Origin of the sequence: Aquimarina longa SW024, from assembly GCF_001401755.1 — a bacterium.
GTDB lineage: Bacteria > Bacteroidota > Bacteroidia > Flavobacteriales > Flavobacteriaceae > Aquimarina > Aquimarina longa.
In genome coordinates this window covers 1-115,343 of the sequence record NZ_AVQK01000018.1, presented here as the reverse complement: position 1 = coordinate 115,343, position 115,343 = coordinate 1, and the positions used below count along the sequence as shown (strand labels likewise).

The following is a 115,343-nucleotide window of genomic DNA, read 5'->3' as shown; positions in this document are numbered from 1 at the left end:
TTGCTTGTTAAGCAACACACCATCTTCATCAAAATTTTCACGTGCTATTGTCCTGCCTGAGATTTGCCCAACGAGCATTTCAGTTTGTCCATTCATTGGGATATTGAATAGGATAAGTAACAGTATATAGCTTTGTTTTATCATATGTGATGCATCAATTTCTTAACTTCTTTTGCCATAACATCACTCAAGTCAATTGCATTTGAAGGATGTGGAATAGTATTACAGGTCACTATTTTTTCTACGCCAGAATCCATTAGGTCTTGATAAGCATTGCCTGAAAAAACAGCGTGAATGCCCACACATATCGGCGATTTCATTCCAGCTTTTTTTAAGTGCCCTACGGTTTCAATCATTGTACGAGCTGTTGAGATAATATCGTCAACCAAAACAGGCGTGGCATCTTTATATTTATCTACATCAGGAACAGAAACTTCTACATCGCGGTCACCGTGACGTACTTTTTGTAAGACGGTAAATGGTGCATCTGCGTTTTTAGCTACTTCAGATACCCATTGTTCGCTTTCGGAATCCGGACCTATTAATACTGGGTTTTTAATATTTTCTTTTATCCACTTTGAAATGTCATCTGCAGCGTGAATGACTTTGTTTAGAATGTTATAGACTTCACTCAATGAGTGTATCCTGTGTAGGTGAGGGTCAACAGTGGTAATACTATCAGCAAAACCGGAAATTAACTTCCCGAAATAGGTAGAGGTAACGCCTTCACCCTCATTAAATATCTTGTCTTGTCGCATATATGCCAAATACGGTGCTACCAAACAAGTACACATAGCACCTAATGATTTTGCTGTATGGCTTAAAAAATATAGTGGTAATAATTTCTTATCAGGGTCGTGTAGGGTGCAGACCAAGACCACACACTTATCTTTTACGTCAGATAATATGCGCGTGTAGGATTCGCCGTCAGGGAACTTTCGTAAGGTGGTCTTTCCCACTTCAGCATTCATTTTTATTGCCATTAGCTCTGTTAATTCCTCGTTTCCCGGAAGGCTAAATAGTATAGTTTTCATTTTATTTTTTATTTAATAGTTATAATGTCGTTATGACTGTTCTTGTACTCTAAGGCGTAATTTAATTCACCCTGCGATTCTGCAAAAAGCGTGAATAGTAAGTCATCTTTTTCAATTTTATCATTCAAATGCACATTCAATAAAATTCCAGCAGATTTAGATTGAGGGGCACCCGAAAGTTTGGCGAGCTTTGCTATTTTTCGATTATCAATACGCTTTAGACTGCCTGATTTTTCTGCTCTGATTTCAATTTTATAAGGTGCTAAAACAGGTTTTGAAAAGTGGCCTTGGGCTTTACAAATGGCAAGGAATTTTTCATAAGCTTTACCAGATATAAGCACTTCTTTGGCGGTTTCCGTCCCTTTTCCTTTTTCGACTTTCCCCGAAAGCTCTATTAGTTCGCCAGCCAAAAGCAATGCTCTTTCCATAAGGTCGATTGGTGCATCTGTCTCATTTTTCAAAACCTTTAGTATATCGATGGCTTCCAAAGCTGGGCCAATTCCTCTCCCTACAGGTTGCGTACCATCTGTAATGACCACTTTCACATTAAGCCCAACAGCGTTACCGACTATTTCCATATGGTTTTTTAGTTTTTGTGCCATTTCTTCACTTCTAACTTTTGCAGTTTCTCCCACGGGAATATCTATAACAACGTGGGTTGAACCTGCCGCAGATTTTTTTGAAAGTACCGAGGCTATGAGCTGCCCTTCACTATCTATATCCAAGGCCTTCTCAATCTTAATCAGTACATCATCGGCAGGGCTTAATTGCGCTGTACCACCCCAAACAAAACAACCTACTTCTTTTTCTACCACAGCCGTTATTTCTTCGGAAGAGAGCGTTACATTGGTCAGAACTTCCATAGTATCTGCTGTACCAGCGGGCGAAGTAATGGCTCGCGAGGACGTTTTTGGCATTGTAAGTCCATAAGCAGCAACAATGGCAACTACTAATGGGGTTGTTCTATTGCCAGGTAATCCGCCAATACAATGTTTATCTACTACTATTTCTTTGTTCCAATTTAGTTGCTTTCCAGAGGCAATCATAGCTTTTGTGAGGTCGGATATTTCATCAATATCCATTCGGTCACCAGCACAGGCTGCAATGAATGCCGAAAGGTGTATGTTGGAATAGTCGCCTTCAACGATATCGGTTATGATTTGGTTATAGGCGTTGTAATCCAGTTTTTGGTTATAGATTTTTGCCCTGACGTGGCTTAACGACTCTATAGGTTCTAAATGGGAAACGTACAAGGTGTCATTGTCAGAAACATTCAACTTTTTTGCAGCAGCATCCGATAGCCCTATTTCGTTGGGTAGCAGTATGTCAGAATTTATAACATTGAGACTTGCTACAATTGAATGGGTTGCCTTTGATATCCTTATTCGTGTTAATGCTTCAAAACCTTCGGAAATACAGACGTGGCAATCCTCACGCATATACACCACATTTTCATTCTGAGTGTAGATTCCAAGATGTTTGTATTTTAAGATATTTGAGTGTTGTTCCATAGTTTATTTTATTTCTTCAATGCTATATAATTGTGGGATTTCAGCATTCCAATCATAGGTTTCCTTGATACCTTTTTGTAATGCTTCTGCACTTTCTTTTTCACCGTGCACTATGAAAATCCGCTCGGGCTTATTTTTTATTTTACTCATCCAATCCATAAGTTCTGTGTGGTCAGCGTGTGCCGAAAGCCCTTCGATTTCCGCAACTTCCATATGAAACGGCACCCATTTTCCATACACTTTCAATTCCTTATCGCCTTCCAGTAATTTTCTTCCCCGAGTGCCTTCGGCTTGATACCCCACAAAAAGCAAAGTGTTATTTGGATTTTGTGCCTGTGTTTCAAGGTAGTTGAGCATTCTACCACCAGTAAGCATTCCACTTCCCGCAATCACGATTTTTGATTTGTCATCGGTTCGTAATTCCATAGTTTCCCGATAACTACTTACGACCGTGAAATGTGAGCACATTTCATCACATTCATTGTCCTCTAATCTGTGCCAATCCCTCGTGCGGTGGAAGAGTTCGAGTACATTCGCTCCCATTGGGCTGTCCATTATCATTTGTACTTTCGGTATTTTGTTCTCTTTTAGCAATCTCCAAAAAATCAACATCATTAATTGGGCACGTTCTACCGAAAAGCTTGGAATAAAAAGGCTGCCACCTCTATTGATGGTATCGTTGACCAATTTTTCAATCTGTGGCAGTGCTTCTACTTCATCTGGATGAAATCTTCCGCCATAAGTGGATTCAATGAAAAGCACATCCGCTTTTTTTGGTTTTAGTGGTGGGTAGAGCAATAAATCATTGGTTCTTCCAATATCTCCCGAAAAGACAAAACGTTTTCCGTGTATATCCAACTCGATGTAAGTAGCACCGAGAATATGACCATTGTACTGAAATCTGGCCTTTATATTTTTCATCAATGGCATCCATTGAGCAGGTGGTACTCCCTTAAAATGTGGAATGGTTTTCTCAACATCGTATAAATCGTAAAGCGGTTCTGCCGGACTATGTTTGGAATAGCCTTCTTTGTTGGCACGTTCGGCTTCCTGCTCTTGGATTTTTGCACTATCGTTCAAAATGATTTTTGCAATGTCCAAAGTGGGATTAGTGCCGTAAATCGGGCCTTTAAACCCTTGTTTTACCAATCGAGGTAAATACCCTGTGTGGTCCATATGGCCGTGGGTAAGCAAGACCATATCAATTTCTGAAACTTTAACGGGTGGATATTCCCAGTTTTTAAGGCGCAATTCCTTCAACCCTTGAAATAGTCCGCAGTCTATCAATATCTTTCTCTCTCCCGTATCCACTAAATATTTTGAGCCAGTTACAGTACCGGCCGCTCCTAAAAAGTGGATGTTGATTCTATTGTTTTTCATCGTATTCTTATGTATTAGTGTCCACCACAACAGGAGGATGTGTTTCCTTTGTCTTGGGTCGATTTGTATAACGCTACCACTTCATTATATAGATTTCGTGAATCTTCTTTGATATAAAGTGCTACCTTTTTTACGGATTTAGGTTCAAAGTCTACCATATCCAATAGTATTTCCAAGGCCTCTTCAAGCAGTTTTGGGTCGTCTTCCAATGCTTCGTAAAAAGGCTCAAAATCTATATTGTTCTGTTTTTTTAATTCTTCAGTTTTCATATAATTATTTTTTAATTGTTTTTACACAATGCTTCAGAATCTTCCAAAATCTTTTTATGTCTTGTTTTATCAATTCCGATTTGATTTAATAAAGTAGGTTTTTCGTGAAGCTCTTTGCACAGTACAATACCTTTATCCAATAATTTTGTCTTTTCAGATTTGGTCATCGTTGTTAATGCTGTTAAGGGATGCAACCCCGACTTATCGATTCTGTCTTTTAAACCGTTTCCCATTGGATAATCCCAGCTTGTCAATAACAATCCAACACATTTGCCGTACTGTATTGCATCCGTAGTAAATCGTGTATTGGTATATACACCTCCTTTATGTAGTTTAGCTTCGTGACCTTTTTGATGTTCCCAATGTTTCTCAACATCCAAAAATCGTGAATGGATGTACAAAGGAATCTTGACATTGCAAAACCGTCCTTGGTCGCTGTGGTATTTGCATTCAATCATATAATGGTAATTATCCTTTTGGGCTATAACATCTACTTCGTGTTGCACACAATTGCCCTGTACAATCACACCAACCTTTGTTTCAAACCCTTCGTGTGCCAATAGTTTTCCCACTAATTTTTCAAATGGAAAACCGGAAGGCCCTAATTCCATCAAGGCTTTTTTGAGTTTGTACTTTGAGGCACTTACACGTGATTTACCTTTAAGCATTTTAAATGCCATTTGGTAGATTTTTTTTGTAGTAATCCCATCGTAAATTACAGACTCAATTTGTGCTACTATCTGTTGAATTATCTCCTCATTTGCTTGAGCACGTCGCAATGAATCTTTGAGTTTGTCAACATTAAAAGGAACAATGTCTCCTGAATATTTTACTATGTTTATTGAATTTTTCATATTCGAATTGTCATTATGGGTAATGTAGAATGGTTCGTAACACCTTCAGCGATGCTTTTAGAGAATAAACTTAAAAAACCAGTTGAACCATGTGTACACAATGCAATGAGGTCTGCAGGATTACTTTTTAAATAGGTGTTTATTCCAGTTTCAACATACATTTCGTTATATACATTCATTGTATAGTTTTCAACTTCTGGGAATTTCTCCAAAAAACGCTTCATGGGTTGTAAGCCTAGAGAAATACTATTCGTGTCGGTTTTTGTATTGATACGCAACAGGTGTATTTTTGCTTTGCATTTTGAGGCAATGGAAACTACCCTTTTAAAGGCATTGCTAACGTCCTCTTCAAAATCAGATACAAAAACAATATTTTTGAAAGGGAAGTTTACAGCCTCGTCTTTTACAACAATGACAGGTGCGTTTGCTTTTCGCACGATTTTTTCTACGTTACTTCCTGTAATTTCCCTAATGACACCTTTAGTGCCACTACTTCCAGTAATTATAAAATCGTGGTGAAAATGGCCTGAATGTTCCAGAATATCTCCTTGCCCAGCATCATATTGAAGAAATGTGCGACATTTTAGACCTTCATCCTCTGCTGACTTTTCTAATTTTCTTAGAGCCGCTTTAGCGACACCTATTTGCTTTAATGTTTCAGGATATCGTTTTTCTTTTTCTTTATCCAGTTTTACCCAATCCACAGGGGTTTTCATAAGGTGTAAAAAGTGAATTTCAGAACTGTATAACTTTGCCATTTTAATCCCGAGATGTGCAGCTTTGGTACAGTTTTCAGAGAAATCGGTGGGTACGAGTATATTTTTCATAATTTTTATATTTTGTATATTATTCTATGGTAACTTCATTTCCAGAAAGTATTTGTTTTTCAAAACAATCCAGATTATATATGGTTGTTTCAGCAATATTGGCCAAAGCTGTTTCGGTTAAAAAGGCTTGATGACTGGTTATTAAAACATTGTTGAAGGTCATTAATCGGGCAATGACATCGTCTTGCAAAATGTCATTGGAATGGTCTTCAAAGAACAAACCTTCTTCTTCCTCATACACATCAATCCCGAAATAGCCGATTTTTTTGGTTTTCAATCCTACGATAACTGCTTTGGTATCCACCAATCTGCCACGACCAGTATTGATAAGCATTACCCCAGGTTTCATAAGTGCTATGTGTTCTTTGTCAATTAAATGTTTGGTTGTAGCCGTTAATGGTACGTGCAGGCTTATAATATCAGATTGCTTGCAAATGGTTTCACAATTGGTATAGATTACATTATACGAATTGATTAGATTTTGATCTTCAATGACATCTTGGGCAAGTATTTTGCATCCAAAGCCGTGTAGAATCTTTACAAGCACGGACCCAATCTTTCCTGTTCCGATGACACCGACGGTTTTTCCATTGAGGTCGAAACCAGTCAGGCCGTTCAATGAAAAGTTTTGTTCGCGAACCCTATTGTGCGCTTTAATTAATTTTCGATTTAATGCGAGTATCAGCGCCATAGTATGTTCGGCAATGGCATACGGTGAATATGCTGGCACACGAGCCACTTTTATTCCAAGTTCTGATGCTTTTTTTAAATCGACGTGATTGAAACCGGCTGACCGTAGCACGAGGTGCTTAACACCTAAAGCGTTTAGCTTTTCAAGAACTTTGGAAGACGCATCATCACCCGTAAATAGACTTACGGTTTTAGAGCCAGTAGCCAGAATAGCAGTTTCTTCTGTTAAACGACTTTCTAACAGTTTTAATTGGTGTTTACCATTATTCGCTTTTACCAGATATGGTTCTTCAAATTTATGGGTGCTAAATATGGTTGTTTTCATTCTTCTATTTTTAAATTCCGAATTGTATTAATATATAGGCCATACCAACGACAACGACACTTCCAAAAATGAGCATTACCAGTTTCCCCGCTTTTTTTGAACCTTTGAAATAAGTAATGCCTAGTTTCACAATCATATTACTAATAGTTGCTGTTATAATGACATTGGTGGCAAGAGCGAGTTTGTCTTCCAAAGAGCCAAATTTTGCCATACTAATAGTTATAGCATCTGTATCTGCCAATCCTGCAATTAGCGCTGAATAGTATAAACCGCTTTCCCCAAAAAATTGATTTCCATAAAAAACTGCAAATAGGATTACCACATAAATACCACCAAAGCCAAGGGCGTTCAATATATTAAGTGGGTTACCCAGGTCAATTGCTGTTTTTGAGACTTCAGTATTCTTTCTAATAAATAAGATGGCACTTATCAAACAAATCAATGTTAGGATGGTAAAGGGAACGGCCAAATAAGAGAGTATGGCAGTATTAAAAATATAGGCAAGAATGGCAAGCCTAGGAAACATTATGGCCGAAGCTATGATGATACCCGCAGCATATTCTTTAGAAAGTTCAGGCGATTCCTTACTTCGCGCAGCATATATCCACGATACTGCGGTACTTGAAATCAAGCCGCCCAAAATTGCAGTGAGCAATATACCACGCTTTGAACCTACATATTTTACAAGGAAGTAGCCGATAAAATTCAGAAAAGAGACAATCACTACTATTGCTCCAATCTCAAAAGGGTTTAGCAAACCTTCTGGGCCATAATCTTGATTTGGTAAGAAAGGCAAAATAAGAAGCGCAATAATTGCAAACTTAATAAAGGCATAAAGTTCTTCTGAAGTTATATTCTTAATGAAGGTATTAAAGGTTGTTTTTAATGATAACAAAGTAACTATAACTACAGCCGTAGCAACGGCTTCCTTGTGCAAATGATTAGCAACCATAACCCCCAAAATCAATGTAGCGAATAAAGCCATATTGGTGGTAATACCAGTCATAATATGCTTTTGCACTATGGAAAGATGGCTTAAGGACAAAAACAAAAGAAAGGCAGCTGCGATTGTAATGACCAACCAAGGTGTGTAGGCTGTGGAAAGATTTCCCAAGATAAAACCAATGATGGCGACAATTGGGAATGTTCTTATGCCGGCAAAACCTTGTTCCTCTTTCAGTTTATCGTATTCACGTTCCAATCCCAGAATAAGACCAATTCCCATACTGATGAGTAGTCCGAGGATAAATGGGTTGATATTTTTAAAAGCTTCTGTCATTATTGTAATTTAAATTGTTTATTGGATTTTTACAGAAAAACCTTATGGTCAAAGGGGGGCTGCACTATTTTCCACTTACTGTTTCATTTTTATGTTTTGAATTTTTATTCCTTGTTTTTATTGCACCCAATTCATTCCAGATTTTAATATTGGGTGGCATTATGGTCTGTTTTATCCCCAAAGGATATTTTTCAACAATAAGGCGGGCCATTAAATAACAGATACTGGACTCGGCCCCTTGATTAATGTTCACGTTTTCACTTTCAAGGCCATCATAGCACCCGCCATTTACCGGATTGTACATAATTTGCTGAAGGTGGTTGTTGCCTAAAAACCAACTGAACGCCGTATGCAGTTGCTGGGCATATTTCTTTTTCTGGGTAACCTTGTAGAACAGGTCCAAAGAAAGGATGGTGTAAGCAACTTCAATGGGTTGTTCGCCGTAGAAAACACGTTTGTTCCTTTTATGGAACCAGCCATCATTGGAAATTACCGTTATCTGCCCTTTCATAAAATACTGAGACAGCAAAAAGTCGAACGTAATTTCGGCAACTTCCCTATACCTTTGATCCTTGGTAATTCGCCAAGCATATAACAGGGCATCGGGCAAGACGCTGTTCGCATAGGTAAGGTAGTCTTCAAACCATTCCCATTGGTTGTCGGCACTTATATGGAAAATGCGCAAGAGCTCATCGGCCAGTTTTTGTGCTATGGCAGTATAGGTTGTTTCTTTTCTGTTTTTTTGATAAAAGTAAAGGCCTTTTAGCACAAAACCCAAGGCTCTTGGCGATCTAAAATTGGTTATGTTTGGGAAGGCTTTTTTAAAGCAGCTTTCGGCTTTTATCACTAAATGTTCAGGAAGCTGTGATGCCTCCGAAAATAGATACCCCAGTGCCCATATAACCCTGCCATTAGAGTCTTCAAGGTTTACTTCGGAGTTTTGGTCTGTGAAGTTTTCATTGTAATCTACATAGTTGTAGAATTCCCCATTTTCCTGCTGGCAAAACATGATGAAGTTCAAATAAATTTCTATTAGCTGAAGAGTTTTTTTCGAAGCTTTCTGTTCATAATACATTAGCATGGTTATCAAGGCCCTTGCGTTATCGTCAAGCGTATAGCCAAAGGATGGGTCTGGTTCATCAAAACTTGAAAACTGAAGGATGCCAAAGTTGGTGGTCATATTTTCAATATGCTCTGTTTTAATGGTGGGCAGCACAAATTCCAGTGGGTTTTGATTTTTTAAATATTCCTGAAAGACATCAGCATAAGCTAGCGCTACATTTTCCCAACTAAAGGCGCGCATTTGGGTAAACGCATTTTTACCCATTGAGGTTCTTAAAGTGGGTTGTTTCAATAAGTCAACAATGGCGTTACTTATTTCCGAAGCATCTTCAAAACCGTTCAACAGTATACCAGTACTGGGATCCAGGCATTCCCTAGAGTGGGGAATTGGGGTTGATATAACGGGATTGCCACAACTCATTGCATACGCAAAGGTACCGCTTACCGCTTGGTTGGGATCTTTTGAAGAAAATATATAAATATCAGAAAGCGTCAAGTATTCTAGTAATGTTTTGAGTTCCAAATACTCATTAATAAAGATAACATTTTCATTGAGGCCCAACTGATTTACGAGTTCCATAAGTGATTTTCTATAAGTCTCACCCTCATTTTTTACTACCTCCGGATGGGTTTTACCTAATACAAGATAGATGGTGTCTGGGAAATTGTTGAGTACTTTGGGCAGAGCGCGAAGCGTCGTTTCTATTCCTTTATTTTTACTGAGCAGGCCAAAGGTGGAGAGCACCATCTTGTTTTGAAATCCATACTTCTCTTTAAGGGCTTGCTGCTCTTTCCACAGTACAATATGTGTCCCGTGTGGTATAACCTTTATTTTGTTTTTTTCTATGGAATAATCTTTTTCCAGTATCTCGGCGGACCTATTGGTGAGTACAATAAACTTTTCGCTCAGATCATCCAGTGCCTGCATTACTTTCAATCGCTTTAAGTCTGGGTTGGGTAATACGGTATGGAACACACAAGAGATAGGGATGTTAAGACGGAGCAGGAATGCTACCAAATGGCTTCCGTATTCCCCTCCAAAAAGTCCAAACTCGTGTTGTACACAAACCATCCCAATATCTTCCCTTTCATTCAACTTATCGGCAACTTTAAAAAAGGAATTCAGTTTTTGTGCCTCTATTATATATGAGACTTCCGTGGGATATTCATCAATGTCGCAACAATCGTTTTCCAGAGCGCATACCTCTATATCCATTGAAGCACCAAAACTGTTTTTAAGGGATGTTATAAGGTCTTTTGAAAATGTCGCTATGCCACATTGCCGGGGTGGATAGGAACAGATAAATAATATTTTCAGCTTTTTCATGGTTTCATTGTCTTTTTTAGTTCATCCAATAATTGTTTTAGGCTGAGTTTAGCCACAGCAATATGTTTATCTGCCGCCCCATAATAAATATGGAGGTTATCTCCAAATAGCGCAGTTCCCGTAGGGAATACTACATGGTTTACCACCCCTTTTAGTTCCCATTCCTCAGAAGGTGAGAATAATGGATACGGCAGCCTCCCAATTATTTTTTTTGGCTCGTTTATATCTAATAGTGCTGCGGCCGCATGATACGTTCTACCAATATGGGTTTCACAAACACCATGGTAAATTATGAGCCAGCCATCTTCTGTTTCTATGGGCGGGCATCCTGCGCCCAGATAATTCACTTCAAAATCGTACAATGGATCCATAAGGATATGATTGGTAAGGTTCTTTATGTGGTCTTCCCAAAATTCCTTGGTAAGGTCTTCCCACCTTTCAAACTGGACTATTTGTATTCCAGGCCAAATACGATGAAGCATTACGAATTTCCCGTTGATTTTTCTAGGAAAGAGTACGATGTCCTTATCCCTCAATAACCTATGTTTTTCCTCTACCATACCTATTTGGGCAAAAAGGTTGTAGTAATGGAAATATTTTGGATTGAGTTTATCCTGATTGCAATGTTCTAAATGAAATTTATACTCCTTGTAATTCAAGGGCGGCGTAATAATACCTTTTTTCTCAAAATTTATCATGTCTTTGGAGGTAGCCAAGGCACCCATGGCATTTACGCCATCATAAGCTGTATATGTTAAATAAAAAGTATCTTCAATTTTAACGATACGTGCATCTTCCACGCCGTGATTTTCATAGTCGAAATTACGCCCTATCAAGGGGCTTGTTTTCCTCTCTATAATATCTAAATGTTCGTTGGTTTTGGCATATCCAATGGTAGAGTAGTTGCCATCTTCCACCGCACGGTAAAAGATATGCACTTCTTCACCTTCTTGAAATATTCCGGGATTTAACACGCCGTTGTTTTCAAAAGGATTTTTAGTGGGACTAAGCATTATTCCTTTTTTTTCTATTGTTATCCAGGTATTGATTTGATGTATATGTTCCATATTGCTATATTTAATTTGGGTCTTTCCTGTTGTATTTATCCTTTAGCCTTACAATATCATTTTCATCAAAATTCCCAAAAGCTATTTCAAGTATGCTCACGGAGGCATTGGCTGTTTTTATTTGATGTACGGTCTCCTTTGGGATAAAAAATTCATCCCCTTTTTGGCCCACAGTTGTTTTGTCGCCGATGACGAAATTCCCTGTTCCTTCAAGCACTCTCCAGAATTCTTCTCTGTTGTGGTGATACTGAAGGCTTAGCTCTTCGTTTGGATTGACCGTAAGTATTTTTACGGTACTTATCTCATTATGGGTAAAGCGTTCAAAGTTTCCCCATGGTCTTTCTTCTTTATAGGTTTTCATTTTCCAAATAGTTCTAAAAGTTCATATAATTCAGTATTTACCTGATGTTGTTTGACTACTTCTTCAAAAGAGGTTAAATGCAATTGATTATTCAAAATTCCAACCATCGCGTTCTTTTTACCTTCTGAAAGAACGTTTACACTTGCCACTCCAAGTCTAATTCCCAACATTCTATCTAAAGCAGAAGGATTTCCGCCTCGCTGTACGTGGCCAAGTTTGGTGATTCGTAAATCGACATCGGGATTAACCTCCTTTATTTTTGAGGAAACAAGTTCAGCACCTATTTCATCACCTTCAGAAACCACGACAAGGAAGGCATCTTCGCTATCGTAGTTTTTAACCTTGTCCAATAGGTATATAAAGTCTTTTGCGCTTTCTGGAATTAGGATGGCATCTGCACCTACCATCAATCCCGAATGAATAGCGATATAACCTGAATCCCTTCCCATTACTTCAACAATAAATACGCGGTTATGGGATTCGGCGGTGTCCTTTATTTTATCAATATTTTCAATGGCTGTATTTACTGCGGAATCAAAACCAAGGGTGTAATCTGTACCGGAAATATCATTATCGATAGTCCCAGGAATACCTATAAATGGGATATCGCATATTTCTGAAAAAGCCAATAGACCTTTAAATGTGCCATCGCCGCCAATTGCAATTAGGGCATCTACGTTGTTCGCTTTTATGGTTTGCAATGCTTTTTTTCGACCCTCCAGTTCCAGAAATCGCTTGCTCCGTGCTGTTTTTAGGACAGTGCCACCCTGGTGTACTAACTTTTGTAATTCGTGTGATTTTAAGGATATTAAATCCCCATCTATCAACCCTTCAAACCCTTTTCGAAAACCACTAATTTTTATACTCTTTGCTTCAGCGGATTTGGCAATGGCGTACAGAGCAGCGTTCATACCAGGGCTATCGCCTCCAGATGTAAATACGCCTATATGTTTAATTTTAATAGTGTTCATTAGATATGGTTTTTTGTAACTTTTTTTCTGAAATAGTAAAATCTTGGATTGTGCTCCAAACAAATTCTGCTTCTTTCAAAAAGAATTGATGGTCTCCTTCCGATGAAGTAATCAGGTGTGCATTTTTAAATTCCCTTGATAATTTTAAGGCATTTTCTAAAGGTGCCGTGATGTCTTTTTCTCCGTGGATAAAAAGCACGTCTTTATCCTTAATTTTCCTTGCCATCGCATATAAATCTGTTTTCAAGATGACTTCAGTGAGCGAATAATAATAACTCATCCAATGATGCTTTTTTGCATCTTCATAAACTTCATCCGTTAGGTTATCGGGCTTGAATGCACGTGACATAAATATGGGATGAATCATACAGATGTATTTTGAGAATTTACTTGACGAAATTCTATCCACAAAGGAATGTGTGGACATTACTTTTTTAAATTCATCTGCATCCTTATAAACAGGTATGCCGATAAAAATTCCTGCCTTGAACCAATGAGAATATTTCTCTAAAAGTGCTAATGAAATTATCGCTCCCATTGAATGTCCCGCGATAGTTGTTTTTCCATCATTGAACCCTTCTTTTTTTAAAATCAATTCTAACGCTTGCAGTTGCACCGATAAGGAATAATCACTTTTTGGTTTTGGCGAATCACCAAAGCCGAGAAGGTCTATCAAAAGCAATGAATGTGTTTTTGTTATGCTTTCTAATTCGCGTTTCCAATAATTCAACGAGCCTGTTAAACCGTGCAACAAAACAAGTTTGTTCTCTCCAGAACCTATTGTTTCATAGTTCAATAAAGTTTTGTTGGCATCAAAAGCTGGTTGCTTACCAATCTTGTAATGTTGATAACCTGCTATAGCAATAACAGGAAAAATAAACACTATGGATATGAGTAGTAATGTCATTGTTTTGAACTTTCATTTACTATATTTCTATTTACTAAAATTGGCGTTTTACCATAAAACTTATTGAAGACTACACAAGCAGTTAAATCACCAGTTACGTTAACAGCAGTCCTGAACATTCCTAACAGCCTTTCTACTCCAATAATAATGATTATGCCTTCTGAGGGTATGCCAACGCTACTGAGTACTGAAGCCAAAATAACTACACCACCACCTGGTATAGCAGGTGTGCCAATGGATGCAGCTACAATGGTAACGATGACCACTATGATGTTTAGTAAACTCATTTCCAAGCCATAGGCTTGAGCGATAAACAGCGTAGTTATGGTTTGATAGAGTGCAGTTCCATCCATATTAACTGTAGCACCAATGGGAATTATAAAATTGCTGATGGTCTTGTCTACTTGTAGTTCCTCTTCAGCGGTTTTTAGTGATAAGGGCATCACAGCCGCAGAACTTGTCGTTGAAAAAGCCAATAGTTGTACATCCCTTATTTTTTTTAGGAATTGAAATGGGTTTGTTTTTCCCAATAGTGCAACAAGTCCTAAATAGAAAATCACCAACAATAGAAGGCCAAGAAGTACTACTCCTACATAGTATGTTAGACCAGATAAGGAACTTAATCCAACACTAGAGGTAAGCTGCGCCATAAGACCAAAAACGGCAATAGGTACTAGAAGCATTGACCATTTTACTACCGTCATACAGACTTCCTGTATGGCACTTAAAAGAAGCTTTACTGGGCGCAGTAAAGAATCCTCAAGTGATAGCACAGCTACACCAATAATGATTGTGAAAATCACAATACTTAACATTTCACCACTTACCATTGAGGCCAAAGGATTTTCTGGAAGCAAATTTGATATAGCGTCAGGGATGTTTTCTAGGCCGAATGACAACCCAGTGTCTTCTGAGTTAACAGATGGTAAATCGTTGTGCTCAATTAGTGCCTGTTGGTGCAAGAAGCGTCCTGGTTTGAAGAGCTGAGAGATAATGGTACCAAGACTTACCGAAACTATAGTAGTGCCTAGAAAATAGAGTAACACACCACCACCTAATTTTTTTAGGCTGCCCTTATCATTACTTGCAATACCAGTGATGATAGATGCAACAATCAAAGGAATCATAATCATTTGAACCAACTTTAGAAAAAGTACACCAGGAAGTGCTAGCCAATTACCTGCCACGTCAGCTGTTTCTTTAGATATCCAACCATTTTGAGGACTCAAGAGCAAACCAAACCCAACACCTAGAAACAAAGCGATAATTACTTTGAGCCATAGGCGATTCTCTACCAGTTTTACCAGATAGTCGTTTAGTGATTTAAGTGATTTTATCTCCGTGTCAAACATTTCCTATTTTGTTATGCTATACTGATTTTTGAATCCAAGTAAACACTTTGAACCAACTTCAATAATTCAACGCCTTCACCGAAAGGCTTTTGAAAAGCCTTTCTTCCTAATATTAGCCCTGAGCCTCCAGCACGCTTATTAACTACTGCTGTTGTAATAGCTTCAGTTAAATCAGTTTCCCCTTTAGAGCCACCACCTGAATTAATCAATCCTATTTTTCCCATATAGCAATTTGCTACTTGTAATCTGCATAAATCAATAGGGTGTTCTGTAGTGAGCGTTTCATACATTTCATCATCATATTTACCGAAATCGATATTCTTAAAACCAAAATTGTTGGTTGGAAGTTTTTGCTTAATAATATCTGCCTGTATGGTTACACCTAAATGATTTGCCTGACCAGTTACATCGGCAGCTGCGTGATAATCTTCTTTTTCTGTTTTGAATGCTTCGTTTCGGGTGTAGCACCATAAGATGGTTGCCATACCCAGATTATGAGCCTCTTCAAAAGCTCCTGAAATTTCTTTGAGCTGTCTATTGCTTTCTTCAGAACCAAAATAAATAGTAGCACCCACAGCAACGGCTCCCATATCCCAAGCCGCTTTTACCTTATCAAATAGTGTTTGGTCATATTTATTAGGATAGGTAAGTAGTTCATTGTGATTAATCTTCACAATAAAAGGTATTTTATGGGCATATTTTCTGGCATTTAGTCCCAAAACGCCAAAGGTTGATGCTACTCCATTACAACCAGCTTCTATAGCGAGCTTAATAATGTTTTCTGGGTCAAAATAATCTGGGTTTTTATAGAATGAGAAAGCAGCACTATGCTCAATGCCTTGGTCAACAGGCAGGATGCTTAAATACCCAGTTCCTGACAGATTTCCGTGACCGTACAACTGTGAAAGACTGCGTAGTACCTGTGGATTTCTATTGCTATTAATAAAAACCTTGTCAAGGCTATTATCACTTGGTGTTAGTAATTCATCTTTTGTTATTTTTTCACAGATGTGATTTAAATAATAGGGTGCTTTTTCGCCTAATATTTCTATAATGTTGTTGCTTGTTTTCATTTTGATAAGAATTAGTGTATACCTAAGCTTTCATTGGTTTTAGATATAGATTTAGTCCCATTTGCCTCTATTCCAGTAAGTGCCCTTATAGCATCTATAGTTTCTGGTATTACTATAGCTTGGTTATCCACGATATAGGCATAAAAGAGTTCATCTCCCACTACCTTTAGCATATCTTCCCAAAGTGCAACTTCATACATATCGCCCCAAGGTCTTCCCATATCCAAAAACATTTCTTTAATGGTATTGTTTGAGACTAGGCCTTGGTCATATTGAATAAACTTTATACGACTAGACGTTTTAAAAGCATTTAAAACTTCTTCTTTCGAGGCTTGCTTTTTTAACTTCACATTCCAATAATGCATATGACTGAGGGTTTCAGGGACTTTTACCGCAGAAGTAATCACGTCCAATTCTGGGTCGACACTTTTAGCATCCGGACCTTGATGGCTCGGGATATCTCTTTCGGGAACCATTGTATTCATTATACCACCCAAATGACTTTCCCAAGGGTCTGTAGCTCTTCTTAAAAGCGTCCCTCTGGCATAATCCAATAAATCAGCTCTTTTTAACGCGGTTAACGTTCTTAATATAGAGGTTGTATTGCAAGAGACTACTCTGGTCGCATCTCTATTTAACGCCGATTCATAATTATTTTCGGCACTAAAGGAATGCCCCGTGGTTTCGTGTTTTTCGCCACCGTGCAATATGAATTTGATGTTCTGTTCCTTATAGATTGCCACGTTTTGAGCTGCAATCTTTTTAGGGGTGCAATCCACAACAAGGTCTGACTTATTTAAAAGTTCTTGCATATTTCCTTTTATTGTAATGCCTTCAGACTTCATTTTGTCTTCAGCTTCATCAGTTGCTGAATAGATATCGTACTCTTTTCTTACCGCATTTTGAATGCGCCAATCGCTTATGATATCACATACTCCAGAAAGCTTCATATCATCCTGTAGGTTGATTGCATCGGCCACTCTTTTTCCTATTACTCCGTATCCTATTACTGCTATTCTTTTCATATTATATTGTTTTAAGTGTTTGATTTTTTATTAAAATGATGGAACCGATAATGCCTGCAATTATTGAAGAAAATAAAATGCCGACTTTAGCGGTATAGATAAATTCCTCATCGGCAAATGCCAATTCGTTTATAAAAAGGGACATTGTAAACCCGATACCAGCTAGAAAGGCAATTCCGTAGATGTGATACCAAGTAATGTTTTTAGGAAGTTTTGCTAATTTTAGAAAGACCAAAATTTTTGAAAATAAGACGACACCAATAAACTTTCCGAATATGAGACCAAAACCTATTCCTAGACTTATCGGATGGGTAAGTACTTCCAACACTTTGCCGTGTAGGTGAATACCAGCATTAGCAAAAGCGAATAGTGGTAGTACGATAAAATTCACAAATGGATTTAAAGCATTTTCAAGCTTTTGGAGTGGTGTTTCAGCTTCTGAACTTGTAGTTTTGATTTCTTCTAGTATTTCTAATTGGGAATGAGAAATTAGCGAACCTCTTACAGGTTTTTCTTTATTGAACTTGTTGTGTAATGTCGCAAGGCGTTGTAAAAATGTAGCCTCGTTTATTTTTACACGACCTGGTATAGCTAGGGCTGTTAGTATGCCAGCAATAGTAGGGTGTACTCCTGAGAAGAAGAAAGCTAGCCAAACACCACCTATTCCTATAATGGCATAGAACCAAGTTTTTCGTACTCCAGCATAATTGCCAATAATTAGTAATCCAAAGAAAAGAAAGGCGTGAAATAAATCCATAGTGGATATACCAGAAGTATAAAAAAGTGCAATTACCAATACACCGCCTAAATCGTCAACGACAGCAAGTGTTACTAGGAAGACACGTAATGCAATGGGTAAGCGTTTTCCGAAAAGAGCTAGTACACCTAAAGAAAAAGCAATATCGGTAGCCATAGGTATTCCCCAACCTTGTGAAGCTTCACCGGTAGTGTTGAGGATAAAATATATGAGGGCAGGAAAAACCATTCCCCCAATAGCGGCACCAATAGGCAATACTGCATTTTGAGGTGTTGATAGTTTTCCACCTAATATTTCTCTTTTTAATTCTAAACCAACCTGAAGAAAGAACAGAGCCATTAATCCATCATTAATCCAGAGTAGTAATGGTTCGGTCAATTGAAAATTACCGATGCTAAATGAAATAGTAGTATTTAGAATATTTTGGTAAGTGCTTTGCCAAGGTGAATTTGCCCAAAGCATAGCTATTGTTACTGCTATTAAAAGCACAATTCCTGTGTTACTAAATACTTTATTCGTAATGTTCCAGACGCTATTATGTGCAGTACTTTTAGTCATTGATTGTTATTTTTTTTACTGCGGGTTGCGAATTGATTTTGGATTTTGATTCTGATGGTTTGTTGAAATTTCTAATAATCAGGCGGTTGCTCTTTTCGTAAGTGAAATAGCTTACCGCCCAATTAAAACCAACCATCAATCTATTTCTAAAGCCGCTAATGGACATAAGGTGAACGATAGACCAGAGTAGCCAAGCGAAATAACCACCAAATCTGAATTTGCCTAAATCGGCTACTGCTTTACGTTTACCTACTGTCGCCAATGAACCTTTATCGTGATATTCAAAAGGTTTAATAGGCTTGTTTTTTATGATATTTAGGATTGATGTACCTAAGTACTTTCCTTGTTGAATAGCTGTTTGCGCGACCTGTGGATGCCCTTTTGGTGTTTTTTCGGTAATTACAGCCGCTATATCACCAATGGCGAATATGTTTTTATAATCTTCTACCATCAAAAAGGGGTTGGTTTTAATACGGTTACCTCTGACAACATATTTTTTGTCAATACCTTTTGGAAACTGGCCTTTTACACCTGCTGTCCAGATTAGATTTTTTGCCATAATGATGTTATCACGATTTGTGATAACCTTTGAGCCATCATAATTACTTACTGATTCATTGAGTAATACATTTACATTCAAATCTTCTAGGTATTTTAGGGTTTTTGATGATGCCTTGTCTGACATCGAGCTTAACAACTCACCCCTAGCTTCTATCAAATAAATGTTCATTATAGTTGAAGGGTATTCTGGGTAATCTTTAGGAAGGATGTATTTACAGAATTCCGCTAAAGCTCCAGCCATTTCTACTCCTGCAGGACCGCCTCCAACAATCACAAAATTGGTTAGTGTATCACGTTCTTCATCATCACAGGTAATAGCAGCCTGCTCTAAATTTTGCAACATCATATGTCGGATATTGAGAGAATCGCGAATATCTTTCATCCCCAAGCTGTTATCAGCTACGTTATCCATACCGAAGAAATTGGTAGTTGTTCCTGTAGCTAACACCAAATAATCGTAATGAACATCTCCTTTATTGGTTCTTACAATATTTGAAGTAGGTTGAATTTCTTCTATTTCTGCCAATCGAAAAACCACGTTTTTATAACCGTTAAACTGCTTTCTGAAGGGAAACACGATGCTATCGGGCTCTAGGGCACTAGTTGCCACTTGGTAAAGTAATGGCTGAAACTGATGAAAGTTGTTTTTGTCAAACAAAACCACTTGTACCTTTTTGTTCTTTAGTTTTTCTACCAAAGCCAAACCTGCAAAACCACCGCCTACAATAACCAAACGCGGCCAATTGGTGTCTGGTAGGCATATATCATCTGTTACTTTACAAGTAGATTTTGATGATATACTATGTATGTGATTATCTTCCATAATTATTTTAGATTCTCTAACTGTTGTTTTTGTCCCTTGCTATCATTACCGAACATTTAGCGTGGGTGGCTAAATATTGTGAAACAGAACCCAATAATAGACGTGAGAGCGCACCCTGACCTTGAGAGCCAACTACAATTAAATCAGCATCCCAATCTTCAGCCTTTTCTAGAATTGCATTTTTGGGTAGCCCGCTAACAACACTGGTGGTTATGGTAAGTGTCTTATTTAAATTCTTAAGGTTGTCACTAGCTTCCGAAACAATTTTTTCACCCAATTTTTGAGCACCGCTTATGAATTCTTCATAATAATTGTTTAAGCTACCACCTGTAGCCATCAGTTCAGGGCCTAGTGCTGTAGGAAATTCGTAAACGTTTATAATACAAATCTCCGTACTTGGTGGCAAGGTTATTCTGTTAAGCTGCTCAACAGCTGCTTTACTGAAATCTGAACCGTCTAGAGCCAATATTATTTTCATAATTTTTAGTTTATTAATTGAAATATTTTAGGCTTTATTTTTACTTATAAAGCTTTTGGCGTCTTGTTTTGAAGCGAAATAAAAGACGCTCCCTTTACTTTTATCCTGAACGATTACAGCGTTGGCCTTGTCTACTTTTGTATCATCAATCGGATTACTTCCAAAGCGGACATTGTCAATGTTTTTCTGAAGTTTTTCAACACAGCCTTGACAACAACCAAAGTAGGTTGTACCATCTACATCTATCGGTATTTGTTTTACACCCATAAACCTGTCGTTTACCATACAGACTTTTTCATTCGGTACTATTTCATAAGTTGTTTGAGAAGCAACAGCTGAATTCATTTGAATGGGTTTTGTTTTAGTGACTGCAAGCGTAGCTGTTTCAGCCTTATCTTTTTTCTGGTTGGAACACGAAAGCAGTATTATTGAGGCTAAAATCAAAAATAGAATACTGATTAATAGCTTGTAGATTCTTCCGCTTGGATTTTCTACTGTTACTACTATGGGTTCATTGTTCGGTTGTTTAAAATGTCTTCGTTTCATTTTTTAAATTATTATTGATTATGAGTTTTATTTAGGCTAATTAGTTTATGCCAATACAAGTGTTCGTATAAGCCAGACCAATACATTCCAAAGGTGAAGGCAAAAAGTAATTCTTCAATTGGGATTCCTAAGACTAGAATATGGGTGAGATTGTCGAGATTCCAATATAGTTCCACATACTGGGGGTAAAATGGAAGAATACTTCCAAAGTATATGAAATACAGTATGGTAAACAAGATGCCCCCAACCCATATCTTTCTTTTTAAATCTGGGCGACAGTATAGCGTGGATAGACCACCGATGAACATTGCTATAGTGCCACAATAAATATGATTAAGTGTTGTTAAAACTGCTAGAAAAAGGAAAACTACAGCAGGTATAAATAAGATATATTTATGCAAAAGATGTCTTCTGTGATTTCGCTCTGTATGGTCTACTTCAATAAGGTTTTGTTTAAAAATTAGATTATAAAGTACCACGCCAATACCACCGATGGCAAAAGAAAAAATAAGGCTTTCGATATCAAAACTTGTTTTTTCTGCCAAATTAAAAAGTGACGGTGGCATCCAGTATTCTGGCACAAACAATGGTTCTGTTAAACCAAAGGGCATTGTAATAAGACTCATTTTGAGCATTTCTTTTCTATACGCTTTTTTTGACAGGTAGATTATTGCCCAAAGTGCAAGAATAATTAGTGACCATATAAACCAGACGTATTGCATAATTTTAAGTTTTTTGGGTTTTTAAATAATCCACTGTTTCCTTTACAGTTAAAGGATAAGTGGCATTACCTGTCCGTACATAAAAAGTTGTACTCGTTCCATCCTTCACATACACAGGCTCTTTAGAAGTTTCAATGTCTATGACGCATATATCCTTTTCATTCACAACATAAAAAGAAATGTGATTGCTGAAACAGGCTTCGTGACCTAACTGTGTTGAAATTATCCTAAAAATTTCACGCTCATAGCCATCCCTATTTTTGTGCTTAAGTGTCTTAAAATCGTTTTCCAGTCCCAGGATATTTCCATCGTCGTCAACACCCAAGACTAATTTTCCGCCTTTTGCATTCATAAAACCTACAATGGTCTTGGCGATGACTAACTCCAGCTCGCGGTTGGTGATTTTCCTATAATAATCATAGCGTATGGAAGATTTGAATTCCACCCGTTCATTTTCGCCGTCGTGTATCAATTCTTTAATATCTCGTATAAGCAATCGCTGCTGTGTACCTATAAGCCTATTTTTTCTCCTGAGGGTTGTAAAAAACAGACCTGAAAGTAAACCTAGAAAAGCCCCTAGGACTGTTAGCATGAGACTCATTCCTCTCATATTGAAAGTGAAAGACTTTAAAAATTGGGGTTCTAGGACATCCCAAAACAGGGAAAATGAGAATAACGTATTGTTAAATTCAAACCAATACAGTACCATTGTAAAAGGATGGACAAGAAAATAAAAAATGCCGCTCCAAATTACCATTTGGATTAATATTGTTTTGATATTACTTGCAGTACTATTCACTTATTTTACTTTATATAGTTGTGCTCTAAGTTTAACAAGTCTTCACGGTCACCAAATTGCTTGTTGAAAATTTTACTGAATGAATACACCACGGACAATTGTAACCTATGTTCGTTTTTGCCAAATAGGGTTTGCGTAAAACCTGAATTTTCGGTATAGCGGTATTGAATACCGATATCGAAATTTTCGCCCATTCGATAAAAACCGTTTGTTATGAACATTAACTGGTCCGAATCTGTTGTTAAATCATTGAAAGATTTATATCCACCACCAACGGAAACTTGAAAGTGAGGGCGCTCTAATTTTTGTTTTAAGTACCTGAAAGTACCGAATAGAGATGTTGACTGCGTTCGCGTGTAATCAAAATAGTCATTGAGTTGGGTAACTTCTTCCCAACCCAGATTTTGAATGGCTTGAAATTTGAAGTCCATAAAATTTATTGGGTCGGGCTTTATATTAAGTACCGTACTTAAGAGTATATTTTTGACGGAAGATTCAAAATCATTTGAATAGCCAGGTCTGTCGGTAAAATAGTTGTTGTAGCTCAACCCAATTTGCTGTACTATATTTCTGTTCCACCTTTGGCTTTGAGGTACTTGATAAACCAACGAAATCCCCATAGAGTTTAGCCTAAAATCATCAGGTTCTAAACTGTCGTAGAAATTTTCACCGTGTACCGAAACAAAAAACCGTTGTTTAAAGATGTGGGTATACTCTAGTACGTTGGAATATTGGTCACGCTCTGTATTTATGCCATCTGAAAAAGGGTTGAGCGCATATACGAACTGTTGAGCATCATCGTCGCGCAGTGTTGGGAATTCGTTTAAATTGGTCTGTGCAAGTGTACGTCCTACCCTAACCACATTTTTTTGGTCTTCGAGTCTAATAAAAATATTATTATAAAAGACTTCACCAAGATTTGAATTTGCATCGGGAAATTGAAGTCCAAGGACAAACTGTGCCCTCCAATTATTGTATAATTTTTGGCTAAGACCCATCAATAACTGTGTGTCTGAGAAATCAGAAACTGCACTAGATTCATCAGAATTGAAGTTTAGATTTCCCGAGAAAACACCTTTTGCACCAATTTCAAATTCTGGTGTAATCTGAGCATTGGTCAGCCCTGAAATAAGTATCATTAGATATATGAGTTTTTTCATTGTGTTTATTTTAAAATTATTCGTCAAGGGCTATTTTTGGAAGTTTATCTTCTCCAAACATCATTTTATTCATACTGTCCATATTTTCATTTTTCATTGTGTCCATTCCTTTCATATATCCCATACCAGCATTTGGATTATACATAGGGTTGCCTGAGTATTTTGAAATCACCAGTTCTTCGGCAGGCAAGTCTTCATATACTAAAGCCAATAAGTTACCACCTGGATATAGCCCGTTATTGGTTACTTTGCGCGTATCATGGTCGTGAAATGTCCAAATGCCTCTATTGGTGCCCTCAACAATAATGTCAAATGTTTTACCAGGCGTAAGAGGCACTGTATTGCGCTTGAAAGGATGCTCAAGAGGAACTCCGTCATCCGCCACCATCCAGAAATCGTGTCCGTGCATATGCAAATGATGTGTTTCTGCACCAGCATTTATAAGTCGAATACGAATGTTCTCACCAGATTTAATAAAGAGATAAGGCGTAGATGGATATGACTTCCCGTTAACAGTAAACCAATTGGCTTGTGGTAAATCTGAATTTGACCTTCGGTTGGTTACATATGGTGGTTGATATCCGTTTTCCATACTAGCTGTAAATTGCTCCTTATTGTCAAATACTGCCCATTGTTCACTATTAAAGCGTCCTTCTTTCATTAAGTAACTACGCTGTTTCATTCGCTCTAACATGCCATTCATTTCTTCCCTAATATAGTTGGTGTCGTGAGCGGAATAGACCAACGTATATTCTCTTTCGTATGGAAACCTTTCTTTGATTGTGTCGTTTGGATTTTCAACAATAAGGCTGCCAAACATACCTGCCTGCATGTGCATTAAGGTTCCCCAATGACAGTGATAGAAATGTGTTCCTTCAGGTTTTGCAACAAACTCATATATAAATTCGTTTTTTGGCATCACCGGCAGTTGTGTGACAAAAGGAACGCCATCCATTCGCCAGGGAACAAAGATGCCGTGCCAGTGGATGGTATGGTTTAGGTCGGTTTTATTGATAAATTTCACCCGAACTTTGTCACCGGCATTTACTCTTATCTCAGGCCCAGGAATCATATCATTAAAAGCTAAGGTGTGATATTGGTAACCTGGTGCAGGCTCGTGTGTATGTAGGTCTATATAAAGCTCAAATTCTTTCCATTCGCCATCTCTTTTATAGGGCAAAGTTTGAACGAGTCTCTTACTGTTTTCAGTCTTAGCTTCTTTTGCTAGTAAATTGCCAGGAATAAACAGCATTCCTGCTGTAGACATTGCGCCAGTTGCTAGAAAATCTCTCCTATCCATATAATTAGATTTTTTTAAGTTGTGCATTGTAGAATGCAGCAATACAGGCACCAACCAGCCAACCCAGTATGAAGGTCTGTATGATTCCCAGACCAGCTTCCCATAATGGAACATCCATTCTAATTATACTTGTAGTGTCCAAGCCGTGCAAAAGGCTATTGAAAAAATCGATTGTGCCTTCACGACCTGTGGTTGACATTACTATCATACAGCCCATATAGATTAGTGCTCCGGTTAGACCAAAGGCAAACCCGAGTTTTTTTACGTTTAATCGGTACATAATTTTATAATTTTGAATTAGTTTTAATTAATTGCTCTTAATGGCAAGGCTCCATACCTTCTTTGTCTTTCATTTTCTGACACATTGAATCAGCTATATTATCGTGCTCTAATGCGTGATCGCAAAACGTATCGCTTAAATGTTCATCAGACGCTATTATTGGCATAAAATGATGGTTAGTGAGAACCATGAGGTCAGGATATTTAGTAATCATAGCACTTAATTTTCCTGCCAAAATAGTGTCCTTGGCAGCGGCTTTTACCAACTCATCCACCATCATGCCAGTTGCGTGGTCATTATTCATCATCTTGTCAATATACGTTTTGCTTAGGTCGTGATCTTCTGTCATCATGGCTAAAATCTTTTCCTGTTGTGATGGGTCTTTAAGCATTTCACTTATAGAGTTTTCTTGTTTTTGTGAGCAAGCAGAGATCGTTAGAGCCATCAATATCACTCCTGTAGTTCTTTTTACTGTTGTTTTCATTTTATTTTTAGATTTAGAAGTTATTATTCTGATTTTAAAATCTTTTTTGACTCTTCATATTGCTCCTTTGTAATGAAGCCTTCAGCAAATCTTTTCTTAAGAATATCTAGAGGATCTTCTTTTTTTGTTTTTTGATAAGGTATATCTGTTGGGATTAAAAAAATCCAAACGATGAAAATGAGCCAAATAATCCACCATATAAGGTGCATACCTCCAAAATGTCCGTCGTATAAATGCATAATTTTTAGTTTTAAATTGTTATTGATTTATTTTTGAAATTGTATATCCGTTGAGATCATCAAGTTGCTTTTGTATGTCTTCAACCGAGAGCGTTTCGTTCATAGTGATAATTGTAGCACCTTTTGGTGCCAAAAAAATCTCTACTTTTTCAATATTGGGATGTTCTTCCAATATTTTCTTGACCCTTGCGACACATCCGCCACAACTGATTCCTTCTATTTGAAATTTCTGTTTCATTGTGTTTAATATTAATGATGCTGATGTTCTTTTCTTTTTTCTGTTGAACCATCAGCAGACTTCTTTTGATTATGGCCGTGACCATTATGGTTCCCATTATTGTGCTTGTGCCCTCCGTGGCCGTGAGACCCGTGTGGCATAAACAGGTGTATAGCGAACATAAATAGTATGAAGATGAAAAGGGACGAGCCTCCACCTATGCCAAAAGAAGGTGCTAAAAAAATGAACAGAAGTGGTAATCCACAGCCAATAATCATCCATATCCAGTGATTGTTTTTCATAATTTTTTAGTTTTAAGGTTATTATTTGTTTTTTAAACCCATTACCCGTAATCTGTTCATCCTACTAAGGGAATGAGTTGTCAGCTATTAATTAGCAGATTTTAGAAACTCCTCAATCTTCTTGCTTTCCTTTTCTGTAAGATTCGCTCTTACTCGCATATGTAGACTAATGGTTTCCCAATCTGTATCGTTATAATCTGAAGGCGAAGGTGCAATATGACACCTGTTACATACCTCGCCCCAAAGTTGAGCTCCTGATTTTTCCATTTTAAATTCTTGGTCACTACCTGCTACCTCCGTTTCTGGAATAGGCGTATAAACTTCTTTTGTAGATGTACAAGCGACTATCGTAATTAGAACAACAAGAATCGATGTTACAGTTACTGTTATTTTGTATATTCTTTTCATATCTCTTGATTTATGATTCAATTAAAATCCAATCGCCCAATGGATAAATAATCCATCAGTGTTGGTAATACCATCTCCATCGTGACCACCTTCAGTTTCGGTAGTTTGATAACTAAGCTTTAGCACAGAGCGCCAGCTTAACCAATAGTTGAGTCCAAAGGCATACTGAACTGATGCTTCTTCCCATTCTGCGCCTTCTGGAGTATTAAAATCAGAGTACCGCCCTACGAATTCTAATTTCTTCATAAAGTCACTTCCTGCCATCGTAGGCCTGTAACTTAATTGGGCGTAAAATGAGTTGCTTTGATTGTTAAAGGAATACTCTTCGGCATCCCCATCCTCGTGTACTTCTACAAATGTTGCTGTATCTACATTAGAGTTATTATACTGGGTTTTGATATCTACAATTCCCTTTAAAGGTGTTATAGGCTTTACATATGAGAAGTCTAGCGCAAAAAGAAAGGCACCCACATCCTCATATTGAGAGTTTTCCTCACCAGTTCCACTTGTCGAGTAGGCCGAAAATCCTAATTCTGCCGATGAATCGGAAAATGGAAGTATTCCTATTCTACCACCATATGCTTTTGCTAGGTTATTATCTTCAAAATTTTCGAATTGTAAAATACCTGCTTCCTCGGGTTCTTCACTACCATCATTTATCCTTGGTCCATTGGTTGAATAAATAGAATAATTAAGCCTTGGGCCTCCTAAGTCAAAAGCACCTCGAAGTTCTACACCAATTCCAGAGGAAGGCGCAATACCATCGTGTCCATACCCGAGAGGCGCATTAGGTAATCGATTTATCCAAGCAGGATGTAATCGTTCCATAAAGGTTCCGAAAGGCAATAGGAATTTACCTGCTCTAATTGTCATATTCTTGTTGAGGACGTACATCACATCTGCGTATTCAAGTCCAATCTCCAATTCATTTCCTTCTAGTTTAAATTCTAATTCGGCTTCAAACATCAACCTGTCTGAATGCTTGTAGAGAAAAATTGGTGCATAGGTTAAGCCTAGAAATGTTGATTCTGTTTCGTCATTAGAGTCCATATATTCAAACCCCGTATGTCCGTAACCACGAAACATAAATTGGGTTTTACTCGGTTCAAAAGTATTATATGTTTGGCCATAAATTTGATAGCCAAAAGCAAACACGAAAAGTGATAAGATTAGCTTTTTCATTATTTCAGGGTTCTTAAATAGTTAATAAGTTCCCAGCGTTTTTTCTCTGGGATTGAGGTTTTGTATGAGGGCATAGGTGAACGTCCTTGTTCTATCTTCCAGAAAATTGCGCCGTCAGATTGTGATTGAAAAGCTGAACTTGTTAGGTCTGCTGGTTTTGGTTTAAGCCCTGTGCCACCCATACCATCACCTTTCCCTTTAGGACCGTGGCAAACAAAGCATAGCATTTTGTATATCTTCTTACCAGATGCCGCTGCCTTTGCATCACCTTTTAATGGGTTCTTGATTTTATCTGCGCTTGCCGGAGCTACCCAATTATCTTGTTCTATAGGAGTATATTCTGTTTTAGGGGATTTGATAAACCCTACTGTTAAGAAGTAAATTAATCCTAGTAGGGTTATGCTGAAAAAAATCTTTTTTGTTTTCATATGATTAGGATTTAGTTTGTGTTTGTTTTTAAAAATGTTTTAGATTCGGTCTGGATAGAATTCAATGCGAAATCTTTCTTAGGTTCCATTTATTGTCATCGTTTTTTACCACTATCAGATTATCAGAAATAAATTTAGATGTGATGACAGGCGGATTTTTGCTTTTAGTGTATTTCGGAGAAGTATGTTTAGCCAATTGAGTTAAATGGTCTGTAACATCTCCATTTTCATCAATGACCACCTCAAAATAATGGTAGTTAACAACATCTTTTTTAAAGATATCATTATATCCTATGGTCTCTTTATGTACTATTAATGCCAAGGCCTTGTCGCCTTGAAAATTTGAGACATTTAGAAACTGTGGTTTGATACTTATTTTTCCTTTTTTGTCAATGAAGCCATAATAAAGTACACCATCTTTTTGATGAGTTATAATGCATTTTCCATTACTGAACAAAGGATAGTTACCCTTGTCTGTTTTGGTCTGTACAAAGTCTTTTCTAAAGTCAATGATTACGGAGCCGTTTTGGTTAATAAATGCCCATTCATTTCCTTTTTTCACTGCGGCAAGGCCATCGTGAAAAGGGGAGATAAAGTCAATATTTTCTATGGTTTGCCCAATTCCTAGCATTGGGATAATTAATAATGTAAGGAAGATTGTTTTCATTTTGATTCATTTTAGTTTGATGAAATTAGAGAATGACATTAGTCTTCATCTACATAACTTTCGTTCTTATCTATATAATTTCATCGTAATAATTACGCTTCCAATTTTCTGTGTTTTTATAATCTGTCATGCTCATTCCAATCACATCTTTAAACTGTCTGGATAAGTGATTTACACTGCTGTAATCCAATAAGTATCCTATATCAGAAAAGGAATGTTGTTTAAGTTGAATGAGTTCCTTTACTTTTTCAATTTTTAATCTTATAAAGTACTTTTCAATGGTGGTCTTTTCCTTAGATGAGAACAGTTTACTTAATGCCTTGTAATCTCGATGAAGGGTTGATGACAAATGTTCTGAAGTCTTAACCTTTAAGGTCAATGGCAGTTCAACAAGTTGTTCAATCAGAATAATTTTTATTCTTTCAACAAGCATATCTTCTTCGCTTTTTACAATCTCAAAGTCATTTGCGTGTAGCACTTTGGTAACATCTTGGTTAATTTGTGCATCGCTTAATTCTGGTGCTTCCACTAAAAGCTTTCCTAGTTCTAGCGAAAGGACAGTTATTCCTAGTTCTCGTAGTTCTTGCTTTATTACTTTTAAGCAACGACTACACACCATATTTTTAACCCAAAATTCTTTTGGTTGTGTCATATTTATAAGGTATTGTTATTGGGCTTTTGCTCAATAGTTAATCCTGTAATTGTATGTTTTACAGTCTAATGAGTAAATAATGCTATAGGAAATTGGGTACAATAGTTTATAGCCAATAGGCTATGCGCTGGCTATAACTAATTGTGCAGTAAAAGGGCTTTTACTGCGATGCAGAAAATCAAATTAAGTAAGTCTCGTATAGAGTATGTATATCTTTGGACAACAAGGGCGGCCTATAGGCATCAAAAGGAACTATATTTTTATCCAGTCCTTCAAAAAGGTTGATGTAGGAGTAAATAAATGTATTAAAGAAAACTAAAGTGTCAATCTCTAAGACCGTAGTTGATTTTTTGAGGGTATCATTAGCTTCTTTTAGGATAGTCTGATTGTCGCAACAATCCTTTTCTTGTAAAGATGTACATTTCTTAAAAGGATTATCTTTCTTTTGAACCTTGTCTTTACAAGCTTCAGCTTTATTAAAGAATGCCATATCCACTAATTTGTCACAGCAAAAATGCATATTCACCGTAAAAGAAGAGGTGGACAACAATATAAATGCTGCCAAAAAGAAAGACAATATTTTTGTAAAAAATGTTTTCACATTGTAAAGTTAAGAAATTTTGTTTAACGTTTGGAATATAATGTAATTAAATCTTAATGATATAATTCGTTTAATATCAAACGCTTAATGATGTTAAATGAATTTTCACTCATACAAATGTAAATTTAAAGATTAAACAGAAATATGATATTTGTCATATATTTTGATTTTCTAAAATGCATAAGCTATTGAAAAATTTAGACCAAATGGATGTCCCGGACGTAACCCTGCTGGAACCCTCGATACCGCATACGTTTTATTAAAAAGATTTATAATATTAGAAGACAGGGTAAAGTTATTATCAATAAAATAACGGGCAGATAAGTCCACTATAAAATTTGAATCTACTTTAAAATTCTCTGGGATTGGTCCAGAACCTGCTTTTGTTCTGAAGGCACTTGTGAATCTTGAGTTTACGTTTACTTCAAACTTACTATGCTGTAACCCTAATGACGAGTTAAATTGATTTTTTGCAATATAGGGTATTTCGTCACCTACAGTGACTATCCCATAAATATCCTCATTACTATCAAAACTGGATGAAAATTCAGTATCAGTAAGTGTGTATGAGATGGATAAGGGAAGTTTAAATCTACTACTTTGTTTGTACAACAGGTTGTAATTAAGTAAAAACTCAATACCGCTTACACGAACTTCGCCTGCATTAAATTGGTCAAGGCTTCCTGTACCACCAGTAGCGGCCAAATCACTTCCAAGTAGGTTTTGGTAGTCATTGTAAAAGCCTACAACTTCGCCGTTGAAACCTTTAAAGCTAAATCGGGAACCCAATTCATAATTAATACTTTCTTCAGCATTTTGCCCTGGCGTATTACTTGGCGGCGAAAAGCCTTTATGTACACCGCCAAATATTGATAGGGAGTTACTGAACCTATAATTAGCCCCCATTCCGGGAATCCAGACATCCACTTCGTTTTCTCTAATTGACAGGTCTTGACCCGTTCGGGAAGGGTCATTTGTACCATAATCTGTTCGGGTCAATGTAATGTTTTCATAGCGCAACCCTGGTGTCAATGTCAAATTTTCAATTTTTACCGTGTACAGTAAATGAGCTGCCAATGCTTTGGCACTGACTATACGGTTGGCATCTGTTCCTTTTTCGCTAACTGTAGTCCTTATTAATTCTTGGTTTTGAAACGCATATCTATCCACCCATTGAAACCTATCCTCGTCATCTTCGTGATATCGTATTCCCGCTTCTAAGTGCTGTACCCATTGATTACCCCATTTTAGTGTGGCAACAGATTGAATTCCATTTGAAGTATAAACCCTATTGTTGGCCTTTATACCTAATGCATCCGTTTGGGTGTCTTCGTTACCCAAGAGGGTTTGATATTCAGAAGGAAAATTTTCTGGTGAAGACAAGATATTGTTGATACCTACGCGTTCGCCCAAATTTACATCATCTAATTTATACCAATTTCGTTTAAATCTATTGAGATAGCCTGTGGTCCTTATATCAAGTGATGCTGACAAACGGATAAAATGGGTAAGCTGGTACTGTTGGTGTTCTGCGTTCATAACATCTTCTGAAGAAGCTCTATATCTTCTAAAAGGGTTTTCCTCAAAATCTGCATCTGTCAGCCCCAAATAGGTCTCGTTGGCAACTTCCTCTGAATATTGGATTTTAAATAGTAGCGACTGATAGATTTTGGCATCTAAATTTGTATTTATTCTGAATTTGGCCAAATAATCTGTCTTGTCGAAACCTGTATTACCACCACCGTCTAAATCCTTAAAACCATCAGAACTGTAGTTGAAATAATCCGTCACAAACCCAAAATTCTTAAAACTATTGCCTAATACCAACTGGGTGTTTCTTGAATCATAGTTTCCTGCAGCAATCGACACTTTTCCAGAAAATTTTTCCGGTATTCGAGAGGATATCATATTTATGGCACCACCTGTGGTGTTGGGCCCGTACTGTATTTGACTGCTTCCCTTTAACACTTCTATGGCTTCCATTCTGCCAATAGTAGGAAAATAGTAAGCAGCCGGTGCACTGTAAGGAGCAGGTGCAATCAAGACACCATCTTCCATTAAATTAATTTTAGCGCTACGCTCGGGCGAAGTACCACGTAAACTAATATTGGGACGTAATCCAAATCCATCCTCTTCGTAGATGTTGATGCCTGGAACAGTCTGTAAAATTCTATTGATGTTGGTATAAGAGAATTTTTTTAAATCCTTTTTAGAAATATAATTGGCCGAACCAGTTTTGTTTCTAGCCTCAAATTGGCTTCCAATTATAGAATTACCAATTATGATAACTTCTTTAAGTTTCTCTGTTTGTTTTTGAATTGTGTCTGTTTCATTACTTCCGTTTTGAGACCAGATTACACTACTTATAGCGATCATTAAAAAGGAGAAATAATATTTCATATTACTATTTTAATTTAGATTGAATAAAAATAAAAAAACAAAAATATGTATATGAAATCGAAAAATCAAGGTTATTTAGAATTATTCTTAACTGTACCCCTCTTCGAACCGAATCACTTTTATATCATATAGAAGTTTTTAGAAAATGTGATTTTTATCATATTTATCTATAGACTAGTATACTAAATTTGTATTTCATTTGGACCTGATAAACTAATTAATCATGAAAAGAGTACTTATAACAATCTTGATAATTACACTTGGACAATCAGTATTTTCCCAAGAGAGAATAAATGATCTTTCTATAGAGTCTATAGAGTATGAAGCTAATTCTAGAGGTTTTTATCAAAAAATGAAAGTAAGCAAAAAGACATTTGTTTATAGTGAAGATAGAGCTAGAAAAAAGAGCAAAACGGTAAAAATAAGTAATAAACAATGGAGGGAAATAGTAAATTTAGCAGATAAAATTAAATTTAAAGAACTCTCGTCTTTCAAAGCTCCATCTGAGAAACGAAAATCTGATGGTGCTGCTCACGCACAACTAAAAGTTTTTTACAAAAATGATATAAATGAATCATCTAACTTTGACCATGGTAATCCTCCTGTGGAAATTAAAGACCTTGTAGAATATATAATAAATTTAAGTAAATCAACCAATAAATTATAGTGTTTTACTTATGCAATGTATCTAAATTTATGTTAAACAAAATAAAGGTGTTAAAATTTTTGTAGCTTTGCATCCTAAATGAAAGAGACTTTTTATAAAATACTATCATTTTGTATGGCACTTTTGGTGTTTGCCTCGACGATGTCTTTCACAATTGAAAGCCATTATTGTGGTGAAGTGCTAGTTGATACTTCAATTTTTGGCACAGTTGAATCTTGTGGTATGGAGGTTCAGCAAAAAACGTCTTCAACAGAATGTGATATTACTAAGAAAGATTGTTGTAGCGATGAGAAGCACTTTGTTGATGGTCAAGATAATTTAAAAATTTCTTTTGATAAGTTAGATAAAGAGCAACAGATATTAGTTGCCACTTTAATTTACTCTTACATAAATCTGTTTACAGAATTACAAACAGAAAATATCTCTTTTAGAGATTACTCTCCGCCTCCCTTGGTCAGGGACGTACAAGTTTTAGACCAAACTTTCCTTATTTGATTTTTAAGTAATTAATACTGAAGTCCTACATTAATTTGTTTGGACTAAATCACTTGTTTGTTGTTTTGTCAACAAAAATCATAATTACTTAAAATCATTTTTTATGCTAAATAAAAGCATCAAATTCTTAATAGAAAATAAACTGGTAGCCGTTTTACTGCTAGCTTTATTTGTAGCTTGGGGTGTTGTGAATGCACCATTTGAATGGAATACTGGTTCGCTTCCTCGAAATCCTGTGGCTGTAGACGCTATTCCTGATATAGGTGAGAACCAACAAATTGTATTTACAAAATGGGATGGTCGCTCACCACAAGATATTGAGGACCAAATAACCTATCCTCTTACCACATCACTACTTGGTATTCCTGGAGTGAAAACCATTCGTAGTTCTTCAATGTTTGGTTTTTCAAGTATCTATATCATTTTTGAAGAGGATATTGAATTCTATTGGTCACGTAGCCGTATACTCGAAAAATTAAATTCATTACCAGCTGGACTTTTGCCAGATGGTGTAAATCCAGCATTGGGTCCTGATGCCACTGGGTTGGGACAAATATATTGGTATACCTTAGAAGGCCGTGATGAAAACGGAAATGTGACTGGGGGTTGGGATTTACAAGAACTTCGTAGTATTCAGGATTTCTACGTTAAATACGCATTATCATCTGCAAGCGGTGTTTCAGAAGTGGCTTCAATTGGTGGCTATGTATTGGAATACCAAGTGGATGTCAATCCAGAGTTGATGAAGCAGTATAAAATTGGTTTAAACGAGGTTGTCAAAGCAGTTAAACAAAGTAACCAAGATGTAGGTGCTCAAACATTAGAAATAAACCAAGCAGAATATCTGATACGCGGATTGGGTTATGTAAAATCTATTTCAGACCTAGAAAATGCAGTAGTTACCTCGGAAAATTTCACCTCTATACGTTTAAAGGACATCGCCAAAGTTTCTCACGGCCCTGCAACAAGAAGAGGTCTTTTAGATAAAGAAGGCGCAGAGGTCGTAGGTGGTGTTGTGGTCGCCCGTTATGGAGCTAACCCTATGGCCGTTATTAATAATGTTAAGGAGAAAATAAATGAATTAAGTTCGGGTTTACCTTCCAAAACTTTGAGCGATGGAAGGACATCACAATTAACCATTGTTCCTTTTTATGATAGAACAGAGCTCATTCAAGAAACATTAGGGACACTTGATGAGGCACTTACTTTAGAGATTTTAATTACCATTTTTGTGATAATTATTATGGTGTTCAATTTAAGAGCATCTGTCTTAATTTCAGGGTTATTGCCAGTTGCAGTTCTAATAGTCTTTATATCAATGAAGCTATTTAATGTAGATGCTAATATTGTTGCGCTTTCAGGTATTGCTATTGCTATCGGTACGATGGTGGACGTGGGTGTTATCCTATCAGAAAATGTGCTACGGCATATTGACGAAAATGAGCAGAACTTACCTATGAACACTGTTGTGTATAATGCAACTGCCGAAGTCTCCGGAGCCATTTTGACAGCTGTGATGACCACCATTATTAGTTTCATTCCTGTGTTTACAATGATTGGTGCTGAAGGTAAATTGTTTCGTCCATTGGCGTTTACCAAAACTTCAGCCTTAACGGCGTCGCTAATTGTAGCATTATTTTTAATACCACCGTTTGCAGCCTATTTATTTAAAAAACGTAGCGTAAAAAAATCATTTAGTTATATGCTAAACGGTACTTTAGTTCTAACAGGAATTATAGCTCTTGTTTTTGGATTTCCACTTGGGTTGATATTAATGGCGTTTGGAGTAGTTGGTTTTCTTTCATTACAGGAAAAAATCACCTCTAAACGTGCCAATACTATCAATATATTCGTATCGGCTTTTGCAATCATTTTCTTATTAGCAGAATATTGGAGGCCTTTAGGAGTCGATCGAAGCATACTAGTAAATTTAATTTTTGTTGGTCTTATTTGCTTTGGACTACTAGGTGTATTTACTCTTTTTAGAAAGTACTATGTACGTATCTTAAATTGGGCGTTACGTAATAAGTTATTATTCCTTTCTCTGCCAACCGCCATAATCATTTTTGGAGTGATGATTATGCGAAATACAGGGAAGGAATTTATGCCATCTCTTAATGAAGGCTCTTTCCTTTTAATGCCTACATCAATGCCACACGCTGGGGTTGAAGAGAATAAGCGCGTGTTACAGCAATTAGATATGGCGGTAGCCAGTATCCCAGAAATTGAAACTGTAGTAGGTAAATCTGGTCGTACAGAATCGGCTTTAGATCCAGCCCCTTTATCTATGTACGAAAATGTGATTCAGTATAAATCCGAATACATCCTAAATGAAAAAAGAGAAAGGCAACGCTTTAAGGTAGATGAAGATGGATTATTTGTATTGAAAGACGGAAGCTTAGTTGTAAACCCAAATAGTGAAGTTAACGAAGGTGCTGACTATGATCTTTCTAAAACTAAAGATCCCTTTTCGGTGCGTCGTTCACAACTGATACCAGATAATGAAGGTGAATATTATAGAAATTGGAGGCCTGAAATTGAATCCCCAGACGATATTTGGAAGGAAATCGTAAAGGTTACAAAGCTTCCAGGAGTTACTTCAGCACCTAAATTACAACCTATTGAAACTCGCTTGGTTATGTTGCAAACTGGTATGCGAGCCCCAATGGGTATTAAGGTAAAAGGACAAGATTTAAATGAGATTGAAGACTTTGGAGTACAATTGGAAGATATATTAAAACAGGCAGATGGTGTTAAGGATGAAGCTGTTTTTGCAGACAGAATTGTCGGGAAACCTTACCTTTTATTAGATATCGATAGAGACCGACTTGCACGGTATGGAATTTCCATACAACAAGTGCAACAGGTTATACAAGTCTCTGTGGGTGGTATGGTACTTACACAAACTGTTGAAGGCAGAGAACGATATGGTATTCGTGTGCGCTACCCAAGAGAACTACGCGCAAATCCTAATGACTTAAAAGATATTTATGTTCCCGTAGAAAAAGGAACCCCAGTGCCATTAAACGAACTGGTTACGATTCGTTATGAGCAAGGACCACAAATTATAAAAAGCGAAGATACATTTTTGATAGGTTATGTTCTCTTTGATAAGTTAGATGGATATGCCGAGGTAGATGTGGTGGAAAACGCCCAAGCTCTTATCCAAGAAAAAATAGATAGCGGTGAACTAATCGTGCCAAAAGGAATTAATTATCGATTTACTGGTACTTATGAAAATCAACTGCGTGCAGAGAAAACTCTTGGTGTTGTGGTGCCTTTGGCATTAGCAATAATTTTCCTAATTCTTTACTTCCAGTTCCGCTCGGTAGGAACTTCTTTAATGGTTTTTACAGGCATTGCTGTTGCCTTTGCCGGTGGATTTTTAATGATTTGGTTTTATGGTCAGGATTGGTTTTTGAATTTCAACTTCTTTGGAGAAAATTTACGGGACTTGTTTCAAATGCATACCATAAACTTGAGTGTAGCGGTTTGGGTAGGGTTTATTGCGCTGTTTGGTATTGCAACGGATGATGGTGTGGTAATGGCTACCTACTTAACACAAACATTCGACAGAAATAATCCCACGGATAAAAAAGGGATAAGAGCATCTGTTGTAGAGGCAGGAGAAAAGCGTATTAGGCCGTGTCTGATGACTACCGCAACTACCATATTAGCTTTACTACCAGTATTAACATCAACAGGCCGAGGTAGTGATATAATGATTCCAATGGCTATTCCTTCCTTCGGTGGGATGCTTATTGCACTTGTAACACTGTTTGTAGTACCCGTATTGTATAGCTGGAAACAAGAATTTCAATTAAAAAGAGCGACGAAATGAGATATATAATTTTAATAGGATTTATTTTTTTCGCTTTCGCGGAAACAAATGCACAACAACTAGCTTCTTACATTCGGGAAGCCGAAAACAATAATCCTGAAATTCAAGCTTTTGAGCTGCGTTATAATATTGCCGAAGAAAAAGTAAACGAGGTCAATACGTTGCCAAATACAACGGTAAGTGCTGGATATTTTTTGAGTGAGCCTGAAACCCGAACAGGTGCGCAGCGTGCACGTTTTTCGGTTTCTCAAATGTTGCCTTGGTTTGGTACCATAACGGCAAGAGAGAACTATGCAAGCTCATTAGCAGAAACTCAATATATAGATATCGTAGTCGCAAAAAGAAAACTTGCTTTATCTGTTTCCCAATCCCACTACAAATTATACGCCATTAGAGCAAAACAGATAGTTCTAGATAAGAATATTGAGCTTTTGGAAACCTATGAGCGTCTGGCATTAACTTCAGTTGAAGTTGGTAAGGCATCCGCTGTAGATGTACTTCGTCTGCAAATACGACAAAATGAACTTGTACAGCAAAAAGAAGTATTAGAACAAGATTTTTTAGCAGAACAGGTAACCTTCAATAATCTACTAAATCGGGATGAAAACACGGAAGTAATTGTAGCAGAAGAAATGTCCATACCGGATGAGGACCCATTAATTTTAACTGAAAATCTTCAGCTTAACCCTGAACTTATAAAGTATGATAGGCTATACGAATCTGTGGAACAATCTGAACTTTTGAACCAAAAAGAAAGTGCCCCAAATATTGGTTTTGGGTTAGACTATGTTCCAGTCGCGGAAAGACCAGAGATGAACTTTAATGATAATGGAAAGGATATTGTGATGCCAATGGTATCTATTTCAATTCCAATTTTTAATAATAAATACAAGTCTATTACAAAACAAAATCAATTAAAGCAGTTGCAAATACAATCCCAAAAGGAAGATAGATTAAATAAACTGGAAACGCTGTTAGCAAATGCAAAGTACAACAGAGAAAATACGAGAATAAAATTCAATATTCAATCGGATAACTTAAAGCAAGCTAACGATGCAGAAGAAATTCTGATAAAGAATTATGAAACAGGCACTATTGATTTTAACGATGTATTGGATGTTCAAGAGTTGCAATTAAAATTTCAAATAAATCTTATAGAATCAATTAAGGGTTATTACATACAGTATGCCTTAATTAATTATTTGACACAATAAAAATGAAAACAATAAAAATCATAATACTATTGCTGTTTTCTTCAACAGTATTCGCTCAAGTGGGAACTAATGGGGAGGATAGAAAAGAAGAAGGACGAACTATAAAGGAATATAATCTCACTATAGAAGAGAATAAAATGACACTTGGTGGTATAAGTGCAAAAGCAATGACCATCAATGGTAGTATTCCAGGACCTGTACTAGAATTTGATGAAGGAGAACTTGCCATAATCAACGTCACCAATAAAATGGATGAAGAAACCTCAGTGCATTGGCACGGTTTGATACTTCCCAATTTTTACGATGGTGTACCCTATTTAACCACGCCACCTATTAAACCCGGAACAACTTTTCAATACAGAATCCCAATCAACCAATCGGGTACGTATTGGTACCATTCCCATACAATGTTACAAGAGCAAAAGGGTGTTTATGGCTCTATTATCATTCATCCAAAAGAAAAAACTTTGGAATATGATAAGGATTTGGTCGTGGTATTATCAGATTGGACCAATGAAAGACCAATGAACGTATTGCGAAACCTTAAAAGAGGTAACGAGTGGTATCAAGTTAAAAAAGGTACAGCAGTTCCACTTAGTAGGGTCATTTCAGAAGGTGCTTTTGGGGCTCAACTTAAATTTTGGAGAGACCGTATGGAAGGCGCTGATATTGCCGACATTTATTATCCGGCATTTTTGTCCAACGGTAAAAAATTGGCGGAGTATCCAGAATTCAGAGCAGGCGAAAAAATACGTCTTCGCTTCATCAACGCGTCCGCCTCTACTTATTATTGGCTGGATTTTGGCGGAGGAAACCCAATGGTGGTATCTAGTGATGGTATTGACGTACAGCCCGTATCTAAAAGCAGATTTCTATTTGGCATAGCCGAAACGTATGATGTTATTGTCACTATTCCCGAAGGCACCTTAGAAGTTACCGCAGCAGCTCAAGATGGTTCAGGTCATACCTCTATACAATTAGGTAATGGCACCCTTTATCCAGCCAAAAGAATAGACAGACCTGATAAAGTAGAGATGATGAAACAAATGGGTAAAATGGATATGAAAATGGGAGCACCTGCAATGGTTGGAAATAAAAAAAAGAAGACACCTGAAGTTTTAATGCAGAAGTATGGGATGAAGATGAATATGAAAGACGGCCAAATGAAAATGGGGATGCACGATAAAATGTCAATGAAAGATGGTAAGATGAATGACCAAATGGATATGAAAATGAAGATGGACGATACGATGGGAATGAAAAAGGACGGCCATATGCACGATATGCAAATGATGCAGAAAGATACTGCCTCTTTTGATTATGATACTCGTAAGACTTATTTCAACTACGACTTTTTAAAGGCAAAGGAAAATACCAGCTACAAAGCTGATTTACCCGTAAACGACATTCTGTTGAACCTTACCGGTAATATGCAACGCTATGTATGGAGTATGAATGGTGTTCCACTTTCGGAAACCGATAAAATAAAAATTAAAAGTGGGGAAGTAACCCGAATAACACTTAACAACCTAACGATGATGCATCATCCGATGCACTTGCACGGGCATTATTTTAGGGTCATTAATGAAAACGGAGAACGTTCGCCCTTAAAACATACCGTCAATGTACCGCCAATGCAAAAAGTAGTCATAGAATTCTATAACGAAGAGTATGGCGATTGGTTCTTTCACTGCCACGTATTGTATCATATGATGGGTGGTATGGCAAGGGTTTTTAGTTACGATACCCCTCGAGATAAGCGTATGGCTGAATTTCCGGCAAAAAAAATAATTGATGAAACAGACCATTTTTATTCGTGGGGATTGGCTCGTTTAGGCTCAAACTTTAATGAACTCTTTTTAACGTCGAGCAATATCCGTAATGAATTTGGATTGAGAGCAGAGTTTGATTACGACCAAAACCTTGAAGCCGAAATAAATTATAATAGGTATCTCAATGATTGGGTGCGTCTTTACGTAGGTGTTAATACCGAAACCGAATTACCAGATTCCTTCGATGAGTTCAATACAGTTGGTCTTATTGGTGTAAAATACTTTACGCCTTACAGGTTTAACGTTGATGTGAGTATGGATAGTCAACTGCGCCCAAGAATACGTTTGGACAGAGAGCTATTGATTTTTCCTAGAATTTTTCTGGAAGGCGAATACGAATATAGAGCAGACTTTGGATGGGTTAACGATTTAGAGAATAACAAATCATTTGAAAGTGAAACCCAGTGGTTGGTAGGGGCTTCGTATATCCTCTCACGTAATTTTTCAATACAGGGTAACTATAACAACCGATATGGTTGGGGTGGTGGTCTCTTAGCACGATTTTAAATAAATATTAAAAAACATAACATAACAATTAAATCAAAAACAAAATGAGCAAATTAAAATTAGTATTAGGGATAGTTACAATAGCATTTGTAACCTTAACAGTTGTGTCTTGTAAAGACGCAAAAACAGACAAGAACAATTCAACAGACCATCATTCAGAGATGAATGCTGATGAAGACCATTCAAAAATGAATCACGATAATAGCGATGGTCATCACGATGGTGATAAAAAAGAAATGGCAATGGGAGGAAATGGCAATTCACAAGCTGTATTAAATGATTACTTTAATCTTAAAGATGCTTTAGTATCAGATGATAATGCAAAGGCTAAAGCACTTGGAGCAACTCTGGCAAAAACTTTACGTAGCCTAGATATCTCATCAAATTATTCAGAAAGTCAAAAGGACGATTTAAAAGATATTATTGAAGATGCAGTTGAGCACGCAGAACATATTTCTGAAAGTGATATAACGCACCAGAGAGAGCATTTTAAAGTATTGAGCAAGGATATGACAGATATGGTTGCGATTACAGGAACAAAAGTGAAGCTATACGAGCAGTTTTGCCCGATGTACGATGGTGGTACAGCTTGGTTGAGTACGAAGGAAGAAGTGCGCAATCCATATTATGGAAGCAAGATGTTGAAATGCGGAAAGGTACAGCGAGAAATTAACTAAATGAAAATTGTAAAAATCATAGCAATAGTCTTATTGGTTGCTTTTGTAGGCATACAGTTTATGCCTGTAGAACGCAATCAAAGCGATGGTGTTCCAAAAATCGACTTTATGTTGGTAAATGATGTCCCAAGCGATATAAAGAACAAATTGAAAGTCTCTTGTTATGATTGCCACAGTAACAACACAAAGTATCCTTGGTATAACAAGGTGCAACCTGTAGCTTGGTTTCTAGAAGGCCATATCAAAGAAGGAAAAGCAGAGTTAAACTTCAATGAGTGGGATTCCCTATCTAGTAGAAGAAAAGTAAGCAAGTTAAGGTCCATTATAAAACAAATTGAAAGTGGTGAAATGCCTATGGATTCTTATACTTTGATTCACAAAGAGGCAGCTTTTTCAGAAGAAGAAATTCAACAGGTTATTAAGTATATGGAAAATTTAAAAGACAGTTTATAATTAAAAAAAGATAAGATGAAAAATTTAAAAATGAGTATAGCAGCAATGCTATTGTTAACCCTTTCTTTTGCCAATGGACAAGAAAAAGAAAAAATGAACCACGATCACGCAACTATGAAAATGGACCATAGTAAAATGATGAATATGAACAGTGATGCAAAAGCAGAAGCAATATTAAATGACTACTTCAACTTAAAAGATGCTTTAGTAGCAGATGACACCAAAAAGGCAGCCCAGGAAGGCTCTAAATTGGCCGCCTCACTTAAAGCATTTGATGCTTCAAAATATACAGCAGAAGAACAAAAAGAATTAGCTGATATTATTGAAGATGCTACAGAGCACGCAGAACATATTGCAAAAAGTGATATAGGTCACCAAAGAGAACATTTTAAGACTTTGAGTAAGGACATAACCGATATGGTTGCAATTACAGGAACAAAAAATACTTTATATCAGCAGTTTTGTCCTATGTACGATAAGGGTAGTGCTTGGTTAAGTAAAAGTGACGAAGTGAGAAACCCATATTATGGCAGTAAAATGCTCAAATGTGGAAAAGTAAAAGAGACTATTAATTAGATAATCCCTTCCTTATGTTTTGGAGTCTTTTAGTTTTATTAGTTAGCAGAATGGTTTCGATTTTAAGGATATATTAATAGTCATTAAGTCCTGTCGTGGGAAGGAAAACAATGTTTATGGTTAGTGTTAGTTCCTTCCCGTGTCAGGCACAAGATAATTGAAAAAGAGAAGTTGATTTGGTTAATAGCAGCCTGCATAAGGGAGAGAGATTAAATCCCCCTAGAATAATAGTATCTCTCTTCCTTTGACAGGCAAACAAAAAGTTTAAAAAGAGAAGTTTAGTGTAAGATACTTGAATTTGAGAGAAGGACTTATTTTTTTGATTGATGGAATACTGTCTAACTCTCATTTTCAGGTATTATTTAAAAATGTAACGATAACAAAATAAAATAATGAAAGATTGTTGCAAAGACGGATGCCATCGCAAAGAAGAGAAATCTGTGGTTAAAAAATGGTTCAATTATATAATATATACAATACTGATTATAATAACTGTTGGTGCGTTGGCACTTCAATTATTTGATTAGAGGATTAATAAAGTGAATATGGAAGACATAACAAACACATCAAAAAATACAGGCTTTTATGAACAGCTTTTTAAAAAAGTATTACTCACTGCTAGCGTTGTTACTGCTTTGTCGTTAAGTTATGCATTATGGGCTAATGAAAATCCTGATAGCTTATTTCTACCTCTTTTAATTGTTGTGTTGGCTTTAGTCAAAACGGTCTTTATTGTGAGGCTCACTTTTATACAGTTAAGCAAAATAATAGGCGAAAGTCATCAACTTACACATGTTCTTACATTATTTGCTGTATTAATTGTTTTGATTATCCTTTCGTTTTCAGCAGATTATCAAGCGCTGTACGTACTAAATTCTGAAAACTTTAAATCTGCCACATCACTTAATGGTTCATTTTTTATGCAATTCTTTGAGTTTATGTATTTCAGCTTAATCACATTTTCATCAGTTGGCTTTGGTGATATAGTACCATTAACAATTTCTGGTAAACTCTTGGTAATGATGGAAGTATTCTTGAGCTTTTTTGTTTTGGTTTTTGGTATTGCCAATATTAATAGAATACACGTTAACAAATAACCCTTTTAAAAACTATAATTATGAAAGTACTTAAATTAATTACACTAATAACTATTCTCATTACAACAGTCAATTTTACCAATGCACAAAACAGTAATGATACGATAGATAAGCAAGACGTTATCGAAGTAATGAAATCATACAAGGACGCTTTACAAAACTTAACGACCGAAGGAACATTTGAGTTGTTTACCGAAGATTCTAAAGTGTTTGAATCCGGAGGTGTAGAAGGTTCTTATACGCATTACATAGAACATCATTTGGGGCCAGAATTGGGGCACTTTAAAAGCTTTACTTTTTCAGATTATGAAATCGATGTTCAGGTTGATGAAGATTATGCATTTACAACAGAAACATACGTCTATACCATTGTATTAAAGCCCAATGATAAAGGTGAAAGTAGAACTATAGCTAAAAAAGGCGTAGCAACTTCTATTCTAAAGAAAATAGATGAAAAATGGAAAATCATCAAAACACATTCTTCTTCAAGAAATAAAAAATAAAATCGTATGAGACTACGTATTCTTTTTACCCTATTGTTGTGCACGCTTCTTTTTGTGGCCTGTAAGCAAAAAACAAAAGAAACCGAAACAATTTTAGAGCAACCAAAAACTGAAACTTCATCGAAGCCACCAAAAAAAGTATTAAGTCCGCATACTTCAACTATGGGAATGGTCGGTGATGCGCATATTCATATTGATTATTCATCGCCTGGGGTTAGGGGACGAATTATTTTCGGTGGATTAGTTGGTTACAATAATGTTTGGCAAGCAGGTGCACATATGGCCACTTGGTTAGAAACTAATAAAGATTTGACCATTGATGGAAAAGTACTACCTGCAGGTAAATATGGATTTTTTTCAATACCATCAAAAGAGGATTGGACTATAATGATTAATAAAAATTGGAATCAGCATGGAAAAGATGATTACGATGAAAAAGATGATGTAATACGATTTAAAGTGACACCAATTATTACAGATGAAATTACGGAGCATTTAGAATATAAAGTAAATAAGTTAAGTGAAACAGAAGGTACTATTTCTCTTGCTTGGGAAAAGGTAACGATTAGCTTTCCTTTCAAATTAAACCAATAAGATGGTCAATAGACATACAGCATTAAAAATAAGAAAAGCACATCGTTATTTGGGCCTCTTTTTAGGTGTCCAATTCCTAATGTGGACGATTAGCGGTCTATATTTTAGTTGGACAGATATTGATGACATCCACGGTGACCAATTTAAAAAGGAGAAACCAAAAAAAACGTCCTTTAATAATTTGTTAGGTACTGCTCAACTAAATTTAAAAGAACCAATTCAAAACTTGGAACTGTTGGAAATAGCCGGCGAACCCTATTATTGGATAAATGAGAACAATCTGTACAATGCGGTTTCAGGTAATAAAAAGAATGGAATTACCGAACAAGAAGCAATTAAGGTTGCTGAACGCTATATGTTATCGGATTTAAAATTAGACAAAATACGGAGGATTGAAACTGTAAGCGACCACCACGAATACAGAGGAAGACCTCTACCGGCTTACGAGATTTCATATAAAACTGATGAAAATCTTAAAGCCTACGTGGCAATTGAAAATGGAGCTTTTCAAACAGTACGCCATCGAGATTGGCGTTGGTTCGATTTTTTATGGATGACGCATACAATGGATTATCAAGGGCGAGATAATTTTAATACAATAGTTCTAAGAGCTTTTTCACTTTTAGGATTAATAACAGTACTCAGTGGATTTTTACTGTGGTATACAAGTTCGCCTACTATCAGAAAAATAATAAAAAAGACAAAACATAAAAAGTAATATTATGAATAAGAGCACCATTTATATCGGCGTTGCGTTGATTGTTGGCCTTCTAGGCGGCTTTCTAATATTCGGTGGAGGAGGTTCTGCTGATACTGCAACAAACAAGGTTACAGACGGCCACAATCATTCGGAAGAAATTGCTTCTAATCAAATGTGGACCTGTTCAATGCATCCACAAATAATGCAACCAGAACCTGGAGACTGTCCTATATGCGGAATGGACTTGATTCCCGCTGAAACTGGAGCAGACGGTCTTAATGTCAACGAAATTAAAATGACCGAAAATGCAATAGCTTTGGCTAATATCCAAACATCCGTTGTGGGACAAGGACAAATGGGAGATAATTCTTTAAAGTTATCTGGTAAGATTATGACTAATGAAGAATCCAATGCCGTTCAAGTAACCTATTTTGGTGGAAGAATTGAAAAACTATACGTTAATTCTACGGGAGAACGTGTTGGAGCTGGTCAACGATTGGCAACCATTTATTCGCCAGAATTAGTTGCTGCACAGCAAGAACTACTAACCGCTTCATCACTAAAAGAATCACAACCCGAACTTTACAAGGCAGTACGCAATAAATTGAAACTTTGGAAGCTTTCAGAAAAGCAAATTAATACCATTGAAAATGCGGGTAAGGTACAAGAATACTTTCCTGTATTTGCCACGGTTTCTGGAACAGTAACTCATAAGATGGTAGAAGAAGGCGACTATGTAAAGCAAGGGCAGCCGTTATATAAGATTGCAAACTTTAATACTGTTTGGGCAGAATTTGATGCTTATGAAAATCAAATTGCGCTATTAAAAGAAGGACAGACTATTAAGATTACCACAAACGCCTATCGTAATGAAGTCTTTGATGCAAAAATTTCATTCATTGACCCATTATTAAATTCTGCAACCAGAACCATAGTTGTAAGAGCTGTATTAAATAATAAAAAAGACAAGTTTAAGCCAGGAATGTTTGTTGAAGGGAAAGTTGAAGGGATTCAATCTGGCTCTAAAAGTACAGTTACTGTTCCAGCTACTGCCGTTATGTGGACAGGAGAACGCTCTGTTGTCTATATTAAAACAAAACCAAATGAGTCTGTTTTCGAAATGAGGGAAGTTCTGTTAGGCAATGCCAACGGGGATAACTACACTATTCTTGAAGGTCTTGAAAACGGAGATGAAGTGGTAACTAACGGAACGTTTACGGTTGATGCAGCAGCCCAGTTGCAGGGTAAAAAGTCTATGATGAACGCCGAAGGAGGTAAAACAACAACCGGACACGAAGGGCATTTGGGAATGCAAGGTGATAATGCTGGAGATAAAATGGATAAAACCAATCACTCGCAAATGAACGAAAGGATTGATGTGTCTAATAAATTTCAAAAACAGTTAAAACAGGTTTTCGATGATTACATCCTTTTAAAAGATGCCTTGGTTAATGATGATGCCAATGGCGCCCAACTAGCAGGAAAACAAATAAACCAGTCATTGAAAAAAGTGGATATGAAATTATTATCTAATGAGGAAGCGCATAACCATTGGATGACTATTCAAAAGGAATTGAAAACTTCAGCCAATGCTATTGAAAATAGCCTGGAAATAGCAACACAAAGAGGACATTTTAAACATCTTTCCGCTCATATGATAAGCAGTGTAAAGCTTTTTGGAATTAACCAAAAAGTATATAGCGAATTCTGCCCAATGGCAGATAATAACAAGGGCGCATACTGGTTGAGTTTAGAAAAAGAAATTAGGAATCCTTATTACGGAGAAGCCATGTTAACCTGTGGTGAAGTAAAAGCGACTATAGAATAAAGCAAACAATGATTTAAATAGCCTGTCTTAATAAAAATTTTAAAGCTTTTAAGTTTTAAAGAAAATTGATGATGAGTGAAAGTAGAAGAAATAGAAGAAAATCCGAAAAGAACAAGCATCAAGTAAAAAGTAATATTTCACGAAAGGATAAAATTATCGCTTTTATAGCGATGGTAATCGTTTTTATTGTGGCCGTTGTTGCCGCATATTATTATTCCCTTTCAAGAGCAGGGCTAAAATTATTTTAAAAAATGAGTTCTATTATTCACATAAAAAATATGGTCTGTCCAAGATGTATCTCGGCAGTATCTAATATTTTGCAAGAGTTAGAGATTCAATATAGCTCAATTAAATTGGGAGAAGTTGAGCTAACAAAACCTTTAAGCGTGGAAACTAAAAACTTATTTTCTAAAGCACTTCAAGATTCTGGATTCAGCCTAATCATTGACCGTAAAAGTCAACTTATAGAACAGATGAAAGCCTTGGTGGTGGATAAAATCCATCACTCGTCTGAAGATTTGAATATTAAATGGGCAGACTTTATAAGTGAAAAATTACATCTAGATTATAAATATTTAAGCTCACTTTTCTCATCAGTAGAGAGCATCACTTTTGAGCAATATATTATCAACCAAAAGATTGAGCGCGTAAAAGAACTCATAGTTTATGATGAATTAACCTTAAGTGAAATAGCTTTTAAGCTAAACTATAGCAGTGTTGCTTATTTAAGTAATCAGTTTAAAAAGGTTACTGGAATGACACCAACTCAATTTAAAAAAGCTGCTATACAAAACAGAAAATCTCTCGATGATGTTTAAGAAGTTTTTGTTGCAAGTTCACTTTATCAAGAAAGCTGTCCAAGGCAACTAGACCATCTCAATACTTCATAATACAATTAAACTTTTAATCGATGCTTAAAATCATACAAATAGTTGCCTTACTACAAGGTCTTTTTATTTTATTTATTTTTTATAGAAGTAGAACGAATTACAGAAAAATAACTTTTTGGCTCTTTTTTGGGAGCATTACATCCATACTGTTATACATAATTGGTGATGATGATAACAACCTTTTTATAGATGACACAGATTGGTTCTTATTTGACAGCTCGTTGTTTCTAACATTTCTTTTTTTATACTTCAAGTACTTTAATTCTGACAGAGAGACCTTTTTGAAAAGAGACTATTTGTTTTTCTTACCTAGTATATTTTTGTTTTTAAGTGAAACATTGGAAATGATTTCGGACGGGGAAAACGATTTTTTAGAGATAATAGAGACGTTAATAGAATTCGTGTTTTTGGGCTACTTAATCTATATTTTATACAACTTACTTAAAACTAAAAGGACTAATTGGATTCTTTACTTTGTTGCCCCTATTGTTTTAATATTGAGCATTTCGTATATAAACGGCCTTCTAGATTTGTTTGAGTTGGCGCCTATTGTTTTTTCCGGTGATGACGATTTTAATTCCTATTTGCTTCTTGTTGTCGCATTCTTGTTCTATTTTATTACCTTTTATATGATAAGTAAGCCAAAAGAACTCATACCAAATGCTGAGGTCACCAAGTACAAATCGTCTAACCTAACGCCCGAATTGATTGAAAAATATAAAAACGCCTTAATACAAATAATGGAAAAGGAAAAACTTTATCTAGACCACAGGTTATCAATCCATAGTGTCTCAAAAAAATTGAATATTCCAAGGCAATATATTTCTGAAGTTCTTAACGTACATATGAACATCAGTTTTCAGGATTTTGTCAATGAATATAGGGTTGAAGCGTTTGTAAAATACCTGCAGAACGACCAATATGCCCATTATACTCTTTTTGGGATAGCCACAGAAGTTGGTTTTAGCTCTAAGTCTTCATTTAATGCTACTTTCAAGAAAATCAAAGGATTAACCCCTACACAGTTCAAAAAATCTACGGCTAAATGATTGTAATTTGTGCAGAATAAGCATTCCGGACAAAGGGCAAATAATCTTGTACATTGACATTTCGTTATTTGGGGGAATTTAAATCCTTCAAAGAATTGTTGTTTACAAAGTTAAATCCATTAAAAAATAAAATATTTAAGGTACTAACAGGTTCTTTTAGAAACTCTAAAAGAATTAATCTGATAAAAATCCTTCCTAAAGATTCGGAAATTAAAGTTTTAATTACAAGGCCAAATCATAGGTTAGGTAATCAACTTTTAATAACCCCTTTAGTACAAGAGGTAAAAGAACAATTTCCAAACTGTAAAATACATTTAATAGTTAATGGAAACCTTTCTTTCATATTACTTTCTAAATATCATTATGTAGAGACAATTTACAACCTTCCTAAAAAACCATTTAACAATATTTTAGACTACTTAAAAAAGTCTATAAGTCTAATCTCAAATAAATACGACATTGCAATAATGGGATGTGAAGACTCAAATTCAAGCAAAATATTTGTTAAACTATCAAGAGCTAAATTCAAAATTTATAACTCTGGTACTACTAATTTTAATAAACCTGAGCATATTGCAAAAATCCCTATATATAATTTAAGAAGATTTTTGAATCTATCAGAAGACTTTAACCATAATTACCCAAAGCTATCAATAAAACTATGCAGTCAAGAAATAGAAAAAGGAAATCAACTTATTAAAACGTTATTTAATGGCAACAAAAAAACTATTTGCATTTTCACTTTTGCTACCGGAGCTAAATGTCACCGAGAAAAATGGTGGTTAGAGTTTTATAAAGAACTAAAAACTGAGTTTACTGATTTTAATATTTTAGAAATATTGCCCTTTGAAAATGTATCTCAAATCAATTTTAAGAGTACACATTTTTATAGTAAAAATCTTAGAGAAATAGCCTCAATAATTGAAAATTCTGTCGTTTTTATTGGAGCGGATAGTGGTATTATGCATTTGTCAGCGTCTACAAATACGACTACAATTGGCTTATTTAATGTTACTAGGCCAAAAACCTATGAGCCTTATGGAGATAAAAATAAATCCATAAACACCAACTCTATTAAAATAACTCAGATAATAAAAAAAATTAAGGAAGCAATATTTTACAATTAAGGATATGAAAATAATAACCGTTTTCCTCTAAAGCCAAAAGGTAAACACCTCTGCAAAAGCGTGCAAAACGACCAATATGCCCATTTTACCTTTTTGGTATGGAGACAGAAGTTGGTTTTAGCTCTAAGTCTTCATTTAATGCTAATTTCAAGAAAATCAAAGGATTGCCCTAGGCACAATTCAAGAATTCAATTGCTGAAAAAAAGATAATTGGTACAGAATAAGCACTCTGGACAACAGGTGAATAATCTTGTACATTGACAATTCGTTCTTTTGTAGTACTATCAAATCTAGTCATTTATCATAGCCAAGAGTGAACCTTTTAACCTTACTGTCAGAACAAAAAAATCTATTTAAAAACAATTAAATTATACATGGAATATTCAAATCAATTATTCAATAAATCAATTTTATCATTTCTTTTTATTTTAATTAACACCGCGTTATTTGCCCAAGAGGAATACACCATAAGAGGAAGCATTAGTGATGTAATAAATGGCGAAACTGTATTTGGAGCATCGGTTTACCTAAAAGGTACAACAATGGGCACAACTACAAACGAGTATGGCTTTTATTCTATTACAGCACCCAAGGGAACGTATATATTAATAGTTTCGTATTTAGGCTACAAAGAGATACAGAAAGAAATAACGCTTACTAAAGATATAAAGTTAAATATTGAAGTTGAAGAAGATTCAACCACTTTAGATGAGGTAATTATTACAGCAGATGAAGGCGTAAAAAATCTAAATGTAAGAAAACCACAAATGGGAGTTGTTACCTTAAAGGCAGAAACAATTGAATTAGCGCCTGCTGTATTAGGCGAAGTAGATCTTATTAAAACCATACAACTTTTGCCAGGGGTTTCAAATAATGGAGAAGGTTCAGCAGGCTTTAATGTAAGAGGTGGAGCAGTAGACCAAAACTTGGTGCTTTTAGATGAAGCCATCATTTACAATACGTCTCACTTTTTCGGATTATTTTCTGTATTTAATAACGATGCAATTAAAGATGTAAAACTTTATAAAGGTGATATTCCTGCTAAATTCGGCGGAAGAACTGCTTCTGTTTTAGATGTAAGGCAAAAAGACGGTAACAATAAGCGGCTTGAACTCAATGGAGGTATTGGATTAATTTCAAGTAGGCTTGCAGTAGAAGCACCATTATTTAAAAAGAAAGGCTCTTTTCTTTTAGCAGGAAGAACAACTTATGCTCAGCTTTTTTCTGGTTTGATGGACGATTTGGCAAATAGTAATATTAGTTTTTACGATGTAAACCTAAAAACCAATTATGAAATTAATGAAAACAATAAAATATATCTGTCAAGTTATTTTGGGCGGGATGTTTTTAATATTTCACGTTTAATAGATAGTAATTACGGAAACATCTCCGCAAATCTTAGGTGGAATCATGTTTTCAATTATAAGCTATTCTCTAACCTATCGCTTATATATAGTAAATACGATTATCAGATAATACTGGACTTTGAACAACTGGATTGGATATCTGACATCACAAATTATAACTTAAAATACGATTTTGGATATTATGCAAGTGATAAACTAAAAATAGATTTTGGACTAAGTGGCATTTCTTATAATCTAAATCCAGGAGAAATTATGCCTTCAACGCCAACCTCTCCTATTAATCCATTGACATTAGATCAAAAAAGAGCTTTTGAAGCAGGGGCTTATGCCAGTGTAGAACATAAACTTACAGATAAGTTTACTGCAAGATATGGTTTGCGCTACAGTACATTCAACCGATTGGGCGGGCAGGCCATCACAAATTATGCAAATAATCAGCCAGTAGTTTATAACCAAGGATTAGGCATCTACCAAAATGGCGAAGCCATAGGAGAAACAGCTTATTCAAAAGGCCAAACAATTAAACAATTTGGAAATTTAGAACCGCGTTTAGGCTTGTCTTACTTGCTAACAGACAACTCTTCAATAAAAGGAAGTTACACACGTACAGCACAATATTTACATCTACTGTCTAATACGGTATCTGTTACCCCATTAGATGTTTGGACACCTAGTGGGACCTATATTAAACCTCAGCTTTCTAACCAATATGCTTTAGGGTATTATAAGAAATTCAATGGCAATGCATATTCATTTGAAGCCGAAGCTTATTTTAAAACAACAGATAATCGTATTGACTACATTGACGGAGCAGATTTAATTGGGAATAATACAATCGAAACCGAAATTTTAAATGGCGAAGCCAGAGCCTATGGTTTAGAATTAATGCTCAGAAAAAATAAAGGGCGTTTTACAGGCTGGCTATCATATACATTGGCTAAATCTGAGCAACGTTCTTTTGGCGGAAATGCTGGAGGCCCTGGAATCAATAATGGTAATTGGTACAATGCACCTTTTGATCGTACACACGATATTTCTATTACAGGAGTTTATAAATTAACAGATAAATGGAAATTTAGTGCAAATGCTATTTACCAAACCGGTCGTCCAGTCACCTATCCAACCGGGCAATTTGAATATGACGGATCCTCTGTTGTAATTTATAATGAAAGAAATGCCGACAGGCTACCTGCTTATCATAGGTTAGATGTTTCAGCGACCTATAAGCCCAACCGTAAACCCAATAAGCAATGGAAAGGTGAGTGGGTATTTAGTATTTATAACCTTTATAACAGGCAAAATGCAGCTTCCATATCATTTAACCAAGACTATAACACTGGAGTAAACGAAGCCTTGAGAACTACAATATTTGGCATTATTCCTTCAGTAACCTATAACTTTAAATTTTAAAAAACATGATGTCCTTAAAAAATATATTTAAAATAGAAAATAAGATTAAAATTGTAAGCCTTTTAGGATTAAGCATTATTATTTTTTCTTGTACAGAAGCTATAGACCTATCTGTACCTACCGAATCTCCACGATTGGTTATTGAAGCATCTATAGGTTGGGAAAAAGGTACTTTAGGAAATAATCAAACCATAAAACTGAGCCTTACCACACCTTATTATGATACAGCACCAAACCCTGTAGCAGGTGCATCAGTCAGAGTTGAAAACATCACAAATGGCGATATATTTATTTTTGAAGACCAACAAGATGGTCGTTACACAACCTCAGATTTCGAACCAATGATTAACAACACCTATAACTTAGAGGTAATTTATAATAATGAGACCTATACTGCTGAAGAAACATTAATACCTGTCCCAGAAATAGATAGAATAGAGCAATCTCGTGAACTCGGTTCGGACCCAGAAGAGTTAGATCTCACAATATACTTCAATGATCCAGCAAATGAAGTGAATTTTTATTACATCACCTTTTTAGAAGGAGAAGATCTGCTTCCGACAAGAGAAATAATGTCTGATGAGTTTACAAATGGTAATGAAATGTCCCTTTTATACGAAGAAGATGAAGCGGATGCGGAAGACGAAATTTTGCCCGGAGATATGGTGGACATAAACCTATATGGCATATCCGAAGAATACTATGATTTTTTACATAGATTAATAGAACAATCTGATAATGCAGGAGATCCTTTTGCTACTGTTCCAACAAGACTAAGGGGCAATTATAAAAATTTAGAAAATCCTGATAATTATGCGTTTGGGTACTTTAGGGTTACAGAACTTGTAAATGAGGTTTATACTTTCGTTGAGTAATAAATCACCAACCAATAAATTGAATGCATAAAGGAGTTGTTGATGTACCATGAATTAAACTTAAGTGAGATAGCTTTTAAACTTAACTATAGCAGTGTAGCATATTTGAGTAATCAGTTTAAAAAAGTTACAGGGATGACACCAACTCAATTTAAGAAAGGTGCTATACAAAACAGAAAATCTCTGGATGATGTTTAAAAGGTTAAAGAAATTATTTTTTAAATCTTATTATTTTATTTAAGCATTTGCTTAAATAATAAATAAATTTACCTTTGTGTTTATGGAAAATAATTCTTGCATAAGGCAACAAGCCGATTTACAACAAATTAATCGTTGTAAAGACACAGTTTCGGAATTAAGCGATTCCTTTGACTATTTAGCAAATGGACTTTCATTGGTTGGAAATAGTGTTCGACTGAAAATCCTATACCTACTCTTTGAAGAAAAAAGACTTTGCGTTTGCGATTTAAGTGATATTCTTGGAATGAATATTTCTGCCATTTCTCAACATTTGAGAAAAATGAAAGACCGAAATTTATTGGAAACCGATAGAGATGCTCAAACGATTTTTTACTCACTCACGGCTGAATACGAAAAATTATTAAATCCATTCTTCGTAATACTTGATAAAAACAAGATTTTAGAAGCTATATGAAAATTGAAAATAAGTTAATCGGTACAGGTTTACTTACTGCAATTACAGCGTCACTATGCTGTATTACACCTGTTTTGGCTGTAATAGCGGGAACAAGTGGAATTGCTTCAACATTTTCTTGGATAGAACCTTTTAGACCTTACCTAATTGGATTGACAATTTTAGTTCTTTGTTTTGCTTGGTATCAGAAATTGAAATCCAAGAACGAAATTGACTGTGAATGTGATATTAATGAAAAGCCAAAATTTATACGGTCAAAAACCTTTTTAGGAATTGTAACCGTATTTGCAATTGTAATGTTGGCTTTTCCATACTATTCAGGAATTTTTTATCCAAACACAGAAAAGCAAATAATCTTAGTTGACAAATCTGATATTAAAACAACGGAATTTAAAATCAGCGGAATGACCTGTACAGGTTGCGAGGAACACGTCAACCACGAAGTAAATAAACTTAATGGAATTGTAAATTCAAAGACGTCCTACGAAAAAGGAAATGCAATTATTGAATTTGACAAAACCAAGACGAATGAAATGGAAATTGAGAAAGTAATTAACTCAACAGGTTATAAAGTAACCGACAAGGAAGAAAACTAATGGAAATCCAATTAAAATCAGAAATTACATGCCCCAACTGCGGACATAAAAAAGCAGAAGACATGCCAACAAATGCGTGTCAGTTTTTTTATGAGTGTGAAAATTGTAAAAAGGTTCTGAAACCAAAAGAAGGAGATTGTTGTGTTTACTGCTCTTATGGAACTGTACCTTGTCCGCCAATTCAAGAGAATAAAAGCTGTTGCTAATTCAGAATAGATTTTTGCACAACCATTGCATTAAATTTATCATATCTTTGTTACGATGAAATTTTTAGCATTCATATTATCAATTTATATTTTCGCGCTTAACTTGGCACCTTGTGAAGATAATGTTGCGCTTGATAATGAAGTTAAAATAGAAATTTCACAGGCTGTCGGTGACGATCATCAAAATTCAGATTTGTGTTCGCCATTCTGCAATTGTCATTGTTGCCATATCCACGCAACATATTTTAAAATTGTAGACTTTACAATAGATACAAACGATATTTCTACAGAAGTGTTTTATCACTTCAACGGTCTGGAAAAAGACTTCAATTCCACCATCTTACAACCACCCCAGGTATAATTCAGTTTTTATAGGATAACTATATCCTTTTTTGACCGTATTGGTCATTTTTATTCGATGGGTTTATCCAAACTTTCATCAAATTTTCAACTGAATTAATACATTTTCTATGATTAATAAAATCATTGATTTTTCAATCAATAACAAATTCATAATTGGTTTGCTAACGCTCACCATTATTGGAGCAGGTATTTGGAGTATGACCCAAGTACCAATCGATGCTGTTCCAGATATTACCAACAACCAAGTGCAGGTTATTACACAAGCACCAAATTTGGGAACGGAAGATATTGAGCAAATTGTAACCTATCCTGTTGAAGTCGCAATGAGCAACCTTCCCAATGTACAGGAAATTAGGTCAATTTCTCGTTTTGGCTTATCGGTGGTTACCATTGTGTTCGACGATGATATGGGAACATATTTGCCGCGACAATTAGTAGCAGAAAAACTAAACGAAGTCAAAGAGCAAATTCCAGCGGGTTTTGGCGAACCCACTATGGGTCCCATTTCAACAGGTTTAGGAGAAATTTACCAATACACACTAAAAGTAGCACCAGAGTTTAAAGATAAATATACCATTGCAAACTTGCGTTCTATGCAAGATTGGATTGTACAGCGTCAAATGGCTATGGTTGAAGGTGTGGTTGAAGTCAATGCTATAGGCGGCAAAATTAAGCAGTACGAAGTCGCTGTTGACCCAAACGATTTAAACGCTATTGGTTTGACTATTACAGATGTATTTAATGCACTTGAAGCTAATAACCAAAATACAGGTGGCGCATACATCGAAAAAAACCATCAAGCTAATTTTATTCGTGGGGAAGGGTTGGTGCGCAGTTTAGAGGATATTAAAAAAATAACGGTCAAGAACGTTAATAATATTCCTGTAACTATTGGTGATATTGCTACAGTTCAATTTGGTTCTGCAATTCGCTATGGTGCATTAACACAAGATGGTGAGGGTGAAGTTGTAGGTGGATTGGTGATGATGCTTAAAGGTGCTAATTCCAATGATGTTATCGCTAATGTAAAGGAGCGAATGGCACAAATAGAAAAGTCATTACCTGAAGGAATCATTATTGAATCATTGTTAGACCGAAGTAAATTAATTGGCGAAACAACCTCTACAGTTGCAACCAATCTAATTGAAGGCGCATTAATAGTCATTTTCGTTCTTATTTTCTTATTAGGAAACTGGCGAGGTGGTTTAATAGTAGCTTCGACCATTCCGTTGTCTCTGTTGTTTGCCTTTATATTGATGAATGTATTCGACGTGTGGGCAAATCTAATGAGTTTGGGGGCAATAGATTTTGGAATTATTGTCGATGGTGCAGTAATTATTGTTGAAAGTACTGTTTTTCTCATTACATCTCAAGTCCTAAAAAAGAAAAGCCTTACAGCTAAAGAGCGCGATAAAGTAGCTTCTAATGCTTCAAAAAAAATGATGAATGCTGCCTTTTTCGGTCAGCTTATTATTCTTATTGTGTTTCTTCCAATTCTTGCTTTACAAGGTATAGAAGGGAAAATGTTTAAACCAATGGCTTTAACTTTCATTTTTGCTATGATAGGTGCAATGGTGCTTTGTTTGACGTATGTACCAATGATGTCTGCATTGGTATTAAGAGCACCAAAAAACGACAAAAAATCTTATGGAGATAGATTTGTGCATTGGGTTGAGGATAAATATCAACCATTATTGGTAAAGGCATTGCAAAAAGGAAAATGGATTATAGGTATTGCAGTCGTGCTATTCGGAATTGCAGTTTTTATGTTTAGCCGAATGGGCGGCGAGTTCATCCCGCAACTGGATGAAGGTGACATTGCATTTCACGCCATATTAAAACCAGGTAGTTCTCTAACAGAAACCATTGAAACAACGACAAAAATAGAACAAATTGTAAAAGCTAAATTTCCAGAAGTTGAAAAAATAGTTAGTCGTATTGGTGTTGCAGAAATACCAACAGACCCAATGCCAATGGATTTAGCGGATGTTTTCGTAATTCTAAAACCAAAAAGCGAATGGACGACAGCTACTACTAAAGATGAGCTGATTGAGAAAATGAAAGAAGCGGTTGAAATCGTTCCGGGCGTTAATTATGAGTTTACCCAACCTATTGAAATGCGCTTTAATGAATTGCTTGAAGGTGTTCGAGAAGATATTGCCATAAAACTATATGGTGAAGATATTGATGTGTTGTCCCAAAAAGCTGAAGAAATATCTAAAATTATCGCAGGTACAGAAGGTATTGGTGATATGAAAGCGGAGGCCACAACCGGACTGCCACAGATGACTATTAATTACGATAGGGATAAATTAGCGCAATACGGACTTCAAATAAATGCGCTAAATCAAACTGTACAATCTGCATTTGCTGGTGGTACAGCAGGCGTGATTTTTGAAGGTGAAAAACGCTTCGATTTAGTGGTGCGTTTAAGTTCTCAAAACCGAAAGGATATTTCAGATGTTCAAAACCTCTACATCAATCTACCTTCTGGTACTCAAATTCCATTACGTGAAATTGCTGACGTGAGCTACAAAGCAGGACCAATGCAAATAAGTAGAGACAATACCAACAGAAGAACCTATGTAGGTATAAATGTGAGAGGTCGTGATGTAAAATCATTGGTAACTGAAATAAAGAAAAAACTAGATGCACAATTAGAATTGCCATCAGGTTATTTCATTCGCTATGGTGGGGCTTTTGAGAATTTGGAACGCGCCAGTAACCGTTTACAAACCGTTGTTCCTATTGCATTATTGCTCATTTTTATATTAATATATTTTGCATTAAAATCTTTACCACAAACCTTAATGATTTATATCGCAATTCCTATGGCAACCATTGGTGGTGTCGTGGCATTGTGGTTACGTGATATGCCTTTTAGTATTTCGGCAGGTGTCGGTTTCATTGTGCTGTTTGGCGTTGCGGTTTTAAATGGATTGGTGATGATTAGCGGGCTCAACGAGTTAAAAGATGAAGACGTAACTAATCTAAAAGACAGGATTGTAGAAGGCACAAAACGAAGAATCAGACCAATTATGTTAACAGCATTTACAGATGTATTGGGATTTTTACCTATGGCAATTTCGGCATCTGCTGGAGCAGAAGTACAACGCCCATTGGCAACCGTCGTTATTGGTGGGTTAATGACTTCTACATTACTGACTTTATTCGTGTTACCAATTTTATACCATTGGGTAGAAAACAAATCTTTTAAGTTCAAAATGAATAAAAGGATAGTTACAACAACTGCGGTTTTACTTATAATGTTTGGTTTTTCGACACAAAGTAACGCACAGCAGATAAGCGATACACTTCCTGAAATAACAATACAGGAGGCTGTAAAACTCTCAAAAAACAATTATCCGTTGTTGAAGCAAAAGCAGTTGGAAATCACAAAACAGGAACAACTAAAAGCTACAGCCTATGATTTTGGCACAACTCAAATATTTACCGGAGGTGAGGAAATTAATAATGGAAATGGTATTTATACTACCATAGGAATTGGCCAAAGCAACATTGATGTGTTTGGTATTTCTGCGAAAAAGCGATTGCAAGAACAGCGCATTCAATTAGCTCAAAAAGCGTTTCAGCTTTCAGAATTGGATTTAGAATTGGAAGTGAAAAAGGCTTGGACGAACACTTTGAAGAGTAAAAGAAATTATAATTTGTACAAAGAGTTAGATTCTATTTATATCAACTTCGAGAAAGCTGTTGCCTTAAATTATGAAGTAGAAGCCATTTCAAGATTAGAATATTCAGCAGCTAAAAATCAAGTCTTACAAATTCAAAATAAAAAAGCGCAGGCGTATAGTGAATATTTAGTCGCTTTACAGCAATTAAATCTATGGTTTGTTTCAGAGGAAATTTATACGGTTTCTGATGAATTTGATATTGCTATAGATATAAATATGGAAGCATTCAATATTGAAAATCATCCGTTGTACAATATGGCACAGAATATTGTAGATGAAGCCGAAGCCAATTATAAAGCTGCAAAAGCAAATAATTTGCCAAAGTTCAACCTACAAGGGGGTTTACAAAAAGTTGATGGCAATTCGGGATTTTACACCTATCAAGCAGGTATTTCAATTCCGTTTTTATCTGGCTCAAACAAAGCGCAAATTAGAACTGCAAAAATTGATAAGGAGATAACGGAAGCCAATGTGCAATTCAAGCAAAAAGAAGTACAATCCAAATTTATTCAAGCTAAAGAAAATTACCAAAAATGGAAAACGTCTTGGCTTTTCTACAAAAATGAAGTGTTACCACTTGTGAAAGAACAAAAAGTGGGTGCTTTATTGGCATATAAAGAAGGGGAAATTGATTATACCGCATTTACACAACTTATAAAAGAAGCTGTTCAATCTGATTTGGAATCTCAAACCGCGCTAATCAATTATTTACAAAGTACATTTCAATTACAATATTTTAACCAATAAGACAATGAAAAATACATCATATAAATTTTTAACACTATTTATAGCTTCAATTTTAGTAACCGCTTGTGGAAATAAAAATGGCTCAGATGTTCATACCGACAATGGAGAACAAAAAACTGAAGCAAAGGAGTCGCAAAATGAAGGACAAGAAGTTGTGCTCTCCAAACAGCAGTTCAATGCTTTAAAAATGAAAATCGACACGCTTACATTACGCAATATGAGTGGCTATGTAGAAGCTAATGGAACATTGGAAGTCCCACCGCAAAACGAAGCTGCTATAACTTCTGTGGTTGGTGCTAATGTAGTATCTATTAAAGTAATTGAAGGCGATAAAGTCAGTAAAGGTCAAGTAGTAGCTTATCTTTCTCACCCAAATATTATAAAACTGCAAACCGATTACTTAAATGCCCATAGTAATAGTGTTTTTTTGAAAAAGAACTATGAGCGTCAAAAAAGATTATACGATGCAGGTGTAGGTTCTGGTGCTAATTTTCAAAAGGCAGAAGCAGAATATAATGCTTCAAAAGCAATGGTAAATGGATTAGCTGCCCAATTAAAAATACTAAACGTCAATACCACTTCAGTCCGTAACGGTACTATTGCTCAACAAATTGCATTACGTAGTCCAATAGAAGGTTTTGTACAAAAGGTTGAAGTAAAAACAGGCCAATACGTAGAGCCTCAAACCGAGTTATTTGAAGTTGTAAACACGCATCACGTGCACGCTGATTTAATGGTGTTTGAAAAGGATGTGTATAAAGTAAAAAGAGGTCAGAAAGTATCTTTTACTATACAATCCGTTCCGGATGAAGAACTTACAGCAGAAATCTATTCCGTTAGCAAAACTTTTGAAGACAATCCAAAAGCAGTTCACGTTCACGCAGAAATTGAAAACAAGAAAGGCAACTTAATCCCTGGAATGTATATTCAAGGTAAAATTCAAGTAGAGAACACCAAGACAAAAGCATTACCAGAAAGTGCGATTATTAAAGATGGCGATAGGTATTATGCATTTTCAGTAGAAAAAGAAAATGAAGATTGGAGTTTTAAACCAGTAGAAGTTATTTTGGGTGCAAAAGACAACAATTGGATAGCGGTTCAATTTTCTAAAGACATAGAGTCAAATACAAAATTCGCTTATAATAATGCATACTACCTTATTGCAGAAATGAAAAAAGGTGAAGCAGAACACGAACATTAATTATGGAAACAATAGAACAACTATTAGAGTCAAAAAACATACGTGTTACTGCAATGCGCTTATTAATTTATAAGTTCCTTGCGGAAAACCAGGTGGCCGTAACGTTAAGTGATATTGAGAACGCTTTTGAAAAGGCAGACAGAACAACACTATATAGAACAGTTAAAACATTTGTAGAAAAAGATATTGTACACCAAATAGACGACGGTACAGGTATAGTAAAATATGCACTATGTGAACAAGATTGCAGCTGTGAAATTGAAACGGATTTACACCTGCACTTTCATTGTAATAACTGTAATGAAACCATTTGCTTAACAGAACATAAAATACCTCAAATTAAAGTGCCAGAAGGTTTTGTTTCAGAAAATGTAAACTTGGTAGTAAAAGGTATTTGTGATAAATGTAGCGGTTAATAATGCACTTCCATTGCAGGCAATTTTACAATAGCTTTGAATTATTAATAATTTAACAATGAAGAAAAAGAAACTCAATTTACGAGATATAAAACCAAATCCAAAAAAAGAGCATAGTCAAAATGATGGTCACAATCACAACGGTTCAGAAAGCTTAGGAAAGTTTAATACCTATTTGCCAGCAATTTTCAGTTTTGTAATGTTAATGATAGGTATTGCTATCGATTATTTCGATATGTTCCCATATTTTAAAGGATGGATTCGTTTACTATGGTATGTGGTAGCCTATATTCCCGTAGGTTTTCCTGTGATAAAGGAAGGGTGGAACAGTATTAAAAGTGGCGATTTTTTTACCGAATTTTTCTTAATGTCTATTGCAACCATAGGCGCATTCGTAATTGGAGAATATCCTGAAGGAGTAGCGGTAATGTTATTCTATGCTGTTGGTGAGTTATTTCAAAGTGCAGCAGTAAATAAAGCAAAGGGCAATATTAAAGCTTTGCTCGATGTACGTCCTAATGAGGCTTTGGTATATCGCAATAATGATTACATTTCTGTAAGTCCAGAAACGGTTGAAATTGGCGAAAAAGTGCAAGTCCGTGTTGGCGAAAAAGTGCCTTTAGACGGTATTCTACTTTCCGAAAAAGGCTCATTTAATACAGCAGCATTGACAGGCGAAAGCAAACCTGATACAATTGCAAAAGGCGAGAAAGTATTTGCAGGCAGTATTAATATGGATGGTGTTATTGAAATTGAAACTACCAAAGAGTTTAAGGATAGTTCCATTGCGAGAATTTTAGATATGGTGCAGAATGCAACAGCAAGAAAATCAAAAACAGAATTATTCATCAGGCAATTTGCACGCATTTATACACCAATTGTTGTGTTTTTGGCTATTGGTGTTACTTTCATTCCTTACTTTTTCGTAGATGATTATGTCTTTAGAGACTGGTTATATCGTGCCTTAATATTTTTGGTTATATCCTGTCCTTGTGCTTTAGTCATATCCATTCCGTTGGGTTATTTCGGAGGATTGGGTGCAGCTTCAAAAAATGGAATTTTGTTCAAAGGAGCTTCCTTTTTAGATGCTATGACCAAAATAAATACATTGGTGATGGACAAAACAGGAACGGTTACCAAAGGTGTTTTCAAAATCAAGGAAATCAAGTCTATAGGTTGGGAAGAATCTGAATTTATGAAATACCTAATGGCTATGGAAGAACAATCCACACATCCAATCGCAAAAGCCATTTTGGAATATAAAGATGAGGGTGCAGATTACAAGGCTTCCGAAGTATCTGAAATAGCAGGAAAAGGTTTAAAAGGTATTGTAAATGGTAAGACTGTTTTAGTTGGTAACAAAGCTCTAATGACAGCCAATAAAATCAATGCTTTAGAGGAAACAGAAACTATTGTAGAATCTATAGTGTTAGTATCAATAGACAATACATTTGCAGGCTATGTTGTTATTGCAGATGAATTAAAAGATGATGCCAAAGAAACAATTACCAATTTGCACAAAGTAGGTGTCAAAAATATAATAATGCTCTCTGGTGACAAACATTCCATTACCCAACAAGTCGCAAGAGAATTAGGAATTGAAAAAGCTAAAGGAGGATTATTACCAGAGGATAAGCTAAATGAAGTTGAAGCTTTAAAGAAGAATCCAGAAAACAAAGTAGCATTTATAGGTGATGGCATCAATGATGCACCTGTTTTAGCAGCAAGTAACGTGGGTATAGCTATGGGTGGCTTAGGAAGTGATGTGGCTATTGAAACCGCAGATGTCATTATTCAAACCGACCAACCTTCAAAAGTAGTTAGAGCTATTAAAATTAGTCGTTCCACTCGAAAAATTGTATGGCAGAATATCATATTGGCTTTTGGCGTAAAAGTTATAGTATTAATTTTAGGAGCAGGTGGTTTAGCAACAATGTGGGAAGCAGTTTTTGCAGATGTTGGTGTTGCATTGTTAGCAATATTGAATGCTGTTAGATTGCAAAGAATGACTTGGAGTTAAAGCATAATACTATGAAGAGAAAAGAACATTGGGAAAACGTTTTTAAAACAAAACCCTTAAACGAAGTGAGTTGGTATGAAGTTGTGCCAGAAACATCTTTATCTTTTTTTAAAGAATCTAATATTTCTAAATCTGCAAAAATCATCGATATTGGTGGTGGAGATAGTTTTTTGGTAGATAATTTATTAAAGCTAGGTTATAAAGATATCACGGTGTTAGACATTTCTGAAGCTGCATTAGATAGAGCTAAACAACGTTTAAAAGGCCAATCAAAGAAAGTAAAATGGATTGTAGCCGATGTTGCTGATTTTTCACCACCAGAACACTATGACTTTTGGCACGATAGAGCAGCATTTCATTTCTTAACAGAATTACAAGATATAAATGGTTATATCGAAACTGTTCAAGAGTATCTAAATAAGAACGGTAATTTAGTTGTTGCCACTTTTTCTGAAAATGGTCCCAAAAAGTGTAGTGGTTTAGAGATAAAACAATATTCGGAAAGCACCATGACCAATCAATTTAAAATGTACTTTGATAAAATTAGGTGCATTAAAATTGACCATAAAACGCCCTTTGATACCAATCAAAATTTCGTGTTTTGCTGGTTTAGAAAAATAACGTAATCATTCAAAATCATTGCCGTTGAATTTTTCTGAATAAAAGAAGGTGAATGAGTAAATTCTACAAATCCTTCAGCAAATAACGTAACATATTAAAGACTTTAAATCCTGAAATTTGTAGTCTACAAATGAACATAGGATTATGGAGACAATTAACATATTTGAAACCAAAGAAAAGAGCCATAAACAAGGAATAAAAGAATCATTCCCGGTTACAGGTATGACCTGTGCGTCGTGTGCATCGAGTGTAGAATCTGTTCTAAAACATACCGAAGGCGTTTTTGATGCAAGCGTAAACTTTGCCAACAGTTCTGTTCTTGTAGAGTACGACAAAGGGTTGAGTCCTAATCAACTTCAAAATGCACTTCGCGAAGTGGGCTATGATATTATCATTGATGCGGAGAATCCTTCGGAAGTTCAACAGGAACTACAGCAAAAGCACTATCAAGACATAAAAAATCGCACTATTTGGTCAGCCATTCTTACGCTTCCAATTTTTGTATTAGGAATGTTTTTTATGCAATGGGGACCAGGTAAGTGGATTTCTTTGGTATTAGCTTTCCCTATTCTATTTTGGTTTGGTCGTAGCTTTTTTATCAATGCTTTCAATCAAGCGAAAAACGGTAAGGCGAATATGGATACCTTGGTGGCCTTGAGTACCGGAATTGCATTTTTGTTTAGTCTATTCAATACTTTTTTTCCTGAATTCTGGTTAAGTCGTGGTATTGAGCCACATGTTTATTATGAAGCTGCGACAGTAATTATCACATTTATTTCTTTAGGAAAACTGTTGGAGGAAAAGGCAAAGTCAAATACCTCTTCGGCCATTAAAAAGCTTATGGGATTACAACCCAAAACGCTAAAAATTATTGAGAATGGGGAAGAAAAAGAAATTCCTATTTCCTCGGTGCAAGTAGGTCAAACTATTTTAGTTCGTCCTGGAGAAAAGATTCCTGTGGATGGGGAAGTTTCCAAAGGCAGCTCGTATGTAGATGAAAGTATGATTACGGGAGAACCAGTTCCAGTTGAAAAATCTCAAGATGAAAAAGTTTTTGCAGGAACGGTAAACCAAAAAGGTAGTTTTCAATTTACTGCCGAAAAAGTAGGTGGAGAAACACTACTATCCCAAATCATCAAAATGGTTCAGGAAGCTCAAGGAAGTAAGGCGCCAGTTCAGAAACTGGTTGATAAAATCGCAGGAATATTTGTTCCTGTCGTATTGGGGATATCTATTATTACATTCATTGTTTGGATGTCAGTTGGAGGCGATAATGCATTTTCGCAGGCCTTACTAACTTCTGTGGCGGTATTGGTTATCGCTTGTCCATGTGCATTGGGATTGGCAACACCTACGGCTATAATGGTGGGTATTGGAAAAGGAGCCGAGAACAATATCCTAATAAAAGATGCCGAAAGTTTAGAACTAGGACATAAAGTGAATACTGTCATTCTTGACAAAACAGGCACGATTACGGAAGGAAAACCATTAGTAACAGACGTGCTCTGGAATGACAAGTTTGAAAATCAAAATCAATACAAGCAAATTCTTTTAGCAATAGAAGCACAATCAGAACATCCCTTGGCAGAAGCAGTAGTCAACCACTTAAAAGATGAAAATATTGAAAAAACTGAAATTGCTTCTTTTGAAAGTATTACAGGAATGGGTGTAAAAGCTCAAACAGGAAATGGTTCGAAATACTATGTTGGAAACCATAAACTAATGCTTGAGAAAAATATTCAAGTAGAAGCTTCCTTAATGCAAACAGCAGAAAGTCTCGAAGAGCAAGCAAAAACAGTTATTTTCTTTGGCAATGAAAAACAAGTGCTGGCGATACTCGCTATTGCAGACAAGATTAAGCAAACTTCAAAAAAGGCCATAGCAACGCTTCAAGAACGAGGTATCGAGGTCTATATGCTTACAGGAGATAATAATAAAACCGCATCTGCTGTCGCAAAACAAGTGGGAATAACAAATTTCCAAGGGGAAGTAATGCCTTCAGAGAAAGCAGCTTTTGTTGAAAAATTACAAGCTGATGGTAAGATAGTGGCAATGGTAGGCGACGGTATAAACGATTCTCACGCTTTGGCACAAGCCAATGTAAGTATTGCAATGGGTAAAGGCTCAGACATCGCAATGGACGTCGCGAAAATGACACTTATAACGTCAGATTTGCAATCCATTCCCAAGGCTTTGGAACTATCAAAGAAAACAGTTTTGGGTATCCGTCAGAACTTATTTTGGGCATTCATATATAATATCATTGGAATACCGATTGCGGCGGGCGTTTTGTATCCCATAAATGGGTTCTTATTGGATCCAATGATTGCGGGAGCAGCAATGGCATTCAGTAGCGTATCTGTCGTTCTAAATAGCTTAAGGCTTAAACGAGTAAAACTTTAAGATTAATTATAAATTCAAATACTATGAAAACTTTAAAATTTAAAACAAATATCAATTGTGGTGGTTGTGTATCAAAAGTAACCCCTTTTTTAAACAAACAAGATGGTGTTGAAAGCTGGGAAGTTGATACTGCGAATCCAGATAAAATTCTAACAGTAGAAAGTGATGGTGCCTCAGAAGAAGATGTAAAAGCTACTTTGCAAAAAGTAGGATTTAAGGCAGAGTCCTTAGAGTAATACCTTTAAATAAATTAATATGAGTTACGTTATTCTCTTAAGTGTCATTCTTCTTTTGGTTGTTCACTTTTATAGAAAAGCACAGCGACAAAAGGTGCAGCCTTTCCCAAAGCATTGGCACAGTCTGTTGTTAGATAATGTGCTCTACTATCGTAATCTTTTAAAGGAAAGACAAGTAGCTTTTCAGCAGCGAATGATGCAATTTTTAAGTGAAGTCTATATTGATGGCGTACAATTGGAATTGCAAGAGCTCGACAAGATTTTAATTGCTGCGAGTGCAGTAATACCTGTTTTTGGCTTTAAAGAATGGCATTACACCAATTTAAGTGGAATTCTACTGTATCCGGATAACTTCAACGAGGATATGCAATTTGGCAGCAAAGATAATTCGCGTAATATTGGAGGAATTGTTGGGAATGGACGTTTCGAGAAGCAAATGATTTTATCTAAAAAAGCATTATATCACGGTTTTAAAAATACAACCGATAAAAGCAATACCGGCATACACGAATTTGTTCATCTTATTGATAAATTAGACGAGAGAACAGATGGTGTGCCAGAGCGATTATTAGAACATCAATATGCCATACCTTGGTTGAATTTAATCCATAAGGAAATAGAAGCGATAAATGATAATCATTCTGATATCCGAAAATACGGAGGTACAAATCAGGCTGAATTTTTTGCAGTAGCTTCAGAATATTTTTTTGAACGTCCAGACTTACTAAAAAAGAAACATCCAGAATTGTATAAAATGTTGGTAAAGTGTTTTAATCAAAGACTAACAAATCCAATCAAAAATTGACTACGCTATCCAATGCATCATCAGCATCTTTATGGATAAAATTGGCTTGATAATTTAAAGTTGTCTTTAAATCGCTATGACGATATAGTTTTTGGAGCATCAACGGATGTATTTTGTCGCCAGCGATATTTCCGAAGGTGTGCCGCGCAATATGATTTGAAAGATTTTTATTAAGATTGCATCTTATCGCAATGCGTTTTAAGTATTTATTGAATAGTTTCGTTGCATTTCTCGTCTTTTTAAAAACTTCTTCATCATTCGCGATATTTGTGTCTTTTAAAAAAGGAAAAACATAACCACCATTTTCTTCTTTTGATTTCTTATATATACTTAAAATCTTTGCAGCCTTACTTGGAATTTTTAAGCTCACAGGTTTTTCGTTTTTATCCATTGTATATAACAATCTGTTATCTACAAAATCTGCCCATCTCAGTTGTACGCTATCAGAAATTCTTATGCCTGCAAAATAAAATGCGATAAGCCATACGTTACGTGTGTGCCATATTGATGTTCGAATTTCTAAATCTAAATTTTCAATTTTTTCAACTTCATTACTGGTTAAACCAATTTTATGACCAGAGCTAATTCGAATTTTCTGTTTATCACTACCAAACGGGTAGTATTTAACATCAACGATACCATCTTTAATCGCTTTATTAAAGAGAGTGCGTATAAAGATAAGTTGGTTAACGACGGTACGTGATTGTTGACCAAGATAGACAGTACAAAAATCCTTGTAGTTATCTAAGAACGATTCTGTAATATCTTGAAATTTTAGTGACTTGTTTTTCTTGAAGTGATTTACTGAATCTAAAAAGGAGTGTTCCCCTTTTCTACCTTTACTTACTCGTTCTTTTCTGCGATTTTTTATGTCTTGAATTATTGTTGCTTTGTCTTTCGATGTATTAAGATTTAAAAATTCTTCAAGATTATATAAAATTGATAATTCAGATTTTGCTACTGAGAATATACCTTTCTCATATTTATTCATAACTCTATTTGAGGCTATTGCGAAAAATGACTTAGTACCACCGGCGCCTTTTAATTTTTGTTTTACCTCTCTTGGTGTGAGATTTTTTTTTGACTCAAAATAGATGTCGTTTGCTTCAGTTAATTTTTTTAACAAGAAGTTGTTTAGTTTTTTGGAGTTAGGATGTGTACGCTTTACTTTTCCATTATTAGTATCCCAGTCTTTTTCAAGGACATATTGTCCTATAAATCTATAGTTTGTTTTGTAATTTTCGCTAATTCTCAATGCAAGTGGAGCGGTACCATCTTTACGCTCTTTATTTTTCCTCCTAACTATTTTTATACTTGCCATATCTGATTTATATATTTACAAAGTTAAGAAAATAAAGCAAATTGGGTACAGAATAGGTACAGAATATTTTGAATTTAGATGATATTAAATGAATCTATAATTTATGTATATAGCTATAAATCATATATTTAATGATATTATGATTGATATATAAGGGTGTTACCTTTAAGCTCATAACCCGAAGGTCACAGGTTCGAGTCCTGTTCCCGCTACTAAGAAAGCTAAAATATTGAATTTCAATATTTTAGCTTTTGTTTTTTCTACTTGTTTTTACTTAAAAAGCCTTTTTTATCTTAAAAATAGTGTGACTTTTATCTTCTCTACCCGAAGGTCACAAATTCTTTTTTTATTTTCATTTTCAATGTAAATGATTGATAATGAGTATTTTGATTTTTATTTAAAGCTAGGGCTTAGTTAATTTATATAATAGTGGTGGGGGGAATAGGTGGGGGGTATTTTTAATTTCAAAGCATATGATTATAGATTTTATATGGTTTTTAATGAATGATAATTCTCATTTGAGTTTTAAGTAACTGTTTTAGTATTTTTCATAATATATCTCTGTTTATCAAGTGGAGAGAGTTATTAAAAAACAAGTTCTGGATTATGTGATTTTTTATACTCAATTATAATTGTTAAATTTAGAAAGTAAAAACAACCCCATTCTTCAATTACGAAAATTGAAGAATGGGGTTGTTTGATAAAAACAGATAATGGTTACGGATTTCCGTAAAGAAACATTAAACGAACGAAGAATTCTATAGGGCAATTTAATAAAAGTGGATAAGGACAAGTAACCATATTTTGTGTATTCAGTTATAATTATTTTATCAATAATTAAACAATACATTTTGAAATAATCGACAATTTATGATTGAAACTAATGTAAAAGAAACCTTTTTAGACCTATTCTATCATGATATAGAAAACTTAGAGCTAGATAAGTCTAATAAGCTAAATCTATTTACATTAAAAGTTAGAAATAATTCATTTGTCTATGATGAATTAGTAAGATTGCTTTCAAATCAATTATATCATTTTGCTTTATCAAGAACAGAGGTTCAAAAATTAAAGGATGTTGAAGAATACGCAACCTTAGTAGATAAAGCGAAAGAAAAGCTAAGAATTTATTCTGCTAATGAAGGTGAATTAGGAGAGATACTACTCTACTGCTTATTAGAATCTCATTTAGGAGCCCCAAAAATTTTAACGAAATTAGAAATAAAAACATCAAATAACGATTATGTTAAAGGTGCTGATGGAGTTCATCTACTTAAACTTACAGATACAGATTACCAACTAATTCTTGGGGAATCAAAATTAAATTCAGATTTACAAAAAGGCATTTATGAGGCATTTGGCTCTCTTTCAAAATTACTAAAAGAAAACAAAAAATTAGATTTTGAAATTGGCTTAATCAACTCTCAATTAGTGAAAGAAGCATTTGATAAAAATCTATATGATTTTCTTAAAAAAGTAATTATTCCAAGTGCAAAAGAAGATGAAATAAATACCGATTATTCATTTGGCATATTTCTAGGCTTCAATATTGAGATTACAGATGAGGAATTAAATAAACCTAATTCAGAGTTTAGAAAACACATTCGAAATAAAATACAACAACAAGTTCAAAATATAACAGATTCAATAAACTTTCAAATTAAAAAATCTGAATTTACTGGTTACAATTTTCATGTTTATGTCGTTCCGTTTACAAATTTAAGTGAAAACCGAAAAGACATTATTAAACAAATGACGTAAACTATGAGGATTATAGACAAATTAACTACTGACATTTTAACTGATGATTATTTTAATCTGCTTTATAAAAAATGTTCTTTACTTTCTGCCGACTACAATCTTAAAAATGATAACTCGGAAAACATTCCAACGGAGAAAGAATTAAAAGATATTCTAAGGTTCTCAGACATATTATCAAACTCCACACTCTCAGAAGCAAGAAATAAATCATATCAAATCATAACATACTTAAATCATCATTTTAAAAACAATGAAATTTACAGAACATTTGCAAAAGCTGTTTATTCAAAATTAGGAAATTTTCCAGCTATTAATTACTTAAATGAATTTAATGAAAACACTGCTACTCTACCCATATTAAGAGCAATAGAGGTAGATGCTAAAAAAATTATTCAAAAAGTACCTGATTCTGAAAATTTTGTTTTTACAGATTCACAATTTGAATTGTATTCAGAATTAAGCAATACACTTGAATATAGTTTTTCTGGGCCTACATCAATGGGAAAATCTTTTATCATCAAAGCTTTTATAAAGAAAGTAATGAGAAACAGCCCTCCAGAAAATTTAGTTATAGTTGTTCCTACAAGGGCTTTAATTAATCAATTCACACTTGATTTAAAAGATGAAATAAAAGAACTTTCTGAACAATATAAATATCGAATTCTAACTAATTCAAATGTAAATGACTTCATAGGAGATGAACCTTATAACTATATTTTAATTTTAACGCCTGAAAGACTTATTAGTTATTTATCTCAAGAAAACAACCCTCCTATTGGATTTGTATTTATAGATGAAGCTCATAAATTAGCAAATGAAAAAGATTCAAGAAGTGTAACAACATACACGGCTATAGAAAAAACAATTAAAAAATACGGAAACATAAAGTTGTATTTTTCCTCTCCAAATGTTTCAAATCCTGAAGTTTTTCTAGAGTTATTTGACAGAAACAAATCAAATAGTACATTCAAAACTAATGAATCACCAGTTTCACAAAATTTATTTTTTATAGATTTATTAAGTCAAAATGTTGAATTAATACAAAATGACACTAATACAAATATTGAAAATTTTGAATTATTTCAAGTAGCAAATTCGACAACAGAACTTATTAAACATTTAGGTTTAAATAAAAACAATTTAATTTATTGTAATAGTAAATCAAAGACAATTTATGAAGCAAATGAGTTTTCAAAAACAGTCGCAGAAGTTGATTTGAGTGAAACTTTAAGCAAAGCAATAAAACAAATTAAAGAATATATTCATCCTCAATACTATTTAGCAAATTTATTAGAGCATAAAGTTGCTTTTCATTATGGTAAACTTCCTCAACTAATTAGAAACCTCGTAGAGAATTTATATAAAAATGAAGAAGTACAGAATGTTTTTTGCACTTCAACATTGCTCGAAGGTGTTAATATGCCTACTCAGAATATTTTCATTTTAAATAATAAAAACGGGTTAAAAAAATTAATGCCAATTGATTTTTGGAACTTATCAGGCAGAGCTGGGCGACTTTCACAAGAATTATATGGTAATATTTTCTGTATTCAACATGAGAACTGTGTTTGGGATAATAAAGAAATCCTTAATAAATCTGAGATAACATTAACACCAACAGTTTTAACAAAAATTGATAGGAATTTAAAGCGAATTGAAAAGATACTAAATGAGCAAGACATATCTGGTACAGAAGAAGAAAAGGCTATTTTACAATATATTGCCAATATCATAAGTGTAGATACATTAGAAATAAAGTCAAATTACAAAAGCCCATTAATTGAAAAACTAATAGAGAAAAAAAAGAGAAAAATTATTGAACTTGCTAAAAATAAAGTTAAAGACTATTCAATTCCTTCTTATATTTTAAACTCGAATCAATCTATAAACCTTAAAATTCAAAACAAGGTATTTATAGAGTTATTAAAACAACACAAACAAGGAAAAAGCATAACGTTACCAAATAGTTCTACAATAGATTACAATACTTGTTTAGATATTTTGAATTTTATGTTCGAAATTTACGAATGGGAAAATGCAGAAAAGAAACTAAAGAATAAAAAAAGTCTTTCTTATTACGCACTTCTTATGAATCAATGGGTAAATGGTATTGGTCTAAGTCAAATAATAAAGCAATCCATTGATTATCACGAAAACAATGGTGTTGATATAGCGGTTGATTTTAATGAATATGCTCCTTTTGAAAAAGGAAATAAGAAGCATATCAATATTGTTATAGAAAATATAATTGATAATATAGAATATGTTTTACGCTTCCTTTTCGAAAAATATTTTAATCATTATTATCAGGTCATTGCTAATATTTTAGGAGAAGATTCCGCTGGAGAAAACTGGGCTTCTTTACTTGAATATGGAACACAAAACAGAATAGCAATTGCACTTCAAAATATAGGACTTTCAAGACATACAGCTTTAGCCATTTATCGAAAATGTAGACCAGCTCTTAGTATAGAAGACGGTAAATTAAAAAATGTAAATAAAAATATGGTTATATCAGAGTTTAAAAAAGGAACACTTGAATATGACGAAATAATTAGAATATTATAGAAATAGATAATGGTAAAAATCAAAATCTAGACAAAGTGTTTTTTCTTATTGAGAAAGACTAATTGATTTTTTTAAAGAAGAATTAAAATTGCGCTTTTGATAAAATTCAAATAAACTTATAAGTATGATTGTAATTTCTAGAAAATTTAACTTTTTTCCTTGTTATGCTAAAAAATGAGAAGTAGTATGAGTTTAAAAGCTGACATTGAATATATTTTTAAAAAAAATACTGGTTACGCAGAGCCTGAACATGCGATAAATCAAGCTGAATCTCTAAGATCGTTATCTGTTGATTTATATACTGATTCAAAGAGGTTCATATATGAGTTACTACAAAATGCCGATGATTCGGTAATGTCAGAAAAACTTGTCAAAGTTGGAATTAGACTTTTTGATGACTATCTGGTTGTAGCACATACAGGTAAACCTTTCGATAAAAGAGACCTAAGAGGTATATGTGGAGTCAGTGATGGAACAAAAAAGGATTCAGTAGAAAAAACGGGATATAAAGGGATTGGTTTTAAAGCTGTTTTTGGGCAATCCAGCAAAGTTATCATATATACGAATAATGAATACTTTCGATTTGATTCGGGATATGCTTTTGATTGGAATAGTAAATGGGGAGAGAATCAGCAAATCTGGGAGGAAGAGAATGAAAGACAATTTTCATATCCTTGGCAAATTATTCCGATATATACTTGTAATGAAGATGTAGATAGAAGAATAAAAAGCTTTTTAGATAGCGGAGAATGGACAGTTGCAACAATCGTATTGCTATCTAAAAGTAAGGATGATGTTAAGAAGGCAATAAATGAATTGTCTTCGAATGTTAATATGTTTTTGTTTCTTAAAAACGTTGAAGAGCTAGATTTTAACTTAAAAACTTCAAATATTATTACTCTTCATAGACAAACAGAAGAAAATGATAAGACAGTAGAAATTAAGCAGAATGGGAAAATTAAAGTATCATGGCTAATCAAAACAATTCAATTACAAGTCCCTGATGCCATAAAATCAAAACTAAAAGAAGAAAGAAATATACCAGATAAGCTGTTAAATGCGAGTGAAACAGAATTAACTTTTGCAGCGAAATTAGGTGAATATGGTATTCAAAAACTGGGGATTAATGAAAGACTTCTGTATTCTTATCTTCCTACAGAAGAGACGCAGTATGAGATACCCGTTCTAGTAAATAGTAGTTTTGTTATTGGAGCAAATAGAGAAACATTACACGAAAATTCTAAATGGAATCAATGGCTTTTTCATAATATTCCTTTTGAATTATTAAAATGGGTTGCCGAACTTGTAAAAGGAAAATATAAATATAATGCTTACGAACTAATACCTTCAAAATCTACCATATCTAATTCACTAGGTTCTTCATATTGTAAGGCTGTATCAAATGCTTTTGATACTATTCCGTTTATATTGTCAAATCAGGAGGAATTGATTAAAATTAATCAAGCTATAATTGACTCCACTTCAATCTCAAAAGAGCCATTTATTACAGAAAGTCTGATAAGAGAATATGTAATTCAAAAAGAGAATAGAAAAAGCATTAATGCAAACCCATTTTTACCTTTTAAGGTATATGAAAAAAAATTCAAAGAAATTGGTGTAGCCTCTTTTGAGTGGAATGAGGTATCTAAATTATTGGAATCGGATGTCTTCTCTAAGTCTCATACAACTTTAGCAAACATTCAACTTATTCAGTTTTTTAAACAGTTAAGTGAAAATGAAGAACCAAAAAATATTTCTGATTCGGTAATTAAGAACTGGTCATTTATACTTGATCATAAGGGAAAACTTCATCGTCCCAGTAATATTTATTTTCCAACACCTGATGATAACAATTGGAATGACCCCAATAGTGAAATATCTTTTCTGCATAATGAAACCCAAGATTTTCTATTACAGAATACAGAGACAAGAATATGGTTAGAAAAATTAGGTGTAATTGAGAAAACAGACCTTTCCTATCTAAGGAAAACTATAATTGAAAATGCTTCCACATATAGTACGCTTGAAAATTCAATAGAAACAATATTAAATATATTCGGACTTTATGTTAAAGGAGATATTGGGAAAGAAGAATTAGGTGAGCTATCAGAGTTAGAAATATTAACTGAAAAAGGAAATTTATTGTCGGCAAAATCTTGTTATTTTTCTGATTCATATTTTCCAAAACTAAAATTACAACCTGTTTTAAAGGATGATATTTTTGTAAGCCAAGAATACATTAAATATACATCTCACAAAGATGAGTTGAGACGTTTCTTTAAAATGATGGGGGTAAAAGAAGCTATAGCATCTATTACTTATGATAAAACAAGTAAGACCAACTTAATCGAAAAATATAAATTTAAAGGAGATTATTTTGAAGGAGAAGATAAATATTTTAAACCATTTGTTACAAAATTTAAAGCAGATTATTATTCAGGTATAACAACATTAACATTCATTAAAAACACTTTCAAATATGGCTTTTCTAAACTATTTTGGTCTGATGTTATCACCAATATTGATTTTGTTAGTTTTGATTCTCTTGCAACTGCTTACTGGGGAAGAGAAGGTTTTGCTGGAAGAAATACAGGAAATGAGGTAGCTAATTACATCCGGTGGTATGTTAGGAATAATAAATGTATTCCAACCTTAATGAAAACATGCTATAAGGCAAATGATACATTTATTAATTCAGAAGATATTGTCAAAATATCAGGTAACTATTTGCCTGTTTTTTATGGTAAAGAACTACCTCAAGACTGGAAGGCCTTTTTCAACTTTAAAACAAGTCTTGAATTATCAGATTATCTGGAATTGCTTAATAGGATATCATTAGATCTTACTAAAGAAAGTAAAGTAAGAAAAGGCAACTTAGACCGAATTCAATCCATTTACAAAATATTATTAGATCTAAGTATAAATTGGAGTGAAGAAGAAATCTCACAAGTTAAAGTCTGGGCAAATAGTGGTTCCTTATTAAATACTAAACAAGAATTTACAAAATCTAATGATCTTAAATATTTCTTAGATGGTAACGAATCTATTTTTCAAGATCAGTTTTATTTTCTAGATATGAATGCTGAAAATAAACAGCATTCTAATCTAGAGAATTTTTTGTTTTACTTTAAAGTGAAAATTCTAAAACAAAGTGATTTTGAATTAACTTCAATCAAAAAAGAAGTATGTAGTAGTTTAATTTGTCATTTGAAAGTTATTCTTCCTTATTTTAGAATTTGGATTAGTAGTGAAGCTACTAATGAAAACACAAATGAATCTCTAGAAAGTCTTAATAACAAAATTGAAGAATTAAATATTTATCAAGCAGAAAAACTTGATATCAATTATACAGATATTGATTTTATTAAAAGTGTTAATGTTCATTTTAATGAATTCAATCTTTTTGTAACCAGTCCTTGGAATTCAAATAACGTACTATTGAGATTACCTGAAGTCTTATGTCGATATTTTTATTTAGTTGGACACGATAAAAAGTTAGATTTTTTACTTAGATCCACTGTTAGCGAAATTAAAGAGTATTTTGAACAAGAAAATATTAGTATACCTAAAGAAGTTCTTGATATAAGTATTTCTGAATCTGAAGCAAATAATCAAAATTTAGACTTATTAACAAAATCAGGAAAAATAATAGGTAAAGGACAAATTTCGCCAGAATTCTTCCACTTATCAAAATCAGACTATGATGGATTAAATTATACAAAGAATATTATTAAGAGAGCTGTTTCAAATGTGATTAAATACCTTGAAATACACCCGGAATATGATTGTAGTAATTATTATGAGATTGCTGAAAGTATTCTAGGAGGTATAACAAAAAACGGGAATGAGATTACTGTAGTAGCAAGACCATCTGATAAAGAGTTCATATTACTTTATTACACATCAGAATTTGATGTTCTTGAATATGTTGATGCTGAATTATGGTGTGAAGATGGCGTGAATTTCCCTAAACAAGTAACTATAGGCCAACTTTTGAAAAAAACTGGTATTAACAGAATACCTGTCAGAAATATTAATGTTTCTGATATAGAAACTTCTCTAAATACTCCCAAAAATGAGGAACTAGACTTTAATGCTGTCCCATTTGTTCCACAAAAGATAGCTAAAATTATTTCATCGTTTGCTAATACCAATGGGGGGTCTTTAATTTTCGGACTTAAAGAAATCAATATTACTAAGAACGAGGTAGTTGGTCTTAGCGCTGATTTTAGAATTGTTGAAATTACAAAAAAAGCAATTTCATTACTTTCGCCAATTCCAACGGTAACTTATGATTGGGTTCAAGTTGACGAAAAATCTGTTTTTGTAATTAAAACAATGAAATCAAGCAATGATATATTGTTTGATAACCAAAAATACACTCGAAAAGAATCAATTACAGAACCCGAAGAAAATATATCTAATGTTTCTAAAACACTTGCCGTTCCAGGGTTTAATAGAACTATAGCCATTATTATTGGGATTGAAGATTATGCTGTTAAAAAAGAACATCAAATATCACCTGTAAAATATGCTAATAATGATGCTATAAAATTCAAGAAGATGTTAATTGAACGAATGAATGTCGACGCAAATAATATTCATTCATTCCTTAATGAAGAAGCTATGAAAAGTTCTTTAGAATATGATTTATCTAGCCTATTTCATTACTTAACAGAAGAAGATCGTTTGATTTTTTATTTTGTTGGACATGGCTTCCATAACGGAATTACAAACTATTTGTCAACATATGATATGCATAAACATCATATTGCAGAAACTGCAATTTCATTAAATAAAGTTTTACTTGACCCTTTGAGAAAGTCGAAGTGTAAAACTGCGCATATCTTTATAGATGCATGTGCTAAAAGTTTTAAAGATGAAAATGTGGAGTTGCTACCTTTATTCGGACAGATATTTAAGACAGTTTATGTTTAAATAAATATCTTAGAAAAATGAAGAAACGATTTTACAGTAAAGAATTTAAATCAGAAGCTGTTCGGTTAAGCTATCAGCGAGAAAACATAAAAGAATTAGCCGATGAATTAGGAGTTAAAGTTGATAGGATTTATCGTTGGCGTAAGCTAGATAGTGAAGATGGAGTTTCTAAAAAAGCTTCTAAACCACCTTCTTCTCAAATAGATAACCAAGAAGTGAAGGAGTTACGTAAAGCTCTTAAAGATGCTCAATTAGAACTAGAAATCTTAAAAAAGGCCGTTCACATTTTCTCCAAGAGCGATGGAAAATCTATCAATTCATAGTTTCATATAAACATATGTATTCCATTGAGAGAATGTGTAAAGTACTAAAAGTTAGTAGAAGTAGTTATTATAGATGGTATAGTAATGGCCCTTGTAATAGGGTTTTAGAAGACCAGAAATTAACTTTGGAAATAAAAAATATCTTCTATGATAGTAGACAAACTTATGGGAGTCCTAGAATTAAACAAGAACTTCTTAGAAGAGGGTATAAGGTATCCAGAAGTAGGATCTCCCGATTAATGAAATCTAACGGGTTAAGAAGTAAATTAAAAAAGAAATATAAGATTACTACAGATTCAAATCATTGTTTTCCCATATTCAAAAATCATTTGGATAGGGAGTTTAACCCCAAGAGATTAAATCAGGTTTGGGTCTCTGATATTACTTACATTAAAACCAATAAAGGATGGTTATATTTAACAACATTAATTGATCTTTATGACCGTCAGGTGATAGGTTGGTCATTGAGTACTTCTTTGTTTACTGATCAAACCATAGTACCCGCTTGGAAAATGGCAGTTTCTAAAAGAAAAATAGAGGCGCCTTTACTTTTTCACTCTGATAGAGGGGTTCAATACGCAAGTAAAGAGTTTAGAAAAGTTGTTACTACTAATAAGTTGATTACCCAATCCATGAGTAGAAAAGCTAATTGTTGGGATAATGCAGTAGCAGAATCTTTCTTTAAAACATTAAAAGCAGAACTTGTTTACCATCATAGTTTCAAAACAATACAAGAAGCTAAAACAGCTGTATTTGATTACATAGAGGTCTGGTATAATAGGAAAAGATTACATTCTTCTTTGGGATACAAAACTCCAATAGAAGTTGAAATAGAATTTTATAAACTTAAAAATGTAGCATAGGTCTTAGAAAAATTGTCCGAATTTATCTTGCAAGTCCAGGTTCGAGTCCTGTTCCCGATACTAAACAGGACAAGCCAGTATTTATACTGGCTTTTTCTTTTTTAGAAGCTCCCGTACTCCTCGTTATTGTTGCATTTAGAGCGAATAAGAAATTGATTTCACTGGTTAGATATTGCCTGTTTTCTGGATTAATCGTTACACTTTTAGGAAAAATCAATTCTTGTAATTTTGTTTTTATTTCAAAGCTTCCCGAAGCCCAGTATTTACTGATGTTTTGAGAAAACATAACAATTGAATCTACAAAATCATCAAGGTTAGATATTTTTTTGCTCTGACTTTTGAGATTTTCATTTAATTGCAATAACTCTTTATCTATTTCTTCTTTATACGACTTGTATGTATAATCATCAATTACGTCATTCATAAGTTTGTCTACTAATTTTTGGGACTTCGCTTTTAAAGCGGATCAAGCTCAATTGTTGTGTTTATGCAAATATTCTGGTTAATCTAAAAAGGAAGAACTCTACATTTTTGACACCTCTGAACTGTGCTCTAAAAGCTTTTATTTTTGCAAGTTACTTTACAACAATTTTATTGTACTTGAAAAATACCAAATTAGGGGACTATCATTGTGCAATTATTCCTTTTATTTTTGAAAAAAACATATTGCTATAAAACAAGTATGTTAAAAACAATATGCTTTTCACTTTGAGAAAATCAACAAATCATCATTAACTTATTTTTTGTAAAAAATGTTACATATCATTCTTAATATTATTGTAGATGATCTTAATGAGCATTTAACAAATAAATATCAACTGGGGGGGCAAAATATTGTAATGTTAGCAAATGCTGCTAAAAAAGATTTTAATGAGGAAGGTTCTTCTTCCGAAGGTCAGGTTGTAGCGCATTTTTTAAATCTGGAGCAAGAGCATACCAGTAGTAATGAATTAATACAGAAGGAATCTTTTGATAATAAGATTCATGAAGTATATGAATCACAATATAAGGTATATCTACTTTTTGTTTTTCATTCCCAACAATACAGTCAGTCCTTGATGTTTCTGTCCGAAGTAGTTAATTACTATCAGGGGAAAAGATATTTAGAGCGTAGTAAGGACGGAACGAATGTGACCATTACTGATACAACAATTGCTTCTAATCCAGATTTTAAGGTAGAAATGATCTACCATAATATTAACCTAGAGGATTCTAATAATATGTGGTCTAATATAGGGAATAAGCAACAACCTTTTGCAATATATAAGTTACAGGTGATAGGATTTAGTCCAGCTGCAGATCATGCATATATAAGTGATCGAATTGAGTCGATTGATTCACAGAACCATGTAAATACCATTATTAATTGAAACTTATAAAAGCTAGAAAATTATGACAATTAGCTATCCTAATACACCTGGTGTAAAAATCAAGGAAGTATCAACATTACCTCCTAGTATAGTACAAGTATCAACTTCAATCCCTGCGTTTTTTGGTTATACTGAAAAAGGAGAGATCAATACAGGTATACGTATTAATTCTCTTAAAGAATATGAGGATCATTTTGGAGGAGCCTATCAATACAAAATAGAAATAACCGAATCTATGACCAATCCTCCTTCTGGACTTGGCACTTTTTTCTTCTATGAAGCTCTTAGAGCATATTTTATGAATGGAGGTGGTTCCTGTTATATTATTTCTCTAGGGCATTTTTCTGGCTCATCACCTATTACTGAAGCTTCATTAGGTGATTTTATAGGTAATAATCAATTAGGTGGAATTTATGAATTAGAGAAATTAGATGAACCTACTTTAGTTGTATGTCCAGAAGCGGTACAATTAAATATAGATGAATACGGAACTTTGGCCAAAACGATATTATCTATTTGTGCTAATATGAAAGATCGTTTTGCATTATTAGATGCTCCTAAAGAAGCAAATTTACTGGATAATAATAGCTCAAAAGGATTAGCAGCATATCGAACATCTTTAGGAACTACTAATTTATCATACGGAGCATCCTATTTTCCAAATGTTGAAACCATCATGACTTATACATTTGATGATGATAGTACATATGCAGGAACATCGATTAGTGCTTTAAAGGATACAGGAAGTGAAAATTATCTGGAAGCATCAAAATTGATGAAGTCATGGCCAGTGATACTACCTTCTTCTGTTTTTATGGCTGGTATTTGTGCAAATGTAGATCAAAATAAAGGTGTTTGGAACGCTCCTGCAAATATTTCATTAATTGGAGCAATAAAACCGGTAGCAGGAATTACCTCGGGACAGCAGGAAAAGTTGAATGTAGATGCAGATGGAGGAAAATCTATTAACGCTATCCGAAGTTTTTCTGGTAAAGGAACTATGGTTTGGGGAGCAAGAACATTAGCAGGAAATAATAACGAATGGCGTTATATTTCTGTTCGTAGATTTTTCATTACAGTTGAAGAATCGATAGGTAAAGCTTGTGATCAGTTCGTATTTGCTCCTAATGATGCAAATACGTGGGTTACACTTTCTTCAATGATATCTTCTTATTTACAAGGATTATGGAGAAGTGGTGCGTTGATGGGCGCAGTACCGGAAGAAGCTTTCTTTGTAAATATCGGATTGGGAAAAACAATGAGCAAACAAGATATTCTTGAAGGGATCATGCGTGTAGAAGTAGGATTAGCAACCGTAAGACCTGCTGAGTTTATCATCCTTTCTTTTACTCATAAAGTAGGTAAGTAATCACCATATAATTCTTAGTAGAATGAATACACCCGGTGTTTACATAAAAGAATTGAATTCTCTTGCCAACACAATCGCAGGAGCATCTACAGCCATACCGATTTTTATCGGATTTACCGAAAAAACTAATAAAACCAGAGCAAGACTTGTATCCATGCTTGAGTTTAAAGAAATCTTTGGAGAAGTGTATATTCCTGAATTCAAATTTGACATGAATGACAAAGATGAAATACTTGATATACTTCCTTCTAAACGATTTTTTTTATCTGATTGTATACAACTTTATTTTAAGAATGGAGGAGGTCCCTGTTATGTTATCAGTGCAGGAAACTATGAAACATTAAATATACAGGAAGCACTACAATTAGCAATAAATCAAATTCTTCTGGATGATGTAAATGAAGCTAATTTGATCTGTGTTCCAGACTTGCATGTTCAGAAAACTATTGACAATAAAAGAGTTTCGGTCTTAAGCCTTTCGCAATTTGGAACTTTGTTAAGCGATATTCTTAATAAATGTGGAGAAGATAAAAATAAGTTTTTGATTCATGATGTGCTAACTGTAAATCGTAACCCTAAAAAGGATGCAGATACTACAAGAAAGGTAATAAACCCAAGCATTGATAATTTAAAATATGGAGCTTGTTATTACCCATGGATCTCCTCTGGCACATCTCAAGAAATAATTTTTGAAGAACTCGATCTGGGGATTTTGAAAGGAGTATATACAAAAGAACAAATTAATCTTGAAAATCAGATAAAGAGACTATCCAAAGAATTAAAAGAACCATGGTCTACTTATTTCCCAATAGGATCGGATACACCATTACTTACAAATATCCAAAGAAGGTTTAAAGAGAAAAGTGAAGACTTTGTAAACTCTGGAAAAAACACTAAACAAAAATTCACCAATGTTTTTAAATATCTATATGAGCTTATCAATGGATTATATCTATTAGAAAAGAGTTCAGAAATAATTGCTTTACAGCAATGGGTGAAACAAGTGAAAAGTAATGATTTATTTGTTAAGGAGATTGAAAAACTACTTAGTTTTAAAGGGATATGTGATGCTTATAAAAACGGAGACCTTACTTTGGTAGATAAAACTACAACCTTAATTGATGATGAAGCACGCTCTTGGTATTCACTCAATCCCAAAAATAGTACAACGGTAGAATCGATTGAAGAAGATGATCAGTTGTCAGAGTATGTTATAGATTTTTCTGATGATGGTGGCATTAAAGATAAACGATTACAAATACTACAAGATTTGAAATCTGGAAAGTTTGTGAATTTAGAGATTATTTTTTCTGGAATTGCAACTATATATGAAAGTGGATCTTTTTCATTAAATCAGGCAAAGAAAAAAATAGTAGCAGAACATCCAGCGTATAAATCAGCAAAAAAAGCTGTAAAGCATTATATGCAACAACAACCCTCTGTAGGAGCTGTTATGGGATTATATGCTCAGAATGACCGAACAAAAGGAGTATGGTCTTCTCCGGCAAACTTAAGTTTACAAGGAGTGAAGGGTCCTGTCACAGTTATAACACGTAGTCAACAAGATGCATTAAATGTAGATCCTACTACAGGAAAATCAATTAATGTGATTCGTAATTTCACAGGTAGAGGAACTTTACTATGGGGAGCACGTACTCTTGCTGGTAATTCTAATGAATGGAGATATATATCAGTAAGGCGTTTTTTCAATTTTGCAGAAAAATCTATCGAACAAGCGATTACTCCACTATTGTTTTCTGCAAATAATGCCCAAACCTGGGTACGGGTTAAAGCAATGATTACCAGTTTTTTGATCCAGCAATGGCAAGAAGGGGCATTGGTCGGACAATCCCAAGAAGAAGCATTTACAGTATCTATTGGTTTGGGCGAAACAATGTCTGAGCAAGACGTTATTGCAGGTAAAATGATTGTAAGTATCGGAATGGCAGTGGTGAGGCCAGCAGAATTTATCACCATTCAATTTAGTCATTATTTAAAATCATAAAAATTTTCTTTCAATTATGAGTAATTATGTATTGTCAACTTTTCGTTTTCGTGTAGATTGGGAAGGTACAAAAATAGGTTTTCAAGAAGTTAGTGGTTTCAGTTTTGAGCATGATGTTATCTCTTATGAACATGGTGCGATGGCAGAAAGTGTGCCTATGAAAAGTCCAGGTAAACCTAAATATGGAGAAATCACATTAAAAAGTGGGATGTTTGCTAATGATGAAGATTCGATGAACTGGTTTAATGCCATAAAAACAGATGATGAAGCTCGTCGTAATATTACTATTACAATGCTTAATGCAAAATTGGAACCCGTTATCGTTTGGGAAGTGCGAAAAGCATGGGTCAAAAAACTGGATCCAGCATCATTAAAAGCTGGATCGAGTGAAGCTGCGATAGAAACAATGACGCTCTGCAATGAAGGTTATACACAAAAAATGGTATAATAGTGTCAAGTATATTTCCACATAAAAGCTATCGATTTAAAGTTTCTTTTTTGTTTGGTAATATTGAGGTAGAGGGATATTTTCAGTCCATTGATGGTTTAAAAGGAGGATATTCCACAAACCCGTATGCCGAGGGTGGAGTTGCTGCCTTTTCTCATCAACTTACCAACAGGTCTTCTTTTGGCCCCCTTACCTTAAAAAGGGGGTTAACAAAAGACCGAGCCCTATTTACATGGTGTGAAGCTACGTTTCAAACAATGACAACAGTACCTGCAAATATTCTGATATCACTGTTAGATGAAAATAAGCAGCCTATCGATAATTGGTTAATTGTTCACGCGATTCCATTCAATTGGGATGTGAGCAGTTTTGATGCAACTCAATCAAAAATAGCTTTTGAAACTATAAAACTAAACTATCAATATTTTACAAGAATATAACAATGCCTATAGAAATTAAAGAGCTACATGTGAGAGTACATACAGATAGCACATCAATACATTCTAGTTCAGATTATTCTCCTCAAGGGAAAGAATCTAATTATTTGGATCAAATGTCCCATAAAGATGTTGAAGAAATGATAAGTAAGCAATTTAAAAACAAGAAAGAACGGTAAGGTAAAAAATCATGAATAGGAGCTATCGACAGCACATGCTGATTAAGGAAGTATTGGATACCTCCCCAGAATCAAAGTGGAAAACCCATACTGTACTAGTAAACCCTGCTAGTTACAGTATTGATTATTCTAATGGTTATAAAGATTTGTATGTTCCTGGTGCTACATCACCTAGCCATCATTTTTCCAATATTACACCTTCAGTTTTAAAGATCCAGTTACTTTTTGATAGCACAGGATCTTTAGGGGTAACAACACTAAATCCTGTAAAAGGGATTATGGCACAGATTAATGATTTTTTGGATATAGTGTATCGACCTGATAAAGAAAAGAAACGCCCTAGAAGATTACAATTAATTTGGGGGCCTATGTTATTTGAAGGGGTAGCATCATCTATTAATATTGAATATACACATTTTGATAGATTTGGATCTCCGATTAGAGCAAAAGCCAAATGTAAATTTATGGAACAAAATAAAAGTAAAAACACAAAAGAGCGGATCTCACAGGAAAAGAAGTCTACAGGAGTATCATCTAAAAATGAAAAGCATTTTGTACATACCCTTTCTCAGAATGGGAGGGGCTATGATGAAGAATTAAAAAAAATACCCTACGATCAATTACCTAATTCCCTAAGAGGCAATATATCAAGTGTATTTAGTGAAAATGATGTAACCTGAAACCAATAGACGCAATAGAAAAAAGCATGATAGTTGAAATATTCATAGACGGGAAAACCGAAATATCTCAAGATAATTCTTGGAGTTTGATGAATTTAACTGTAGATAGAGCGGTTGAGGTCATACCGAAAGCATATCTGGAATTTGTTAATGAGGAAATCTTTAATGAAGATATGTATGATAATGATTTGTTACACTTAGGCAGTACTATTGAAGTCAAGGCAGGTTATGATAATACTACCTCCATTTTTAAAGGAGTAATTACCCATTTACGTAGCAAAAATAAGCAAAACACCTTTTTTCTTGAAGTAGAGTGCAGGGATATTGCATATAGAATGAGCTTAGGTAAAAAATTGAGATTTTATCATAACGATCTTTCATCAAATGAAGAAACCGTACCTACAATGACTGATGATCAGTTGTTCCAAAGATTAGGAAAAATTTATGAAATCCCCATCAAGATAGAAGCACTAAATAATGACGAATATCAAGATGTGGTTCATGAAAATTTACCACAATATAGTACTACTGATTGGGATTTTTTAGTAATCAGAGCACAAGCTACAGGAAGATTAGTCTCTTGTGAGAATGGAACAATACGTTTGGTCGTCCCACAACCGGACGAAGCAAATGAAGTAGAAACTTTAAGTTTTGGAGGTAAAAGACCCAATGTTATAGAGTTTAATACAGAAATGGACGGGAGGTTACATGCTAATAAAATAGCAATAACATCATGGGATATAGACGAACAAAAGGCTCAGATAGAACAAGATAAAACCATAGTTTGGGAGAGACAAAAAAATAACACTGTTACTGAGATAGCTGATAAAACAGGTGTCACAACAAGTAATTATTATCATGCGGGTGATTTGTTAAAATCAGAATCGAAAACGTTTGGATATGCAACCATGCAACGTAATACATTATCCAAAATACGGGGGACTTTTACAATTTTTGGTACTAATTCCATATCACCAGGAGATTGGGTTAAAATTGAAGGATTGGGAAAAAACTGGAATGGATTATTTTTTGTAGGAGGAGTTCGACATTTTATAAAAGAAGAATGGTTTACAACAGTTCAGATAGGTATTGATCCCGAATCACATTTAGAAAGATATCCTATCCAAGGGCAATCTACCATGGATCTCATGCCTCCGATTTGTGGACTCGTATATGGAAAAGTAGTGGGATATGCAAAAAGTACAGGAGGATATGAAATGATTGAAGTGGCAATATTTTCTCCTGATAAAGAATCTTCTGATGATACTTTCAACACTCTTTTTGCCAGAATATCTACAATTTTTGCGGGAGCTACAGGAAGTACTGTTTTTAGACCAGATATTAACGATGAGGTAGTATTAGGGTTCATTGGTAATGACCCTAGGTTTCCTGTTGTTCTAGGCTCTTTGCATAATACTAAAACGCTACCAGAATGGCCGCTAGAAAAAGGGGCTAATGATCAGGAAGAGCAATTTAAAAAAGGGTTACACATTAAGAAAAAAGAAAAAAAAGAAGAGTCCTGGAATTTGTTATTTGATGATAGGGAAGAAAAAATGGAAATCTCATCTACCAACAAGTTTATGATTCAATTAGATGATAAAAATGATAAACTAACAATAAGTAGCACTAAACAAAATAATATGATCATTATGGACAATAACGGAATTACGCTTAAATCTGATAAGGGGATTCGGTTAGAAAAATCCAATGGTACTACAATTAATCTAGATAAAGACTTTGTTTTAAATGCCGATAAAGGTAATGTAATTATCAAAGGTAAAGAAATAGCACATAAGGCAAAGACAAGTGCCAAAACAGATGCAACAACTATTAAATTTAACTAATGTAATCATGGCAAAACCCATACTAACTGTTCAAGATTTTTACACAAACCCACAAATGCAGGGTGGAATATCACCAGCAATAGCAGTAGGTTCTACAAGTATGTTTATAGACAAAAAACCTGTATTAACAGCCAATGATAGTATTGTTCCCATACCAGATCAAGCATTAGCCTTACCTAATGGAGTATTTCATCATGGAAACCCGGTCATAGTGTTGAACGATGCCACTAAAAACGGAGGAACATTCCCAGCCCCTAATCGATTATCAACTGTAGCACTATAATATATGAGTATTTCGAACAGTATTGAAAAAAGGTGGTCATTTCCACCAAAATTTGATAATAGATCTGGGCAAATCGAATTGGTTGGAGATATAGATGCAATCGCCCAGAATCTAGAAATAATTGTTAATACCCGTTTAGGAGAACGCGTATTACGATCTCAATTTGGTTCACGTACCCATGAACTTCTATTCGAATCTATAACCGAGAACATGAAGACATATATGACACAAAGTCTTAAAGAATCTATCGAACTAAACGAACCAAGAATCGATATTACTGATATGCGTATAGATCAACCAGATGTAACTATTGGTAAACTATCCATTCATATAGTGTTTGAGGTAATAGCTACCAAAGAATCTCAAAACCTTGTTTTACCCTATTATTTACCGAATATTTCATTATGAGTAAGCAACAATCTACGAGATTACAAATATTACAACAAGGAGGAACACATCAGTTTCAAAGATTATCTCAGGCACTTGAAGAAGACTTTGTGAAGATAGAAAATCGACATTCTAATGAATTGTTATCCTATGCAATTCGATTTGCATCACATATTCAATACTATAATATTAATAATATTCCTGATGGAGATTGGGCCGTATTTTTTGATGCACCGGATAATAAACCTCAAAAAACATTATTTATTGGTTTTCTGAGATTGTTAGAATTGTTAAAAGAATTCTCTAATGGTTTAACAAAAAGACACTTAGAGTATTATTATAAGGAAGTATTACAAATGGTAGAAAAAGAAGCACATCCGGCAAAAGTTCATGTGTTTTTTGAATGTGCAAATACCTTAAAAGAAAAATATCTTTCTAAGGATACCTTATTAGAAGCTGGAACTTCTGCAACCGGAGAAAAAATTTTATTCCGATTAGCAGAAGAAATTCTGGTCAATAAAGCTCGTATTGCTGCTACCAAATCACAATTTATAGAATCTTCCGATTTGGGTAATAGAATGTTTGTATTACAAGATTCCAAACAACCTAAAAATGCAAAAGGACCTGCCCCTTACTGGAATCTATTCGGAGAATCTCAAACTCATTCAAAAATACAAGAAAATAACATTCCCGTTTTTAAACCCGACAATGAAAGAACAATGAACGAAGCTCAAGTTGGTTTTGCAATTTGTTCCTCTTTGTTAGAACTGAATGAAGGTCATCGTACTATTATGGTAAAGTTACTAATAGATAAAACGACACTTACCAAAGAACCATTACATACGTATTTTGATTTTTATATAAGTGGGGTAAAAGGATGGATAAAAATTCAAAATGTAAAAACATCAAGAACAGGTGCCAAAGAGTTAACCAACAGTGTTAATCCTAAAGAAATACAACAAAGAGATTACCAACAAGTACTGCTGTGTTTAGAATTAGCTCCAACAGAAGACCCAATAATACAGTATCATCAAAAAATACATGAAGGTCACTTTAAAACGTCGCATCCGGTATTAAAAATGATATTAAAACACCCAAATGATAAGCAACTCAGTACTGATTTTGTGTATGGCTACGAAGTGTTAAAAAATATTCGATTACGAAGAGTAGGGTTGCAAGTAAAAGTTTTGGGGGTAAAAAAATTATGGATTCAGAATGACCAGGGTACAGTAGATGCATCCAAACCTTTTTTTCCATTTGGTTTAAAACCTGTCATAGGAAGTCATTGTACCATAGGACATCCGAATGTCTTTAGGCAACCATTATCCAGTATATCTTTTAAACTTAAATGGAAAGATACCCCAGAAAACTTTGCTACGTATTATAAACAATATACAGGAGCAGATGAACTAATACAAAACAGTGCTTTTACAACATGTATATCCTTATTAGAAAACTATCAATGGAATCAAATATCTTCTAAGTTGGATCCTCCTTCAATTTTTAATAAAAACGATGCTACCAAAGAGGTTACCATAGTCATAAAAGACTCCGAGATACTCGAAGGAATAAAAAGGAAGGAAGATATTTTGGAAGGTACAGAGTGGGATTTTAATACCCCACACAGCTATCTACGATTTACACTTAACAATCCAGATATCAAAGGACTTAAAGCTTTTGGTCATACCAACTATACAGAAGTGGCAATCAACCAGGGGCAAGGGGTAGCAATATCTCCTCCATATACGCCATTACTAGAAGAGATCAGCCTAGATTACACATCTCAATTTATAGATTTTGATTTAAAATCAGAATCCCAGTATAAAGAACAGTTTTTACATATTAATCCTTTTGGGATATCCAATATTGGGAACCATGAAACTGGCGATCCCTATTTGCTTACGCAGTATACTGCAGAAGGATATTTATACCTTGGTTTGGAGGGATTAAATTTACCTCAATCAGTAACCATACTTTTTCAAATGGAAGAAGGAACAGGAAACACTGAGGATGAGTTATTAGATACTAATATCACGTGGAGTTATTTGTCTGGATCTGCATGGGTACCCATAGAAAAGTTTAGGATTAGTAAAGATACAACAAGAGGATTAGTAAATACAGGAATAATACGCCTTGATCTTCCGGTAGGACTCTCTAAGGAACATAGGCACATGCCGTCTAATCTCTATTGGATACGTGCAGAATTGCCAGCTCATGCAGCTACAATAGACAATGTACGTAATATACATACTCAAGTAATAGAAGCTGTACAAATAGCCCCAAAAAAAGAGATGTTACCAATAGAATCGGGAAGTATCTCCAGCCTCTCTGGTAATCAAAAAGGGATTACAAAAGTGAAACAATTATATCCTTCCTTTGGAGGGAAAAATGCTGAAGAAAATCAATCTTTTTATAGTAGGGTAAGCGAACGTATCAGACATAAAGATCGGGCAATAACCATTTGGGATTATGAACGATTGATTTTGGGAGAGTTTCCCGATATCTACAAAGTTAAATGTTTGATTAATACAAATGAGTATGGTAATTATGCATCTGGAAACACGCTACTTGCTGTAATTCCGAATATCAGAAATCACGGATTAGGAAATGTTTTTGAGCCAAAAGCTAGTGCAAACCGAAGAACAAAAATCAAAGAGTTTTTAAGCAAACGAACCAGCCCATTTGTAAAACTACATATAACTAACCCTACCTATGAACCCATAAGTCTACATTTCAAAGTAGGTTTTCATAAAGGTAAGGACGAAGGGTTTTATGGAAGGAAATTATATGAAGAAATTCAACAGTTTTTATCACCCTGGGCATTCGAAACAGGACACGATCTCCCATTTGGAGGAAAAACATATAAATCCACCCTTCTTAAATTTATTGAGAATATAGAATATGTAGATTTTGTAAATGATTTTAGCTTGTATCATAAGTACAAGAGTGACAATCTGGTAAACAGACTGGTAAACGAATTAACAAGCCCATTAGATCCATACGAAACAATACCCGTTGTTTATGAATTGAAAACGAAAACAACCATTATTACCCGTCTTAAAATCAGATTCTATAAAGGGTTAAACATAGCTAAAGATGGCAAACCCATTAGATATCAATTGATAGATGAGCTTCAGCTTATTCTTAAAAATGCAGAAGAAAGAGGAAAAAGAATTACAAAAAATATGCTTCTAAGGGTACTAAAAAGCATGCACTATATAGATAAAATTGTAGACATAGACTTTTACTTTATAAAAGATGATTGGGTAATCGAGGATACTGATGTTGTACATGCTAAAACAGCAAAGAGCATTTTAGTTTCTTCAGACAATCATAGTATAGAGGTTTATAAATCTGGAGATTATAAATGTGAAGGTAATTTAATTATTGGTATTGGTCAAATGGTCATACAGGTAGATTTTATAACAGATTAATTTTTTGTGATGAGTAGTAATACTAAAGAAAACAGAAAACAATTAAAAACTTTTTTCGAAGCAGGAGATCGTCCTACAGAAGCACAGTTTTCTAAGTTGATTAACTCGGTGGTCGTGCAACAATCTGATAAGTTATTTATCAATAATCAGCATGAAATCGGAATTGGACAAGCCCCTGAAGATAGTAAAAGGCTCACCATAAACGGCATAGTGAAAATAAATAATGGAAGCTTAATTACCAATGAAGGAGGGATTAAATTGAAAGGAAATGGAAATACCATTGATTTACAACCAGGAGGTATTAGTTATTTGAATTCCGATAAAATAGGAATTGGCGTTGAAAACCCTCAAAAAAAACTACATATCCGTGTATATAACGAACCAGAAAGATCAGGTGCTGCTCCATTTATGATAGAAAATAGTGAACCAAACAACAAATGGGTTGGGATGCTATGGAGAAGAGAAGGAAAAAGAGATTGGGGGGTATATTCTGAAGATGGAGATTTTAGCATTTGGCAGTCGGATGCTTACAATTCGCCATCAGGAACTTATCCATTGATCATAAAGGAAAATGGAAATATAGGTATCGGAACAACAGAACCTCGTGAAACATTAGACGTTAAGGGGAAACTTCGTGTTTCTGACAACAATCTTGTGGAAGGTGCAACCATGTACTATCAACAGGCTGATCATATTAAAACAAAATATATAGATCGATGGCCCGATAAACACGAACGTGCAGTAATATTTAAACCAGAAGCCTATCAGGATGTTCATGGTGCTGGTGGAGCTGGTTTTCAATTCTGGACTCAAGGAATAGTAAGGGGAGAATCAGAAAATTATACTAGTGGACATAAACAGGCAATGGTCATTAGAAAAGATGGGAAGATAGGTATAGGTATTGCCAATCCATCGGCTAAGTTCCACGTTGTAGGAGGGACTACGAGACTTGAGACATATAACACAACAAGCAATGCGTTGATTATTGGAGGGCTCTATCATAGCGGTAACAACCCTGCAACCAAAGTTTCTTTTGGAGGAGATGGCACTAGATACGGTGCAATGTGGTGGGTACCTGGTTTATCCAAGTTTCATTTTGTACATTCTGTGAATGATTGGTTTGGAGGAAATGGACCGGAAAGTAATACACCTGCAGGGTATTCTACTCTTGTAGCTTATACAGAAGAGCCATCTGATAGAAGACTTAAAAAAAATATTAAATCGCTTCCCTTATTACAATCAGAAAAACTAAATAAAGTACAAGGCATAGAATATCAGCTAATTAATGAGGAGCAAACCAAAATTGGTTTTATCGCTCAGGATTTGATGAAAGTTTATCCCGAATTGGTAAGTAAAGGGTTGGATGGCTATCATACGGTAAACTATACTGGTCTCATTCCAGTGCTGGTAGAAGCTTTTAAAGAATTGCAATTAGAAATTAACAAATTGAAAAATAATAATAAGAAAACGAACCTATCATGAAAATTGAAGTAACTACAGAACAATTAAATCAGATCCTTAATGCACTAGCACAACAACCTTTTATTCAGGTACACGAAATTATAAATGAATTACAACAACAGGCACAAGCACAGTTACATGAAAATACTGAGCCAAAAAAACTAAAAGAAAGAAAACCAGCTAAGCAGGCGGTATAATGAAGGCTAATAAATTGATGCGAAAATTGATTTCGTAAAGAATCCAGAATCTTGTTACAACAAGACATGATTAGTTTGAAAAATAAACAGGAAGAATACAACGGCCAATAGCATCTAGAGTATAAAATTAAGATAAGATGAGTTCAAACAAAGAAAATAGAAAAAAATTAAAAACTTTTTTCGAAGCAGGAGATCGCCCTACAGAAGCCCAGTTCTCTAAGTTGATTAACTCTGTGGTCGTGCAACAATCTGATAAGTTATTTATCAATAATCAACACGAAATCGGACTTGGGCAAGACCCCGAAAATGGAAAGCGATTGACTATTCTTGGAGAGGTAAAAATAAATAACGGGGGTTTGGTAACTAATGGAGGAGGGATCAAGTTAATCGAGAACGGAAATGGGATCAATCTGCAACCAGATGGAGTTAGTTACTTTAGTTCTGATAAGATTGGGATTGGAGTCGAGGATCCAAATAAGAAACTACATATTCGTACCGGCAATGAACCCGAAAGAGCAGGTGCTACTCCATTTATGATAGAAAATAGTGAACCAAACAACGAATGGGTTGGGATGCTATGGAGAAGAGAAGGAAAAAGAGATTGGGGAGTATATTCTGAAGATGGAGATTTTAGCATTTGGCAATCCGACACGTATAATTCACCGTCAGGAAGTTACCCGTTTGTTATAAAAGAGAATGGTAACATTGGTATAGGAACTACAGATCCGGATGCCCAACTATGTGTCCATACTTCATCAGGAAAAAGGAGCATCATGCTAGAAGGGGGAACTCCTGTTAATCATGATACTTTAGTCAATATTTGGAATCTACCTCCAACTGATGGAACAAGTGATGGAACTATAAATTTTATAACAAGTGATTGGAATAATTCTAATGGTTTAGGTTTGATTAAATCAGCTTACGTTGCATCTCCTGTAGTCTGGATGTATGAATTTGAAGGTAGAAATGCCTTTACTGTAGCTAGAAAAAGACATAGAAGCTCTGGTCAGGATGCTTCTAAGATAGGTGATGATCTAATACCATTATTTCAGATAAGAGAAAATGGGAACGTAGGTATAGGCACTGTTCAACCACAACAAGAACTACATATTCAAAAAGACACAAATGACTCTTATTTGTTACTTGAAAATACAAATCAGAACCCTTATTATGTAGGTATGCAGTTTAAAACTAATAATCAGGTTTGGGGGCTTTTTTCTGATAGAAATATCGTAGATCAAGGGTTTGGAATTTATCAAAATCCTAATGGAACAGGAAATATTTCAGGAGGGTATCATTTAGTAGTTTCAGGAAAAGGTAATGTAGGTATAGGTACAACCAATCCAAAAGATATGTTATCCTTGGGTGCGAATCAGTTAAATTTTAACCCTTACATTGATTTCGGAAACTACACACGTACGGCGTTGATAAAAACATTAGGGGGATTAGTAATAAATATTGATTCTAATAACAACGATGAAAACTCTCATTTTGCAATTACGAAAGATGATGGAGCTCAAGAATTATTTAAGATTACTGATAATGGTAACATTGCCATAGGAGAAACAACGATAGATAATTATAAACTAACAATATCAGGATCTTTAAATGTTGGAGGTGAAGGTGATGCAGAGATAAAGGTAAGACATATTAAGGGTAAAAGTTTTACATCTTCAGACTATGATCCTCTTTATCTTAACTATGGGACAGGATACCCTGTATACATTGGCTATGGAGGTACAAGTAGTTCTCTTGAGGTTAATGGTAAGGTATACTCACAGGGTAGTGAGTTAACTTCTGACAAACGTTTTAAAAAAAACATAGATACTTTATCAGGTACATTAGTCCAAAAATTAACAGAGATAAGAGGGGTGTCATACGAGTTTGATGGAGATAACTTTCAGGACAGAGGTTTTGATAAAGGTATACAACTTGGCGTTATCGCTCAGGAAGTAAAAGAAATTTTTCCACAATTAGTCACCCTTGGTAATGATGGATTTTATACGGTTAACTACAACGGTTTCATTCCTCTGGTCATAGAGGCCATTAAAAAACTGCAATTAGAAATTAACAAATTGAAAAATAATAATAAGAAAACGAACCTATCATGAACATTGAAGTAACTACAGAACAATTAAATCAGATCCTTAATGCACTAGCACAACAACCTTTTATTCAGGTACACGAAATTATAAATGAATTACAACAACAGGCACAAGCACAGTTACATGAAAATACTGAGCCAAAAAAACTAAAAGAAAGAAAACCAGCTAAGCAGGCGGTATAATGAAGGCTAATAAATTGATGCGAAAATTGATTTCGTAAAGAATCCGGAATCTTGTTACAACAAGACATGATTAGTTTGAAAAATAAACAGGAAGAATACAACGGCCAATAGCATCTAGAGTGTAAAATTAAGATAAGATGAGTTCAAACAAAGAAAACAGAAAACAATTAAAAACTTTTTTCGAAGCAGGAGATCGCCCTACAGAAGCCCAGTTTTCCAAGTTGATTAACTCTGTGGTCGTGCAACAATCTGATAAGTTATTTATCAATAATCAACACGAAATCGGACTTGGGCAAGACCCCGAAAACGGAAAGCGATTGACTATTCTTGGAGAGGTAAAAATAAATAACGGGGGTTTGGTGGCTAATGGAGGAGGGATCAAGTTAATAGAAAATGGAAATAGTATTAATTTACAACCAGGAGGGATTAGTTATTTGAATTCTGATAAAATAGGAATTGGCGTTGAAAACCCTCAAAAAAAACTACATATCCGTGTATACAATGAACCAGAAAGATCAGGGGCCACTCCTTTAATGATAGAAAATAGTGAACCAAACAATGAATGGGTTGGGATGCTATGGAGAAGAGAAGGAAAAAGAGATTGGGGAGTATATTCTGAAGATGGAGATTTTAGCATTTGGCAATCCGACACGTATAATTCACCGTCAGGAAGTTACCCGTTTGTTATAAAAGAGAATGGTAACATTGGTATAGGAACTACAGATCCGGATGCCCAACTATGTATTCATACATCTCCAAGTGAAAGGAGTATCATGTTAAGAGGAGGAAATCTTATTAAGAATAACATTTTGGTAAATACTTTTAACCTGCCTCCTACCGATGAGCTAAGTGACGGAGCCATAAATGTTATAACCAATGATTGGAATACCTCCAACGGATTAGGTTTAATCCGATCTGCCAATGTAGCTTCTCCTATAGTTTGGATGTACGAATTTGGAGGTAGAAATGCCTTTACAGTGGCAAGAAAGAAGTATAGAGGTTCTGGTCAGGATGCTTCTAATATAGGTGATGATCTAACACCATTATTTCAGGTAAGAGAAAATGGGAACGTAGGTATAGGTACAACAAACCCCAGGGCTAAGTTAGAGCTAAGTTTCCAAAAGCAAAATTTACATTACAATGCATTATTTTTTGAGGATAGAGGATATCATAGCAATTCAGGAGCTACAAATATAGCAATTAAAGTACCCTATGCATATTGGGATGGGGTAAGTTATAACGAAGAAAGAGGCTATTTAGATTTGATAAAAACGGTAGGAGGCAATACCATATTGGCTACACGAAATACGGACAATGCTTTACTTGGAAAGGTTGGCATAGGTACTGTTCAACCACAAAAAGAACTGGATGTTAATGGAGGAATAATAGCAAACAGCCTTGAAGTAAAAAAATCATTGGTAGTTAAACATAGAGAAGGAAGTGGAGAAGGCTGGAACATCCAATCATTTGGATATGATTCAACCCCTCTTTATTTTAGTCATCACTATAGCGGTGGGAGTGCTACATTTATGATATTACATCCGGATAGTAGAAATAATAACTCATATCTAACATTATATGGCAAAATCATAGTTAAAAATCAGGGATCTGTAATACCAGATTATGTATTCGAAGAGAACTATCCCCTAATGCCATTATCCAAAGTAAAAAAACATATAAAAAAGTACAAACATCTCCCAGAAATACCTTCTGCTAAAGAAGTAGAACGTAAAGGAGTGGATATGTTGGATACGGTACTGCTACTCTTAAAAAAAGTAGAAGAACTTACCCTGTATGCAATTGATCAGGAAGAACGAATCTCAGCACTCGAAAAATAATTCATCATATAAATTAAAACGAATTCTTCTTAAGACGATATATGGAAAATAGTACATCTACTTTATCAAAAATGACTTGGCATCATATGTTAAATGCCGAAGAACTTATTTCTCTGTTAAAAGAGCATATTAAAGAGTTATCAGGTGATACGTGGACAGATCATAATTTGGGTGATCCGGGGATAACCATCGCAGAAGTACTTTGTTTGGCTATCGCAGATCTGAGTTATCGCACTGGTTTTGATATCAAAGACATACTGGCATCTTATACAGGAGATAAAACTACATCGATGGATCTGGCACCTGCAGATGTAGTATTGCCTAATCATCCGGTTACCTTATTGGATATACGAAAAGTACTCGTAGATATTCCTCATCCAGATAGTATAAATACCTATAAATCGAGGTTGTTATTACGCAATGCATGGCCTGCTATTGCCAATCAGTCAGAGAAAAATATCTATTATCATCCACACGCTACTGTAAAACCATTAGGAACCCTTTCTGTAAAAGCAATATTAGAGAACCAGCAGGCAGGAAATTATCTCGAATCAGAAAAAATTAATCTGCAGGGATTGTATGAAATTCAAATCGAATTCGAATACGATGAGCATCAGTCAACGTATTTTTTAAAAGATCTTAATCAAAACTATTTTGAGGGAAAAACTGCAGCAATTGGCAATGGTATAGACTACGAATTTTCTGTGCTTTTTCCATACTGGGATGAGGTAAACTGGAGGTTTAAAGATATCGATTTAGAGCAGTCTAAGGTTCAATTTCTTGATTTAGAAAAAGAGAAAGCATCAGCATATTTTATAGCCATTGATAAAGCTAATTATGATGAGTTCTTTTTTGAGTATTATGCAGAATTTACCATCGATAATATACCACTTACTGCTTCTGTAAAATTAAAAGACCCTTTACAGATTCCTATAAAAATAGGTGAGCAAACAGAAGTCTTATTTACCATTCAATGGGTTGACTGGCATGAACTGGCAAATCAATCGAATCGTAATTATGAAGCGGCTATCCGAGAGATTAATGTTATTGATGTAAGTGGTAATATCAGTTTAGACATCTCTAAGAAGGTCTTTGATATCCAGATCGGAATAATTCTCGAAGGAGCTGAAGAAGCATTTTCTATTTTAGCAAGGGCTATTTGTAATGCTGATAATGCACTTCCTTCATTGATCGTCTTGCAAAATGAACTAAGGAACGTTTTCGGACCTTACAAAAAAACGAATAGCAAATCAACCTCCTTTCCTATTGCTTTTGAGTATCAAATTCAGTTAGAAAACCAAATATACCAAAGCCTATCGAAAGCAAATGGAACAGTTTTTAAAGAATATCAACAGAAGATAAAAAGGGTTTATGAATTGATTTATGAAACCAATGGTGTATGGAATTATATACATCGATACCGAAATCTGGGAGAAGATATTTTAAAAATAATGTCTTCCCGTATTCAGGAAATAGCCCTATTTGGCGATATTATTATTAAACCCGGTTATAATGCAAATGAGGTACTGGCAGAAGCCTATTTTCAAGTAGCAGAATTTTTGAATCCTTCTATCAAATTTCACACCTTAAACGAAATGAAAGAAAAAGGATTAGAGATCGACAAGATATTTAATGGTCCCTTGCTTACACATGGATTTATTGATGATCAGAGTTTCGAAACCAATAGAAACAAAGCAGTAGTGTATACCTCTGATCTGATACGATTAATTATGAATGTAGAAGGAGTCGAAGCAATTATTGATTTTTCGATTTCCAGTTATATAGATAATCGACTCATTGGTCGTAATGTTGTAGATTGTCTGGATTTAACCTATGCAGAAACATATAAACCCCGTTTTAGCCTTACGAAATCTAAACTTAACGTTTCTCAAAATGCAGTAACACCAGCTCTGTCATTTGATACATTACAAAAGTATTATGAAATAAAACATGCCGCAGCCAAAACAAATCAAATTCCGCAATCTCCTTATTATGATCTTACACCTCCTGCAGGCATTGATAGAAAAATAGATAAGTATTATTCAGTACAACATGATTTTCCAGAAATATATGGTATAGGGACTTATGGATTGGCTGATGATGTAACCGATGAAAGGAAAGCATTGGCAAAACAACTAAAAGCCTTCCTTTTACCGTTTGAACAACTTTTGGCTAATTACCTGAAACAGATAACTAGTTTACCCGAACTCTTTTCTTTTAGTAATCGTATTGATCGTACCTATCATCATCAACCACTCTATGAAGTGCCAGATATAGCTCCTCTTCTCAAACCCTTCTTAACCAGTGGAGAAACATGGGATCGGTTCAAAACCGATTTAGATAATGTTTATCAAAAATTTCTGAGAAGTGAGGAATCAGCTAATAACCAATCTATAGCACAGAATCGATTTACCTGGTTACAACGTCGTAATGAGTTTCTAGATCATTTGTTAGGAAGATTTGCAGAAACCTTTGAGGAGTATGCATTGATACAATTGAGTCAAATTCAAGAAATCCTAAAAGACCCCAGTCAGTATGAAGATTATGAAAAAAAGAGGGGCAAAATTCTTACAGAATTAATTAAAGATAAAGAGTTATTTGCTCAGGACTATCAGGCTGTGGCAACAAAACGAGCTAATGGTTTTGATTATAATGGTAAAGATAATAATGATATAAAAGGACAGGATAATAAAATTGTGTCTGGATATAAACAACGATTGTGTAGACTTTTAGGAATTAGACAAACGGGTAACCAACCTATCTTTGGAGGAAAAGATTCTTTTGATATAGATGTAGAAGGAATGCATGTTGTAGAGCATATATTGTTGCGACCCAAAACCGATGAACAAATTTTATTAGAATTTAACACCAATGCAATATCTTATGGTAACGGTCAATTAGAAAAAGACCCATATTCTTTTCATATTTCCGTAGTATTACCTAAGGATGCAGGACGGTTTAAAGATAGCCACTTTAGAGAGTATACAGAAACTATTATTTATAGAGAAACACCAGCGCATATTACCGTCAATATATGTTGGATGGATCATGAATATGGGAAACGTTTTGAAACTGCTTACCTAGAGTGGTTGCAAATACTACAAAATGTAAAACCTCATTTAATAGATGATAATTCAGAAAATTATCAACGATGGACAGAGATTCATAACCAATTGATCACAAGTTTACAGGACCCTATAGAACCCGAATTAAAAGTACTGGATGCTTATGCTAATGAATTTACTTCGATAGATGAAACTATTGCATTTTGGTTGGGGGAGGTTGATATCCATTATATAAGTGTGAGTAGAATTGGAGGGAATTATAGAATATTTTTTAAGGAAACAGATGAATGGATAGAAAAAGAAACTGTAGAAATTACTTCTAGAATACTTCCTATAACCCAGCAAGGAAAAGGATTTGCAGCGTTAAATGGGATAGGTCAGTTCCGGATTGATTATTATCCAGACGGAGTAGAAAAAAGCAAAGAAGTATTCGTATACGTAAATAAAAAAGCAACCCCAATTTTTATTTATGCCTATGACACAGATGGCAGCGAGCCACTTGTTGACGAATATAATAACCCTATCACATTTTTAGAAATCGATAGAAATCAAAATAAAGAATATGTTTTTGAAGGAAAACCTTTTGGAGGTGACTTATTCATGTATAGTGAAGAGAACGGGCAACTTAAAGAAATGGATCATTTTATTTTGACAGAAGAAAAATCAAAGATATCTTTTACAGAATTGACCATAGATACACCTGGAGAATACCTTCTTAGGTATGTCAAAGATAAACTTATTGTACAACTTGTATTAATGGTCACCAATTAGAAATGATATAAAAGAAATGAAAGGAAATGATGAAATACTGATTGGTAAACTACAGGTTGATTTTTATGCCGCTAAAATGACATTGGATGGAGCTACCCTCATTACACTTATAGAACGTATTAAAGATGAGTTAATCAGCCTATTAGGGTTTGCATTAGAAAAACTATCTGATCAATCAAAGGTGGTCGTATATGACAAAGTAGAAATTGATGTCTATGCCCAGGATCTGACCGGTTGGTTTGATATCTGTGTTCATGGTATTATAGGTGAACTTAGAAAAGAAGGATCAGAGATTTTAAAAGAAAATCCGAATTTAGATATAGCATCTTTGACATCAGAGATGAAAGAGTATAAAAATCACAATAGTACAATACAAGATTTCAATTCAGGAACTGAGCAAGAGAATGAACAAAATAGTATTGGTGACCCTCAAAATAATGAAAATCGAGTAGCAAATTTTCAGAAAGAAGATAAACAATTGAAAGAGAATTTAGAGAGTTTACTTTTGGGAAAAAGCAAAGAACCAGGCAATAATTATTTTCAGGAAATTTCTGAAAATAAAGAATGGGATGAAGCTAATATACTACAAACAAAAGTACAATTAGAGGGGCTATATACTGGTGTAGATAGGATGATGCAGGGAATAATATATTATCTTAAGAAAGGTGTGACTCCTTGGTATAGTATATCAAACGAGAATATTGATACTACAGAATGGAGAAAAGAACAATGGCAGGAAATCTCTCAACTTCTAATTATTGATACTAATGCACGTCAACGATGGATTATGTGGATAGCACCAAACATCTTTAAAAATTGGGTAAATCATCATAATACAAAATGGGATTGGGCGACTATAGTAATAAAAAAAATGACTGAGTGGATAACAGACCCGGCAATAGGTACAACGCAACACCAGGAGATTCGACGATTTTTAACTGATAGCTGTTTACAGCTACAATCACTAAACCCGTTAATCTATAAAAACCCTTTACAGGTTATTGAGCAGAAAGAGGTAAAACCAATACAACTTTTGTCAGGAACCTTACAAAACGAATTATTGCAATACTGGAAAGACAATGAATTGCCCAAAAAGCTATTTTCCAATTTTATGGATGTTTCGTCCAAAAAGATTCAAAACCTAACTGTAGATACGAAGGAAGAGTTTAAAACTCCGGACAATTCGGAAGCAATAAAAAATGAGTTAGTAACCAAAGAAGAAATATGGAAAGAAATAGCCAGACATGTAGAATCAGAGCAAGAAAACAAGTTTCCAGAAGAGATTTATACCTCTAATGCAGGTATTGTGTTGTTACATGTATTTCTTCCTTCTTTGTTTAAACAATTGGATTGGTTGGATAAAGAAGAACGCTGGGAAACAGATAAATATCGGTTACAAGCAGTGTATGTCATTCATTATTTGGCAACAGGAGATAAAGCCCCTGAAGAATCATCAATGTTTGTTGCCAAATTATTGGCAGGATGGCCTGAAGAAGAACCTTTACCAAAGATAGATACAAAACCTATCTACGATGTGTTAGCCACCCAATTGGATGAGTTGCTAGAAGCAATACACCAACACTGGAAACCCATGGATGGCTGTACCTGGGAAAGTTTACGTCACGATTTTTTGCAGCGTAAAGCAAAGGCAATACGCAAAGATGAATCTCCCTGGACCTTGATCATAGAAAAAGGGCCTTTTGATATCCTGTTACAAAAACTAAGCTGGTCTATCACCTATATCCACCACCCCTGGATAGAGAATATGTTGATTGTGGATTGGGAGGCAGCTTGATTAGATAAACTAAAAAACTAATTGCTTATGAAGGAATACGATAAAAAGTCTGAGTTAATTGATGATAAAAAACAAATTTTTAATAGTAAGAATATTGAAGAATTGATATCAAATTTTGATCAAAAGAATTTAAATTATAAAAAGAGAAAAAATAGATTAAAAGAAGGAGAAATTTACTCAATAAATAGATCAATAGTTGTACCCTTAAAAGGTCAAATGTATCCTTACACTCATGATTTTTCGCCAACAGCAGGTTATATTCCTGTGGAAAATACTTCAGGAAGGGAAAGTGTTTTGATACAAAGAGGAGCTCCAGTAATGATTCTGAAAACAAAATCAAAAAATAAGGTTGATGTTAAGTTGTTAGGAAAATATGCTTTGAATTTTACATTTGAAACAGAAATCAAAAATATTGACACCTCCCCTGCGGATTCAACTTTAAAAGTGAGATCTCAGTTTTTTGGCAACTTACTTGACGCGGCTTTGAAAAAAAACAATTATTACATTACACTACAAGTTCTATCTTTAATTTTACATTCAAAAAATAGATCGATCCCATTTGAAGGAAAGAATTGGGTGAAAAGAGATGTAACCAAATATTTAATAAGAGAAGGGAAGCTTAATGGTGCCCCTCATATTAAACGCAATCCAGAGTATTTTCAATTGGGGCATTTCGCATTTATTGGGAAAAAAAATGTAGCAGACTTAAAATATACTGAAGAGAGTGAGGGAGGGCTTCTTGTAATAGAATACCTGTCCAGGATAACGAAAGAGAATGCCAATGGTTTTAAAGAGAATATTTGGACGATCAAAAAAACCGGATTTAGGTTTTCTGACATCTTTGAAATAGCCAAAAGGCCAACTCAAAAACCAAAATCAACAAAAAGAGGATATACAGGAATTGTAGAAGGTGTTGTTGATGTATTGGAATTAGCAACCAATACTTACTTATTTTTTTTAAGTGGAGAAGCCTTAGTGACGGAAGTTGTGGGGACTCCAGCTACTTTAGGAGCTAGTGCGAGTTTGATACCAGCTACCACGATAGCTTTTTTCGTGACAGGTGATAATATGATAACTAAAGTAGGGGTGATTTATCGAAAACTAACCAATGATTATGAAGATGGAGACAAAACAAATGACCCTTATATCAGGCAAGGATTACGAGAGCTTTCAAAAGTTGCAACTGGATCGGAATCAATTGGGAAAAATGTGTATGATTATGGTACTTTAGCTGTAGGGGTAGTAAAAATTAATCAAGGAGTTCAAGCATCAAAAGCTGCTTTGATGTCAAGTTTCCCTAAAAAAGCTGTAAAACCTGCTACAGGAGCAATGACAGGTAGTTACCTTAAATTAAAACAATTGATAAATATGGCTAGTAAAGATTAAAATTAACTAGGTATTAGGTTTAATCCAGGTACAGATCCTGATAAAAGCATGTTTCTTGTACTTAAATGATATCAATTAGTTAATAAACTCAATGAAATCAGCTCCCTTCAATACTCTATACTTACTAGGTTAGAAAATCAGATTTTTTAAGCTTTAAAATATGGCAACTTTTCTATATGACATTTCAAAAAAATAAATACAGAAAATCGCAACTATAGGATTAATCTTGTTGAAGCGACTCTATAGTAATAAACTCTGAAAAATTAAATTTTCACTTAATACAGAATTATTATGAACACATACGATAAAAAAACTGAATTAGCCAATAATAGGCTGCATTTTTCAACAGGAAAAAATATAAAACAAATTGTACAGAATAATAGTAAAAAGACAGATGATTTTAATCTTAGCAAATTAATATCTGATGATAGCATAATTAAATTCACAGAAGAGTCACTTAAACGAGTGTATGAATTAGAAAATGCTGCTTTAACAAAATATAATTCCAGTAATTTTTCTGCTACTCAAAAAGCTGGCAAAAATAGTAATAATAATCTTTGTCCAAATTGCCCAGATCCTCCAACTTTTGGATTTTATATATCCTTTGGTACGGATGGGGTTAAATTTGGTTTAAAACTAAGCTTTACATCGTTAGTTATCGGGAATTTCCATATTTCACATCAGATATCTACGACATATTTTTCAGATTATTATAAAACAGGTAAGAGTGGAATACAAATTAGAAATTCTGCAATGGCAGAATATGATTATGGTTATGGAAGTATAAGTTTAAGTACAAATAAATGGCATGGATTAGGAAAAATGTCAGAATTCGATCAAACCACTGGGAAGTTTTCTTTTAATAATGCGGATTTAAGACTGTCTTATGAAAATGATGGAACACCATTTCAATGGCTGAGGTTAGCAGATGGTAATGATAGCCATAAAAGTGCCGCTATAGGTGTAGGATTTAGAGATTGGTTATTAATGATGAGACTATTAACAGGAAAAAGAGATAAAACAAGTTATTATAGAGAACAAAATATTTTACCTGGAGGAGAGCTTGGGCTTAATGAATTTGGAGAAGGAGAAGGAAGAGGAAAGTTTGGGGAGTTTTATAAACATGGTTTTGTAGACGAAATAGGACCAAAGTATAGATTTTCAGAACTATCCATAAATCACATGGGATATAGTATGGGAGTTGACTTTGAATGGATACGTCATATTTTTCAAAATATTATAGCACATAAGATAATAGAAAAACAGAGAATGTTTCAAATGATGAGTGGTCATGCAAAGCCTCTTTTCAATGTAAAACTACTTGATACTAATTCTTTAAACCCCAAAGAGACTAGGATAAAATCTAAATTTACACACTGGGAGGAATTTAAAGATTAGAGTTTAAAGTCATAATGCAAAAAAAATTGAATGAACCACCAATTCACTTACCTAGATAAGATCATCAAAAAAGCAGCGCAGTTACATGTGCAACATATAGACACTAGTGAGCCCTATGCTATAGATGAGTTATATCGTATTGAAGCGCCTTATGATCCAAATAATCCGTTAAACACCCTTATGGAGAATGATGACTTTACCTTTGAAGAACGGATTATATTGTTACTGGCTATCGCTCCATACTTCTACCCACAGGTATTGGATCTTTTTTTTGCCAAAAACCCGGATTTTGACCGTATATGTACCGAATTTGGAGGGGTAACTGATGGTAATCACAGAGGAGTGATCCCAACAGGCGAAACGGCTATGTTTTTACTTACCGGACGTGATGTAGAAAGAAGAAAAATAATCTCCCGTTTTTTTCTGCAAGAACATAAATTTTATAAACAAAATATCTTGTATTTGGAAACAGTACCCGATACACAACCGATGTTAAGCGGTAAACTAATACCACATCCCGATTTTATACAACAATTAACTTATGGAAAAGTGATACCTCCTAAGCTTTCTATTCATTTTCCGGCAAGGCAGGTGCATACAAATCTAGAGTGGAAAGATTTAATTTTGGCTCCTGATACCCAAAAACAATTACAGGACATCCAAAATTGGTTACACTATGGTGAAGAACTCAAAAAACACCCAAAACTAGCAAGGAGATCTGCATTAGGATACAAAGCATTATTTTATGGCCCACCAGGTACCGGAAAAACATTAACAGCCAGTCTGTTAGGTAAAAGTACAGGACGTCCGGTGTTTTTGATTGATCTTTCCTTGTTAGTGTCCAAATATATTGGAGAGACAGAGAAAAATCTATCTAATATTTTCAAAAAAGCTGAAGATAAGAATTGGATTCTTTTCTTTGATGAAGCAGATGCCCTTTTCAGTAAACGCACAGAGAATGCCTCTTCAAACGATCGTTATGCCAATCAGGAAGTTGCCTATTTGTTACAACGAATAGAAACCTATGATGGTTTGGTGATTTTGGTGACTAATCTAAAACAGAATCTTGACAAGGCATTTTTGCGCCGTTTTCAATCTATGGTACATTTCGCAACTCCAAAACACCAAGAACGTTTTAAACTATGGAGCATGTGTATACCAGATGATTTACCATTAGATAATTCAATAGATATAAACGAATTGGCACGCAATTATGACCTGTCTGCAGCACAGATTAGTAATATTGTGCAAAGTAGTTTTATTTATGCTTTAAGTAATAGGGAGTGCAATATTTCACGGGATAATTTGCTTGCATCATTACGTAAAGAATATCAAAAAGAAAATAGAATATTTGAACAAAGATTTTAATCTATACAATGGAGTCTAATTCTTAGAGATTTATTAGAAATTCAAAGATTATATTTCTGTTGAGCGTTCTGCGAGATTGCTTTGATGTAATGGGTTTGGGATTAACTAAAGATATTGAATAGTACAAGAATAGAAGAACAGTTATTTTAACAATAAGTTTATAGTTGCTTTTTTTATTTTTAAGTTTATTATTTATATTTACTTATAATATACCCATTTTGCAGTATAGAAATTCAAAAGTTCTGTAGCTGTATTATAGAATTTAATTAGTAGAAGTCTTACAATTATATCTTTTTAATCAGTAAACATCAATAATGTTATAGTGTGTTGAATAAACAATTGAACAAAGAGAACTAATGTCTTAAAACCATGGATTTAATAACCCAACTTTTACAGTCCAAGCATGACTTGGATAGCTTTGCAAAAAAAATACCTTGTATGCTGCATATCAATGATGCATCTAATTTTGAAATATTGTATTTAGACCCTGTAGCTAGAAAAAAAATAGGGATTGCGGAGAAGAGTACACCTAATGACCTTAAAGGAAGTCTCACCAAAATAGTACACCCCGATGATTTGCAAGCTGCAATAAACTCTTGTAAATATTATCTGAAACATATTGACGAATTTAGTACTGTTAGTTTTTTACAACGTGTTGAACTTAAAGAAAATCAATATAGATTAATGTATACAACGAGCTTATTAATAGAAGAATTGGGAGGGTTGGTAAGTTTCAGTATTGATTTGGGAGAACACCTAGTGAATGAAAAACAAGTGAATCAAATTAATAACGAAACCAATTTTATAAAAATGGGATTTGTAAATTTTGGGACATTAACACAAAAAGAAAAAAACCTTATAAAGCTATGGGTTCAGGATTTCTCTAATAGGGAAATTGCAGAAAAGCTAACACTAACCGAACAAACCGTTAAAACTTATAAAAAGAAAATATATAAAAAATTAGAGATAAATACATTTAACCAATTACACCGATACGCTTCGGCTTTTGATCTTATTCATTAGATTATAACTTATTAGCCTATGGAATTAGAATATACTACTGTTAGCAAAGATATGGTAGAGTTTATACCGAATACTTCCAGATTACCAGAATTGTTAGGAAGGAGAATAGGGTATTCAAACCCAAAATATCCTGGTTTTTACCATATTCATACAATACAAGATTATTCTGTTGTTTTTTTGGATGAAGAAAGCTGTAAAGAGTTTGATCTTACACTAGAAGAAATTAAAGCATCTGGCCCTATGTTTCAGGAATATGTAACGCATCCCGAAGATTTAGAAAGAGTAAGGCAAGAGCTTTTGGATTTTGCCATAAAACAAGATGAGATGAAAATATTAACTTATTTTTATCGACTTAGACTGAAAAAAGAAGATAAGGAAGGGTATACATTGGTAGTGACCAGTGTAAGATTAGATCTTGATCAACAGACATTTATTTGTATAACTAATACTACAGATCAGTTACCTGTATTTACCAAAAAAATATGTAACACTCTAAATGTTAAATATGAAACCAAAAAATATATAGATAAGTACTTAAAACTTACCAAAAGGGAAAAAGAAATTTTCTTAAAATTGGTAAAAGGATGGACGGTAAAAGAAATAGCTAATAACTTGATAAGGTCCATAAGAACTATAGAACAACACAAAAAAAATATTTATAAGAAGCTAGAAGTAAAATCGTTGACTCAAATAGTTCAAATAGGATATTTTTTAAATTTATGATTTTATTGGTTTTGTAGTCATTTAAAAGATTTTAGGAAATTAATTTTACAAAAATGGATTAACTGAATCGTCATTTATTGAAGTTGTTTAAACTTTTTTCTTTTGTTTCTTCTTAAATTTTTTAAGAGCTATTACAATGAACAATAAATAGTTGAGCCCTGACCAGCTTTCTACAGTTGTATCGAACCTGTTTAACAATGATTTATAACTGTCAATCCATGTGTTGGTTCGCTCCACGGCATATCTTTTTTATAGAGTTTGGAGTCGAAATATTCATCTCTATCTGTATTACCATTTGGTTTGTTAAAACAAATATTACCATTAATCTCTTTTTTAGCACACGAATACCTAAAATCTTTGGAATCAAATCCAGCATCGGCATTTAAAAAGATTCCACTTAGTGATATTCCTGCCTTTTCTAAAGTTGCAGTAACGACTATAGGTCTTATGAATCTTACTTACAAAATGTTCCGTAAAATTCAACTTGCTAAACAAATTGTAGGAACGTGTGTATACCAATCAATAGGGAGAAATATAAAATCATGTTGATTATCAAAAAATATAGGAATAATCTAGAAAAACAAGCAAGAATTTAGAGGATAACAAAAATCAATCTGGAGTAAAAATATTAGTTTTTAGAGGTTTTCAGTATCTTTATATTGTGGAAATAACACCTATAAATCCCTTTACTAATCAGCAATTTGTGCTACAAGAAGCTTCTGACATTCTTGTAAAAGAACATCAGGAATTGCAATTTGATTATCAGTACTTGCAACAGCAAGTATCAGAACTCAAGCGTATGATTTTTGGCAGTAAAAGTGAGCGATTTATTTCTTCTGATATTGGACTGCTAGATTTATTTGTGGAGCAGGTGGAAGTTTCTAATACTAAATCTATTGAAATAAGTTATAAACGAGAGGAAAAGGTAAAAGAGAAACAACAACCAGTTCGCAGTGACCTTCCATTCCTATTCCAAAAGGAAATGCAGGAGCTGGGTTATTAGCGCATATTATGGTCAGTAAATTTGTACATCACCTACCTTTTTACAGACAGCAACAAATATTCAAAAGTCAAAACTTTGATATTAGTAGAGGAACACTTTGTAGTTGGTTTAATGCAACGACTAAACTATTAGAGCCATTATATGATACCTTACAAAAACAACTTTTACAAAGTAGCTACCTTCAGGTGGATGAGTCACCAATAGGAGTTCAGGATACTGCTAAAAAAGGAAAACTTCATATGGGTTATCATTGGGTATACCATGCTCCGATAGAAAGGTTGGTTCTATTTAAATATGCTCCTAGCAGATCTAGAAAGATACCTGAAGAATTATTACAAGAGTATAACGGAGGGATTCAAACTGATGGATATTCTGGGTATATAAACCTAAACACTAAAGGAGATATGACTTTACTAGCATGTATGGCGCATGCAAGGCGATATTTTGAAAAAGCACTGGATAATGATGCCTCCAGAGCCACTTATGTATTAGAACAAATTCAAAGGTTGTATGCTATGGAACGAAAAATCAGAGAGCGGGAAAGTTGCTTTGAGCAAAGAAAACGCTATCGAAAATTATATGCAGTTCCCGTCTTAAGTACATTAGAGAATTGGTTAAAAGAGCAGGTTCTTATGGTACTTCCTAAAAGCGCCATCGGAAAAGCAATTGGATATACACTAAAATTATGGGGTAAACTGAAAAGATATATTACCGATGGTCGTTTTGAAATTGATAACAACTTAGTCGAAAACACGATTAGACCGTTAGCCCTGGGGAGAAAGAATTATTTATTCTCTGGATCTCACAAAGCAGCACAGAAAGCAGCTATTTTATACTCTTTCTTTGCTAGCTGTAAAATCAATAACGTAAATGCTTATAATTGGCTTAAAGATGTACTGGAGAAAATACAGGAGTATAAGGCAAATCGATTATATGAGTTGTTACCCAATAATTGGGAAGTATCACAAAATCAAAATGCTTAACTGTTCATATAATCCTGCCATCTTACCAAAAGATACTTTTCTTTCTGGTTTTCCTTAAGATCCAGAAATCCATATTCATAACAAAACAGATAGATCTGCCCCTTTTTATTCTTCCAATAATGCGTGAAGTAATTGGGATCAAAACCTTCTGATACCAATTTTTCTTTACGCACGGTGGATAATCCAGATTTGTTGTACGCTTTTAAGAGTTTACGATTGATTTTTAGCTTTTTGTCAATAGTGTAATATAAAGCTTCCTCGGATTTACGTTTTTGATATTGATGGGCAGATTTACAGTGTATGGAACAATATTTTTTATCAGACCTACCTATAATTTCAGCTTTACATTGTGGACATATATTCATTATCTCTAGTTAATCGAATAGTAGTCGAATCCTATTCGAATGTTATTCGGCTAAAATACCACTATGATTTTTAAATACTGCATTTTTGTATCATGAACCTCACTAAACATATCACATTGAAACATTTGTTGATTCATAATCAAAAGATGATTGGGATACAATTTTCACCCGATAAAGTAATCCAAGCGTTGATCAAAGAGCTCCCCAATCCTAGATGGAGTAAGAAGTTCTCTATGGTATACATCATAAATACTAAAGAAAATGTCGATATGGTTTTTGACAAATTTAGAGGAGTGGCTTGGGTTAATGGGAATTCTTTCTTTAAAGAAAAGATCATACGTGAGAATCAGCCTGTAGATATCAATTGGTATCGTAACAGAGCTAAAACGGCTTCCTATAAATATATACCAGAAGAATATTTGATGAAATTAGAACTCAAACGATATGCCTTAAACACTTGTAAAATATACATCTCATTGTTCGAAAGGTTCATCAATTATTATCCCCAGAAAGATATCATAGCGTTATCCGAACAAGAAATAAGAAAATATCTACAAGTGCTCATCCAAGAAAAAAAATCCAATAGCTATATCAATCAAACCATTAATAGTATCAAATTCTACTATGAGGTTGTCATGGGAATGCCCAATAGATTTTATAGTATAGAACGGCCTAGAAAAGAACAGAAACTCCCACAAGTACTTTCTAAAGAAGAAATCCTTGCAATAATAGCTAATACTAATAATATAAAACATCGTTGTATAGTAAGTCTGTTATATTCTGCTGGATTACGTAGAAGTGAACTACTAGATTTAAAAGTTGAAGATATAGATAGTAAAAGGATGTTGATCCATATCAAAAATGCAAAAAATAATAAAGATAGATATTCCTTGTTATCAGAAACCGTACTAAAAGAACTAAGGATATACTATAAAGAATGGAAACCAAAAAAGTATTTGTTTGAGGGGTTAAAAGGAAATAAATATAGTGGGAGTAGTGTAAAAGAAATCGTAGTTAAAGCATCAGAAAAATCAAAGATAAACAAAAGAGTAACTCCGCATATGCTAAGGCATAGTTTCGCTACTCATCTATTAGAAAATGGCACAGATTTAAGATATATTCAAACTCTTTTAGGGCATAGTAGTACAAAAACAACAGAAATATATACTCAAGTGGCTGTAAATAATTTTAAATCAATTAAAAATCCTCTAGATTTGTAATAAATACATGGAATGTAATAGCAATTGCTATTACAACATTGTTGTAAGTAATGCTGAAAAACCCAGAAACCGAGTGAATAAAACGATATTTGAAATTACCAAAATGGACTGTCCTTCCGAGGAAAATCTAATCCGAATGAAATTGGACGGAATTTCAAGTATTGCGAATTTGGACTTTGACATTCCAAATCGAAAACTGACCGTTTTTCACAGCGGAGAAACCGACCAAATCGAAAAGTCCGTTATCCAACTGAATTTAGGTGGAAAAAAAATCTCGACCGAACAGACCGACCAAACGGAATTTAAAGAAAACGCAAACCAAAAAAAGCTACTTTGGTCTGTACTTGCAATCAATTTTGCCTTTTTCATTATCGAAATGACAACGGGAATAATCTCAAAATCAATGGGACTTGTTGCCGACAGTTTGGATATGCTTGCGGACAGTTTCGTTTACGGAATTAGCTTGTTTGCGGTTGGCGGAACGTTGATTAAGAAAAAGCGGATTGCCAAACTTGCTGGATATTTTCAAATTACACTTGCGGTTATCGGATTTGTGGAAGTTTTAAGAAGATTTTTCGGAGACGAGAAATTACCCGATTTTTCGACAATGATTATCGTTTCGATTTTTGCACTTATCGCAAACGGAATTTGTCTTTACATTTTGCAAAAGTCAAAAAGTAAAGAAGAAGCACATATGAAAGCGAGTATGATTTTCACCTCTAATGACGTGATTATAAATTTAGGAGTAATAATTGCAGGAATTTTAGTGCATTATTTGAGTTCAAATAAACCTGATTTGATTATTGGAACAATCGTTTTTGTTTTGGTAATTCAAGGAGCGTTTAGGATTTTGAAATTAAGTAAGTGAATGAAAAAAGCACTACTTACAACACCGTATATAATTTATTGCTAGTTCTAGCTTGCTTACGAAAGTCCTCGCGGACTTTCTATCTGTGATTTATTTGCTAACTTTAGTGCTTAAACACGCAACAAACCATATACAAACACGTTGTCATTAATTGAGGATGAATAAAGATCAAATTAAAAAGGAATTTCAAGAAGATTTTCTCGAGTTAAGAAAACTCTTGAACTCGTGGGAATTGATTCCCAGTTCTCCAAAAGATGAATTTGACTCTTTAAATCATCAAATTTTAAGTCATTTATATAAAGGAGCAGACTTTGAAAAAGTCTCTCGTGTTTTAGATAGTGAATTGACTGTGACTTACGAATTATCTATTGACTTAGACGATTCGGAAAAAATCGCAACTGAAATTATGGAATGGTGGAATTTTAAAAACTCTTGCGAAACGAAATGAACTCAGATGTAATCAGTGTTAAAGCTAAACTGACTCTATACTCGCCTGAAAATGGAGGAAGAAATACCGGAATTGCAACTAATTATCGTCCTAATCACGTAATGGAGTATTTACCAAACTCGGATGAATTTCCAACGACATATATCGGACAAATTGAATTTGATAAAGAACTTATCTACCCTGGAGAAACAGAAAACGTGATAGTTAGGTTTTTAAAGCATTAAAATATTGAGGAACTTACAATTGAAGGAAGGATCTGGTGGATTCATGAAGGTCCAAGAAAAATTGGAGAAGCTGAAATAATCGAAATTATAAATGAATAAAACTAATGACAACACTATATAACAAAACATAGCTGCCCTTTAGGTCAGCAACGTTTGTTATATTAAA

General features: G+C 34.5%; 106 protein-coding genes and 1 pseudogene (1 of these 107 running past the window's edge). 67 read left to right on the top strand and 40 right to left on the bottom strand.

The genetic code is table 11. The features are described from left to right. The 37 genes from N456_RS04205 to N456_RS04025 all read right to left on the bottom strand — a co-directional run. On the bottom strand, positions 1-96 hold the 5' end (the start) of the coding sequence (locus tag N456_RS04205; RefSeq protein WP_240315478.1) for a hypothetical protein. Its footprint begins 507 nt before the window's first position; the window shows 96 of its 603 coding nt (coding positions 1-96); its start codon is at positions 94-96; its stop codon lies beyond the left edge, outside the window. Between the two features lie 44 nt (positions 97-140). Further along, the gene (locus N456_RS04200) at positions 141-1,034 is read right to left on the bottom strand and encodes a ribose-phosphate pyrophosphokinase (protein ID WP_062054231.1); all 894 of its coding nucleotides are present in this window, start codon (positions 1,032-1,034) and stop codon (positions 141-143) included. 8 nt (positions 1,035-1,042) lie between these two features. Continuing rightward, positions 1,043-2,545 (bottom strand): thymidine phosphorylase family protein, encoded by a 1,503-nt coding sequence (locus N456_RS04195; protein ID WP_062054228.1) that lies wholly within the window; start codon positions 2,543-2,545, stop codon positions 1,043-1,045. Between the two features lie 3 nt (positions 2,546-2,548). Continuing rightward, a complete protein-coding gene (locus tag N456_RS04190) occupies positions 2,549-3,925 on the bottom strand; it encodes an MBL fold metallo-hydrolase RNA specificity domain-containing protein (protein ID WP_062054226.1) in 1,377 nt (458 codons plus the stop codon). Positions 3,926-3,939: 14 nt separating this feature from the next. Next, positions 3,940-4,194, bottom strand: a complete 255-nt coding sequence (locus N456_RS04185) for a hypothetical protein (protein WP_062054224.1) — start codon at positions 4,192-4,194, stop codon at positions 3,940-3,942. An 11-nt stretch (positions 4,195-4,205) separates the two neighbouring features. Then, positions 4,206-5,048, bottom strand: a complete 843-nt coding sequence (locus N456_RS04180) for an ATP cone domain-containing protein (RefSeq protein ID WP_062054222.1) — start codon at positions 5,046-5,048, stop codon at positions 4,206-4,208. Then, the gene (locus N456_RS04175; RefSeq protein WP_062054220.1) at positions 5,045-5,875 is read right to left on the bottom strand and encodes a universal stress protein; all 831 of its coding nucleotides are present in this window, start codon (positions 5,873-5,875) and stop codon (positions 5,045-5,047) included. The genes N456_RS04180 and N456_RS04175 overlap by 4 nt, the downstream gene beginning before the upstream one ends. A 19-nt stretch (positions 5,876-5,894) precedes the next feature. Continuing rightward, complete coding sequence (locus N456_RS04170) at positions 5,895-6,890, bottom strand: 2-hydroxyacid dehydrogenase (RefSeq protein WP_062054218.1); 996 nt, start codon at positions 6,888-6,890, stop codon at positions 5,895-5,897. Positions 6,891-6,900: 10 nt separating this feature from the next. After that, positions 6,901-8,169, bottom strand: coding sequence for an MgtC/SapB family protein (locus tag N456_RS04165; protein WP_062054215.1), 1,269 nt, complete (start codon positions 8,167-8,169; stop codon positions 6,901-6,903). A 64-nt stretch (positions 8,170-8,233) separates the two neighbouring features. Beyond that, positions 8,234-10,558: a glycosyltransferase family 4 protein gene (locus N456_RS04160; RefSeq protein ID WP_082422422.1), complete on the bottom strand. Its 2,325-nt coding sequence runs from the start codon at positions 10,556-10,558 to the stop codon at positions 8,234-8,236. Continuing rightward, positions 10,555-11,625 (bottom strand): glycoside hydrolase family 130 protein, encoded by a 1,071-nt coding sequence (locus N456_RS04155; protein WP_062054213.1) that lies wholly within the window; start codon positions 11,623-11,625, stop codon positions 10,555-10,557. Before N456_RS04155 ends, N456_RS04160 begins: the two co-directional genes overlap by 4 nt. A 10-nt stretch (positions 11,626-11,635) precedes the next feature. Then, complete coding sequence (locus N456_RS04150) at positions 11,636-11,986, bottom strand: phosphomannose isomerase type II C-terminal cupin domain (protein ID WP_062054211.1); 351 nt, start codon at positions 11,984-11,986, stop codon at positions 11,636-11,638. Continuing rightward, on the bottom strand, positions 11,983-12,957 hold the full coding sequence (locus N456_RS04145) for an ATP-dependent 6-phosphofructokinase (protein WP_062054431.1): 975 nt from the start codon (positions 12,955-12,957) through the stop codon (positions 11,983-11,985). The genes N456_RS04150 and N456_RS04145 overlap by 4 nt, the downstream gene beginning before the upstream one ends. After that, on the bottom strand, positions 12,944-13,864 hold the full coding sequence (locus N456_RS04140) for an alpha/beta fold hydrolase (RefSeq protein WP_062054209.1): 921 nt from the start codon (positions 13,862-13,864) through the stop codon (positions 12,944-12,946). Before N456_RS04140 ends, N456_RS04145 begins: the two co-directional genes overlap by 14 nt. Next, positions 13,861-15,216: a dicarboxylate/amino acid:cation symporter gene (locus tag N456_RS04135; protein WP_062054206.1), complete on the bottom strand. Its 1,356-nt coding sequence runs from the start codon at positions 15,214-15,216 to the stop codon at positions 13,861-13,863. Before N456_RS04135 ends, N456_RS04140 begins: the two co-directional genes overlap by 4 nt. Positions 15,217-15,227: 11 nt before the next feature. Next, positions 15,228-16,289 carry a class I fructose-bisphosphate aldolase gene (locus N456_RS04130; RefSeq protein WP_062054204.1) on the bottom strand — a complete coding sequence of 354 codons (1,062 nt, stop codon included), beginning with the start codon at positions 16,287-16,289 and terminating at the stop codon, positions 15,228-15,230. Positions 16,290-16,300: 11 nt separating this feature from the next. Beyond that, positions 16,301-17,314, bottom strand: a complete 1,014-nt coding sequence (locus N456_RS04125) for a type II glyceraldehyde-3-phosphate dehydrogenase (RefSeq protein ID WP_062054202.1) — start codon at positions 17,312-17,314, stop codon at positions 16,301-16,303. Between the two features lies 1 nt (position 17,315). After that, positions 17,316-18,629, bottom strand: coding sequence for a Na+/H+ antiporter NhaA (gene nhaA / locus N456_RS04120; protein WP_062054200.1), 1,314 nt, complete (start codon positions 18,627-18,629; stop codon positions 17,316-17,318). After that, positions 18,622-20,013 (bottom strand): NAD(P)/FAD-dependent oxidoreductase, encoded by a 1,392-nt coding sequence (locus N456_RS04115; protein ID WP_062054198.1) that lies wholly within the window; start codon positions 20,011-20,013, stop codon positions 18,622-18,624. Before N456_RS04115 ends, nhaA begins: the two co-directional genes overlap by 8 nt. Positions 20,014-20,029: 16 nt before the next feature. Beyond that, entirely contained in the window at positions 20,030-20,491 is a 462-nt protein-coding gene (locus N456_RS04110; protein WP_062054196.1) for a universal stress protein, read from the bottom strand. 27 nt (positions 20,492-20,518) lie between these two features. After that, complete coding sequence (locus N456_RS04105) at positions 20,519-21,037, bottom strand: hypothetical protein (RefSeq protein WP_062054195.1); 519 nt, start codon at positions 21,035-21,037, stop codon at positions 20,519-20,521. Positions 21,038-21,048: 11 nt separating this feature from the next. After that, a complete protein-coding gene (locus N456_RS04100; RefSeq protein ID WP_062054194.1) occupies positions 21,049-21,759 on the bottom strand; it encodes a lycopene cyclase domain-containing protein in 711 nt (236 codons plus the stop codon). A gap of 4 nt (positions 21,760-21,763) precedes the next feature. Then, on the bottom strand, positions 21,764-22,558 hold the full coding sequence (locus tag N456_RS04095; protein WP_082422421.1) for an AlbA family DNA-binding domain-containing protein: 795 nt from the start codon (positions 22,556-22,558) through the stop codon (positions 21,764-21,766). A 5-nt stretch (positions 22,559-22,563) separates the two neighbouring features. Further along, entirely contained in the window at positions 22,564-23,718 is a 1,155-nt protein-coding gene (locus N456_RS04090) for a hypothetical protein (protein ID WP_062054192.1), read from the bottom strand. A gap of 16 nt (positions 23,719-23,734) precedes the next feature. Beyond that, on the bottom strand, positions 23,735-25,018 hold the full coding sequence (locus tag N456_RS04085; protein ID WP_062054190.1) for a multicopper oxidase family protein: 1,284 nt from the start codon (positions 25,016-25,018) through the stop codon (positions 23,735-23,737). Positions 25,019-25,022: 4 nt separating this feature from the next. Beyond that, entirely contained in the window at positions 25,023-25,298 is a 276-nt protein-coding gene (locus N456_RS24960; RefSeq protein WP_062054188.1) for a DUF5676 family membrane protein, read from the bottom strand. 37 nt (positions 25,299-25,335) lie between these two features. Next, entirely contained in the window at positions 25,336-25,782 is a 447-nt protein-coding gene (locus N456_RS04075) for a hypothetical protein (protein WP_062054186.1), read from the bottom strand. A gap of 23 nt (positions 25,783-25,805) precedes the next feature. Beyond that, entirely contained in the window at positions 25,806-26,021 is a 216-nt protein-coding gene (locus N456_RS04070; protein WP_062054184.1) for an SHOCT domain-containing protein, read from the bottom strand. A 19-nt stretch (positions 26,022-26,040) separates the two neighbouring features. Beyond that, positions 26,041-26,259 carry a heavy-metal-associated domain-containing protein gene (locus tag N456_RS04065; RefSeq protein ID WP_062054183.1) on the bottom strand — a complete coding sequence of 73 codons (219 nt, stop codon included), beginning with the start codon at positions 26,257-26,259 and terminating at the stop codon, positions 26,041-26,043. A gap of 11 nt (positions 26,260-26,270) precedes the next feature. Continuing rightward, positions 26,271-26,399: a hypothetical protein gene (locus tag N456_RS25100; protein WP_262482801.1), complete on the bottom strand. Its 129-nt coding sequence runs from the start codon at positions 26,397-26,399 to the stop codon at positions 26,271-26,273. A 228-nt stretch (positions 26,400-26,627) separates the two neighbouring features. After that, complete coding sequence (locus N456_RS04055; protein ID WP_148639182.1) at positions 26,628-26,948, bottom strand: hypothetical protein; 321 nt, start codon at positions 26,946-26,948, stop codon at positions 26,628-26,630. 21 nt (positions 26,949-26,969) lie between these two features. After that, a complete protein-coding gene (locus tag N456_RS04050; RefSeq protein ID WP_240315477.1) occupies positions 26,970-28,034 on the bottom strand; it encodes an OprO/OprP family phosphate-selective porin in 1,065 nt (354 codons plus the stop codon). Between the two features lie 95 nt (positions 28,035-28,129). Continuing rightward, positions 28,130-28,558, bottom strand: coding sequence for a c-type cytochrome (locus tag N456_RS04045; RefSeq protein WP_062054179.1), 429 nt, complete (start codon positions 28,556-28,558; stop codon positions 28,130-28,132). Positions 28,559-28,619: 61 nt separating this feature from the next. Beyond that, on the bottom strand, positions 28,620-29,225 hold the full coding sequence (locus N456_RS04040) for a WG repeat-containing protein (RefSeq protein WP_062054178.1): 606 nt from the start codon (positions 29,223-29,225) through the stop codon (positions 28,620-28,622). A gap of 70 nt (positions 29,226-29,295) precedes the next feature. After that, complete coding sequence (locus N456_RS04035) at positions 29,296-29,877, bottom strand: helix-turn-helix domain-containing protein (RefSeq protein ID WP_062054176.1); 582 nt, start codon at positions 29,875-29,877, stop codon at positions 29,296-29,298. A gap of 178 nt (positions 29,878-30,055) precedes the next feature. After that, complete coding sequence (locus N456_RS04030; protein ID WP_062054174.1) at positions 30,056-30,478, bottom strand: HYC_CC_PP family protein; 423 nt, start codon at positions 30,476-30,478, stop codon at positions 30,056-30,058. 171 nt (positions 30,479-30,649) lie between these two features. Further along, a complete protein-coding gene (locus N456_RS04025) occupies positions 30,650-32,878 on the bottom strand; it encodes a TonB-dependent receptor family protein (protein WP_062054171.1) in 2,229 nt (742 codons plus the stop codon). Positions 32,879-33,101: 223 nt separating this feature from the next. Here N456_RS04025 and N456_RS04020 point away from each other — a divergent pair, with 223 nt between their 5' ends. The 32 genes and pseudogenes from N456_RS04020 to N456_RS03875 all read left to right on the top strand — a co-directional run bounded on the left by N456_RS04020 (position 33,102) and on the right by N456_RS03875 (position 68,544). After that, positions 33,102-33,545 (top strand): hypothetical protein, encoded by a 444-nt coding sequence (locus tag N456_RS04020; protein WP_062054169.1) that lies wholly within the window; start codon positions 33,102-33,104, stop codon positions 33,543-33,545. 78 nt (positions 33,546-33,623) lie between these two features. Then, on the top strand, positions 33,624-34,040 hold the full coding sequence (locus tag N456_RS04015) for an HYC_CC_PP family protein (RefSeq protein WP_062054168.1): 417 nt from the start codon (positions 33,624-33,626) through the stop codon (positions 34,038-34,040). 103 nt (positions 34,041-34,143) lie between these two features. Further along, positions 34,144-37,881 (top strand): efflux RND transporter permease subunit, encoded by a 3,738-nt coding sequence (locus tag N456_RS04010; protein WP_062054167.1) that lies wholly within the window; start codon positions 34,144-34,146, stop codon positions 37,879-37,881. Then, positions 37,878-39,095, top strand: coding sequence for a TolC family protein (locus tag N456_RS04005; RefSeq protein WP_062054163.1), 1,218 nt, complete (start codon positions 37,878-37,880; stop codon positions 39,093-39,095). Before N456_RS04010 ends, N456_RS04005 begins: the two co-directional genes overlap by 4 nt. 2 nt (positions 39,096-39,097) lie before the next feature. Continuing rightward, positions 39,098-41,434 carry a multicopper oxidase domain-containing protein gene (locus N456_RS04000; RefSeq protein ID WP_062054158.1) on the top strand — a complete coding sequence of 779 codons (2,337 nt, stop codon included), beginning with the start codon at positions 39,098-39,100 and terminating at the stop codon, positions 41,432-41,434. Between the two features lie 44 nt (positions 41,435-41,478). Continuing rightward, entirely contained in the window at positions 41,479-42,111 is a 633-nt protein-coding gene (locus N456_RS03995) for a DUF3347 domain-containing protein (protein ID WP_062054156.1), read from the top strand. Continuing rightward, positions 42,112-42,564, top strand: a complete 453-nt coding sequence (locus N456_RS03990; protein ID WP_062054154.1) for a heme-binding domain-containing protein — start codon at positions 42,112-42,114, stop codon at positions 42,562-42,564. Between the two features lie 15 nt (positions 42,565-42,579). Then, positions 42,580-43,140: a DUF3347 domain-containing protein gene (locus N456_RS03985; protein WP_062054152.1), complete on the top strand. Its 561-nt coding sequence runs from the start codon at positions 42,580-42,582 to the stop codon at positions 43,138-43,140. A 545-nt stretch (positions 43,141-43,685) separates the two neighbouring features. After that, positions 43,686-44,237 carry a potassium channel family protein gene (locus N456_RS03980; protein ID WP_062054150.1) on the top strand — a complete coding sequence of 184 codons (552 nt, stop codon included), beginning with the start codon at positions 43,686-43,688 and terminating at the stop codon, positions 44,235-44,237. Between the two features lie 20 nt (positions 44,238-44,257). Further along, a complete protein-coding gene (locus N456_RS03975) occupies positions 44,258-44,740 on the top strand; it encodes a YybH family protein (RefSeq protein WP_062054148.1) in 483 nt (160 codons plus the stop codon). A gap of 54 nt (positions 44,741-44,794) precedes the next feature. Then, positions 44,795-45,334: a DUF2911 domain-containing protein gene (locus N456_RS03970; protein ID WP_240315476.1), complete on the top strand. Its 540-nt coding sequence runs from the start codon at positions 44,795-44,797 to the stop codon at positions 45,332-45,334. Between the two features lies 1 nt (position 45,335). Continuing rightward, positions 45,336-46,052: a PepSY domain-containing protein gene (locus N456_RS03965; RefSeq protein ID WP_062054144.1), complete on the top strand. Its 717-nt coding sequence runs from the start codon at positions 45,336-45,338 to the stop codon at positions 46,050-46,052. 4 nt (positions 46,053-46,056) lie between these two features. Further along, on the top strand, positions 46,057-47,862 hold the full coding sequence (locus tag N456_RS03960) for an efflux RND transporter periplasmic adaptor subunit (RefSeq protein WP_062054142.1): 1,806 nt from the start codon (positions 46,057-46,059) through the stop codon (positions 47,860-47,862). Between the two features lie 71 nt (positions 47,863-47,933). Further along, positions 47,934-48,110: a hypothetical protein gene (locus N456_RS24760; RefSeq protein ID WP_162838817.1), complete on the top strand. Its 177-nt coding sequence runs from the start codon at positions 47,934-47,936 to the stop codon at positions 48,108-48,110. A gap of 3 nt (positions 48,111-48,113) precedes the next feature. Further along, positions 48,114-48,680 (top strand): helix-turn-helix domain-containing protein, encoded by a 567-nt coding sequence (locus N456_RS03950; protein ID WP_062054138.1) that lies wholly within the window; start codon positions 48,114-48,116, stop codon positions 48,678-48,680. Positions 48,681-49,381: 701 nt separating this feature from the next. Further along, the gene (locus tag N456_RS24955; protein WP_240315475.1) at positions 49,382-49,801 is read left to right on the top strand and encodes a helix-turn-helix domain-containing protein; all 420 of its coding nucleotides are present in this window, start codon (positions 49,382-49,384) and stop codon (positions 49,799-49,801) included. Between the two features lie 98 nt (positions 49,802-49,899). Then, entirely contained in the window at positions 49,900-50,928 is a 1,029-nt protein-coding gene (locus N456_RS03940) for a glycosyltransferase family 9 protein (protein ID WP_148639181.1), read from the top strand. 374 nt (positions 50,929-51,302) lie between these two features. Further along, positions 51,303-53,705, top strand: coding sequence for a TonB-dependent receptor (locus N456_RS03935; protein WP_062054132.1), 2,403 nt, complete (start codon positions 51,303-51,305; stop codon positions 53,703-53,705). 5 nt (positions 53,706-53,710) lie between these two features. Next, positions 53,711-54,580, top strand: coding sequence for a DUF4249 domain-containing protein (locus tag N456_RS03930; RefSeq protein WP_240315474.1), 870 nt, complete (start codon positions 53,711-53,713; stop codon positions 54,578-54,580). Between the two features lie 18 nt (positions 54,581-54,598). Then, positions 54,599-54,778 (top strand): annotated as a pseudogene (locus N456_RS23995) (helix-turn-helix domain-containing protein); the annotation flags it as partial. An 82-nt stretch (positions 54,779-54,860) separates the two neighbouring features. After that, complete coding sequence (locus N456_RS03925) at positions 54,861-55,235, top strand: ArsR/SmtB family transcription factor (RefSeq protein ID WP_062054130.1); 375 nt, start codon at positions 54,861-54,863, stop codon at positions 55,233-55,235. Continuing rightward, positions 55,232-55,831, top strand: a complete 600-nt coding sequence (gene merTP / locus N456_RS03920) for a mercuric transport protein MerTP (RefSeq protein ID WP_062054128.1) — start codon at positions 55,232-55,234, stop codon at positions 55,829-55,831. Before N456_RS03925 ends, merTP begins: the two co-directional genes overlap by 4 nt. Next, positions 55,831-56,037 (top strand): GDCCVxC domain-containing (seleno)protein, encoded by a 207-nt coding sequence (locus tag N456_RS24950; protein WP_082422419.1) that lies wholly within the window; start codon positions 55,831-55,833, stop codon positions 56,035-56,037. The genes merTP and N456_RS24950 overlap by 1 nt, the downstream gene beginning before the upstream one ends. A gap of 55 nt (positions 56,038-56,092) precedes the next feature. Next, positions 56,093-56,398 (top strand): DUF6660 family protein, encoded by a 306-nt coding sequence (locus tag N456_RS03915; RefSeq protein ID WP_062054126.1) that lies wholly within the window; start codon positions 56,093-56,095, stop codon positions 56,396-56,398. Positions 56,399-56,507: 109 nt separating this feature from the next. Next, a complete protein-coding gene (locus N456_RS03910; protein ID WP_062054124.1) occupies positions 56,508-60,842 on the top strand; it encodes a CusA/CzcA family heavy metal efflux RND transporter in 4,335 nt (1,444 codons plus the stop codon). Positions 60,843-60,846: 4 nt separating this feature from the next. Continuing rightward, positions 60,847-62,043, top strand: a complete 1,197-nt coding sequence (locus N456_RS03905) for an efflux RND transporter periplasmic adaptor subunit (RefSeq protein ID WP_062054122.1) — start codon at positions 60,847-60,849, stop codon at positions 62,041-62,043. Positions 62,044-62,045: 2 nt separating this feature from the next. Then, a complete protein-coding gene (locus N456_RS03900) occupies positions 62,046-62,459 on the top strand; it encodes a Fur family transcriptional regulator (protein ID WP_062054120.1) in 414 nt (137 codons plus the stop codon). Positions 62,460-62,517: 58 nt separating this feature from the next. Then, entirely contained in the window at positions 62,518-64,479 is a 1,962-nt protein-coding gene (locus tag N456_RS03895) for a heavy metal translocating P-type ATPase (RefSeq protein ID WP_062054118.1), read from the top strand. An 11-nt stretch (positions 64,480-64,490) separates the two neighbouring features. Further along, complete coding sequence (locus N456_RS03890; RefSeq protein ID WP_062054428.1) at positions 64,491-65,105, top strand: class I SAM-dependent methyltransferase; 615 nt, start codon at positions 64,491-64,493, stop codon at positions 65,103-65,105. A 139-nt stretch (positions 65,106-65,244) separates the two neighbouring features. Beyond that, positions 65,245-67,503 (top strand): heavy metal translocating P-type ATPase, encoded by a 2,259-nt coding sequence (locus N456_RS03885; protein ID WP_062054116.1) that lies wholly within the window; start codon positions 65,245-65,247, stop codon positions 67,501-67,503. 23 nt (positions 67,504-67,526) lie between these two features. Then, entirely contained in the window at positions 67,527-67,739 is a 213-nt protein-coding gene (locus N456_RS03880; protein ID WP_062054114.1) for a heavy-metal-associated domain-containing protein, read from the top strand. A gap of 19 nt (positions 67,740-67,758) precedes the next feature. Next, positions 67,759-68,544, top strand: coding sequence for a M90 family metallopeptidase (locus N456_RS03875; RefSeq protein ID WP_062054112.1), 786 nt, complete (start codon positions 67,759-67,761; stop codon positions 68,542-68,544). On the opposite strand, the gene N456_RS03870 is transcribed toward N456_RS03875, so the two are convergent. Then, the gene (locus N456_RS03870) at positions 68,534-69,865 is read right to left on the bottom strand and encodes a tyrosine-type recombinase/integrase (RefSeq protein ID WP_062054110.1); all 1,332 of its coding nucleotides are present in this window, start codon (positions 69,863-69,865) and stop codon (positions 68,534-68,536) included. The two genes, N456_RS03875 and N456_RS03870, sit on opposite strands and share 11 nt — an antisense overlap. Positions 69,866-70,735: 870 nt before the next feature. Here N456_RS03870 and N456_RS03865 point away from each other — a divergent pair. The 5 genes from N456_RS03865 (at position 70,736) to N456_RS03845 (ending at position 80,318) form a co-directional block, all read left to right on the top strand. After that, positions 70,736-71,626 carry a HamA C-terminal domain-containing protein gene (locus N456_RS03865; protein ID WP_062054108.1) on the top strand — a complete coding sequence of 297 codons (891 nt, stop codon included), beginning with the start codon at positions 70,736-70,738 and terminating at the stop codon, positions 71,624-71,626. A gap of 3 nt (positions 71,627-71,629) precedes the next feature. Next, on the top strand, positions 71,630-74,194 hold the full coding sequence (locus N456_RS03860) for a DEAD/DEAH box helicase (protein WP_062054106.1): 2,565 nt from the start codon (positions 71,630-71,632) through the stop codon (positions 74,192-74,194). A gap of 186 nt (positions 74,195-74,380) precedes the next feature. Then, positions 74,381-79,132 carry a sacsin N-terminal ATP-binding-like domain-containing protein gene (locus N456_RS03855; protein ID WP_062054104.1) on the top strand — a complete coding sequence of 1,584 codons (4,752 nt, stop codon included), beginning with the start codon at positions 74,381-74,383 and terminating at the stop codon, positions 79,130-79,132. A 17-nt stretch (positions 79,133-79,149) separates the two neighbouring features. Then, positions 79,150-79,455 carry a transposase gene (locus tag N456_RS03850; RefSeq protein ID WP_033566529.1) on the top strand — a complete coding sequence of 102 codons (306 nt, stop codon included), beginning with the start codon at positions 79,150-79,152 and terminating at the stop codon, positions 79,453-79,455. Next, positions 79,383-80,318 (top strand): IS3 family transposase, encoded by a 936-nt coding sequence (locus N456_RS03845; protein ID WP_148639180.1) that lies wholly within the window; start codon positions 79,383-79,385, stop codon positions 80,316-80,318. The genes N456_RS03850 and N456_RS03845 overlap by 73 nt, the downstream gene beginning before the upstream one ends. 22 nt (positions 80,319-80,340) lie before the next feature. Here N456_RS03845 and N456_RS03840 read toward each other — a convergent pair whose 3' ends face one another. Further along, positions 80,341-80,742, bottom strand: coding sequence for a hypothetical protein (locus tag N456_RS03840; RefSeq protein ID WP_062054100.1), 402 nt, complete (start codon positions 80,740-80,742; stop codon positions 80,341-80,343). A gap of 328 nt (positions 80,743-81,070) precedes the next feature. On the opposite strand from N456_RS03840, the gene N456_RS03835 reads away from it, so the two are divergent. The 26 genes from N456_RS03835 to tnpC all read left to right on the top strand — a co-directional run bounded on the left by N456_RS03835 (position 81,071) and on the right by tnpC (position 112,052). Further along, positions 81,071-81,688, top strand: a complete 618-nt coding sequence (locus tag N456_RS03835) for a Pvc16 family protein (protein ID WP_062054098.1) — start codon at positions 81,071-81,073, stop codon at positions 81,686-81,688. A gap of 22 nt (positions 81,689-81,710) precedes the next feature. Next, positions 81,711-83,057, top strand: a complete 1,347-nt coding sequence (locus tag N456_RS03830; RefSeq protein ID WP_062054096.1) for a phage tail sheath family protein — start codon at positions 81,711-81,713, stop codon at positions 83,055-83,057. 22 nt (positions 83,058-83,079) lie between these two features. Then, complete coding sequence (locus tag N456_RS03825) at positions 83,080-85,062, top strand: phage tail sheath family protein (protein ID WP_062054092.1); 1,983 nt, start codon at positions 83,080-83,082, stop codon at positions 85,060-85,062. Positions 85,063-85,093: 31 nt separating this feature from the next. Continuing rightward, positions 85,094-85,510, top strand: a complete 417-nt coding sequence (locus N456_RS03820; protein WP_158447819.1) for a phage tail protein — start codon at positions 85,094-85,096, stop codon at positions 85,508-85,510. A 2-nt stretch (positions 85,511-85,512) separates the two neighbouring features. Beyond that, on the top strand, positions 85,513-85,950 hold the full coding sequence (locus N456_RS03815) for a phage tail protein (RefSeq protein ID WP_062054088.1): 438 nt from the start codon (positions 85,513-85,515) through the stop codon (positions 85,948-85,950). Positions 85,951-85,952: 2 nt separating this feature from the next. After that, positions 85,953-86,126 carry a DUF5908 family protein gene (locus N456_RS24230; protein WP_158447818.1) on the top strand — a complete coding sequence of 58 codons (174 nt, stop codon included), beginning with the start codon at positions 85,953-85,955 and terminating at the stop codon, positions 86,124-86,126. An 11-nt stretch (positions 86,127-86,137) separates the two neighbouring features. After that, positions 86,138-86,806, top strand: a complete 669-nt coding sequence (locus tag N456_RS03810; protein WP_148639179.1) for a CIS tube protein — start codon at positions 86,138-86,140, stop codon at positions 86,804-86,806. 26 nt (positions 86,807-86,832) lie between these two features. Continuing rightward, positions 86,833-88,650: a phage baseplate assembly protein V gene (locus N456_RS03805; protein WP_062054084.1), complete on the top strand. Its 1,818-nt coding sequence runs from the start codon at positions 86,833-86,835 to the stop codon at positions 88,648-88,650. Beyond that, entirely contained in the window at positions 88,625-88,933 is a 309-nt protein-coding gene (locus tag N456_RS03800; RefSeq protein ID WP_062054082.1) for a PAAR domain-containing protein, read from the top strand. The genes N456_RS03805 and N456_RS03800 overlap by 26 nt, the downstream gene beginning before the upstream one ends. 3 nt (positions 88,934-88,936) lie before the next feature. Beyond that, the gene (locus N456_RS03795) at positions 88,937-89,341 is read left to right on the top strand and encodes a GPW/gp25 family protein (RefSeq protein ID WP_062054080.1); all 405 of its coding nucleotides are present in this window, start codon (positions 88,937-88,939) and stop codon (positions 89,339-89,341) included. Continuing rightward, positions 89,338-92,754, top strand: a complete 3,417-nt coding sequence (locus tag N456_RS03790) for a hypothetical protein (protein ID WP_062054078.1) — start codon at positions 89,338-89,340, stop codon at positions 92,752-92,754. Before N456_RS03795 ends, N456_RS03790 begins: the two co-directional genes overlap by 4 nt. A gap of 9 nt (positions 92,755-92,763) precedes the next feature. Then, positions 92,764-94,236, top strand: coding sequence for a tail fiber domain-containing protein (locus tag N456_RS03785; RefSeq protein ID WP_062054076.1), 1,473 nt, complete (start codon positions 92,764-92,766; stop codon positions 94,234-94,236). Next, on the top strand, positions 94,233-94,412 hold the full coding sequence (locus tag N456_RS03780) for a hypothetical protein (protein WP_062054074.1): 180 nt from the start codon (positions 94,233-94,235) through the stop codon (positions 94,410-94,412). Before N456_RS03785 ends, N456_RS03780 begins: the two co-directional genes overlap by 4 nt. 137 nt (positions 94,413-94,549) lie before the next feature. Continuing rightward, positions 94,550-96,523, top strand: a complete 1,974-nt coding sequence (locus N456_RS03775) for a tail fiber domain-containing protein (protein WP_062054072.1) — start codon at positions 94,550-94,552, stop codon at positions 96,521-96,523. Beyond that, entirely contained in the window at positions 96,520-96,699 is a 180-nt protein-coding gene (locus N456_RS03770; protein ID WP_062054070.1) for a hypothetical protein, read from the top strand. Before N456_RS03775 ends, N456_RS03770 begins: the two co-directional genes overlap by 4 nt. Before the next feature lie 137 nt (positions 96,700-96,836). After that, positions 96,837-98,537, top strand: a complete 1,701-nt coding sequence (locus N456_RS03765; protein WP_062054068.1) for a hypothetical protein — start codon at positions 96,837-96,839, stop codon at positions 98,535-98,537. Between the two features lie 41 nt (positions 98,538-98,578). After that, a complete protein-coding gene (locus tag N456_RS03760) occupies positions 98,579-102,373 on the top strand; it encodes a hypothetical protein (protein ID WP_062054066.1) in 3,795 nt (1,264 codons plus the stop codon). Between the two features lie 16 nt (positions 102,374-102,389). After that, positions 102,390-104,168, top strand: a complete 1,779-nt coding sequence (locus tag N456_RS03755; protein WP_062054064.1) for a contractile injection system tape measure protein — start codon at positions 102,390-102,392, stop codon at positions 104,166-104,168. Between the two features lie 27 nt (positions 104,169-104,195). Then, positions 104,196-105,554 carry a hypothetical protein gene (locus N456_RS03750; RefSeq protein WP_062054061.1) on the top strand — a complete coding sequence of 453 codons (1,359 nt, stop codon included), beginning with the start codon at positions 104,196-104,198 and terminating at the stop codon, positions 105,552-105,554. A gap of 291 nt (positions 105,555-105,845) precedes the next feature. Further along, entirely contained in the window at positions 105,846-106,952 is a 1,107-nt protein-coding gene (locus tag N456_RS03745; protein ID WP_062054059.1) for a polymorphic toxin type 23 domain-containing protein, read from the top strand. Between the two features lie 30 nt (positions 106,953-106,982). After that, the gene (locus tag N456_RS03740) at positions 106,983-108,320 is read left to right on the top strand and encodes an ATP-binding protein (protein WP_062054057.1); all 1,338 of its coding nucleotides are present in this window, start codon (positions 106,983-106,985) and stop codon (positions 108,318-108,320) included. A gap of 369 nt (positions 108,321-108,689) precedes the next feature. After that, a complete protein-coding gene (locus tag N456_RS03735; RefSeq protein ID WP_082422417.1) occupies positions 108,690-109,343 on the top strand; it encodes a helix-turn-helix transcriptional regulator in 654 nt (217 codons plus the stop codon). 18 nt (positions 109,344-109,361) lie between these two features. After that, the gene (locus N456_RS03730) at positions 109,362-110,066 is read left to right on the top strand and encodes a LuxR C-terminal-related transcriptional regulator (protein WP_062054053.1); all 705 of its coding nucleotides are present in this window, start codon (positions 109,362-109,364) and stop codon (positions 110,064-110,066) included. Between the two features lie 258 nt (positions 110,067-110,324). Further along, positions 110,325-110,615, top strand: coding sequence for a hypothetical protein (locus N456_RS03725; RefSeq protein WP_062054051.1), 291 nt, complete (start codon positions 110,325-110,327; stop codon positions 110,613-110,615). Between the two features lie 112 nt (positions 110,616-110,727). Next, positions 110,728-111,069 (top strand): IS66 family transposase, encoded by a 342-nt coding sequence (locus tag N456_RS03720; protein ID WP_062054049.1) that lies wholly within the window; start codon positions 110,728-110,730, stop codon positions 111,067-111,069. Positions 111,070-111,077: 8 nt separating this feature from the next. Further along, the gene (gene tnpC / locus N456_RS03715; protein WP_062054047.1) at positions 111,078-112,052 is read left to right on the top strand and encodes an IS66 family transposase; all 975 of its coding nucleotides are present in this window, start codon (positions 111,078-111,080) and stop codon (positions 112,050-112,052) included. Here the strand turns inward: tnpC and N456_RS03710 are convergent. Then, complete coding sequence (locus N456_RS03710; protein WP_062054045.1) at positions 112,049-112,417, bottom strand: hypothetical protein; 369 nt, start codon at positions 112,415-112,417, stop codon at positions 112,049-112,051. The two genes, tnpC and N456_RS03710, sit on opposite strands and share 4 nt — an antisense overlap. A gap of 146 nt (positions 112,418-112,563) precedes the next feature. On the opposite strand from N456_RS03710, the gene xerA reads away from it, so the two are divergent. The 4 genes from xerA to N456_RS03690 all read left to right on the top strand — a co-directional run bounded on the left by xerA (position 112,564) and on the right by N456_RS03690 (position 115,177). Further along, complete coding sequence (gene xerA, locus N456_RS03705; protein ID WP_062054426.1) at positions 112,564-113,637, top strand: site-specific tyrosine recombinase/integron integrase; 1,074 nt, start codon at positions 112,564-112,566, stop codon at positions 113,635-113,637. 73 nt (positions 113,638-113,710) lie between these two features. Beyond that, on the top strand, positions 113,711-114,505 hold the full coding sequence (locus N456_RS03700; RefSeq protein ID WP_162838816.1) for a cation efflux transmembrane domain-containing protein: 795 nt from the start codon (positions 113,711-113,713) through the stop codon (positions 114,503-114,505). Between the two features lie 217 nt (positions 114,506-114,722). Further along, positions 114,723-114,953 (top strand): hypothetical protein, encoded by a 231-nt coding sequence (locus N456_RS03695; RefSeq protein WP_205410247.1) that lies wholly within the window; start codon positions 114,723-114,725, stop codon positions 114,951-114,953. Continuing rightward, a complete protein-coding gene (locus N456_RS03690; RefSeq protein WP_062054040.1) occupies positions 114,950-115,177 on the top strand; it encodes a hypothetical protein in 228 nt (75 codons plus the stop codon). Before N456_RS03695 ends, N456_RS03690 begins: the two co-directional genes overlap by 4 nt. The last annotated feature ends 166 nt before the right edge of the window (positions 115,178-115,343 follow it).

Coding starts and splice junctions, on each gene's coding strand:
- N456_RS03760 (WP_062054066.1), top strand. CDS start 98,579: ATGGAAAATAGTACATCTACTTTATCAAAAATGACTTGGCATCATATG.
- N456_RS04010 (WP_062054167.1), top strand. CDS start 34,144: ATGCTAAATAAAAGCATCAAATTCTTAATAGAAAATAAACTGGTAGCC.
- N456_RS03960 (WP_062054142.1), top strand. CDS start 46,057: ATGAATAAGAGCACCATTTATATCGGCGTTGCGTTGATTGTTGGCCTT.
- N456_RS03780 (WP_062054074.1), top strand. CDS start 94,233: ATGAAAATTGAAGTAACTACAGAACAATTAAATCAGATCCTTAATGCA.
- N456_RS03830 (WP_062054096.1), top strand. CDS start 81,711: ATGACAATTAGCTATCCTAATACACCTGGTGTAAAAATCAAGGAAGTA.
- N456_RS04140 (WP_062054209.1), bottom strand. CDS start 13,864: ATGACATTACTACTCATATCCATAGTGTTTATTTTTCCTGTTATTGCT.
- N456_RS04190 (WP_062054226.1), bottom strand. CDS start 3,925: ATGAAAAACAATAGAATCAACATCCACTTTTTAGGAGCGGCCGGTACT.
- N456_RS03840 (WP_062054100.1), bottom strand. CDS start 80,742: ATGAATGACGTAATTGATGATTATACATACAAGTCGTATAAAGAAGAA.
- N456_RS04145 (WP_062054431.1), bottom strand. CDS start 12,957: ATGAACACTATTAAAATTAAACATATAGGCGTATTTACATCTGGAGGC.
- N456_RS04175 (WP_062054220.1), bottom strand. CDS start 5,875: ATGAAAAATATACTCGTACCCACCGATTTCTCTGAAAACTGTACCAAA.
- N456_RS03985 (WP_062054152.1), top strand. CDS start 42,580: ATGAAAAATTTAAAAATGAGTATAGCAGCAATGCTATTGTTAACCCTT.
- N456_RS04160 (WP_082422422.1), bottom strand. CDS start 10,558: ATGAAAAAGCTGAAAATATTATTTATCTGTTCCTATCCACCCCGGCAA.
- N456_RS03790 (WP_062054078.1), top strand. CDS start 89,338: ATGAGTAAGCAACAATCTACGAGATTACAAATATTACAACAAGGAGGA.
- N456_RS04200 (WP_062054231.1), bottom strand. CDS start 1,034: ATGAAAACTATACTATTTAGCCTTCCGGGAAACGAGGAATTAACAGAG.
- N456_RS03710 (WP_062054045.1), bottom strand. CDS start 112,417: ATGAATATATGTCCACAATGTAAAGCTGAAATTATAGGTAGGTCTGAT.
- N456_RS03950 (WP_062054138.1), top strand. CDS start 48,114: ATGAGTTCTATTATTCACATAAAAAATATGGTCTGTCCAAGATGTATC.
- N456_RS03880 (WP_062054114.1), top strand. CDS start 67,527: ATGAAAACTTTAAAATTTAAAACAAATATCAATTGTGGTGGTTGTGTA.
- N456_RS03870 (WP_062054110.1), bottom strand. CDS start 69,865: ATGGCAAGTATAAAAATAGTTAGGAGGAAAAATAAAGAGCGTAAAGAT.
- N456_RS04115 (WP_062054198.1), bottom strand. CDS start 20,013: ATGGAAGATAATCACATACATAGTATATCATCAAAATCTACTTGTAAA.
- N456_RS04045 (WP_062054179.1), bottom strand. CDS start 28,558: ATGAAAACAAAAAAGATTTTTTTCAGCATAACCCTACTAGGATTAATT.
- N456_RS03995 (WP_062054156.1), top strand. CDS start 41,479: ATGAGCAAATTAAAATTAGTATTAGGGATAGTTACAATAGCATTTGTA.
- N456_RS03810 (WP_148639179.1), top strand. CDS start 86,138: ATGAATAGGAGCTATCGACAGCACATGCTGATTAAGGAAGTATTGGAT.
- N456_RS04110 (WP_062054196.1), bottom strand. CDS start 20,491: ATGAAAATAATATTGGCTCTAGACGGTTCAGATTTCAGTAAAGCAGCT.
- N456_RS24950 (WP_082422419.1), top strand. CDS start 55,831: ATGGAAATCCAATTAAAATCAGAAATTACATGCCCCAACTGCGGACAT.
- N456_RS03990 (WP_062054154.1), top strand. CDS start 42,112: ATGAAAATTGTAAAAATCATAGCAATAGTCTTATTGGTTGCTTTTGTA.
- nhaA (WP_062054200.1), bottom strand. CDS start 18,629: ATGACTAAAAGTACTGCACATAATAGCGTCTGGAACATTACGAATAAA.
- N456_RS03860 (WP_062054106.1), top strand. CDS start 71,630: ATGAGGATTATAGACAAATTAACTACTGACATTTTAACTGATGATTAT.
- N456_RS04125 (WP_062054202.1), bottom strand. CDS start 17,314: ATGAAAAGAATAGCAGTAATAGGATACGGAGTAATAGGAAAAAGAGTG.
- N456_RS03740 (WP_062054057.1), top strand. CDS start 106,983: ATGAACCACCAATTCACTTACCTAGATAAGATCATCAAAAAAGCAGCG.
- N456_RS04040 (WP_062054178.1), bottom strand. CDS start 29,225: ATGAAAACAATCTTCCTTACATTATTAATTATCCCAATGCTAGGAATT.
- N456_RS04180 (WP_062054222.1), bottom strand. CDS start 5,048: ATGAAAAATTCAATAAACATAGTAAAATATTCAGGAGACATTGTTCCT.
- N456_RS03795 (WP_062054080.1), top strand. CDS start 88,937: ATGAGTATTTCGAACAGTATTGAAAAAAGGTGGTCATTTCCACCAAAA.
- N456_RS03895 (WP_062054118.1), top strand. CDS start 62,518: ATGAAGAAAAAGAAACTCAATTTACGAGATATAAAACCAAATCCAAAA.
- N456_RS03745 (WP_062054059.1), top strand. CDS start 105,846: ATGAACACATACGATAAAAAAACTGAATTAGCCAATAATAGGCTGCAT.
- N456_RS03865 (WP_062054108.1), top strand. CDS start 70,736: ATGATTGAAACTAATGTAAAAGAAACCTTTTTAGACCTATTCTATCAT.
- merTP (WP_062054128.1), top strand. CDS start 55,232: ATGAAAATTGAAAATAAGTTAATCGGTACAGGTTTACTTACTGCAATT.
- N456_RS04035 (WP_062054176.1), bottom strand. CDS start 29,877: ATGACACAACCAAAAGAATTTTGGGTTAAAAATATGGTGTGTAGTCGT.
- N456_RS03975 (WP_062054148.1), top strand. CDS start 44,258: ATGAAAGTACTTAAATTAATTACACTAATAACTATTCTCATTACAACA.
- N456_RS04020 (WP_062054169.1), top strand. CDS start 33,102: ATGAAAAGAGTACTTATAACAATCTTGATAATTACACTTGGACAATCA.
- N456_RS03965 (WP_062054144.1), top strand. CDS start 45,336: ATGGTCAATAGACATACAGCATTAAAAATAAGAAAAGCACATCGTTAT.
- N456_RS04135 (WP_062054206.1), bottom strand. CDS start 15,216: ATGTTTGACACGGAGATAAAATCACTTAAATCACTAAACGACTATCTG.
- N456_RS24760 (WP_162838817.1), top strand. CDS start 47,934: ATGAGTGAAAGTAGAAGAAATAGAAGAAAATCCGAAAAGAACAAGCAT.
- N456_RS24230 (WP_158447818.1), top strand. CDS start 85,953: ATGCCTATAGAAATTAAAGAGCTACATGTGAGAGTACATACAGATAGC.
- N456_RS24960 (WP_062054188.1), bottom strand. CDS start 25,298: ATGTACCGATTAAACGTAAAAAAACTCGGGTTTGCCTTTGGTCTAACC.
- N456_RS04005 (WP_062054163.1), top strand. CDS start 37,878: ATGAGATATATAATTTTAATAGGATTTATTTTTTTCGCTTTCGCGGAA.
- N456_RS04170 (WP_062054218.1), bottom strand. CDS start 6,890: ATGAAAACAACCATATTTAGCACCCATAAATTTGAAGAACCATATCTG.
- tnpC (WP_062054047.1), top strand. CDS start 111,078: ATGGTCAGTAAATTTGTACATCACCTACCTTTTTACAGACAGCAACAA.
- N456_RS04090 (WP_062054192.1), bottom strand. CDS start 23,718: ATGAAAAAACTCATATATCTAATGATACTTATTTCAGGGCTGACCAAT.
- N456_RS03900 (WP_062054120.1), top strand. CDS start 62,046: ATGGAAACAATAGAACAACTATTAGAGTCAAAAAACATACGTGTTACT.
- N456_RS03890 (WP_062054428.1), top strand. CDS start 64,491: ATGAAGAGAAAAGAACATTGGGAAAACGTTTTTAAAACAAAACCCTTA.
- N456_RS03915 (WP_062054126.1), top strand. CDS start 56,093: ATGAAATTTTTAGCATTCATATTATCAATTTATATTTTCGCGCTTAAC.
- N456_RS04055 (WP_148639182.1), bottom strand. CDS start 26,948: ATGAAAAGAATATACAAAATAACAGTAACTGTAACATCGATTCTTGTT.
- N456_RS03775 (WP_062054072.1), top strand. CDS start 94,550: ATGAGTTCAAACAAAGAAAATAGAAAAAAATTAAAAACTTTTTTCGAA.
- N456_RS03825 (WP_062054092.1), top strand. CDS start 83,080: ATGAATACACCCGGTGTTTACATAAAAGAATTGAATTCTCTTGCCAAC.
- N456_RS03905 (WP_062054122.1), top strand. CDS start 60,847: ATGAAAAATACATCATATAAATTTTTAACACTATTTATAGCTTCAATT.
- N456_RS04000 (WP_062054158.1), top strand. CDS start 39,098: ATGAAAACAATAAAAATCATAATACTATTGCTGTTTTCTTCAACAGTA.
- N456_RS03835 (WP_062054098.1), top strand. CDS start 81,071: ATGTTACATATCATTCTTAATATTATTGTAGATGATCTTAATGAGCAT.
- N456_RS04105 (WP_062054195.1), bottom strand. CDS start 21,037: ATGAAACGAAGACATTTTAAACAACCGAACAATGAACCCATAGTAGTA.
- N456_RS03850 (WP_033566529.1), top strand. CDS start 79,150: ATGAAGAAACGATTTTACAGTAAAGAATTTAAATCAGAAGCTGTTCGG.
- N456_RS03805 (WP_062054084.1), top strand. CDS start 86,833: ATGATAGTTGAAATATTCATAGACGGGAAAACCGAAATATCTCAAGAT.
- N456_RS03800 (WP_062054082.1), top strand. CDS start 88,625: ATGCAACAACTATTAAATTTAACTAATGTAATCATGGCAAAACCCATA.
- N456_RS03980 (WP_062054150.1), top strand. CDS start 43,686: ATGGAAGACATAACAAACACATCAAAAAATACAGGCTTTTATGAACAG.
- N456_RS04195 (WP_062054228.1), bottom strand. CDS start 2,545: ATGGAACAACACTCAAATATCTTAAAATACAAACATCTTGGAATCTAC.
- N456_RS04070 (WP_062054184.1), bottom strand. CDS start 26,021: ATGCATTTATACGACGGACATTTTGGAGGTATGCACCTTATATGGTGG.
- N456_RS03770 (WP_062054070.1), top strand. CDS start 96,520: ATGAACATTGAAGTAACTACAGAACAATTAAATCAGATCCTTAATGCA.
- N456_RS04015 (WP_062054168.1), top strand. CDS start 33,624: ATGAAAGAGACTTTTTATAAAATACTATCATTTTGTATGGCACTTTTG.
- N456_RS04025 (WP_062054171.1), bottom strand. CDS start 32,878: ATGAAATATTATTTCTCCTTTTTAATGATCGCTATAAGTAGTGTAATC.
- N456_RS04100 (WP_062054194.1), bottom strand. CDS start 21,759: ATGCAATACGTCTGGTTTATATGGTCACTAATTATTCTTGCACTTTGG.
- N456_RS03750 (WP_062054061.1), top strand. CDS start 104,196: ATGAAGGAATACGATAAAAAGTCTGAGTTAATTGATGATAAAAAACAA.
- N456_RS03930 (WP_240315474.1), top strand. CDS start 53,711: ATGATGTCCTTAAAAAATATATTTAAAATAGAAAATAAGATTAAAATT.
- N456_RS03730 (WP_062054053.1), top strand. CDS start 109,362: ATGGAATTAGAATATACTACTGTTAGCAAAGATATGGTAGAGTTTATA.
- N456_RS03910 (WP_062054124.1), top strand. CDS start 56,508: ATGATTAATAAAATCATTGATTTTTCAATCAATAACAAATTCATAATT.
- N456_RS04185 (WP_062054224.1), bottom strand. CDS start 4,194: ATGAAAACTGAAGAATTAAAAAAACAGAACAATATAGATTTTGAGCCT.
- xerA (WP_062054426.1), top strand. CDS start 112,564: ATGATTGGGATACAATTTTCACCCGATAAAGTAATCCAAGCGTTGATC.
- N456_RS04130 (WP_062054204.1), bottom strand. CDS start 16,289: ATGAAAACAAGCAACAACATTATAGAAATATTAGGCGAAAAAGCACCC.
- N456_RS04065 (WP_062054183.1), bottom strand. CDS start 26,259: ATGAAACAGAAATTTCAAATAGAAGGAATCAGTTGTGGCGGATGTGTC.
- N456_RS04155 (WP_062054213.1), bottom strand. CDS start 11,625: ATGGAACATATACATCAAATCAATACCTGGATAACAATAGAAAAAAAA.
- N456_RS03755 (WP_062054064.1), top strand. CDS start 102,390: ATGAAAGGAAATGATGAAATACTGATTGGTAAACTACAGGTTGATTTT.
- N456_RS03885 (WP_062054116.1), top strand. CDS start 65,245: ATGGAGACAATTAACATATTTGAAACCAAAGAAAAGAGCCATAAACAA.
- N456_RS03855 (WP_062054104.1), top strand. CDS start 74,381: ATGAGTTTAAAAGCTGACATTGAATATATTTTTAAAAAAAATACTGGT.
- N456_RS04085 (WP_062054190.1), bottom strand. CDS start 25,018: ATGGATAGGAGAGATTTTCTAGCAACTGGCGCAATGTCTACAGCAGGA.
- N456_RS04150 (WP_062054211.1), bottom strand. CDS start 11,986: ATGAAAACCTATAAAGAAGAAAGACCATGGGGAAACTTTGAACGCTTT.
- N456_RS24955 (WP_240315475.1), top strand. CDS start 49,382: ATGATAAGTAAGCCAAAAGAACTCATACCAAATGCTGAGGTCACCAAG.
- N456_RS03765 (WP_062054068.1), top strand. CDS start 96,837: ATGAGTTCAAACAAAGAAAACAGAAAACAATTAAAAACTTTTTTCGAA.
- N456_RS03690 (WP_062054040.1), top strand. CDS start 114,950: ATGAACTCAGATGTAATCAGTGTTAAAGCTAAACTGACTCTATACTCG.
- N456_RS04075 (WP_062054186.1), bottom strand. CDS start 25,782: ATGAAAACAACAGTAAAAAGAACTACAGGAGTGATATTGATGGCTCTA.
- N456_RS03935 (WP_062054132.1), top strand. CDS start 51,303: ATGGAATATTCAAATCAATTATTCAATAAATCAATTTTATCATTTCTT.
- N456_RS04050 (WP_240315477.1), bottom strand. CDS start 28,034: ATGTTTCGTGGTTACGGACATACGGGGTTTGAATATATGGACTCTAAT.
- N456_RS03735 (WP_082422417.1), top strand. CDS start 108,690: ATGGATTTAATAACCCAACTTTTACAGTCCAAGCATGACTTGGATAGC.
- N456_RS03875 (WP_062054112.1), top strand. CDS start 67,759: ATGAGTTACGTTATTCTCTTAAGTGTCATTCTTCTTTTGGTTGTTCAC.
- N456_RS03785 (WP_062054076.1), top strand. CDS start 92,764: ATGAGTAGTAATACTAAAGAAAACAGAAAACAATTAAAAACTTTTTTC.
- N456_RS04165 (WP_062054215.1), bottom strand. CDS start 8,169: ATGACAGAAGCTTTTAAAAATATCAACCCATTTATCCTCGGACTACTC.
- N456_RS25100 (WP_262482801.1), bottom strand. CDS start 26,399: ATGCCACACGGGTCTCACGGCCACGGAGGGCACAAGCACAATAATGGG.
- N456_RS03925 (WP_062054130.1), top strand. CDS start 54,861: ATGGAAAATAATTCTTGCATAAGGCAACAAGCCGATTTACAACAAATT.